The 113568-nt window shown below is 62.7% G+C and carries 95 protein-coding genes, 1 tRNA gene and 2 pseudogenes (2 of these 98 only partly in view); 38 read left to right on the top strand and 60 right to left on the bottom strand.

From position 1 onward, the window contains the following. Both LPJGGPFB_RS30790 and LPJGGPFB_RS30785 read right to left on the bottom strand, forming a co-directional pair. Positions 1-456 carry the beginning of a WD40 repeat domain-containing protein gene (locus LPJGGPFB_RS30790; protein ID WP_173423701.1) on the bottom strand. It extends 534 nt beyond the left edge of the window, so 456 of the gene's 990 nt are visible here — the first part of the coding sequence; its start codon is at positions 454-456; its stop codon lies off the left edge, out of view. Positions 457-622: 166 nt separating this feature from the next. Further along, positions 623-1726 carry a CobW family GTP-binding protein gene (locus tag LPJGGPFB_RS30785; RefSeq protein WP_173423700.1) on the bottom strand — a complete coding sequence of 368 codons (1104 nt, stop codon included), beginning with the start codon at positions 1724-1726 and terminating at the stop codon, positions 623-625. A 198-nt stretch (positions 1727-1924) separates the two neighbouring features. On the opposite strand from LPJGGPFB_RS30785, the gene LPJGGPFB_RS30780 reads away from it, so the two are divergent. After that, positions 1925-3016 carry a glycosyltransferase gene (locus tag LPJGGPFB_RS30780; protein WP_173423699.1) on the top strand — a complete coding sequence of 364 codons (1092 nt, stop codon included), beginning with the start codon at positions 1925-1927 and terminating at the stop codon, positions 3014-3016. A 32-nt stretch (positions 3017-3048) separates the two neighbouring features. On the opposite strand, the gene LPJGGPFB_RS30775 is transcribed toward LPJGGPFB_RS30780, so the two are convergent. The 3 genes from LPJGGPFB_RS30775 to LPJGGPFB_RS30765 form a co-directional block, all read right to left on the bottom strand. After that, entirely contained in the window at positions 3049-3927 is an 879-nt protein-coding gene (locus LPJGGPFB_RS30775) for a glycosyltransferase family 2 protein (protein ID WP_173423698.1), read from the bottom strand. Positions 3928-4014: 87 nt separating this feature from the next. Next, positions 4015-5412 carry a polysaccharide biosynthesis protein gene (locus LPJGGPFB_RS30770; protein WP_173423697.1) on the bottom strand — a complete coding sequence of 466 codons (1398 nt, stop codon included), beginning with the start codon at positions 5410-5412 and terminating at the stop codon, positions 4015-4017. A gap of 100 nt (positions 5413-5512) precedes the next feature. Further along, complete coding sequence (locus LPJGGPFB_RS30765; RefSeq protein WP_173423696.1) at positions 5513-6304, bottom strand: creatininase family protein; 792 nt, start codon at positions 6302-6304, stop codon at positions 5513-5515. A 113-nt stretch (positions 6305-6417) separates the two neighbouring features. On the opposite strand from LPJGGPFB_RS30765, the gene LPJGGPFB_RS30760 reads away from it, so the two are divergent. The 3 genes from LPJGGPFB_RS30760 (at position 6418) to LPJGGPFB_RS30750 (ending at position 9026) form a co-directional block, all read left to right on the top strand. Further along, entirely contained in the window at positions 6418-6915 is a 498-nt protein-coding gene (locus tag LPJGGPFB_RS30760) for a MarR family winged helix-turn-helix transcriptional regulator (RefSeq protein ID WP_173423695.1), read from the top strand. 93 nt (positions 6916-7008) lie between these two features. After that, complete coding sequence (locus LPJGGPFB_RS30755) at positions 7009-8031, top strand: LacI family DNA-binding transcriptional regulator (protein ID WP_115419198.1); 1023 nt, start codon at positions 7009-7011, stop codon at positions 8029-8031. 26 nt (positions 8032-8057) lie between these two features. Next, positions 8058-9026: a 2-hydroxyacid dehydrogenase gene (locus LPJGGPFB_RS30750; RefSeq protein WP_173423694.1), complete on the top strand. Its 969-nt coding sequence runs from the start codon at positions 8058-8060 to the stop codon at positions 9024-9026. A gap of 26 nt (positions 9027-9052) precedes the next feature. Here the strand turns inward: LPJGGPFB_RS30750 and LPJGGPFB_RS30745 are convergent, their stop codons facing one another. Next, on the bottom strand, positions 9053-9811 hold the full coding sequence (locus LPJGGPFB_RS30745) for a gamma-glutamyl-gamma-aminobutyrate hydrolase family protein (RefSeq protein ID WP_173423693.1): 759 nt from the start codon (positions 9809-9811) through the stop codon (positions 9053-9055). Positions 9812-10230: 419 nt separating this feature from the next. Between LPJGGPFB_RS30745 and LPJGGPFB_RS30740 the strand changes: the two genes are divergently transcribed. From LPJGGPFB_RS30740 to LPJGGPFB_RS30715, 6 genes are all read left to right on the top strand, one after another. Further along, on the top strand, positions 10231-12540 hold the full coding sequence (locus LPJGGPFB_RS30740) for a putative bifunctional diguanylate cyclase/phosphodiesterase (protein ID WP_173423692.1): 2310 nt from the start codon (positions 10231-10233) through the stop codon (positions 12538-12540). Between the two features lie 279 nt (positions 12541-12819). Next, positions 12820-13542 carry an N-acyl amino acid synthase FeeM domain-containing protein gene (locus LPJGGPFB_RS30735; RefSeq protein ID WP_234903153.1) on the top strand — a complete coding sequence of 241 codons (723 nt, stop codon included), beginning with the start codon at positions 12820-12822 and terminating at the stop codon, positions 13540-13542. Positions 13543-13790: 248 nt separating this feature from the next. Further along, entirely contained in the window at positions 13791-14015 is a 225-nt protein-coding gene (locus LPJGGPFB_RS30730) for an aa3-type cytochrome c oxidase subunit IV (RefSeq protein ID WP_173423690.1), read from the top strand. A gap of 340 nt (positions 14016-14355) precedes the next feature. Then, positions 14356-15504: a Re/Si-specific NAD(P)(+) transhydrogenase subunit alpha gene (locus LPJGGPFB_RS30725; RefSeq protein ID WP_173423689.1), complete on the top strand. Its 1149-nt coding sequence runs from the start codon at positions 14356-14358 to the stop codon at positions 15502-15504. Continuing rightward, entirely contained in the window at positions 15504-15923 is a 420-nt protein-coding gene (locus LPJGGPFB_RS30720) for a proton-translocating transhydrogenase family protein (protein WP_173423688.1), read from the top strand. Before LPJGGPFB_RS30725 ends, LPJGGPFB_RS30720 begins: the two co-directional genes overlap by 1 nt. 9 nt (positions 15924-15932) lie before the next feature. Next, positions 15933-17333: an NAD(P)(+) transhydrogenase (Re/Si-specific) subunit beta gene (locus tag LPJGGPFB_RS30715; protein WP_173423687.1), complete on the top strand. Its 1401-nt coding sequence runs from the start codon at positions 15933-15935 to the stop codon at positions 17331-17333. A 230-nt stretch (positions 17334-17563) separates the two neighbouring features. On the opposite strand, the gene LPJGGPFB_RS30710 is transcribed toward LPJGGPFB_RS30715, so the two are convergent. The 3 genes from LPJGGPFB_RS30710 to rpsU form a co-directional block, all read right to left on the bottom strand. Continuing rightward, on the bottom strand, positions 17564-18040 hold the full coding sequence (locus LPJGGPFB_RS30710) for a DUF992 domain-containing protein (protein ID WP_173423686.1): 477 nt from the start codon (positions 18038-18040) through the stop codon (positions 17564-17566). 149 nt (positions 18041-18189) lie between these two features. Beyond that, a complete protein-coding gene (locus LPJGGPFB_RS30705) occupies positions 18190-19074 on the bottom strand; it encodes a tetratricopeptide repeat protein (RefSeq protein ID WP_234903152.1) in 885 nt (294 codons plus the stop codon). A 264-nt stretch (positions 19075-19338) separates the two neighbouring features. After that, a complete protein-coding gene (gene rpsU, locus LPJGGPFB_RS33400; RefSeq protein WP_077500520.1) occupies positions 19339-19551 on the bottom strand; it encodes a 30S ribosomal protein S21 in 213 nt (70 codons plus the stop codon). Between the two features lie 337 nt (positions 19552-19888). Between rpsU and LPJGGPFB_RS30695 the strand changes: the two genes are divergently transcribed. The 5 genes from LPJGGPFB_RS30695 (at position 19889) to LPJGGPFB_RS30675 (ending at position 26259) form a co-directional block, all read left to right on the top strand. Continuing rightward, on the top strand, positions 19889-21142 hold the full coding sequence (locus LPJGGPFB_RS30695; RefSeq protein WP_173423684.1) for a sarcosine oxidase subunit beta family protein: 1254 nt from the start codon (positions 19889-19891) through the stop codon (positions 21140-21142). A gap of 17 nt (positions 21143-21159) precedes the next feature. Continuing rightward, a complete protein-coding gene (locus LPJGGPFB_RS30690) occupies positions 21160-21480 on the top strand; it encodes a sarcosine oxidase subunit delta family protein (RefSeq protein ID WP_077500523.1) in 321 nt (106 codons plus the stop codon). Further along, entirely contained in the window at positions 21477-24470 is a 2994-nt protein-coding gene (locus tag LPJGGPFB_RS30685) for a sarcosine oxidase subunit alpha (RefSeq protein WP_173423683.1), read from the top strand. Before LPJGGPFB_RS30690 ends, LPJGGPFB_RS30685 begins: the two co-directional genes overlap by 4 nt. Beyond that, entirely contained in the window at positions 24463-25014 is a 552-nt protein-coding gene (soxG, locus tag LPJGGPFB_RS30680; protein WP_173423682.1) for a sarcosine oxidase subunit gamma family protein, read from the top strand. The genes LPJGGPFB_RS30685 and soxG overlap by 8 nt, the downstream gene beginning before the upstream one ends. A gap of 120 nt (positions 25015-25134) precedes the next feature. Further along, positions 25135-26259 carry a zinc-dependent alcohol dehydrogenase family protein gene (locus LPJGGPFB_RS30675; RefSeq protein WP_173423681.1) on the top strand — a complete coding sequence of 375 codons (1125 nt, stop codon included), beginning with the start codon at positions 25135-25137 and terminating at the stop codon, positions 26257-26259. A gap of 60 nt (positions 26260-26319) precedes the next feature. Here LPJGGPFB_RS30675 and LPJGGPFB_RS30670 read toward each other — a convergent pair whose 3' ends face one another. The 14 genes from LPJGGPFB_RS30670 to LPJGGPFB_RS30605 form a co-directional block, all read right to left on the bottom strand. Beyond that, entirely contained in the window at positions 26320-26853 is a 534-nt protein-coding gene (locus LPJGGPFB_RS30670; protein WP_209791542.1) for a GNAT family N-acetyltransferase, read from the bottom strand. Next, on the bottom strand, positions 26850-27920 hold the full coding sequence (locus LPJGGPFB_RS30665; RefSeq protein WP_173423679.1) for a DUF2332 domain-containing protein: 1071 nt from the start codon (positions 27918-27920) through the stop codon (positions 26850-26852). The genes LPJGGPFB_RS30670 and LPJGGPFB_RS30665 overlap by 4 nt, the downstream gene beginning before the upstream one ends. Then, complete coding sequence (locus LPJGGPFB_RS30660; RefSeq protein WP_173423678.1) at positions 27913-28401, bottom strand: MaoC family dehydratase; 489 nt, start codon at positions 28399-28401, stop codon at positions 27913-27915. Before LPJGGPFB_RS30660 ends, LPJGGPFB_RS30665 begins: the two co-directional genes overlap by 8 nt. 76 nt (positions 28402-28477) lie before the next feature. Further along, complete coding sequence (gene glgX, locus LPJGGPFB_RS30655) at positions 28478-30442, bottom strand: glycogen debranching protein GlgX (protein WP_173423677.1); 1965 nt, start codon at positions 30440-30442, stop codon at positions 28478-28480. A gap of 172 nt (positions 30443-30614) precedes the next feature. Then, on the bottom strand, positions 30615-32243 hold the full coding sequence (locus LPJGGPFB_RS30650) for an alpha-D-glucose phosphate-specific phosphoglucomutase (RefSeq protein WP_173423676.1): 1629 nt from the start codon (positions 32241-32243) through the stop codon (positions 30615-30617). A gap of 6 nt (positions 32244-32249) precedes the next feature. Then, a complete protein-coding gene (gene glgA / locus LPJGGPFB_RS30645; protein ID WP_173423675.1) occupies positions 32250-33692 on the bottom strand; it encodes a glycogen synthase GlgA in 1443 nt (480 codons plus the stop codon). 11 nt (positions 33693-33703) lie between these two features. Further along, a complete protein-coding gene (gene glgC, locus LPJGGPFB_RS30640; RefSeq protein WP_025424848.1) occupies positions 33704-34966 on the bottom strand; it encodes a glucose-1-phosphate adenylyltransferase in 1263 nt (420 codons plus the stop codon). 183 nt (positions 34967-35149) lie between these two features. Further along, entirely contained in the window at positions 35150-37360 is a 2211-nt protein-coding gene (gene glgB / locus LPJGGPFB_RS30635; protein WP_173423674.1) for a 1,4-alpha-glucan branching protein GlgB, read from the bottom strand. Continuing rightward, entirely contained in the window at positions 37357-39822 is a 2466-nt protein-coding gene (locus tag LPJGGPFB_RS30630; RefSeq protein ID WP_412728400.1) for a glycogen/starch/alpha-glucan phosphorylase, read from the bottom strand. The genes glgB and LPJGGPFB_RS30630 overlap by 4 nt, the downstream gene beginning before the upstream one ends. Positions 39823-40047: 225 nt before the next feature. Continuing rightward, positions 40048-41298 (bottom strand): TadE/TadG family type IV pilus assembly protein, encoded by a 1251-nt coding sequence (locus tag LPJGGPFB_RS30625; RefSeq protein ID WP_234903151.1) that lies wholly within the window; start codon positions 41296-41298, stop codon positions 40048-40050. A 176-nt stretch (positions 41299-41474) separates the two neighbouring features. Continuing rightward, on the bottom strand, positions 41475-42353 hold the full coding sequence (locus tag LPJGGPFB_RS30620) for a transglutaminase family protein (protein WP_173423673.1): 879 nt from the start codon (positions 42351-42353) through the stop codon (positions 41475-41477). 16 nt (positions 42354-42369) lie between these two features. After that, on the bottom strand, positions 42370-44778 hold the full coding sequence (locus tag LPJGGPFB_RS30615) for a circularly permuted type 2 ATP-grasp protein (protein WP_173423672.1): 2409 nt from the start codon (positions 44776-44778) through the stop codon (positions 42370-42372). Further along, positions 44779-48105: a transglutaminase family protein gene (locus LPJGGPFB_RS30610; RefSeq protein ID WP_173423671.1), complete on the bottom strand. Its 3327-nt coding sequence runs from the start codon at positions 48103-48105 to the stop codon at positions 44779-44781. A 402-nt stretch (positions 48106-48507) separates the two neighbouring features. After that, positions 48508-49542 (bottom strand): aldo/keto reductase, encoded by a 1035-nt coding sequence (locus LPJGGPFB_RS30605; protein WP_173423812.1) that lies wholly within the window; start codon positions 49540-49542, stop codon positions 48508-48510. A 110-nt stretch (positions 49543-49652) separates the two neighbouring features. Between LPJGGPFB_RS30605 and LPJGGPFB_RS30600 the strand changes: the two genes are divergently transcribed. Then, positions 49653-50561 (top strand): LysR family transcriptional regulator, encoded by a 909-nt coding sequence (locus tag LPJGGPFB_RS30600; protein WP_173423670.1) that lies wholly within the window; start codon positions 49653-49655, stop codon positions 50559-50561. Positions 50562-50582: 21 nt separating this feature from the next. Here LPJGGPFB_RS30600 and LPJGGPFB_RS30595 read toward each other — a convergent pair whose 3' ends face one another. From LPJGGPFB_RS30595 to LPJGGPFB_RS30580, 4 genes are all read right to left on the bottom strand, one after another. Next, positions 50583-52340, bottom strand: a complete 1758-nt coding sequence (locus LPJGGPFB_RS30595; protein ID WP_173423669.1) for a GGDEF domain-containing protein — start codon at positions 52338-52340, stop codon at positions 50583-50585. Positions 52341-52627: 287 nt separating this feature from the next. Next, positions 52628-53398, bottom strand: a complete 771-nt coding sequence (locus tag LPJGGPFB_RS30590; RefSeq protein ID WP_173423668.1) for a VOC family protein — start codon at positions 53396-53398, stop codon at positions 52628-52630. Between the two features lie 80 nt (positions 53399-53478). Next, a complete protein-coding gene (locus tag LPJGGPFB_RS30585; RefSeq protein WP_173423667.1) occupies positions 53479-53943 on the bottom strand; it encodes a DUF1579 domain-containing protein in 465 nt (154 codons plus the stop codon). Positions 53944-54064: 121 nt separating this feature from the next. Beyond that, a complete protein-coding gene (locus tag LPJGGPFB_RS30580; RefSeq protein WP_173423666.1) occupies positions 54065-54793 on the bottom strand; it encodes a DUF899 domain-containing protein in 729 nt (242 codons plus the stop codon). Between the two features lie 61 nt (positions 54794-54854). Between LPJGGPFB_RS30580 and LPJGGPFB_RS30575 the strand changes: the two genes are divergently transcribed. After that, positions 54855-55301: a MarR family winged helix-turn-helix transcriptional regulator gene (locus LPJGGPFB_RS30575; protein ID WP_173423665.1), complete on the top strand. Its 447-nt coding sequence runs from the start codon at positions 54855-54857 to the stop codon at positions 55299-55301. On the opposite strand, the gene LPJGGPFB_RS30570 is transcribed toward LPJGGPFB_RS30575, so the two are convergent. Then, positions 55287-55778, bottom strand: coding sequence for a MarR family winged helix-turn-helix transcriptional regulator (locus tag LPJGGPFB_RS30570; protein ID WP_173423664.1), 492 nt, complete (start codon positions 55776-55778; stop codon positions 55287-55289). The genes LPJGGPFB_RS30575 and LPJGGPFB_RS30570 overlap by 15 nt on opposite strands. Before the next feature lie 101 nt (positions 55779-55879). Here LPJGGPFB_RS30570 and LPJGGPFB_RS30565 point away from each other — a divergent pair. Further along, positions 55880-56285, top strand: a pseudogene (locus tag LPJGGPFB_RS30565) (GFA family protein). Positions 56286-56439: 154 nt separating this feature from the next. Next, positions 56440-56844 carry a GFA family protein gene (locus tag LPJGGPFB_RS30560; protein WP_173423663.1) on the top strand — a complete coding sequence of 135 codons (405 nt, stop codon included), beginning with the start codon at positions 56440-56442 and terminating at the stop codon, positions 56842-56844. Positions 56845-56880: 36 nt separating this feature from the next. On the opposite strand, the gene LPJGGPFB_RS30555 is transcribed toward LPJGGPFB_RS30560, so the two are convergent. Further along, on the bottom strand, positions 56881-57309 hold the full coding sequence (locus LPJGGPFB_RS30555; protein WP_173423662.1) for a lipocalin-like domain-containing protein: 429 nt from the start codon (positions 57307-57309) through the stop codon (positions 56881-56883). A 161-nt stretch (positions 57310-57470) separates the two neighbouring features. After that, complete coding sequence (gene ilvD / locus LPJGGPFB_RS30550; RefSeq protein ID WP_173423661.1) at positions 57471-59309, bottom strand: dihydroxy-acid dehydratase; 1839 nt, start codon at positions 59307-59309, stop codon at positions 57471-57473. Between the two features lie 302 nt (positions 59310-59611). Between ilvD and LPJGGPFB_RS30545 the strand changes: the two genes are divergently transcribed. The 6 genes from LPJGGPFB_RS30545 to LPJGGPFB_RS30520 all read left to right on the top strand — a co-directional run bounded on the left by LPJGGPFB_RS30545 (position 59612) and on the right by LPJGGPFB_RS30520 (position 66016). After that, complete coding sequence (locus tag LPJGGPFB_RS30545) at positions 59612-60115, top strand: hypothetical protein (protein ID WP_173423660.1); 504 nt, start codon at positions 59612-59614, stop codon at positions 60113-60115. 11 nt (positions 60116-60126) lie between these two features. Next, complete coding sequence (gene dapA / locus LPJGGPFB_RS30540) at positions 60127-61053, top strand: 4-hydroxy-tetrahydrodipicolinate synthase (RefSeq protein WP_173423659.1); 927 nt, start codon at positions 60127-60129, stop codon at positions 61051-61053. A gap of 111 nt (positions 61054-61164) precedes the next feature. Continuing rightward, the gene (locus LPJGGPFB_RS30535) at positions 61165-61347 is read left to right on the top strand and encodes a hypothetical protein (protein ID WP_173423658.1); all 183 of its coding nucleotides are present in this window, start codon (positions 61165-61167) and stop codon (positions 61345-61347) included. A gap of 36 nt (positions 61348-61383) precedes the next feature. Beyond that, positions 61384-61644, top strand: coding sequence for a hypothetical protein (locus LPJGGPFB_RS30530; RefSeq protein WP_173423657.1), 261 nt, complete (start codon positions 61384-61386; stop codon positions 61642-61644). Between the two features lie 222 nt (positions 61645-61866). Beyond that, on the top strand, positions 61867-65145 hold the full coding sequence (locus LPJGGPFB_RS30525) for an adenylate/guanylate cyclase domain-containing protein (RefSeq protein ID WP_173423656.1): 3279 nt from the start codon (positions 61867-61869) through the stop codon (positions 65143-65145). A 193-nt stretch (positions 65146-65338) separates the two neighbouring features. Next, positions 65339-66016 carry a peroxiredoxin-like family protein gene (locus tag LPJGGPFB_RS30520; protein WP_173423655.1) on the top strand — a complete coding sequence of 226 codons (678 nt, stop codon included), beginning with the start codon at positions 65339-65341 and terminating at the stop codon, positions 66014-66016. A gap of 97 nt (positions 66017-66113) precedes the next feature. Here LPJGGPFB_RS30520 and LPJGGPFB_RS30515 read toward each other — a convergent pair whose 3' ends face one another. The 3 genes from LPJGGPFB_RS30515 to cpdR1 form a co-directional block, all read right to left on the bottom strand. Then, on the bottom strand, positions 66114-66806 hold the full coding sequence (locus LPJGGPFB_RS30515) for an alpha/beta fold hydrolase (protein ID WP_173423654.1): 693 nt from the start codon (positions 66804-66806) through the stop codon (positions 66114-66116). 406 nt (positions 66807-67212) lie between these two features. Continuing rightward, a tRNA-Val gene (locus LPJGGPFB_RS30510) sits at positions 67213-67287 on the bottom strand. A 273-nt stretch (positions 67288-67560) separates the two neighbouring features. Next, entirely contained in the window at positions 67561-67923 is a 363-nt protein-coding gene (cpdR1, locus tag LPJGGPFB_RS30505; protein WP_025424823.1) for a response regulator CpdR1, read from the bottom strand. Between the two features lie 195 nt (positions 67924-68118). Between cpdR1 and LPJGGPFB_RS30500 the strand changes: the two genes are divergently transcribed. Continuing rightward, the gene (locus tag LPJGGPFB_RS30500) at positions 68119-69000 is read left to right on the top strand and encodes an N-formylglutamate amidohydrolase (protein WP_173423811.1); all 882 of its coding nucleotides are present in this window, start codon (positions 68119-68121) and stop codon (positions 68998-69000) included. A gap of 317 nt (positions 69001-69317) precedes the next feature. Continuing rightward, entirely contained in the window at positions 69318-70091 is a 774-nt protein-coding gene (hisN, locus tag LPJGGPFB_RS30495; protein ID WP_173423653.1) for a histidinol-phosphatase, read from the top strand. Positions 70092-70118: 27 nt separating this feature from the next. Here hisN and LPJGGPFB_RS30490 read toward each other — a convergent pair whose 3' ends face one another. Beyond that, positions 70119-71084 carry an alpha/beta fold hydrolase gene (locus LPJGGPFB_RS30490; protein WP_173423652.1) on the bottom strand — a complete coding sequence of 322 codons (966 nt, stop codon included), beginning with the start codon at positions 71082-71084 and terminating at the stop codon, positions 70119-70121. 394 nt (positions 71085-71478) lie between these two features. On the opposite strand from LPJGGPFB_RS30490, the gene LPJGGPFB_RS30485 reads away from it, so the two are divergent. Next, the gene (locus LPJGGPFB_RS30485; RefSeq protein ID WP_077500592.1) at positions 71479-71940 is read left to right on the top strand and encodes an Hsp20 family protein; all 462 of its coding nucleotides are present in this window, start codon (positions 71479-71481) and stop codon (positions 71938-71940) included. A gap of 55 nt (positions 71941-71995) precedes the next feature. On the opposite strand, the gene LPJGGPFB_RS30480 is transcribed toward LPJGGPFB_RS30485, so the two are convergent. Next, on the bottom strand, positions 71996-72985 hold the full coding sequence (locus LPJGGPFB_RS30480) for a bile acid:sodium symporter family protein (RefSeq protein WP_173423651.1): 990 nt from the start codon (positions 72983-72985) through the stop codon (positions 71996-71998). Positions 72986-73081: 96 nt separating this feature from the next. Between LPJGGPFB_RS30480 and LPJGGPFB_RS30475 the strand changes: the two genes are divergently transcribed. Continuing rightward, complete coding sequence (locus LPJGGPFB_RS30475) at positions 73082-73939, top strand: LysR substrate-binding domain-containing protein (RefSeq protein WP_173423650.1); 858 nt, start codon at positions 73082-73084, stop codon at positions 73937-73939. Between the two features lie 25 nt (positions 73940-73964). Here the strand turns inward: LPJGGPFB_RS30475 and LPJGGPFB_RS30470 are convergent, their stop codons facing one another. Continuing rightward, positions 73965-75011, bottom strand: coding sequence for a threonine aldolase family protein (locus LPJGGPFB_RS30470; RefSeq protein ID WP_173423649.1), 1047 nt, complete (start codon positions 75009-75011; stop codon positions 73965-73967). A 557-nt stretch (positions 75012-75568) separates the two neighbouring features. On the opposite strand from LPJGGPFB_RS30470, the gene gltB reads away from it, so the two are divergent. Then, positions 75569-80293: a glutamate synthase large subunit gene (gene gltB / locus LPJGGPFB_RS30465; RefSeq protein ID WP_173423648.1), complete on the top strand. Its 4725-nt coding sequence runs from the start codon at positions 75569-75571 to the stop codon at positions 80291-80293. Between the two features lie 104 nt (positions 80294-80397). Further along, positions 80398-81855: a glutamate synthase subunit beta gene (locus LPJGGPFB_RS30460; protein ID WP_173423647.1), complete on the top strand. Its 1458-nt coding sequence runs from the start codon at positions 80398-80400 to the stop codon at positions 81853-81855. A 156-nt stretch (positions 81856-82011) separates the two neighbouring features. Here the strand turns inward: LPJGGPFB_RS30460 and LPJGGPFB_RS30455 are convergent, their stop codons facing one another. Next, on the bottom strand, positions 82012-83238 hold the full coding sequence (locus LPJGGPFB_RS30455; protein ID WP_427858765.1) for an SGNH/GDSL hydrolase family protein: 1227 nt from the start codon (positions 83236-83238) through the stop codon (positions 82012-82014). A gap of 101 nt (positions 83239-83339) precedes the next feature. After that, complete coding sequence (locus LPJGGPFB_RS30450) at positions 83340-84560, bottom strand: lytic murein transglycosylase (RefSeq protein WP_173423646.1); 1221 nt, start codon at positions 84558-84560, stop codon at positions 83340-83342. 393 nt (positions 84561-84953) lie between these two features. Between LPJGGPFB_RS30450 and galU the strand changes: the two genes are divergently transcribed. Then, a complete protein-coding gene (gene galU / locus LPJGGPFB_RS30445; RefSeq protein ID WP_173423645.1) occupies positions 84954-85841 on the top strand; it encodes a UTP--glucose-1-phosphate uridylyltransferase GalU in 888 nt (295 codons plus the stop codon). 101 nt (positions 85842-85942) lie between these two features. Here the strand turns inward: galU and LPJGGPFB_RS30440 are convergent, their stop codons facing one another. The 8 genes from LPJGGPFB_RS30440 to LPJGGPFB_RS30405 all read right to left on the bottom strand — a co-directional run bounded on the left by LPJGGPFB_RS30440 (position 85943) and on the right by LPJGGPFB_RS30405 (position 95629). Then, positions 85943-87331: an outer membrane beta-barrel protein gene (locus LPJGGPFB_RS30440; RefSeq protein ID WP_234903149.1), complete on the bottom strand. Its 1389-nt coding sequence runs from the start codon at positions 87329-87331 to the stop codon at positions 85943-85945. 202 nt (positions 87332-87533) lie between these two features. Further along, complete coding sequence (locus tag LPJGGPFB_RS30435; protein WP_173423643.1) at positions 87534-87992, bottom strand: NfeD family protein; 459 nt, start codon at positions 87990-87992, stop codon at positions 87534-87536. A 3-nt stretch (positions 87993-87995) separates the two neighbouring features. Beyond that, positions 87996-88982, bottom strand: coding sequence for an SPFH domain-containing protein (locus LPJGGPFB_RS30430; RefSeq protein ID WP_173423809.1), 987 nt, complete (start codon positions 88980-88982; stop codon positions 87996-87998). Positions 88983-89084: 102 nt separating this feature from the next. Beyond that, complete coding sequence (gene hemH, locus LPJGGPFB_RS30425) at positions 89085-90116, bottom strand: ferrochelatase (protein WP_173423808.1); 1032 nt, start codon at positions 90114-90116, stop codon at positions 89085-89087. A gap of 393 nt (positions 90117-90509) precedes the next feature. Next, entirely contained in the window at positions 90510-92384 is a 1875-nt protein-coding gene (locus LPJGGPFB_RS30420; RefSeq protein WP_173423642.1) for a bifunctional metallophosphatase/5'-nucleotidase, read from the bottom strand. A 231-nt stretch (positions 92385-92615) separates the two neighbouring features. Further along, positions 92616-92984 carry an outer membrane lipoprotein Omp10 gene (omp10, locus tag LPJGGPFB_RS30415; RefSeq protein ID WP_173423641.1) on the bottom strand — a complete coding sequence of 123 codons (369 nt, stop codon included), beginning with the start codon at positions 92982-92984 and terminating at the stop codon, positions 92616-92618. A 171-nt stretch (positions 92985-93155) separates the two neighbouring features. Continuing rightward, positions 93156-94607, bottom strand: a complete 1452-nt coding sequence (locus tag LPJGGPFB_RS30410; RefSeq protein ID WP_115419241.1) for a homospermidine synthase — start codon at positions 94605-94607, stop codon at positions 93156-93158. A 143-nt stretch (positions 94608-94750) separates the two neighbouring features. Next, complete coding sequence (locus LPJGGPFB_RS30405; protein ID WP_427858710.1) at positions 94751-95629, bottom strand: heme-dependent oxidative N-demethylase family protein; 879 nt, start codon at positions 95627-95629, stop codon at positions 94751-94753. A 162-nt stretch (positions 95630-95791) separates the two neighbouring features. Between LPJGGPFB_RS30405 and LPJGGPFB_RS30400 the strand changes: the two genes are divergently transcribed. After that, the gene (locus tag LPJGGPFB_RS30400) at positions 95792-96742 is read left to right on the top strand and encodes a GGDEF domain-containing protein (RefSeq protein WP_173423639.1); all 951 of its coding nucleotides are present in this window, start codon (positions 95792-95794) and stop codon (positions 96740-96742) included. Here the strand turns inward: LPJGGPFB_RS30400 and LPJGGPFB_RS30395 are convergent. Genes LPJGGPFB_RS30395 through LPJGGPFB_RS30385 form a run of 3 tightly spaced genes read right to left on the bottom strand, consistent with a single transcriptional unit; the run spans position 96707 to position 100401 of the window. Continuing rightward, on the bottom strand, positions 96707-97333 hold the full coding sequence (locus tag LPJGGPFB_RS30395; RefSeq protein WP_173423638.1) for an aminotransferase class IV family protein: 627 nt from the start codon (positions 97331-97333) through the stop codon (positions 96707-96709). The genes LPJGGPFB_RS30400 and LPJGGPFB_RS30395 overlap by 36 nt on opposite strands. Further along, entirely contained in the window at positions 97330-98487 is a 1158-nt protein-coding gene (locus LPJGGPFB_RS30390; RefSeq protein ID WP_173423637.1) for an aminodeoxychorismate synthase component I, read from the bottom strand. The genes LPJGGPFB_RS30395 and LPJGGPFB_RS30390 overlap by 4 nt, the downstream gene beginning before the upstream one ends. Before the next feature lie 54 nt (positions 98488-98541). Beyond that, positions 98542-100401: a M3 family oligoendopeptidase gene (locus tag LPJGGPFB_RS30385; RefSeq protein WP_173423636.1), complete on the bottom strand. Its 1860-nt coding sequence runs from the start codon at positions 100399-100401 to the stop codon at positions 98542-98544. Between the two features lie 187 nt (positions 100402-100588). Here LPJGGPFB_RS30385 and LPJGGPFB_RS30380 point away from each other — a divergent pair, with 187 nt between their 5' ends. Beyond that, positions 100589-102130, top strand: a complete 1542-nt coding sequence (locus LPJGGPFB_RS30380) for a sigma-54-dependent transcriptional regulator (protein ID WP_173423635.1) — start codon at positions 100589-100591, stop codon at positions 102128-102130. 180 nt (positions 102131-102310) lie between these two features. After that, positions 102311-104179, top strand: coding sequence for a peptidoglycan L,D-endopeptidase MepK (locus tag LPJGGPFB_RS30375; protein ID WP_173423634.1), 1869 nt, complete (start codon positions 102311-102313; stop codon positions 104177-104179). A gap of 77 nt (positions 104180-104256) precedes the next feature. Here the strand turns inward: LPJGGPFB_RS30375 and LPJGGPFB_RS30370 are convergent, their stop codons facing one another. The 3 genes from LPJGGPFB_RS30370 to LPJGGPFB_RS30360 form a co-directional block, all read right to left on the bottom strand. Then, the gene (locus tag LPJGGPFB_RS30370) at positions 104257-104523 is read right to left on the bottom strand and encodes a DUF2312 domain-containing protein (RefSeq protein WP_025424796.1); all 267 of its coding nucleotides are present in this window, start codon (positions 104521-104523) and stop codon (positions 104257-104259) included. A gap of 124 nt (positions 104524-104647) precedes the next feature. Continuing rightward, positions 104648-104953, bottom strand: coding sequence for a DUF1244 domain-containing protein (locus tag LPJGGPFB_RS30365; RefSeq protein ID WP_173423633.1), 306 nt, complete (start codon positions 104951-104953; stop codon positions 104648-104650). Between the two features lie 19 nt (positions 104954-104972). Continuing rightward, positions 104973-105767: an N-formylglutamate amidohydrolase gene (locus tag LPJGGPFB_RS30360; RefSeq protein ID WP_173423632.1), complete on the bottom strand. Its 795-nt coding sequence runs from the start codon at positions 105765-105767 to the stop codon at positions 104973-104975. 288 nt (positions 105768-106055) lie between these two features. Between LPJGGPFB_RS30360 and LPJGGPFB_RS30355 the strand changes: the two are divergent. Further along, positions 106056-106436: pseudogene (locus LPJGGPFB_RS30355) on the top strand (DUF1036 domain-containing protein); the annotation flags it as partial. Then, positions 106436-107875: a pyruvate kinase gene (pyk, locus tag LPJGGPFB_RS30350; RefSeq protein WP_173423631.1), complete on the top strand. Its 1440-nt coding sequence runs from the start codon at positions 106436-106438 to the stop codon at positions 107873-107875. The pseudogene LPJGGPFB_RS30355 and the gene pyk, both read left to right, overlap by 1 nt. Here the strand turns inward: pyk and LPJGGPFB_RS30345 are convergent. The 6 genes from LPJGGPFB_RS30345 to LPJGGPFB_RS30320 all read right to left on the bottom strand — a co-directional run bounded on the left by LPJGGPFB_RS30345 (position 107872) and on the right by LPJGGPFB_RS30320 (position 112106). Beyond that, positions 107872-108888: an alpha/beta fold hydrolase gene (locus tag LPJGGPFB_RS30345; RefSeq protein ID WP_173423630.1), complete on the bottom strand. Its 1017-nt coding sequence runs from the start codon at positions 108886-108888 to the stop codon at positions 107872-107874. The two genes, pyk and LPJGGPFB_RS30345, sit on opposite strands and share 4 nt — an antisense overlap. A gap of 453 nt (positions 108889-109341) precedes the next feature. Then, on the bottom strand, positions 109342-109956 hold the full coding sequence (locus tag LPJGGPFB_RS30340; RefSeq protein WP_173423629.1) for a tetratricopeptide repeat protein: 615 nt from the start codon (positions 109954-109956) through the stop codon (positions 109342-109344). Between the two features lie 80 nt (positions 109957-110036). Continuing rightward, the gene (ykgO, locus tag LPJGGPFB_RS30335) at positions 110037-110162 is read right to left on the bottom strand and encodes a type B 50S ribosomal protein L36 (RefSeq protein WP_053249625.1); all 126 of its coding nucleotides are present in this window, start codon (positions 110160-110162) and stop codon (positions 110037-110039) included. A 176-nt stretch (positions 110163-110338) separates the two neighbouring features. Next, positions 110339-111388, bottom strand: a complete 1050-nt coding sequence (locus tag LPJGGPFB_RS30330) for a 5-(carboxyamino)imidazole ribonucleotide synthase (RefSeq protein WP_173423628.1) — start codon at positions 111386-111388, stop codon at positions 110339-110341. Beyond that, on the bottom strand, positions 111385-111849 hold the full coding sequence (purE, locus tag LPJGGPFB_RS30325) for a 5-(carboxyamino)imidazole ribonucleotide mutase (RefSeq protein WP_038576471.1): 465 nt from the start codon (positions 111847-111849) through the stop codon (positions 111385-111387). The genes LPJGGPFB_RS30330 and purE overlap by 4 nt, the downstream gene beginning before the upstream one ends. A 53-nt stretch (positions 111850-111902) precedes the next feature. Beyond that, positions 111903-112106: a YdcH family protein gene (locus tag LPJGGPFB_RS30320; protein WP_077500646.1), complete on the bottom strand. Its 204-nt coding sequence runs from the start codon at positions 112104-112106 to the stop codon at positions 111903-111905. Positions 112107-112318: 212 nt separating this feature from the next. Between LPJGGPFB_RS30320 and LPJGGPFB_RS30315 the strand changes: the two genes are divergently transcribed. Continuing rightward, complete coding sequence (locus LPJGGPFB_RS30315) at positions 112319-112492, top strand: YdcH family protein (protein ID WP_065780944.1); 174 nt, start codon at positions 112319-112321, stop codon at positions 112490-112492. A gap of 161 nt (positions 112493-112653) precedes the next feature. Here LPJGGPFB_RS30315 and LPJGGPFB_RS30310 read toward each other — a convergent pair whose 3' ends face one another. Continuing rightward, positions 112654-112914: an ArsR/SmtB family transcription factor gene (locus LPJGGPFB_RS30310; protein WP_077500648.1), complete on the bottom strand. Its 261-nt coding sequence runs from the start codon at positions 112912-112914 to the stop codon at positions 112654-112656. 97 nt (positions 112915-113011) lie between these two features. Then, on the bottom strand, positions 113012-113568 hold the 3' portion of the coding sequence (locus tag LPJGGPFB_RS30305) for a sulfite exporter TauE/SafE family protein (protein ID WP_173423627.1). The gene runs 223 nt beyond the window's last position; only the last 557 of its 780 coding nucleotides appear in the window; its start codon lies beyond the right edge, outside the window — the gene reads right to left on this strand; it ends in the stop codon at positions 113012-113014.

Genomic DNA, 113568 nt, shown 5'->3' with positions numbered 1-113568 from the left:
GCCGACCCAGTGCATCGACACGCCGTTGTAGCGGGCGGCGGCAACGCGCAGGCCCTTCGGGGCGAAGGCGAGACCCTCCACCGTGCGGTCCTCGGCAAATTCCTTGGTGGTACCGTCGGCGAGCCGCACATGGGTGGTCTTGCCATAGGCATAGCCGACCGCGCCTTGAGGCCCGGCGGCGACTTGAGCGATCCACTTGCGCGGTGCTTCGGCAACCAGCGTCGTCGTGCCGTCGGCGGCCGTGCGCATCACCTTGCCGTCCTCGCCGCCGGTCAGAAGCGTCTCGTTCGCCTCGTCGACAACCAGCGACAGCAGGCCCTCATGGACTTCCGTCGTCTTGTGGCCAAGGTCGAGACGGTGGATTGCGCCGGTGGCTTCGGCAAAGAAAGGTATTCCCTTGAGAAAGGCCACGCCAACGACGTGACCTTCAAGATCGAGCGGAGCGACTGTCGGCATCAGATTGTCATGGTCCCCTGGTTCGGCATGCTCTGCCTATTTGATGTTAGACCGGATGATCTCGGCTCGATTTGACCTGAAATCATCCGGCTCTAGGGCGCCGCGCGCGCAGAAGAACGCGCCACGTCTGCCCTATTTGGAGGCGCGGATCGCGGCTTCTCCGATATCAGGCTGACGCTTCGCAGGCCTTGAATGTGCGCTCCAGCTTTTCGCGGTCAAGGTCGCGGCCGATGAAGACCAGCCGGCTTTCGCGCTTCTCGCCGTCCTTCCACGCACGCTGATGATCGCCCTCGATGATCATGTGCACGCCCTGAACGACATAGCGCTCGGCGTCGCCGGCAAAGGCGATGATGCCCTTCAGCCGCAGGATGTTCGGGCCATCCGTCTGGGTGATCTTCTGGATCCAGGGGAAGAACCGGTCCGGGTTCATCTCGCCGCCGCGCAGCGAGATCGACTGCACGGTCACATCATGGATCGGCGACGGAGCGTGATCATGGTGGTGATGATCGTGATCATGATGATCATGGTCGTGATGATGATGGTCATGATCATGGTGGTGGTGATCATGGCCGCAATCCGGACCGCAGGTGTGATCGTGTTCGTGATCGTCCTGGTCGAGGAAGTGCGGGTCGTTTTCCAGCGCCCTCTCGAGGTTGAACGCGCCCTGGTCGAGAACCTTGGTGAGGTCGATGTCGGAGCGCTGCGTCCTGTAGATGCGGGCAGACGGATTGATGACGCGAACCGTCGCCTCGATCCGCTCGAGTTCCTCGGGGCTGACGAGATCGGTCTTGTTCAAAAGCACGACGTCGGCAAAGGCGATCTGGTCTTCTGCCTCGCGGCTATCCTTCAACCGGAGCGGCAGGTGCTTGGCATCGACCAGGGCGACGACGGCATCAAGCTCGGTCTTGGCGCGCACGTCGTCGTCCATGAAAAAGGTCTGGGCGACCGGGACCGGGTCGGCAAGGCCGGTGGTCTCGACGATGATCGCATCGAAGCGGCCGGGGCGGCGCATCAGGCCTTCCACCACGCGGATCAGGTCGCCGCGCACGGTGCAGCAGACGCAGCCGTTGTTCATCTCGTAGATTTCCTCGTCGGATTCCACGATCAGGTCGTTGTCGATGCCGATTTCGCCGAATTCGTTGACGATGACGGCGTATTTGCGTCCGTGGTTCTCGCTGAGGATGCGGTTCAACAGCGTCGTCTTGCCGGCGCCGAGATATCCGGTGAGCACGGTGACGGGAATCGGCTTCTGCGGGGATGTTTCGGTCATGGGAACCTCTGGGATCTCGGGATGCGGGGAGCGGGCATCCATGTCGCGTTTCATATAGGAGATGCGGCGGCGATGCGCAAATGGCCAAGCCCATTTTGGCCGCCCATTTGATGCCACCAAGGCGGGCGAACCGGGCAGCGATAACGCTCCTTTCATCAAAATCAGGGAGAGTCCGCGTCCTATCGAAAGGGCGCGTGCGTGAAGACGATTTCCATCAACGGCCGGTTCCTGATGCAGCCGCTCACCGGCGTGCAGCGCTTTGCCCGTGAGATCACCCGCGCGCTCGATACCCGTATCGCGGCTGGCGACGTGCCGGCGACATTGAAGGATGCGCGCTGGCGGTTGCTGGCGCCGGCGTCGGCGCCGGATGATCTGCCGCTGTCGGCGATTTCGATCGAGCGCTTCGGCTCAGGCCCCGGCCACCTCTGGGAGCAGGGGCCGCTCTATTGGCGGGCGCGGCGCGACACGCTGGTTGGGCTTGGCGGCAGCGGGCCGGTGCTGCATTCCGACCAGGTGGTGGTGATCCACGACGTCACGCTCTTTCGCCACCCGGCTTCGTTCGGGCGCGGCTATCGGCTCTTCCATGGGGCACTCGGCTACGTCCTGACACGCCGCGCGAAGATCGGCACGGTTTCCTATTTTTCACGCGGCGAGCTGGCGGATGTCTTTCGGGTTCCCGCTGACGGCATCGACGTGATCTACAACGCCACCGATCACTTTTCCGACCTTGAGCCGGACCGGGAAATCGTTGCGAAGCTGGGACTTGCCGATACCCCATTCTTCCTTCTCGTAGGCACCCTGAAGCCCAACAAGAACGTCGAGTTTGCGGTGCGTGCCTTCGAGGCTCTTGGCGCGACCGGCGGCAAACTGGTGGTGGTCGGCGGCACCGATCCAAGCGTTTTTCGCGATATCGCCCCGACTTCGCGCGGCAACCTGATCTTCGCGGGGCGACTGACGGACGCCGAGATCGTCGGGTTGCAGCGCCAGGCAACCGCCTTCCTGTTTCCCAGCCTCTATGAAGGCTTCGGCATTCCGCCGCTCGAGGCGATGACGCAAGGGTGCCCGGTGCTGGCCTCCGACATCCCGCCGGTCCGGGAAGCCTGCGGCGAGGCGGCGCTCTACTTCGATCCGACGAAGCCGGAAACGCTGGTCGAGGCGATGCGGACGATATCCGCCGACGGCGGCCTTCGGGAGCGGCTTGCGCGCGCCGGGCACGACAATGCCGAGCGGTTTTCATGGAACGGAAGTGCGGTCGCTCTGCTCAATCTGCTGGCCGCAGGAAGATGCTGACCCGCTTGCCTGGCGGGAGATAGAACGCGCAATCAGAGTTCAAGCATGCGCAAGGGGTCGAGCTTGCCGCGCAGGAGATCGGCGAAGGCAATGAGATTTCCCTTGAGCCGACCCCGCCGGTCGACAAGGGATTGAGGCTTCAGGCTGCCGATCGTGTTGGCTGCGACATTGCTGCCCATGAGATGGAGGGTCCATCTCAGGCCGACACTCCCCTTTCGGAAGAGGTAGAGCGGGTTGGCCACCTGGGAGTAGCCGAAGCGCAGGCCCGAGGTCCGACCGCGCTTGTTGCCGAGGTGCACGCCACGCAACTTGCCGCTTCGAACGATGCGGCCGTGGCGCGCGAGACGGCGGCAGAAGTCGACATCCTCCTGCCAGCCATAGAGCGGCAGCCGCTCGTCGAAACGGGTGCCGTCCGCCTCTATCGCCGACAAACGGAACACCATGTTGCAACCATAGGCGTTGTAGACGGGCTCGATCGTGGCCGGGCCGCTTTCGGCCTGGTCGCGAGCGAGGATCTCCAGCCCCTCCTTGACCGGGATGCCCGGACCATGGATGCCATCCGCCAGCACCAGTCCCGTCGCAACGACGATATCCGGTTCCTTGAGGAAAAGCGTCTCGGCATTGGCGAGGAAATCTGCATGCGGCAGAAAGTCGTCGTCAAAAAAGACGAGCATATCGCCGGCGCCGATCGCCGACAGAATGGCGTTTCGCTGTTTGGTCAGCCCACGCTCACCTGCGACGATCGTCACCGGGACAGGGAGCGCGGCGGCGAGCGTTTCATCTACGTCCTCGCGCGAAGACGGGCAGACGAAGATGGCGTCCGGTCTGCGACCCTGCCGGGTCAGATGCAGAAGCGTTTCGGATAGCACCTCGCGGCGACCCGCCGTGGCTATTCCGACAATGATCTTCATGGTGTTCGTCGCCTCTTGCTTTGCTCTGATCTAAACCGAAAGAGGTTCAGTTTTCCTTATCGCGCCCGGGTCGTTTCACGCCTGAGTTCAAGCGGCGTTTGCAGCGCGCATGCCAATCCGTAGCCGATCGAGCGCCAGCAGGCAGCAGGCTCCGCCGACGATGATCCCGGCTGTGGTGGCGAGGTAGGCCGACTGGTGCGACAGGACGAAGGCGACAATGGTGACGCCGAGGCCCGCGGAGCCGAGCAAGACCGGCGGCCAGATGAAATCGAAGGGCAAGGCCGCCATCAGCCGCAGGCCGATCAACGCTGCGATGAGTGCGCCGAGTGCGCTGCCGGCCATCATGGTGGCGTCGGTCGGCGCCAGCAGAAAGCCGCTGGCAAGGGCGCCCAGATTGAGAAGCGCGCAGTCGAGGGCGGCCAGTGCGAAGATCGCGGTCAGGCGCTGCTTCAGGTGCAGCGGTGTCGGCAGCATGATCTGGGTCAGGACGCGAACGAGCGAAAGCAGGATGACGAACGGGGCCGTCGCGAGGAAGCCGGCTTGCAGGTCGGGGGTGATCACCAACCACGTCGCCGGCGTGAGCACAGCAAAGATGCCGGCCGCCATCATCAGCGCGAAACTCGTCAGAAGCGCATAGTATTGCCCGAGCTGGTGGCGAAGCGCCGGGGTTTCCCCGGCCTTGTCGTGCGCGGCGACGATCTCGGGATACTGGATCGCCTGCAGGGCGGAGACGATCAGCACGAAGGGGCGCTGCAAAAGGTCAAGTGCGAGCAGCGCACCGGCTGCACCGCTTGGGCCCAGGACCGAGGTGAAGATCGCCTTCAGCGCAAGCGGCGCAAACATCGAGGCGGTGGCGGCGCCCGCCGAAACGCTGCCATAGACGAGGTGCTTTTTCACGCGGCCCATGTCGAGCGGGGTGGTCGGCCGTCGGCCGGACCTGCGCGACAGCAGTGCCGCGAGCAGCGCGTAGAGCGCGTAGCCGGCAAGCAGGCCCGTGACCGTGGACAGGAAGGTTGGCGATATGACGGCGCCGAGCAATGTTCCGGCAGCCAGGATTGTGGCGCGAGAGCCCTGCAGCACTGAGAAGGCGCGAAAATCCTGGCGGAAGCGCAGCATGGTCAGGTGCAGGTCGCTGCCGCCTTGGGCAATGGCGACAAGACCGCCGACCAGCGCGACCAGCGGGGTGACGCCGAAGGCGAGCGACACGGCCGCAGCGACAAGGCAGAAAAGCGCGCAGGCTGCGGCCTCGGCGACGATCGTTCGCCGCTCAGCCGCTTCGCTTTCCGCCGTCTGGCCGGGGTAAAACCGCATGCAGGAATAGCGCACCCATTCGAAGGCAGCGATGGCGCCAAACTGGCTGAGCGAGATGAAGAGCGAATAGGCGGCATAGTCGACCGGCGCCAACCAATGGGCGACGATGATCAACAGGCCGAAGGCGATCAGGGCCTGATAGAAATAGGCGCCGAGCGCGATGATCTTCGCCATGGGGTTTCGGCTTTGCGCCGCCTGTCGTCGTTTGCTGCTGTCCATGCTGATAACGCAAAAGCACAAACAAAGTGTTTGCCGATGCCGGCGACCGCTCTGCTCAAGCGAGGTCGGTCATGTCGAAGTCGGCGACATCGGTCAAAAGCTCGACTACGCCGTTGACCGCGTGGGCCAGCAATTGCTCGCCGCGCGCGGCAGAGGCGGCGGATGCGTTGCCGGCGACGCCCTCGCGGTTGAGGTCCGACATCTTCCAGCCGAAGGCATGCGGGCCGTAGGCGCGCAAATGCCTGAAGCGTTCGGTGTAGTCGCTCTGGCGCGAGGGGAAGGCACGGGCCTTTTCCATCGTCACTTTTTCCGGGTGCAGCGCCAGCATCACCGAGGTCTCGATATCGCCGCCGTGAATGTCGATGGCCTTGTCCTCGGGGGCGATCCAGCCGTCGGGTTGGCCGAAGCGGGTCCAGCTGGTCGCGACCGCCAGCATGTCGAAACGCACCCGTGCCTCGGTCGCAACGATGGTCATCAGGGGCGAATTGCCGCCATGGGCGTTCAGCATCACGAACTTGCGGATGCCGAGAGTGTGCAGGTTTTCGGCAATGCCGAGCCAGCGCCGCACGGCCTCGTCGTAACCGAGCGACCGGCTGCCGGCGACATCCATATGCTCGATCGAATAGCCGACCGGTTCTGTCGGCAGGAAGGTCGCGGGCAGGGTATCGGGCAGGGCGGCGATTGAGCGTTCGACGATCCCGTCGGCAATCAGCGTGTCCGTGTCGAAGGGCAGGTGCGGGCCATGCTGCTCATGGGCGCCGAGCGGCAGAACGGCGATCCAGTCGCGGCGAGCCCGTTGCGGAAGAGCGGTCGAGTTGTCCTGCCATCGGGCCTTGGGCATCGACATTTCTCTTCGATCCTTCACGTCAATTGTCGTAGAAATGTTATTTGAGTCATACAGTTCGTAATCGCAAGCTGTATTGCTATAAATGTCAGAGACGGGATTCGGCAGGAGGTCCAATGGGCAAGAAGAACAAGGCCGAAAAGAAGAGCAAGAACGGCAAGAAGAAGGACGAGCTTCTCGCCGAACCGCATGATCTCGCCTCGATCCTTGTCCAGGCGGCACGTTCCATGCGTACCGTCCTGTCGCGCAACCTGCTCGAAAGCGGCCTTTATGCCGGCCAGGACGGTGTCATGCTGGCGCTTGCCGAAACGGACGGGCTGACGGCAGGCGGGCTTGCGGCCAAGCTCGGCGTCAAGGCGCCGACGATGACGCGCACCATCGGCCGCATGGAGGCACAGGGCTTTCTCGAGCGCCGGGCTGACGACGACGACGCACGGCTGACCAAGGTCTACCTCACCGAGCCCGGGCGCAACCGGCTGCAGACGATTGCCGAGGCCGGCCAGCATTCCGAAAACCTCGCGACACGGGGGCTGACAGACAAGCAGGTGCGCACGTTGATGAAGCTTTTGCGGGCCGTCGACAGCAATCTGCAGGCCGCGCGGGCCGCCGACTGAGCCTCGTTTCACGGCGTATTGCGGCGGCGATTTAAACAGTTTAAATAGGATTTAAATTTGAGGGTAGGCAACTAGGCTTAAGCAGGGGGCATCGTGGCGCAAAAGGTCAAGCTTTCGACGATCGCGGAAACACTCGGTCTTTCGACGGCAACGGTATCTCTGGCATTGCGTGACAGTCCCCTGGTGGCGACCCTCACACGCGACAAGATCAAGGAGCAGGCCCGCGCGCTCGGCTATATCTACAACCGCCGCGCCGCCAGCCTCAGGACCTCGCGCTCCGGCATTATCGGCGTGGTGGTGCACGACATCATGAACCCGTTCTACGGGGAGATCCTGAAGGCGATCGAAGCGGAGCTCGACCGCGACAAGCAGACCTTCATCCTTTCCAACCATTACGACTCCGTCGACAAGCAGCGCGATTTCATCGAGACGCTGCTGCAGCTCGGCGGCGACGGCGTCATCATGTCGCCGGCCATCGGCACCCCGCCGGAGGATATCCAGCTTGCCGAGGACAATGGCATGCCGGCGATCCTGATCGCCCGCTCGATCGAGGGGCTGGATGTTCCGATCTTCCGCGGTGACGACGCCTATGGCATTTCGCTGGCGACCAACCATCTGATCGGCCTTGGGCACCGCTGCATCGCCATGGTCGGCGGCACCGACCAGACCTCGACCGGTCGCGACCGCTATCAGGGCTACGTCAATGCGCTGCGCAAAGCCAATATCGAGGTTGATCCGGAGCTGCGCATTCCCGGGCCCCGCTCCAAGCAGGGCGGCTTCGAAGCGGCCGTGCATCTCCTGTCGCTACCGCAGAAGCCGACCGCGGTCGTTTGCTGGAACGATCTGGTGGCGATCGGCATGATGAACGGCATCGCGCGTGCGGGGCTTGTTCCCGGCGTCGATATCTCCGTCACCGGCTATGACGATCTTGAGGAGGCGTCGATCGCAACGCCGGCGCTGACAACCGTGTGGAACGGCCAGGCCGATGTCGGCCGCAGCGCGGCCCGCGCCCTTCTCGACAAGTTGTCCGGCAGCCACGAGCCGGACGGCATCCACCTGATCAAGCCGGAAATGCGTATCCGCCAGTCGACCGGCCCGTTGCGCGTCCCCGCCTGAAGAAATCCCAAAGACCAGGAGTGCCCATGTCCGCGAGCCTTCCCCGCATCCTCGTGCCCGGAAAAATCAACGAGCGGGTGCTGCAGCGGCTGCCCGAGATGTTTGACGTCGTGCGGCTGGAGCGTCCGGATGCCGGTCTCGTCACGGCCGAGCTGGCCGATATCAAGGGCATCGCCGTTTCCGGGCGCGTTCCTGCCGGCCTGATGGATGCGCTGCCCGGGCTCGAAATCGTCGCCAATTTCGGCGTCGGTTATGACGGGGTCGACGTAAAACACGCTGCCGCCAAGGGCATTGCCGTTACCAACACGCCAGATGTGCTCAGCGAAGAGGTCGCCGACACCGCTGTCGGCCTGCTAATCAACACGCTGCGCCTTCTGCCGCAGGCGGAAGAATGGCTGCGTCAGGGGCGCTGGGTGCGGGAAGGTGCATTCCCGCTGTCGCCCTTGTCGCTGCGCGGCCGCACGGTCGGGCTCTACGGCCTCGGGCGCATCGGACTTGCGATTGCCAAGCGGCTCGAAGCCTTCGGTGTGACGGTCGCCTACCATACGCGCACACAGCGCGAGGGCCTTGGCTACGCCTATCACCCGACACTCGTAGGCCTTTCTCAGGTCGTCGATACGCTTGTCGTCATCGTTCCCGGCACCGAGGCGACGCGAAAGACGGTGAATGCCGAAGTGCTTTCGGCCCTCGGAAAGAATGGTGTTCTGATCAATGTCGGGCGCGGCTCGACCGTGGACGAGGCAGCGCTGATCGAAGCTCTAGAGAAAGGTGTGATCGCCGGGGCGGGGCTAGACGTTTTCGACAACGAACCGCATGTGCCGGATGCGCTGCTGGCGCTGCCGAATGTTTCGCTGTTGCCGCATGTGGCATCGGCTTCGGTCGTCACCCGCAACGCCATGGCGGATCTGGTGGTCGACAACCTCAAGGCCTGGTTTTCGACCGGAAAGCCATTGACGCCGGTGCCGGAAACGCCTTTCGAGCGACGTGCCCGTTAGGCCGTTGAGCGTGCTTTCGCGTGCCGTCAGGCCGCCATGCGTCTTGCGGCATAGGCGCGTACCGCATCGCCGAAAGCTCTGAACAGGCTCGCCGACGGCGCGTCCGTGCGCACCCAGTATTCCGGGTGCCATTGTACCCCGACGGCGAAGGCCTTGGCGCCAATCACCGAGACCGCCTCGATCGTGCCGTCATCGGCAACGGCCTCGACGGCCAGACGCGGCGCCGTGGCGCCGATGGCCTGGCGATGCAGGGAATTGACGCGCACGCGGCCGGCACCCAGCACGGGCGCAAGACAGCTGCCTTCCTTGACGACCACGTCCTGGCGGATGCCGTAGGCGACATCCAGCTCGGAGACGTCGGGCTTGCGGTGGTCCCAAACACCGGGCTGCTCCTGGATTTCCGTTGCAAGCGTGCCGCCAAGCGCGACGTTGAGCTCCTGGATGCCGCGGCAGATGGCAAACAGCGGTACGCCGCGCTCGAGCGCGCGACGGATCAAGGGCAGGCTCGTGGCATCGCGGCCGGGATCGAAGGGGCCGTCGGTGTCCTTTGCCTCGCGGCCATAGAGCGAGGGATGAACGTTGGAGCGGGCGCCGCTTGCCAGGACGCCGTCGACACGATCGAGGATCCCGTCGATATCGTTGCCGGTCTCGAGCGCCGGAATGAGGAAGGGCATGACGCCGGCGCCTTCAACGGCGGCGCGCACATATTGATTGGCAACGACATGCCAGACATTGCCGTCGAATTCGCGGAAATCGCAGGGGATGGCAACGACAGGTTTCGACATCATCAGGCTCCGTATCTCGCTAATCAAAGCCTTGCCGCCAGATATGGCCGAAAGTCAACTGGGAAGGTGCATGATCTGGTGGTGACGTGAGCCGGTGCCTGGCCCGCGGTCAGCCAGCAGGAATCGATATCTTTTCTTCAGCTTTGGGTAACCACATCCGGAGTGAATCGGTGGATATGATGTTTGCCAAGCAGAATTGCCTTAAATACAATGTCAGAAAGTATAACGCGGTTTTGTCTATGCATGGTTGTGGACTCATCTATCATTTGTTGGTTTTCGCAATACTAGGTTGAGTTCTGGAAAAACTCTCGCTGGGCGCTGTTAAAATGTTGCAATACAAGGCGCCGAGCCGGTGTCTTCACGAAATCTTTCGTTAAACCATCGTCTCTAAAAATCCGGAAAACCGGAGCTATGGGTTCATGACGCGCAATGAACGGGGCGCTCTACCGACGGATGTCTATCTATCGTCTGTGAGCTCGCTCTACGAACATCGCAGGACTCTGTTGATCGGCATGCTGTCGCATGTCGTGACTTTCGCGCTCGTCTATCTCAAGACCTCCGATCCGCTCTATCTCGTCTGCACTGCAGCCATCGTCGTGCTCTGGGTCTTGCGCAACCTCGACATGGCGCGCTTCGATCGGCAGGATTTCTCCAACGCCGACCGGGCGACGGTTCGGAAATGGGAGAACCGCTACATTCTCGGCGGTGTCGGCGTGACGCTCACCTGCGGCATTGCCTGCGGCTACGCGATTGCCGTCAGCCAGGATTCCTTCTCGGAGCTCGCCTGCATCTCGGTCACGCTCGCCTCGATGATCTCGCTCGTCGGGCGAAACTACGGTTCCGAACGCGCGGTGCTGCTTCTGTCCTCGTCCGCCTGCCTGCCGATCGTGATCGGGCTGATCACGCTGCAGGATCCCTTCATGATGATCCTCGCGGTTCTGATCCTGCCCTTCATCTTCTCGACCTGGATGATGGCCAACAACGTGCGTGCGTTTCTCTACGAAAACGTGCTGGCCGCCCGCGAGATCGCCACGATTGCCGGCCAGTTCGATGCCGCGCTCAACAACATGACGCACGGGCTGCTGATGCTCGACCGCGACAACCGGATCGTCGTTGCCAACGAACGTGCCTGTGCGTTGCTGATGCTCGGCGACAAGGCAGACCTCAGGGATCGGTTGCTGGACGACGTGGTGCGTCGCGGTGTGCGCCGCATGTCGCTCAGCGTCGAAGAGACGCGCGCGATCTCGCGGCAGCTCGACCTGCTGATCAAGGGCAAGAAGACCCAGGTCTTGGTGCCGGTCACCAATGACCTGTTTCTCGAGTTTTCGGCAGGCCGGCACGAAAACGGCGAGGTCGTGCTGATTTTCGAGGATGTGACCGCGCGCGTGCAGGCCGACAGGCAGATCCTTCAGATGGTTCGCTTCGACACGCTGACCGGTCTGCCGAGCCGCGACTACTTTGCCGAACTTGCCCACAGCGCCGTGGCGCTCGAAGGAAAGGGCGACGTCGACGTCGGCCTGATGGTGCTTGACGTCGCCGAGTTCAAGCATGTCAACGATATGCGCGGCCACATCGTCGGCGACCGGTTGCTGCAGGCGATTGCCGCGCGGTTGAAGACATTGGTTGGCAATACGGCGATCGCCGCCCGACTGATGGGCGACGAGTTCGTTGTCTTCTTCCCCAACAGGATGCATTCGCCGGATCTCGAAGATGAAATGCGGGCGGTCCATGCCGGATTGCGCGGCGCCTATCTGGCTGGTGGCTTCACCTTCAACATGACGATGAGCGCCGGCGTCGTTCTGGTGCCGAGTAGTGCCTTTCGGCTGGAAGAGCTGCAGATCAAGGCCGACCTGGCGCTGTCGGAAGCCAAGGCGCGCAACAAGGGTGGTTGCACCGTATTCGAAGACGAGATGGATGCGCGTTATCTCGACCGGCAGAAGCTGAAGAGCGATCTGCGCGACGCCATCAATGCCGGTGCGTTGACACTTTCCTACCAGCCGATGTTCACGCCGAACGGCGCACGCCTCGAATGCTGCGAGGCTTTGGCGCGCTGGACACATCCCGAGCGCGGGCCCGTGCCGCCGAACGTCTTCATCCAGCTTGCCGAGGAGCTGGGCCTCGTCACGGAGATCACGCGCTTTGCGCTGGAGCAGGCTTGCCGAGACTGCATGAGCTGGCCGAGCCACGTTTCCGTTTCGGTCAACCTTTCCGTGCTCGATCTGCGCAGCAATGACATCGTCACCGTGGTGGCAGACGCGCTTCAGGCGACCGGCCTCGATGCCTCGCGTCTGCATCTTGAGGTCACGGAAAGCTGCCTGATGGATGAGCCGGCGAAAGTGCAGGCCATTCTCGGCGAGCTGCGCGACAGCGGCATAACCATCGCCATCGACGATTTCGGCACCGGCTACTCCAGCCTCAGCTATCTCGACGTGCTGCCGGTCAACATCATCAAGATCGATCGGTCGTTCGTGCGCAACATTCGTGAGGATTCGCGCCGCTTCAAGCTTCTGCGCGGCACGGCCAACCTTGGTCGTGCTCTGGGCCTGAAGATCGTCGTCGAAGGCGTCGAGACGGCGGATCAGCTGCAGCTGATAAACGACTACCAATGCGCCGATCTGATACAGGGTTTTCTGTTCGCAGCACCCATGCCCGCCTCCGCCATCGAGGCATTCTGCACGAATGGTGTCCAGAAACCGGTCGCCGCGCCGACGAGCAAGCGTATCGCCTGACAGGCGCGCTGAGCGCTTTCGTCCTGTCCTTTTCCCCCTCTCTCGTTCCAGGCCTTGAGCCGCCGCCTGCGCAGCGTCACGCAGCCACCATTGCGACGTTCAATTAACCACAAAAGTTAACGAAATATTAAGGTTAACAATAAGTTAAAGGCAAGTTGTGCCATTTTGTTGTTGCTGCCTGGCTGCCCGTCAATAGGTTAACGATTTGTTAACTATGAGGGGCGGGAAATGGGTGAAGGTCTTCACCGGGCGGAGCCTGGGAGTTTTTCTGAGAAGCTGATGCTTCTTCTCGATCGCGTCGAATATCGGCGGGTCGAGACAGGCGAGGACATGGAGGATATCGCCCGGCTTCGCTACAAGGCCTACAAGGCCGTCAACCTGATGGAGCTGACGGGTTCGACCCTGATCGACGATCTCGATTTCGACAGCCATGCCTATGTCTTCGGTATCTATCTCGACGAGAATCTTGTCAGTACGGTGCGTGTCCATCACGTCACGCCGCAGCACAGGGCCAGCACCTCGGGACTGATCTTCGCGCCCGAAATCGATGTGTTTCTCGATGCCGGCATGGTGCTGGTCGATCCCGGCCGGCTGGCGGTCGATCCTGACGTCACCGGCGACGAGATGCGGGCGCTTCCCTACCTGACGCTGCGCCCAGTGGCGATGGCGTGCGAATACTTCAGCGCCGATCGATGCCTGACCGCTTGCCGGCCAAGGCATGCGGCATTCTACAAGCGCATCTTCGCTTCCGAGACGGTTGTGGCCAAGCGCGAGAACCTCGGCGTCTATAACGCCGATGGCGCGCTATTGGTCGCGCAAGTGCGGGGACAGCGGCCCTCGATCCTCGACCGCTACCCGATCTTCGATTCCGAGCCGTTCGAGCGTCGCCTGATGTTCGCGGACCGCCAGGAGGTGCCGTTCGCGCCGCTGACGATCCTGCCGACGGCGCGCATCGCGCAGAACGGGTCCGGCCGGTCCTACCGCACATCCGTGTTCCGGTAGCGCCCGTCGTCTAAAAGCGCGGGGCAATTTGCCATTTCTCGGGCGCGTGACGCGCTTTCGAGACGCACGCGGCATATCGCCCCAGGTGACTGGGCACAGCGACGGGTTTTCGTTGCGCGTGGCCCCGGCATTGTGTATGGGCAGCTAATGGACGTCTGCGCGTTTTTCCGTAGAAGTCGTTTGCGGATCAAGGTTGAAGGGCGGCGAGGGCCAAGGGTCGCGCCGCGGCATTCTGGGAGAATTGTACGATGGCTAAGCATCATTCTGGACCCGTCGAAATGGGCGCTCCAATGGATTATGCGGAACACGAGAAGACCTACAACTTCTTCCTCAGTGCAACGAAATACGGCACGATGTTCTGCGTCGCTCTGCTGATCGCCATGGCGGCAGGTTTCTTCACCGCCATGGGCTTCTTCAGCGCGCTGGTGCTGTTCATCCTTCTCAACGTCGCCGGTTTCTTCTTCCTTCGTTAATCGGCTTTTCTGACAAGACTTGCCACGGACGGGCCGGGGAGGCCCGCCCTTGGCTGCCGGTCCGGATGTCCGGATTGAAGCCGCACGGCATCGACTGGGAGCGTCGATTGCCTTGCTCAAGGCTCATGAATGTTTGCAGCGCCTTGACGTGTTCGTTTACGAGAACGCGTGGCGCTTTATCCTCACCGCGTGAGGGGAGTGGAGGGCAGGCCTGGCCTGTCTCCAGGGGAATGTGTGCTTTGCACATGGGAGGGCGCCTGCTCGCACGAGCGGCCGCCTTGCAGTCGGACAGGATGCCCGCATTCCAGCCTTGGCTCGTTTGCGGCCAGGGAGGGGACTTGTGAGCGAAATTGTCTTTGTTGCCAAGGAAACGGATCCGAACGAGGGTCGCGTTGCGGCATCTCCGGATAGCGTGAAGAAACTGAAGGGGCTCGGATTCGACGTGGTTGTCGAGGCCGGCGCCGGGTTTTTGTCGCGCGTCCCGGATGCGGAATATGAGAAGGTTGGTGCCCGGATCGGCAAAATCGCCGATGCGAAGACGGCTGATGTCGTCCTCAGGGTGCGCCGGCCGAACAGCGCCGAAATCGCCGGCTACAAATCCGGCGCCATCGTCATCGCCATCATGGATCCCTATGGCAACGAGGATGCGGTCGCCGAAATGGCCAAGGCCGGCCTTTCCGCCTTTGCGATGGAACTGATGCCGCGCATCACCCGCGCACAGTCGATGGACGTGCTGTCGAGCCAGGCAAACCTTGCCGGATACCAGGCGGTGATCGACGCGGCCTACGAATATGACCGGGCGCTACCGATGATGATGACGGCAGCCGGCACGGTTCCGGCGGCCAAGGTCTTCGTCATGGGCGCCGGCGTTGCCGGCCTGCAGGCGATCGCGACCGCCCGCCGTCTAGGCGCCGTGGTTTCGGCGACCGACGTGCGTCCCGCCGCCAAGGAACAGGTGGCCTCGCTTGGCGCCAAGTTCATCGCCGTCGAGGACGAGGAATTCAAGGCGGCCGAAACCGCCGGTGGCTACGCCAAGGAAATGTCGAAAGAGTATCAGGCGAAACAGGCAGCCCTTGTTGCCGAGCACATCGCCAAGCAGGACATCGTCATCACCACGGCGCTGATCCCGGGTCGGCCGGCACCTCGCCTCGTCACACGCGAGATGCTTAAAAGCATGAAGCCCGGTTCGGTTGCGGTCGACCTCGCCGTCGAGCGCGGCGGCAACGTCGAGGGTGCCGAGGCCGGCAAGGTTGCCGATGTCGAAGGCGTCAAGGTCGTCGGCCATCTCAACGTGCCCGGTCGGATCGCCGCATCGGCGTCCGGTCTCTACGCCAAGAACCTCGTGACCTTCCTCGAGACCATGGTCTCCAAGGAAACCAAGGCGCTGGCGCTCAACATGGAGGACGAGCTCGTCAAGGCGACGGCGCTTACCCATGGCGGCGCCATCGTCAATGCGAATTTCGAGCCGAAGAAGAAGGGGGATCTTTGATGGCCAACGAAGCATTGGAAAAAGCGCTCGATGCGCTCGACAAGGCGGTGGCTGCCGTCCAGCAGGCGGCGCTGAACCTGCCCGATACCGCGGAAGCGGCCGGCGCGCTCGCGCACGGTGCCACCGGCGGCGCGATCGATCCGTTCGTCTTCCGTCTGGCGATCTTCGTCCTGTCGATCTTCGTCGGCTATTACGTCGTCTGGTCGGTGACACCGGCTCTGCACACGCCGTTGATGGCGGTCACCAACGCGATCTCCTCGGTCATCGTCGTCGGCGCACTGCTCGCCGTCGGCATCTCGGCCTCGGGGCTTGCGACCGGTTTCGGTTTCATCGCGCTCGTGCTCGCCTCGGTGAACATCTTTGGCGGCTTCCTGGTCACCCAGCGCATGCTCGCCATGTACAAGAAAAAAGACAAGTGAGGCCGGCCGATGAACGCTAATTTCGCAGCCTTCCTCTATCTCGTCTCCGGCGTGCTTTTCATCATGGCACTGCGCGGTCTGTCGCACCCGGCTACCAGCCGCAAGGGCAACACCTACGGCATGGTCGGCATGGGCATTGCCATCGTCACCACGCTGCTTCTGGCAAAGCCCACCTTCGGCGGTTTCCTGCTGATCGTGCTCGGCCTTGCGATTGGTGGCGGCGCTGGTGCTGTGATCGCGCGGCGCATTGCCATGACGTCGATGCCGCAGCTTGTTGCCGCCTTCCACTCGCTCGTGGGTCTCGCAGCAGTCATGGTCGCGGCCGCGGCGATGTACGCGCCCGAAAGCTTCGGCATCGGCACCGTCGGCGACATTCACGCCCAGGCGCTGGTCGAAATGTCGCTCGGCGTTGCCATCGGCGCGATCACCTTTACCGGTTCGATCATCGCCTTCCTCAAGCTCGACGGACGCATGTCCGGCAAGCCGATCCTGCTCACCGGCCGTCACTTCGTCAACGCCGGCCTGGCGATCGCGCTTGTCGTGCTGGTGATCATGCTGGTCTTCACCCAGAGCACGACGGTGTTCTGGCTGATCGTTCTCCTGTCGCTGGCGCTTGGTGTCCTGATCATCGTCCCGATCGGCGGCGCCGACATGCCGGTGGTCGTCTCGATGCTCAACTCCTATTCCGGTTGGGCAGCGGCCGGCATCGGCTTCACGCTCGGCAACCTGGCGCTGATCATCACCGGCGCGCTCGTCGGCTCATCCGGTGCGATCCTGTCCTACATCATGTGCAAGGGCATGAACCGCTCGTTCATCTCGGTCATTCTCGGTGGCTTTGGCGGCGAGACGGCGACAGCTGCCGTCGACGACGGCGTCCAGCGCACCGTCAAGCAGGGGGCCGCTGACGATGCGGCCTTCCTGATGGCCAATGCCTCCAAGGTGATCATTGTCCCGGGCTATGGCATGGCCGTTGCCCAGGCGCAGCATGCGCTGCGCGAACTCGGCGACCAGCTGAAGGCCGCAGGCGTCGATGTGAAATACGCGATCCATCCGGTCGCCGGCCGTATGCCAGGTCACATGAACGTGCTGCTCGCAGAAGCCAACGTTCCCTATGACGAAGTGTTCGAGCTTGAAGACATCAACTCGGAATTCGCCCAGGCGGATGTCGCCTATGTCATCGGCGCCAACGACGTCACCAACCCGGCGGCGCGTGACGACCCATCGTCGCCGATCTACGGCATGCCGATCCTCGACGTCGACAAGGCCAAGACCTGCCTGTTCGTCAAGCGCTCGCTCGGATCCGGCTATGCCGGCATCGACAACACGCTGTTCTACAAGGATGGCACCATGATGCTGCTCGGCGACGCCAAGAAGGTGACGGAAGACATCGTCAAGGCGCTGCACGCCTGATCGGCCGTCACTGAACGTTGGAATAGAAAACGCCCGCCATATGGCGGGCGTTTTCGTCTGTTGCGTCGAACCGCCGGCAAAGCAGGCATGCAGGTCCCAAATTCCACAGAGCCTTTCGCGTCATATTGACGTGCGGCGCTATAGGGGAGGGATCGGCCTTACCGGCAGCTCGACGCCTGCCGGCGAGGATCATCTCGTCGACATTTCCTGTGCGCCTCCTGTGCGCCTTGTCAGCTCGCAGGCGCAAGCGTCAACTCGTCGACACCGATTGCAATGTTCAGTCCTTCCTGGACCTGCACATTGACAGGTTGCAGCATGAAGGCCTTGTTGGTGCCGCCGCCGATGACCTTGGCGCCGCCGCCAACGGCAACGCTCGCATCGGCGCCGATACCGTAGTATTCGCCGGCAAGTGCGTATTCGCTCACCGGCGTGCCGGTCTTGGCCAGGACATCCCAGACCATGGTGCTCTTGCCCGTCTTGCCGATGTCGATGCCGATCTTGCGAATGGTGCCGGCATAGCTCGCCGCCGGCGCGCCATTGGCCGGTTTGAAGGTGCAAAGCAGGTTCTTTGTCGAGGTAAGGATCATGCCTGTACCTCCGTCCGAACCGCAGACGAGGCGGCCAAGTGCGACATAATTCTGCGCTGCGGACGGCCCGGCGCAAAGGGCTGCCAGGGCCAGTGTCGCGATGAAGGTCTTCTTGATCATGGCTCAGTCTCCGTTTTTCATTCCCTGAGCAAACGGATGGTGGCCGGGAAGGTTCCGCCCGCCACCGCAGGCTCGATTGCCGCTGCGGACAAACGAAAACGCCCGCGAACGGGTCGCGGGCGTTGAAACGGAAGAGGGGTGCTTGCGTCTTACGTGGCTTTTACGCGGGCAAGGCCTGCACGCGCCGGCTCGTATTTCGGATCGAGCTGCAGGGCATGCGAGTAGGACTTTGCGGCCTTGGTCTTGTCGCCCTTGCGCTCGTAGACCAGCGCCTGGTTCGCCCAGGATTCGGCAATCTTGCCGTCGAGCGTGATGGCGGTGTTGAAGTCGGAGAACGCATTGTCGTCGTCGCCCTGGGCGACGTAGGAGATGCCGCGGCCGTTATAGGGCTCCGGCGAGCTCGGCGACAGCGAGATCGCCGTCGAGAAGTCTTCGATGGCCTGGCCGTGCTGGTTGCGCGCCTGATAGATCAGGCCGCGATTGTGGTAGGCGCGCGGGTCGGTGGTGTCGAGCTGGATCGCCTTGTTGAAATCGTTGAAGGCGGAATCGAGCTGGCCTGCCTGGCGATAGAGATTGCCGCGGCCGATATAGGCGACATCGTAGTTGGCGTTGAGTTGCAGCGCCATGTTGTAGTCGGCAAGGGCTGCCTGGGTGTTGCCCATGTTGCGGTGAACGAGCGCGCGGTTGGCATAGGCCTGGTAAAAGCGCGCGTTGAGCTGGATCGCCTGGTCGAAATCGGCAAGGGCGCGGCGGTATTCGCCGGCGCGGCCGTAGGCGGAGCCACGGACGTTATAACCCTCGGGGTCGCTCGGGTTGGAGGCGATCACGCTCGACAGCGATGCGATGTTTCCTTGCGAGCCCTGTTCACGCTCGACCTTGGCCATCGATTCCGGTCCGTCGGTCGTGCATCCCGAAAGAAGCAGAGCTGATCCGAGCAGGAACATGGCGGCAAGCTTCGGCTTGCGCTGGTGGCGGCGGCGCGCCTCTTGGGTGGTAAAACCGGCGACGTCCGCAGTCATGGCAGCAAGTGTCAAAGGTCGATCCCTCAATGCGACTAGGTCCGAAAGCCATCGGCTTCCCGTTCAAGGAGGCCGGCGAATTTCGCGGGGCCCCACAGCCGAGGCTACGAGGGCCTGCGGCAAACCGTCCGGCGCTAAACACCGCGACCGGCCACCGTTGCCGGTTGCGATTGTCACGCTAGCCCGACGACGGAAAAGATGTCCATACCAAAAGAAAGGCGGCGGCGATATTTCGCCCCCGCCACGACTTAGATCGATAAGTGTCGAAAAATCGACAAATTAACGGGCCACGACGCCTTCGCGCTGTGCACGCTTGCGCGCCAGCTTGCGGACGCGGCGAACGGCTTCAGCCTTTTCGCGGGCGCGCTTCTGGGACGGCTTTTCGTAGAAATCACGCATCTTCATTTCGCGGAAAATGCCTTCGCGCTGCATCTTCTTCTTGAGAGCGCGGAGCGCCTGGTCAACATTGTTATCGCGGACAAGTACCTGCACGTGAAATCCCGTTCCTTTGGTTGTTTCGAGTTGTTGCCTCACGTCAGGTGTCGGAGGCAAAAAAAGCTACGTTCGCTGAGCCGAAAGCTCGACGATTGAAGGTGCGGATACCAGATCATCAGCGGAAAGTCCAGCGAGGACATGAGGCTGTGCTGAAAAATCCGCAATGGTGGGCCGCTATGTGTATCATCGTGCGGCAATCGACGGATTGCGGCGATGTCGCAACTCCGCGCAAGTCCGCCCGTTTGCGTCGCAAAAGAAACGTTGCGCGGGCGTCGGATTTGCGATTTCTAACGCCAACGAGAATGATCACCGGGGTTCATGGAGTAACAGGCGGATGCGCAAATATTCTGTTTTTGCCGTGGCGCGCGAGGCTTTGCGCGGCCACAAGGGATGGGGTCCGCAATGGGCTTCGCCCGAGCCCCGCAAGGACTATGATGTGATCATCATTGGCGGCGGCGGCCACGGGCTGGGCGCTGCATACTATCTTGCCAAGGAGCACGGCATCACCAATGTCGCGGTGCTCGAAAAGGGTTGGATCGGTGGCGGCAACACCGGCCGCAACACCACGATCATCCGGTCCAACTATCTCTATGAAGAGAGCATGGACATCTACGAGCATTCGCTGAAGCTCTGGGAAAACCTGTCGCAGGACCTCAACTACAACGTCATGTATTCGCCGCGCGGCGTCATGATGCTTTCGCACAACATCCACGATCAGCAGTCGTTCAAGCGCCATATCAATGCCAACCGTCTCTACGGCATCGACAATGAGTGGCTGACGCCGGAACAGGCCAAGGCCTACTGCCCGCCGCTCGATATCGCCAAGAACGCCCGCTATCCGATCAACGGTGCGGCGCTGCAGCGGCGCGGCGGCACGGCGCGACACGATGCGGTTGCCTGGGGTTATGCCCGCGGCGCGTCCGACCGCGGCGTGCACATCATCCAGAATTGCGAAGTGACCGGCATCCGCCGCGACGAGACCGGCAAAGTGACCGGCGTCGATACCAATCGCGGCTTCATCGGCGCCAAGAAGATCGGCGTTTCTGCCGCAGGGCACTCGTCGGTGCTGATGGAAATGGCCGACGTGCGCGTGCCGCTGCAGAGCCAGCCGCTGCAGGCGCTGGTTTCCGAACCTCTGAAACCGATGTTTCCCTGTGTCGTCATGTCGAACTCGGTGCATGCCTATATCTCGCAGTCCGACAAGGGCGAACTCGTCATCGGCGCCGGCACCGACCAGTACAATTCCTACTCCCAGACGGGCGGCCTGCAGATCATCACCCACACGCTGGATGCGATCTGCGAGCTCTTCCCGATGTTCCGGCGTGTCAAGATGATGCGGCAGTGGGGCGGTATCGTCGACGTGACGCAGGACCGCTCGCCGATCCAGGGCATCACGCCGGTTCCAGGGCTGTTCCTCAATGCCGGCTGGGGTACGGGCGGCTTCAAGGCGACGCCGGGCTCGGCCAACCTGTTTGCGCACCTCATTGCGAGGGGCGAACCGCATCGGCTGGCCGCCGGGCTGACGCTCGACCGTTTCCGCACCGGCCGACTGATCGACGAGGCGGCCGCTGCCGCCGTTGCGCACTGATTGCCAAGGATTTCGAGATGCTTCTGATCTATTGCCCCTATTGCGAGGAAGAGCGTTCCGAGCTCGAATTCCGCAATGCCGGTGACGCCCATATCGTCCGTCCGACCAACATCGCCGAGATCAGCGATGAGGAGTTCGAGGAATTCTTCTTCCTCCGTCAGAACCCCAAGGGCCTGATCTTCGAACGCTGGCGCCATATCCATGGCTGCGGCCGGTTTTTCAATGCCGCGCGCGACACGGTGAGTGACCGGTTCTACACCACCTACAAGGCGGGCGAACCCAAGCCCGATGTGGCCGCCATTCTCAAGGGCGAACAGGACAAGGGAGCGGCACGATGAGCGGCGCCAATCGTATTGCAGGTTCCGGCCGTCTGACGCCGGCGCGCACCGCCCGCTTCACCTTCGACGGACGCACGCTGACAGCACTTGAAGGCGACACCGTCGCTTCCGCTTTGCTTGCCAACGGCATTCATCTCGTCGGCCGCTCGTTCAAGTATCATCGTCCGCGTGGCATTCTTTCCGCCGGCGCCGAAGAGCCGAATGCGTTGCTCGACGTCTCGCGCGATGCGGCTCGCCGCCAGCCGAACGTGCGCGCGACCGTGCAGGAAGTCTTCGACGGCATGAAGGTCGAATCGCAGAACCGTTGGCCGTCGCTCGCCTTCGACGTCGGCGGCTTCAACGACCTCCTGTCGCCGTTCTTTGCCGCCGGTTTCTACTACAAGACCTTCATGTGGCCGAAGGCTGCGTGGCACGCGATCTACGAACCCTTCATCCGCCGCGCAGCCGGTCTCGGCGTCGCGCCGACGGAAGCGGATCCCGATCACTATGCCAGCCGCTATGCGCATTGCGACGTGCTGGTGATCGGTGCCGGCGTCGCCGGCCTTTCGGCAGCGCTTGCCGCCGCCAAGGCTGGCGCCAAGGTGATCCTTTGCGACGAGCAGCCGGAAGTCGGCGGCGCGCTGCGCTATGAAAGCGGCACGACGATCGACGGCAAGGACGGCTGGGACTGGGCGCAGTCGACGGTAAAGACGCTTGCCGCAATGGACAACGTCACGGTGCTCACCCGCACCACCGGCTTCGGCTATTACAACCACAACTTCGTCGGCCTCGTCGAAAGGGTGACGGACCACCTGCCGGCGCTCGACAAGGCCTTGCCGCGCGAGCGGCTATGGCAGGTGCGCGCCAAGAAGGTGATCCTCGCCAACGGCTCGATCGAGCGCCACATGGTGTTTGCCAACAACGACCGTCCGGGCATCATGCTCGCTTCGGCCGGCCGCACCTATCTCAACCATTACGGCGTTGCTGTCGGTTCCAAGGTTGGCGTCTACACGGCACATGATTCCGCCTATGAGGCGGCGTTCGACCTCAAGCGCGCCGGCGTTGCCGTTCCCGCCATCGTCGACTGCCGTGAAAACCCGGGCGAAGCGGTGCTGGCGGAAGCCCGCCGCCTCGGCATCGAGGTGCTGACCGGACACTCCGTCGTCAATTCCGGTGGCAAGCTGCGCGTATCGTCGATCAGCGTTGCCCGCAACGGCGGCGGATCGGCGCGCAAGATTGCCGTCGACGCGCTGCTGGTCTCGTCCGGCTGGACACCGTCGGTGCACCTGTTCTCGCAGTCACGCGGCAAGGTGAAATTCGACGCGGCCACGCAGCGCTTCCTGCCGGGGACCTATCTGCAGGATTGCCTGTCGATCGGGGCCTGCAACGGCACCGATGATCTGCAGGCAACGATCGACGAGGCGCTGGCCGCCGGCGAACTGACCGCGCGCGCGGCCGGTGCCGAAGGTGGCGCTCAGGTAACGCTGCACGGCGACAATGCCTTCAGCTGGACCGGCGGCATGATCGGCGCTGCCGAAGGCGCCGGGCCTGACACCAGCGTCAAGGCCTTCATCGACTTCCAGCACGATGTCTGCGCCAAGGACATCCGGCTTGCGGTGCGCGAAGGCATGCATTCGATCGAGCATATCAAGCGCTTCACCACCAACGGCATGGCGTCGGACCAGGGCAAGCTGTCCAACATGCATGGCCTTGCCATTGCCGCAGAAGCGCTCGGCAAGGATATTCCGCAGGTGGGCCTGACGACCTTCCGCCAGCCGTACACGCCGGTCACCTTCGGCGCGATCGTCAACCATTCGCGCGGCAGCCTGTTCGATCCTGCCCGCAAGACACCGGTTCATGCCTGGGAAGAGGCGCATGGCGCCGCGTTCGAGGATGTCGGCAACTGGAAACGTGCCTGGTTCTACCCGAGGGCAGGCGAGGGCATGCATGAGGCGGTCGCGCGCGAGTGCAAGACCGTGCGCGAGGTTGCCGGCCTGTTCGACGCCTCGACGCTCGGCAAGATCGAGGTTGTCGGCCCGGATGCGGCTCAGTTCCTCAACCTGATGTACACCAATGCCTGGGACACGCTGAAGCCTGGCCGCTGCCGTTACGGCATCATGCTGCGCGACGACGGCTTCGTCTATGACGACGGCGTGGTCGGCAGGCTTGCCGAGGATCGCTTCCACGTGACGACGACCACCGGCGGCGCGCCGCGGGTGATGAACCACATGGAAGACTACCTGCAGACCGAGTTCCCGCACCTGAAGGTCTGGCTGACCTCGACGACGGAACAATGGGCCGTCATCGCCGTGCAGGGGCCGAAGGCACGCGAGATCATCGCTCCGCTGGTCGAGGGTATCGATCTTTCCAACGAGGCCTTCCCGCATATGAGCGTGGCCGAAGGCAAGATCTGCGGCGTGCCGACCCGGCTGTTCCGCATGTCGTTTACCGGCGAGCTCGGCTTCGAAGTCAACGTGCCGGCCGATTATGGTCAGGCGGTCTGGGAAGCGATCTGGGAGCGGGCCGAGCCGATGGGCGCCTGCGCCTACGGCACCGAGACCATGCACGTGTTGCGCGCGGAGAAGGGCTACATCATCGTCGGCCAGGACACCGACGGAACGCTGACGCCGGATGATGCCGCCCTGTCCTGGGCGGTCTCGAAGAAGAAGGCCGATTTCGTCGGCATTCGCGGCCTCAAGCGGCCGGATCTGGTCAAGGACGGTCGCAAGCAGCTCGTCGGGCTCCTGACAAAGGATCCGAACGTGGTGCTGGAGGAGGGCGCGCAGATCGTCGCCGATCCGAACCAGCCGAAGCCGATGACGATGCTGGGCCACGTGACGTCGTCCTACTGGTCGGAAAATTGCGGTCGCTCGATCGCGCTTGCCGTCGTTGCCGGCGGTCGCGCGCGCCTCGGCCAGACGCTCTACGTGCCGATGGCCGACAGGACGATTGCCGTCGAGGTGAGCGACATGGTGTTCTTTGACAAGGAAGGGGGTCGCCTCCATGGCTGATCTGGCAACTGCAACCCGCAAGAGCGCTCTTACTGCCCGCGGCGGTTTTTCCGAGGTGGTCCTGACGCCGGCACCCGCCGCTTCGCGCCTGTCGCTAAGGGCTGGCGCCGATGCGCTGCCCGGCCTCTCGGCCGCCCTCGGCGTCACCCTGCCGACGCGAGCGAAGACCTCGGCTTCGAAAGGCAAGCGCCATGCGCTCTGGCTCGGACCGGACGAATGGCTTGTCATCGACGAGGGCGAAGCCGACCTGATGGCTGCGGCCGCCAAGAGCGGCGCGCTGCATTCGGCCGTCGACGTCTCCCATCGCAACGTCGCAGTCGTCGTCAGCGGTCCGGGTGCGGAAGTGGCCATCAACAGCGGCTGCCCGCAGGACCTGTCGCTGGCGATCTTCCCGGTCGGTGCCTGCTCGCGCACCATTTTCGGCAAGGTCGAAATCGTGCTGCTGCGCATCGCCGAGGATACCTTCCGCGTCGAATGCTGGCGGTCTTTTTCGCCTTACGTCTTCGGCATGCTGTCCGAAGGGGCTGCGGACGCCGGCCATTAGCTTCGACGACTTCCTGCCTGCCTGTCGATCCGCAACGATGATCGCCAGGCCTGCAATGTGACCTTGCCGCCGGAAACCTCCGGCGGCTAAGCTGCCCCCGTTTGCAAGCGGGAGGATGGTTTGAAAACACGTGCAGCGGTGCTCCGGCACACGCCGGTCGAACGGCCCTATTCCACGACACGGCCACTTTCCATCGAGACCGTCGATCTTGATCCGCCAGGCCCGGATGAACTGCTGGTGCGCATTGGCGCTGCCGGTCTCTGCCATTCCGATCTTTCCGTCATCAACGGCGACAGGCCGCGGCCCTTGCCGATGACGCTCGGCCATGAGGCGGCAGGCACAGTTGAAGCCGTCGGCAGCGCGGTCAGCGACCTCAAGCCCGGTGATCGGGTGGTGATGAGCTTCATGCCGAGTTGCGGCCATTGCCTGCCCTGCGCGGAAGGTCGCCCGGCGCTGTGCATTCCCGGGGCCGAGGCCAACGGCAAGGGGACGCTGCTTTCGGGAGAACGCCGGATCCGTTGCGACACCGTTCCGGTTCACCACCATCTCGGTGTTTCCGGCTTTGCCGATTATGCGGTGGTGTCACGCCGTTCGGCCGTCAAGATCGAGGCGGATCTGCCGCTCGTGGAAGCAGCACTTTTCGGCTGCGCCGTGCTGACGGGCGTCGGCGCAATCGTCAACACCTGCCGCGTCCAGGCTGGCCAGTCGGTTGCCGTCGTCGGCCTCGGTGGCGTCGGGCTTGCCGCAGTGCTCGGAGCGGTGGCGTCAGGCGCGGAGCGGGTGGTGGCGATCGATCTTAGCGAGGACAAGCTGGCGCTGGCACGGTCGCTTGGCGCGACCGACACCTTCGTCGCCACCGATCCTGACGTGGCCGATGCGATCCGCGAGGTGACATCAGGCGGCGTCGATCATGCGCTGGAGGCGGCCGGTTCCGTCAAGGCATTCGAGCTTGCCTATCGCATCACCCGCCGTGGCGGAGCGACGGCGTCGGCGGGCCTTGCGCATCCCTCGAGCCAGATCGCCATTCCGGCCGTCAGCCTGGTTGCCGAAGAACGCACGCTTCGTGGCAGCTACATGGGAAGCTGCGTGCCGAGCCGCGATATTCCCCGTTTCATCGGGCTTTATCGGCGGGGCAAGCTACCGGTCGACAGGTTGCTGTCGAGCACCGGTCCGCTCGAGGAGATCAACGAAGCCTTCGACCTGCTGGATCAAGGCAAGGTCATCCGCCACGTGATCACGTTCTGATCGGGTTCTCGCAGCTTCGTCTCTTCAATCGGAACAGGGGTGGCAGAGCCAGGTTGCTTTCTAATCGGCGTCGAACCGAAGATACCAGTAGAGCGCAACTTCGCGCGTGCCGGGGTTGAGTGCCGTATAGAGATAGCGATCGTAACCGGCCAATTCGAAACCGTACCGCGCGTAGAAACGGCAGGCCGTAACATTATTGGACTGGGTTTCGAGGCGAAGTCCCGCCAGGCTGTGCTCTCTTGCCCAATTGACGGCCTTATCCATCATCGCCACGGCGACGCCCGAACGGCGCGCCGAGGCATCGACTGCGATATCGTCGATCTCGGCGTAGCCGTTCCAGCCTATGGACAATGCGATGTAGCCGAGCATTCGGCCTTCGGCGCGAGCGACGAAGAGTGCGGCATCACTTTCTGCCGCCGCCTCCAGGAGTTCGACCGGGTCGGCATCATAGGTCTTGCGATAGGCGTCCACCGGCATCGTGCCGCTGAGACCCGGTCCATCGAAGGGGGGGACGGCTTCCGCTGTCACCTCGAAGGAGAAGTCGCACGCTTCAAAGTCGGAGACAAAGCGCCCGTCGGCTGGTTCGATGATCATGCGTGCGGCCATCCTGTCCACTCGACCCAGCGCCCGTGGAAGTCGGCGCGGCCGATGAGATACTTTTCGCCGCTTGGCCAGACCTGCAGACTGAGGGCAGCGCCGGGCGTCTGCCCGTCGGCTTCCATCTGCAGCCGTGCAAGCGGCGCGTCCTTTGTTGCGTTCCTGCCAGCTTCGGCAATCAGAGCTTCGCCTTCGTCCTGCGACGCCCTTGGAAAATACTGCCACGCAATCGTGTGATAGACGACATGGACGGCGCCGGGAAAATTCCGTGCCAGCCGCTGTCTCAGCCAGTCGATCGCATCGGCGCGCACGACGCGCTCAGGACGAGCTGCCGCCGTCTCGAAGGCAAAGCTGGTGCGGTCGAGACGATCCTGCTGGTCTGCCCAGATGTAGGAGAGCAGGCGCAGGCGATCCTGTTTCGAGGTGGGGTCGAGCGGATTGAGATCGCAGCCGGCGCGATCTGTCACAGCGATCGCTGTTGTCGGTGGATTCGGGCCGGTCCAGCGTGGTTCGATGACGACGCGTGCTGCAGGATCGCCCCAGGCGGTATCGCCCAGCCGATAGCGATAGCGGTCCCAGTGCAGGTTGAGGCCGGCGCTGGCGCCGAGTTCCGACAGCACCAGCGGCTTGCCGAACATATGGGCAAGCGTCAGGAAGCCGGCAAGCAGTGCGCCCGAGCGGCGAACTTCGTTGGTCTGTGGCGCCGACTGCAGCCGATCCAGAATGAAGGCCTCATCCCGCTGAATGGCATGCTCCACTGCTGACCACAGTGTCTCGTCGTCTGCCGGGATCGGCGGATAACTCGCCTGCAACCGATCGTCCCTGCCGGCGCGCACGAGTGCGTGCAGGGCGCCGCAAAGCCGCAACGCAACGGAATCGCCCGCGGATGTCGGGTCGCCTTCCCAGCCGAGCACACGGGCACCGACCAGAGTGTCAGATTTGAGCCGATCGGCGATCAGGCGGCAGAGCCGCGCCGTGAACGGGGAGCCGAGCCCGTCGCAGGACTTCGCCTGGTCGCGAAATGCGTTGCGCACGGCCTGCTCGGTTGCCTTCGCCTCAGGCATCGGCGGGGCGGTCCTTGGGGTCGAACTGGATGATCGTTTGCCAGGTGGCGGTCAATGCCGGCTTGCGCTCGCCCTCGACCTCGACGCTGACATCATAGGTGATCATCAGCATGCTGCCGCCACGGAAGCGGGCGTCGGCCATGGTGAAGTGTCCGCGCACGCGGGCACCGCTTTTGACCGGAGCGATGAAGCGCACCTTCTCGAAGCCGTAGTTGATACCCATCGTCTGTTCGCGGATCTTGGGCAGGCAGCTGTAGTTCATCGCCGACAGCAGCGACAGCGACAGGAAGCCATGCGCGATGGTGCCGCCGAACGGTGTTTCGGCGGCGGCGCGCACCGGATCGACATGGATGTACTGATAGTCGCCGGTAGCTTCAGCGAACTTGTCGATCGTTTCCTGCGTGACCGTGATCCAGTCGGAGACACCGACCTCGGTGCCGACCAGCGGTCTGATTTCGGCAAGTGAAATATCCTTCAGCATGTGGCTGTCCTGAAAGTGGCCCCCCGGACGATTCTATAGGACGGTCGGGCGAGTTCTAGCAAGTGGTCGGAATAGTTCAGAAATTTTCGACGAAGAAGGAAACGGAGCGAGGGGGGACGAAAGTGAGCGGGGGCTCGTGGGAAAGCGCATCCTGCCACTGTCCGTCGAGGCTTTCGGGCAGATGGATCGGGTGCGGCGCGTGGCTGCGATTGACGACGACGGCGAGCCGCGTCGACTGCTTCTTCCTGCCGTCCCGGGTGGCCAGCACCATCATCAGGTTGTCCGTTGCCGGGTGCTCCCAATCCGTCACCGCCATCGGCTGGCCGTCGAGGCGCAGCCATTCGACATCGCCTTTGCCGGTGAAGAACGCCGTCTCGCCGAGGACGGCGAAGCGCCTCCTCAGCGCTGAAAGCGCTGCCGTATGGGCGACCAGCGTCTCGTCCATGGCGTCCCAGTTGATCCAGGTTATGTCATTGTCCTGGCAATAGGCATTGTTGTTGCCACGCTGGCTGCGCCCGCCTTCGTCGCCGGCGGTCAGCATGATTGTACCGCGGGAGGCAAACAGCGTGCCGAGCAGGGCCATGACATCGTGCCGGCGCGCCGTCAGAATCTCGGGATCGGTCGTCGCACCCTCGGCGCCATTGTTCCAGGAATGGTTCTCGTTGTGGCCGTCGCGGTTCTCTTCGCCGTTTGCTTCATTGTGCTTGCCGGCGAAGGCAACGATGTCGGCAAGGGTGAAGCCGTCATGGGCGGCGATGAAGTTGACCGTCCGGGTGCCGGCGTCGCCCCAGCGGGAGAACGTGTCGGACGAGCCCGCAAGGGCTGTCGCAAGCGCGCCGATCACATGCCGGTCGCCGCGCCAGTAGAGCCTGATATCGTCACGCGCCCGGTCGTTCCATTCGAGGAACGGAGCGGGGAAATTGCCGAGCTGGTAGCCGCCGGGGCCGACATCCCAGGGCTCGGCGATCAGCACGCGATCGGCAAGCACTGGGTCGGCATGAATGGCTTCGAACAGTGGGGCATCGCGGTGAAAACCTGCCATGTCGCGGCCGAGAATCGAGGCGAGATCGAAGCGGAAGCCGTCGACGCCGGCGGCGAGCACGAAGTGGCGCAGGCTGTCGAGGGTCAGCGTCTGGACGACAGGGTGGTCGCAGGCGATCGTGTTGCCGCAGCCGGTGTCGTTGATCAGGTCGCCGGGCCTGTCGGTGACGTGGCGATAGTAAGCGAGGTTGTCGAGCCCGCGCATCGACAGGGTGGTGCCGAGCCGATCGCTTTCGCCGGAATGGTTGAAGACCAGATCGAGGATGACGCCGATGCCGGCCTTGCGCAGCGCTTCGACGGTCTGGCGCAGTTCCTTCACGCCACCTGGCACCAGTCGCGGATCGAGCGCCATCGGTACGATCGGATTGTAGCCCCAGCCATTGCTGAGCCCGAGCGGTGGCAGGTGGCGCTCGTCGATCCAGGCGACGATCGGCATCAGTTCGACGGCGGAAACACCGAGCCGCTTCAGATGCTCGATGATCACGGGCTCGGCGAGTGCCGCGACCGTGCCGCGCTTGGCCTCGGGGATATCCTGACGCAACGCGGTGAAAGGCTTGACAGCGATCTCGTAGATCAGTCCGCCCGCTTTAAAGATTGGCGGCTTCGGCTTGGCGGTCTTGATGTCGGTGACGATTGCCTTTGGCACGAGATCGGCTGTGTCCTCGCCGAAGATGGTGAGCCTCGGATCGTGCCGGAACGGCCGGTCGAGTTCGATGGCGTAGGGGTCGACCAAAAACTTTGACGGATCGAACCAGAGGCCGTGGTCGGGCGAGTAGACGCCATCGGCGCGATAGCCGTAGCGCGTCCCCTTCGGCGCATCGGCGACCACAAGGCTGTGCACGTCGCCGTCGCGCACCATCGGCAGTTGGCACAAGGCCTCTTCGCCCGCCTTGTCGAACAGGCAGAGGTCGATGCGCGCGGCGTTGCGGGACCACACGGCAAAGCGCGTGCCATCAGGGGTAAGCGTGGCGCCGAGGGGTGGCAGTGCGGCTTTCGGCATCGATCAGGGCCCCCTCGGCTTTTTCCTGCAGCGCCGCGCGCCAGAAATGACGCGCGAAGGACGCTGCAACACGTGAAGTCTGCCGCATCACCTTCGCCCAAATCCGTTTCCGATTTCAGCAAACATGCCGCGGCAATGTCAGATCTTCGAACGCCCCTGTTGGGGCGCCCCCTCAGGTGATGACGCTCGGCTCGGTGCGGCCGGTGCGGGTCTTGATGCCGGCGATCTCGTCGGCAACGAGGATGAGGTCGGCGAGTGCTTCCTGGGTGTCGATGTCGTGACGAGCCGGATCCGGTTCGAAACGTTCGATATAGACGCGCAGCGTCGCGCCCGAGGTTCCGGTTCCCGACAGGCGGAAGACGACGCGGGAGCCGCCTTCGAACAGGATGCGGATGCCCTGGTTCTTGCTGACAGAGTGGTCGACCGGGTCGTTGTAGGCAAAGTCGTCTGCTGTTGCGACCTTGAGCGCGCCGAAGGATTTTCCGGGCAGGGTCGAAAGCTGGTCGCGAAGCGCTGCCACCAGGCCGTTGGCGGCATCGCTGTCCACTTCCTCGTAGTCGTGGCGCGAATAGTAGTTGCGGCCGTAGGTCGCCCAATGCTTGCGGGCGATCTCCAGCGCGCTTTCCTTGCGCACGGCAAGGATGTTCAGCCAGAGCAGAACCGCCCACAGGCCGTCCTTCTCGCGCACGTGGTTGGAGCCGGTGCCCGCACTTTCCTCGCCACAGATCGTCGCCATGCCTTCGTCAAGAAGGTTGCCGAAGAACTTCCAGCCGGTCGGCGTCTCGTAAAGACCGATGCCGAGTTTTTCGGCGACACGGTCGGCAGCCCCACTTGTCGGCATCGAGCGGGCGATGCCCGCGAGACCCTTGGCGTAGCCCGGCGCCAGATGCGCATTCGCTGCCAGCATCGCCAGGCTGTCGGAAGGCGTGATGAAGATACCGCGGCCGATGACGAGGTTGCGGTCGCCGTCGCCGTCGGAGGCTGCACCGAAATCGGGCGCATCGGGCGCCATCATCGTCTCGTAGAGCGCGCGGGCGTGCACGAGGTTCGGGTCCGGGTGATGGCCACCGAAGTCCGGCAGCGGAATGAAGTTCATCACCGAGCCCTTCGGTGCGCCCAGACGTTTTTCGATGATCTCCTTGGCGTAGGGGCCGGTGACGGCGCTCATAGCGTCGAAGACGACGCGGAAGCCGCCCGAGATCAGCTTGCGGATGGCGTCGAAGTCGAACAGGCTTTCCATCAGCGTGGCGTAGTCGGACACCGGATCGATGACGGTGACCGTCATGCCGTCGATCTCCTGCGTGCCTTCCGCATCGAGGTTGACGTCGGCGACATCGGAAATCTTGTAGGTGTCGATCACCTGGCTGCGGGCATAGATCGCGTCGGTGACCTTCTCCGGCGCCGGGCCGCCATTGCCGATATTGTACTTGATGCCGAAGTCTTCGGTCGGGCCGCCGGGATTGTGGCTGGCAGACAGCACGATGCCGCCGAAGGCTTCGTATTTGCGGATGACGTTGGAGGCCGCGGGCGTCGACAGGATGCCGCCGCGGCCGACGAGCACACGGCCGAAGCCGTTGGCAGCGGCCATCTTGATGGCGATCTGGATGACTTCGCGGTTGTAGAAGCGGCCGTCGCCGCCGATCACCAGGGTCTGGCCGGCAAAGCCTTCGAGCGCGTCGAAGATCGACTGGATGAAGTTCTCGGCATAGTTCTTCTGTTGGAACACCGGAACCTTCTTGCGCAGGCCCGACGTGCCGGGCTTCTGGTCGCCATAGGGTGTGGTGGTGACTGTTCTTATCATTCTGGCTTAGCCTTTCCCGAGAAGACCGGAATATAGAGAGACGTAACGCTCGGCACTTCTGGCCCAGGATACGTCCGATTTCATGCCCTGGGTCTGCAGACGCGCCCAGACTTTCGGTTCGTTGTATGCACGGAAGACGCGCCGGATCGCAAGACGCAACCCGTCGGCGTTGACCGGCGTGAACTGGAAACCGGTCGCGACCTTGGCCGACAATCCCGCTTCGTTCGCGTCGATGATGGTGTCGGCAAGACCGCCGGTGCGCGCGACGACAGGCACGCAACCGTAGCGCAGGCCGTAAAGCTGGGTGAGCCCGCAGGGCTCGAAGCGCGACGGGATGAGGATTGCGTCCGATCCCGCCTGCATCAGGTGGGAGAGCGGTTCGTTATAGCCGGTGACCATGCCGACATGGCCGCGGTGACGCGAGGCGGCAGCAAGAAGCGCGCCTTCGAGCGCAGTGTCGCCGGAGCCGAGAACGATGAGCTTGCCGCCCATCGCCACGATCTCGTCGGTAACCTCGGCAAGCAGATCCATGCCCTTCTGCCAGGTGAGCCGGCTGATGACGCAGAAGATCGGGCCGTTGCCCTGTTCCAGCCCGAAGCGTTCCTCGATTGCCCGCCGGTTGGCGCCACGCTGCTTCAAGGTCGTCGCGCTGAAATGCTGGGCGATCAGCGGGTCGCTTGCCGGGTTCCAGACATCGGCGTCGATACCGTTGACGATGCCGGAAAGGTCGGAAAGCCTGCTCTTCAGCAAACCCTCGAGACCCATGCCGAATTCCGGTGTCAGGATTTCCTGCGCATAGGACGGGCTGACGGTGGTGATCGCATTTGCGGTCTGCAGACCACCCTTGAGGAAGCCGACATCGCCGTAATATTCGACGAACTGCATCGAGAAGGCTTCGGGCGGAAGCGCCAGCTCGGCAAAGACTTCCGGCCCGAACTGCCCCTGGAAGGCGATGTTGTGGATGGTCATGACCGTCGGTGTGGAGGCTGCGCGGCCAAAGCGCATATAGACCGGCGTCAGCGCCGTCTGCCAGTCGTGCACATGGACGATATCGGGCTTCCAACCGGCCACGACATCGCCGGCGGCGATTTCGGCCGCGGCCAATGAAAGGGCGGCGAAGCGGCGGAAGTTGTCGACATAGTCGCGGCCGGTGGCGTCGACATAGGGCCCGCCGTCGCGTTCGTAGAGTGTGGGCAGATCGAGGACCAGCAAATCGAGCCCGTCGAGATCGGCGGCGAGAACCGAGGCAGGGCTGCCGAACAGGTTGGCAAAGCTGCCCACCTTCTTTTTCTTCTTCAGCTTTTGCAGCACGGCGGGATAGCCGGGCACCAATGTGCGGGTGCGGATACCGTGCGGCGACAGCGCTGCCGGCAGGGCGCCGACGACGTCGGCGAGCCCCCCGGTCTTGACCAGCGGATACACTTCGGACGCAACGGAAAGGATGTTCATCAGAGGCGGACCTACATTCCCAGTTTGTCGATCATCGTTTGGGTGATCAGGCAAACGCCGTTTTCCGAACGGCGGAAGCGCTTCGCATCCAACTCCGGATCTTCACCGACAACGAGGCCCTCCGGAATGACCACGCGGCTATCGATCACCACGTTGCTGAGCAACGCGCGGCGACCGATCTTCACATCGGGCAGGATGACGGCATTTTCCAGTCGCGAATATGAATTTACGCGGACGCCGGTGAAAAGCAGGCTACGGTTAAGGGCAGCGCCCGAGATGATGCAGTCGCCCGACACCAACGAGGAGGTTGCCGAACCGCGACGGTTTTCATCGTCGTGCACGAATTTTGCAGGCGGCTTGATCTCGGCAAAGGTCCAGATCGGCCAGGTGCTGTCGTAGATGTCGAGCTCCGGCGTCACATGGGTCAGGTCGATGTTGGCCTGCCAATAGGCATCGATCGTGCCGACGTCGCGCCAATAGGCCTCGCGCTCGAAATCGGAACGGACGCAGGACTGGTTGAAGCGGTGGGCGACAGCCTTACCGTTGTCGACGATATAGGGGATGATGTCCTTGCCGAAGTCGCGGCTCGATTTCGGGTCGGCGGCGTCGCGCCGCAAAAGGTCCATCAGGAACTTGGTGTGGAAGACATAGATGCCCATCGAGGCAAGGGCCATCTCGGGATTTCCGGGGATGCCTGGCGGATCGGCCGGTTTCTCGACGAAGGCGATGATACGGTCCTTGTCGTCGACGTGCATGACGCCGAAGCCGGTTGCTTCCATGCGCGGCACTTCAAGGCAGCCGATGGTGACGTCGGCGCCGGAATCGACGTGCTGCTGCAGCATCAATTCGTAGTCCATCTTGTAGATGTGGTCGCCCGCGAGGATGACCATGTATTCGACGCCGTGGTCCTCGATGATGTCGATGTTCTGGTAGACCGCGTCGGCGGTGCCTTCGTACCATTGCGTCTCAGAGACGCGCTGGCTTGCCGGCAGGATGTCGAAGCTTTCGTTTCGCTCGGGGCGGAAGAAGTTCCAGCCGCGCTGCAGATGGCGGATCAGCGAGTGCGCCTTGTACTGGGTGGCGACGCCAATGCGGCGGATGCCGGAATTCAGCGCGTTCGAGAGAGCGAAGTCGATGATGCGGGCCTTGCCGCCGAAGTAGACGGCCGGCTTTGCCCGCCGGTCGGTCAATTCCTTCAGGCGGCTGCCGCGGCCGCCAGCGAGAACATAGGCCATGGCATCACGGGCCAAGGGTTGCGTACGCTTTTCCACCATTTGTCCTCCCCAAAATCATTGTTCCTCGGGATCGTCACGGCGACTTTTGCGACGCCTTGCGGCCCTCGAAATTTCTTCTTGCGCTCCCGCCGTTCGGTTCACTCCTTCGGCTGAAACACGCTATCGCTTTGTTTTTACGCATTTTCTGAAGGAAGGCCGCCAGGCACTTTTCCTGAAAATGCTCTAATCCTGTTCCAGCATCAGCGTTGCCAAGGGTGGCAAGGTGATGGTGGCTGTTATCGCTCCTGTCTTGTCCTTCTGTGCCTGAACTGCGCCGCCGTTGCCCTTGCCACTCCCCCCATAGATTTCCGCGTCGGTGTTCAGGATTTCCTTCCAGCGACCCGCGACCGGAAGCGGGATCGTGTAGTTTTCCCGATAGACGGGCGTGAAATTGGTAATGACGGCGACGAGCTTTTCGCCGGGCGCCTTGCGTAGCCAGGCAAAGACCGAATTGTCGCGATCGTCGGCGATCAGCCATTCGAAGCCGTCGCCTTCGCAATCGCGGGCATGCAGCGCCGGCTTCGAGCGATAGGTGCCGTTGAGGTCGCGCACCAGCCGTCGCATGCCTTCGTGCAGGTGATATTCGAGCAGGTTCCAGTCGAGCGCGCGCTCCTCCGACCATTCGCGCCACTGCGCAAATTCCTGGCCCATGAACAGCAGCTTCTTGCCGGGATAGCCCCACATGAAGGCGTAGTAGGCGCGCAGGTTGGCGAATTTCTGCCAGTCGTCGCCGGTCATCTTGGCGATCAGCGAGCCCTTGCCGTGCACGACCTCGTCGTGGGACAGCGGCAGCACGAAGTTTTCGCTGAAGGCATAAAGCAGGCCGAACGTCAGGTCGTTGTGGTGGTGGCGACGGTGGATCGGCTCGCGCGACATGTATTGCAACGTGTCATGCATGAAGCCCATGTTCCACTTGAAGCCGAAGCCCAAGCCCCCGGCATGGACCGGGTGCGATACCTTGGGCCAGGAGGTCGATTCCTCGGCAATCGTCAGAATGCCCTTGTGAGAGGCGTAGATCTCGGTGTTCATCGTCTGAACGAAGCGGACCGCCTCGAGGTTCTCGTTGCCGCCATACTCGTTCGGCACCCATTCGCCGTGTTTGCGCGAGTAATCGAGATAGAGCATCGAGGCGACAGCATCGACGCGCAGACCGTCTACGTGGAATTTTTCCGCCCAATAGAGCGCATTGTTGACGAGGAACGACAGCACTTCCTGCCGACCGAAATTGTAGATCGCCGTGTTCCAGTCAGGATGAAAACCCTGGCGCGGATCTTCGTGTTCGTAGAGCGCGGTGCCGTCAAACCAGCGCAAGCCGTGCTCATCAGTCGGGAAATGCGCCGGCACCCAATCGAGGAGTACGCCGAGGCCGACCTTGTGGCAGCCATTGACGAACCGCGCGAACCCTTCCGGCTCGCCAAAGCGCGCCGTCGGCGCATAGAGGCCTGTTGTCTGGTAGCCCCAGGAGGGGTCGTACGGGAATTCGGAGATCGGCAGGAACTCGATATGGGTGAAACCCATGTCGACGCAGTAGGGGATCAGTCGGTCGGCAAGCTCGTCCCAAGACAGCATGTCGCCGTTATCGCGGCGCTGCCACGAGCCGGCATGTACCTCATAGATCGAGATCGGCTGGCGGCGGGCGTCCGCCGATGCCCAATGGGCGCGATGCGCCTCGTCTTCCCAGACCTGCGCGATTTCGGGCGTCGTCACCGAGGCGGTGTTGGGCCGAAGCTCGGAGCGGCGCGCGAAGGGGTCCGCCTTCAAGGGCAGCAGCGTGCCCTCACGGTCGAGAATTTCGTACTTGTAGGCAAGACCCGCCTCGACGCCGGGGATGAAGATCTCCCAGATGCCGGTGTCGGTGCGAAGCCGCATCACATGGCGCCGTCCGTCCCAGTCGTTGAACTGGCCGACGACCGAGACGCGCTTGGCATTGGGGGCCCAGACGGCGAAATGGTAGCCTTGAGCGCCTTCATGCTCGATCGGATGGGCGCCCATCTTGTCGAACAGCCGGAGATGCGAGCCCTCGCGGATGTAGTAATCGTCCATCGGCCCGAGCACGGGACCGAAAGAATAGGGATCGACGACGATCCACTCGCCGCCATCGTTGCGCGCGCGATAGCGCACCGGCTGGACCTTGCGCAGAGAGACCGGCCCTTCGAAGAAGCCCGCGTCGTCGCGCCGCTCGAGGGCTCCGAGTTCCTTGCCGGCCAGCGTTTCAGCAACGACACTGACGGCATCCGGGATGAAGCAGCGGGCGACGTAGTTTTTCCCCGCCGGATGAATGCCAAGAACGGCAAAGGGATCGTCGTACGTGCCCGTGAGAATGGCCGCAATGGCCGGCGTTGACAGCAGGGCTGAAGCTGCAGGTTCCGGGTCCTTGCCGGCCGAAGGGGTCATCCGGCTCTCCAAATTTCTCCGGCATATTGCCGGATGGTACGATCGGACGAGAACCAGCCCATGCGCGCGGTGTTGCGCACGGCTTGCGAATACCACGCCGAGGGCGTCGTCCACAGCTGGTCGATTTCACGCTGCGCCTTGGCATAGGCTTCGAAGTCGGCCGCCACCATGAACCAGTCGTGATTGTAGAGGCCGTCGACGAGGCTGGTGAAACGGTTGCGGTCGTCGGGCGAGAACACGCCCGAAGCGATTGCCTGCAAGGCCTGCGACAGCTCGCGCGAGCCCTCGATGATGGCGCGGGGATTGTGGCCCTCGGCACGGGCGTTGGTGACTTCCTCGGCGGTCAGACCGAAGATCTTGATGTTCTCTTCGCCGACCCAGTCGCGCATCTCGACATTGGCGCCGTCGAGCGTGCCGATCGTCAGTGCGCCGTTCAGCGCGAACTTCATGTTGCCGGTGCCAGATGCCTCCATGCCGGCGGTCGAGATCTGCTCGGACAGGTCGGCGGCCGGCACGATGATTTCGGCCAGCGAGACGTTGTAGTTGGGCACGAAGACGATCTTCAGGAGACCGCGGACGGCTGGATCGTTGTTGACGACACGGGCAACGTCGTTGGCCAGTTTGATGATCAGCTTGGCGTTGTGATAGCTCGGCGCCGCCTTGCCGGCAAACAGCTTGACGCGCGGCACCCAGTCGAGCTCGGGATGCGAGCGGATCTGGTCGTAGAGCGCCACCGCCTCGATGATGTTGAGGAGCTGGCGCTTGTACTCGTGGATGCGCTTGATCTGGATGTCGAACATTGCCGATGGGTCGAGCTTGATGCCGAGGCGCCCCTGGACGAGCTGAGCGAGCTTGACCTTGTTGGCGCGCTTGACGGCGGCGAAATGCTCCTGGAAATCCGGCTTGTCGGCGAAGGCATCGAGGGCCTGCAGCGCCTCGGTATTGTCCATGAATTCATCGCCGATCGCCTCGCGGATCAGGGTGAACAGGCCGGGATTGCACTGCATCAGCCAGCGGCGCGGGGTGATGCCGTTGGTCTTGTTGTTGATGCGGTCCGGGTAGAGCCGGTGCAGGTCGGCAAACACCGTTTCCTTCATCAGTTCGGTGTGCAGCGCCGAGACGCCGTTGATCGAGTGCGAGCCGACAAAGGCAAGGTTGCCCATGCGCACGCGGCGATCGCCGCTTTCGTCGATCAAGGAAATGTTGCGGATTTCCTGGTCGGTGGCGCCCTTCTGCTTGCGCGCCTCGATCAGGATCTTGGCGTTGATCGCATAAACGATCTGCATGTGGCGCGGCAGCAGCCGCTCGAACAGCGGCACGGGCCAGCTCTCGAGCGCTTCGGGCAAAAGCGTGTGGTTGGTGTAGGAAATGGTCCGGCGGGTGATGTCCCAGGCCTGTTCGAAGTCCAGGCCGTGCAGGTCGGTCAGCAGCCGGACGAGTTCGGCGACCGAGACCGCCGGGTGCGTATCGTTGAGCTGGATCGCGACCGCATCGGGCAGGGACGTGAAATCGGGATATTGCTGCAGGTGGCGGCGCAGGATGTCCTGCAGAGACGCGGACGAGAAGAAATACTCCTGGCGCAGCCGAAGCTCCTGGCCGGCCGGCGTCGCGTCGGCGGGGTAGAGCACTCGGGTCAGGCTTTCGGCCTTGTTGCTTTCGCGCAGCGCGCCGATATGGTCGCCGGCGTTGAAGGCATCGAGCAGGATCGGATCGATCGGCTGTGCCGTCCAGAGCCGGAGCGTGTTGACGCGCTTGGCCCGCCAGCCGACCGCCGGGGTATCGAAGGCGGTGGCGATCACGCGCTCGGCCGGCTTCCAGACGAAGCGCTGGATTTCCTCGTCGACATTGGCGGTCTCGACGATGCCGCCGAAACCGATTTCATAGGAGCTTTCGCGCCGCTCGAACTCCCATGGGTTGCCGTGGGCAAGCCAGGTTTCGGGCAGTTCCACCTGCCAGCCATCGGCCATCTGCTGGCGGAACAGGCCGTGCATGTAGCGGATGCCGTAGCCGTAGGCCGGAACGTCGACGGTCGCCATCGATTCCATGAAGCAGGCAGCAAGACGGCCGAGACCACCATTGCCGAGCGCTGCGTCGGGTTCCAGCAATGCGATGACGTCGATATCGACCCCGAGCGAAGCGAGCGCATCACGCATCTCCTCCATCAGGCCGATATTGGTCATGGCGTCGCGCATCAGCCGGCCGATGAGGAACTCGAGCGAGAGGTAATAAACGCGCTTGGCACCGGTCGCGTAGGTCTGGCGGGTCGAATCCATCCATTTGTCGGTGATGCGGTCGCGCACCACGAGGATGGCCGCCGTCAGCCAGTCATGCGGCTTGGCGACCTTCGGATCCTTGCCGATGCGGTACTTCAAGCGTTCGAGAATTTCGACTGCAAGCTGATCGGGTTCGGAGGAACGAAGTGCGGGCTGCGGCAGTTCGTTGGCGGAAATCTTGTTCATCATCAGAACTGTCTTACCCTGTTGCGTTGGGAGGTCGCAGGCCGGAACCGACCGGGGATGGGCAATTTATGCATCGATCCGAAGCGCTTGCAACAGCTGTTTTTAAAAGGATTAGAATTGCCTGAATAGAAGGGATGCGCGGTGATGCACTGACGCTTTGACGGTCGCGCGAACGAAAAATGCCGCCCGGCTGGACCGGGCGGCATAGGGATGCGCGCTTTTGTTTGTTTACTTGGTCAGGCGGGTCGCCATGGCCGACGCCTTCTCGCCGATCGCCTTGAAGGCTGCGATCAGATCGGCAGCTTCTTCCGCCTGGAAATAGTTGGCGGTTGTGGTCGCGCAGGACTTGAGCAGGTTCTTGCCGCGATCGGGTGCCATGAAGGCGACGGTATAGACCTGAACGTTGTTCTTGCGTGCCGTATCGCACCATTGCAGCGTCAGGGTATCGTCGCTGGTGTTGTTGTTGTCGCCGTCGGTCATGAAGACGATGTATTTCGTCGCAACCTGGCCGTTCTTGGCCTTGTGCGCGGTATTTTCAGTCGTCGCCATCACCTTGTTGTAGGCCGTCTTGAAGGCATTGCCCGATGCCGTGCCGCCGGTTGCAACCAGCGCGTTGACATAGGTCGCGGTCCCTGTTGTGCCCCAATCGAGATTGCCGGCCGTATCCTGCGCCGAGTTGTAGGAAACGGCCGCCGTGCGGACGTAAAGGTCCTTCGGGTCGGCGGTCTTCAGCTGCGCCAGCAAATCCTTCACGGCCGTCTTGAGGGCATCGACCTTGGTAATGTAGCAGGGGCTCGTGGCTGCCAGATTGGGATACTTGCCCCAGTTCGATTCCGTATAGTTCGGGCATGACGTCTTGGCCGGGTTTTTCGTGTTGGTCTTCCAGGCCATGGAGCCGGAACGGTCGAGGACGAGATACATCGACAGCGCGTTCTTGGTTTCGGTGGCGCTTTCCGCCGTGGCCCGGGTCTCGAGCAGTATCGAATCCTGCCCAAGGAGGCGTGTCATCGCGTTGAACTGAATCGTCTTCTTGTTGGCGACCGTCACCTTGAAGGCCTTGCCGGTCGCGCCGTTGGCGGTCTCAAGAATGTCGACCGTCGAAGAGTTGACCTCCAGCACTTCAGGCGGTGCCGATTTGGCCGATGCGAGAGAGCCGCTGCCGGACGCGCCATTGCCGCTGTCCGGAACGTCGACGACATTGCCGGCGGTTTGCGCCTTCAGGAAGTTTGTCGCAATTTCCTTGGCCTTGGCGATATCGGGCTTTTCCTTCGATACCAGGGCGGAGGCCGCCGCGAGTGCCGCCGCGTCGGCCGCATCCTGCATCTGGTTTTTGGTGGTTACCATCTTGGCCATGTCAATGGCGACGCCACCGGCGGCAAGGATCAATGGCATTACCAAGGCTGCCATTATGCCGAAATTGCCGCCACGGTCCTTCAGCATAGCCATGAAGGACCGGTTGATCGTGGATCGTTTTCCCATCTCTGCACACCCCAAGGAACACGTTGCAAGCTTGAGGGCAACATTAGCGGCGATGACTTACGATATCGTTCAGACGATAGATTCAATTTTAGCGGAATGCTGGAAATCCAGTGCTTACAGCAGGTTCCGGCGGCACCTCGGTGTTTGAAAACGGGAATGCGATGTCTCGAAACGGGTCAGTTGACCGGAATGACGTCAACGGCCTGTTCGGTCTTCTGTCCGCCATAGCTCTTCAAGACGCCGATGACGGGTGCGACGTCGCCATAGTCGCGGCCATGGCCGACAACGATATGGTCGGTTCCGGCGGGAATATTGTTGGTAGGATCGAGTTCGAGCCAACCAGAGGTGGTGCCGCACCATATGCGAACCCAGGCATGCATGGCGTCGGCCCCTTCCAGGCGCTCCTTGCCGGCTGGCGGGATCGTTCTTAAGAATCCACTAACATAACCGGCGGGAACGCCGAGGCTTCGCAGCGCCACAATCATCACATGGGTGAAATCCTGGCAGACGCCGCGCTTGAGTGCGAAGGCTTCGGCCGCCGTCGTATTCACCGTCGTTGCTTCGGCATCGTAGACGAAGTCCCGGTGGATGCGGGCGCAGATCGCTGTCGCGATCTGGCGTATGGTCATGCCGGGGGTGACAACGGCCCGGGCATAGTCGGCGATTTCCGGCACCTCTGCCAGCAGCGGGCTCGGGCCGACGAAATGATGCGGCGCGTCCGGGTCGACCGACCAGCAGGCGGCCAGCTCCGTCGGCAGACGGGACAGGTCGGCTGAAAAGTCCGCCGTCAGCGGCAGCGGCTCCACCTGCACGCGCGCCTGCATGCGGATCACGAGGTCGTCATGGGAGGCGCGAAACAGGATGGCGGTGAAGGGGTTGGCGAAAAAGTCGACGCTTTCGGAGCGTTCCGCCGGCATCGGGTGGCAGCTGAGCGAGCCGACGACGAGCCGCTGCCGGCCGGGCAGCGTCGCGGGCAGCACGCGTACCAGATGGCGCCCGCCGGATACGGGCACTTCGTAGCCGTAGGTGATCTTCAGGCTGATGTCGTAGAGCATGGGCGCGTCCTGCCGGTCAGCCGAGATAGGTGTGGGCGAGAATGTTGGAGAGCTCTTCCAGATCCCGCTCCAGCCTGTTGTAGACGCCAAGGTTCATTGCCTCCGGCGTCATGACCGCAAGGCCGGAATGCAGGCGCATCGCCTCGCGATAGAAAGGCGACATCTGGCCGTTGACATAGGCGTTCGGCAGAAGCTCGACCTCGGTCTTGATCTCGTTCAGCTGGTAGAGCACCGAGCGCGGGTTGAGCGGATCGAGCGCCAGAAGGTCGGTCACGGTGAGGGCTGCCGTGTTGACATTGTAGCGCCGGCGGTGGGTCATGACGCTATCGCCGATTTCGAGCAGCATGTCGTAGGCCCCATCGGGCGCGTCGGGACCCGACATATGGCCAAGCAGCCGCGTCATGTGCAGGCCGCGCTCGATATAGCGGCCGATCGACAGGAAGCGCCAGCCGGTGAAGCGGTACATGTTTTCGTGCACGAGGCCGGCAAAGCCCGCAAGCTTGCGCAACAGCACGGTCATGGCGCGGGTGGCATCGTCACCCGACTGTACGGTCGCATGGAACTTGCGCGCCGTCTGCGACAGGTCGTTGAGCGCCAGCCATCCATCCGGCGAGAAACGATCGCGGATATTGCCGGCGCTGAAGAGCGCGCTGGAGATATTGGCAAGCAGGCTGTCGGGCACGGCCTGGCGGGTATCGATGTCGAGGGCCGCCAGGTAGTCGGTGACGTCCTGCAGCAGCGGCAGGCTCGGGTCGGCGGTCTCGGCAAAGCGGCCGTGCCAGGCGCGCAAGATGCGCAACGCCCCTTCGGCCCGCTCGATGTAGCGGCCGAGCCAGAACAGATTGTCGGCGGCCCGGCTCGGCAGGCTTCCCGGCATGTTGCGGGTGAAGCTTTCTTCGGCCGGCAGAAGCGTGGTGCGCTCGACCGGCCGGTCGCTGACGATCCAGACGTCGGCTGCCGTGCCGCCGGCCTGCATGGCGATGGCGGCAACGTCGTCGCCGGAACCGATGCGGGCAAAGCCGCCGGGCATGATCTGCCAGCCGTCGCGGGTGCGGGCGGCAAAGACGCGCAGGCTCATCGGGCGCGGCGTCAGGCGGCCACGCACCCAGGCGGGCGTGGTCGAAAGCGTCACGGCCTCCTGGCCAACAAGTTTTCCGCCCTCCGCATCGAGCCAGCCTGCGATCGAAGCCGCGTCCTTTTCCGCCAGCGATGCGCCGAGCACCGACTGGCCATTGTCATCGAAGAAGGGGCGCGTGGCATAGGCCGGGCCGATGACCATGCGCTCGATATTGGCGGCGACCTCTGCCCTTTCGGATGTCTGGCCGCACCACCAGGTGGCGATCGACGGCAGCTTCTGGTCCTCGCCAAGCAGATGCCGGCAGATCGCCGGCAGGAAGGCGAGGAAGGCGCGGGTCTCGACGATGCCGGAGCCGAGCGCGTTGACGATCGCAACGGATCCGGCCCTCAGGGCCTCGACGATACCGGGCGTTCCGATATGCGAGGACTGGTTCAACTCCAGCGGATCGGCAAAGGCGGCGTCGAGGCGCCGCCAGAGCACGCCCACGGGTTTGAGGCCCGCGACCGTGCGCACCATCACCCGTCCGCCGATAACCGTCAGGTCTTCGCCTTCCAAGAGCATGAAGCCGAGATAGCGGGCGATATAGGCATGTTCGAAATAGGTCTCGTTGGCGATCCCCGGCGAAAGCACGGCGATGCGATCGTCCGGATGCAGCTTGCGCGCCTGCAGCGTGTCGCGGAAGGCGCCGAAGAAGCCGGCAAGACGATGCACATGGGTTTCGGCGTAGAGATTGGAGAAGGCCCGGGTGGTGGCGACGCGGTTTTCGAGCGCGAAGCCGGCGCCGGACGGCGCCTCCGTGCGGTCCGAAAGCACCCACCAGTTGCCATCGGGTCCGCGGCCGATCTCGAAGGAGATGAACTGCAGGAAGTGCCCATCGGCCGGCTTGACGCCGACCAGCGGCCGGAGAAAATCGGGGTTGGAGGCGACCAGCGCCGGCGGCAACAGGCCCTCGCGCACCAGCCGGTTTTCGCCGTAGATGTCTGCAACCACCTTCTCCAGAAGCTCGGCGCGCTGGATCAGGCCCTGCGACACCGTCGCCCACTCATTCTCGTCGATCAGGACCGGGATATGCGACAGCGGCCAGCTTCTCTCCGAGCTGTCCTTGCCGCCATAGACCCGGTAGAAGACGCCGGCGTCGCGCAGGTATCGGTCAGCGCGCGCGAAGCGGTTGGCAAGGTCGGTTTCATCGAGGCGGCCAAGCGTCGAAAGCAGCCGTTGCCAGACGGGCCGCACATTGCCTTGCGCGTCGAGCATCTCGTCGGCAATGCCGGGAAGGGCACGGTAGCCGAAGACCGGATCGTCATCGATGCCCAGCCGGTCTGCCGCTGCTGTCTGCTTCTTCGCCATTTACGCTCCTGGCGGACGCCTGAGATCAAGCGTCATCGGAAATTCCATCGACGGGCTTTCCGGATGAAGCAGGTAGCCTCCCGGGGTGTGGCCCCATGGCTCGAACCGCGCCAGTCGCCGCGCCTCTGCCTCGTTGCCGTTGACCGGAAATGTCTCGTAACTGCGCCCGCCCGGATGGGCGACGTGGTAGACGCATCCCCCAATCGCCCGATTCGACCATGTATCATAGATATCGAATGTAAGGGGAGTGTTGACGGGCAAAACCGGGTGAAGACCGGCGGCCGGTTGCCAGGCCTTGTAGCGGACGCCGGCAACCGCGCTGCCGTAGGCGCCGGCCTTGGCAAGAGGCACGGGACGACCATTGCAGGTCACCGTGTAGCGCTCGGGATTGGGCGTATCGAGCCTGACCTGCAGCCGCTCGACGGAGCTGTCGACATAACGCACGGTGCCGCCGATCGCTCCCTGTTCGCCCATGACATGCCAGGGCTCCAGCGCCTGGCGGATTTCGAGCTTGCCGCCCTCGTATTCGACCTCGCCGCAGAAGGGAAAGCGGAATTCGAGCTGGGCTTCGAACCATTCCGGCCGAAGATCGAAGCCGTGGGCACGCAGGTCGGCAAGCACTTCGAGGAAATCCTGCCAGACATGATGCGGCAACATGAAACGGTCATGTAGGGCAGTGCCCCAGCGCACGAAGCGGCCGTCGAGCGGGTGCTTCCAGAAGCGGGCGATGAGCGCGCGCACCAGCAATTGCTGGGCCAGCGACATGCGGGCATTGGGCGGCATTTCGAAGCCGCGGAATTCGACGAGGCCGAGCCGGCCGGTCGGGCCATCCGGCGAAAACAGCTTGTCGATGCAGATTTCGGCGCGATGGGTGTTGCCGGTGACGTCGACGAGCAGGTTGCGGAACAGCCGGTCGACCAGCCAGGGCAAAGGCGGCGGCGCTGCGGACCCCGGCAGCGGCACCTGCGCCAGCGCAATCTCCAGCTCGTAGAGCTGATCGTGGCGGGCCTCGTCGATGCGCGGCGCCTGGCTCGTCGGGCCTATGAACATGCCGGAAAACAGGTAGGAGAGTGAAGGGTGGCGCTGCCAATAGAGCACGATGCTTTTCAACAGGTCCGGTCGGCGCAGGAACGGGCTATCATTGGGGTTGGCGCCGCCGACCACGACGTGATTGCCGCCACCGGTGCCGGTGTGTCGACCGTCGATCATGAACTTGTCGGCGCCGAGCCGGCTTTGGCGGGCCTCCTCATAAACGGCCGTGGTGATGTCGACGCACTCCTGCCAGCTCGCGGCCGGATGGATGTTGACCTCGATGACGCCGGGGTCGGGCGCGACGCGGATGACGTTGATGCGTTCGTCGTGCGGCGGCGCGTAGCCTTCGATGTGAAGCGGCAGGCCGAGGGCTGCGGCCGCGCGTTCGGTCGAGGCGATCAGGTCGAGATATTCCTCGATACTGGTCGTCGGCGGCATGAAGACGCAGAGCCTGCCGTCGCGCGGCTCGACGCTGATGGCCGTACGCACCAGCCCGGCGATCTCGTCGCGTGGCGCGGCCTGTGGTGTTTCCGGCGTTTCCGACGCCTGGAAGCGCGAATGCTGCGGGCGCGCGCTGGTTTCGGCGAAATCCGGCAGGTCGTCGCGCGGAACGGTCGGATCAACAGGATGGATATAGGGATAGGCCGACGGCGCGACATAGGGCAGGGCGCCGAGCGGCAGGCGGTAACCGACGGGGCTGTCTCCGGGCACGAGGAAGATGCGGCCGCGGCGCGTCTGCCACTTCTCGCTCATCCAGCGCACGCCGGTTGCGCGCGCATTCCAGGCCTGCACCGGCAGAACGTAGCCGGTCGGTGCAGTCAGGCCGCGCTCGAACACGCGGGCCATGCGGCTGCGCTCCTCGGGGTCCTTCAGCTTGGAATTGGCCGGATCGACATTGTCGGGAAGGTTCGCCTCCTTGAGCAGCCAGTCGGCCGGATCCTCGAAGGCCGGCACGACCATCTCGGCGGGCACGTTCAATTCAGTTGCCACCACATGGAGCAGACGTTCTGCATCCTCTGCCGTCACATCGTGTCGCCCGTTCTCCTCGGCGATGAGATCGGGTTGACGCCAGATCGGCACGCCGTCCTTGCGCCAGTAGAGCGAGAAGGTCCATCGCGGCAGGCTTTCGCCCGGATACCACTTGCCCTGGCCGTAATGCAGGAAACCGCCGGGGGCGAAACGTTCGCGCAGCCGGCGGATGAGGATATCCGCCTTCTCGCGCTTGGTCGGCCCGACGGCCTCGGTGTTCCACTCCTCGGCCTCAAAGTCATCGATCGACACGAAAGTTGGCTCGCCGCCCATGGTCAGGCGCACATCATTGTCGGACAGCACTTGGTCGACATGCTCGCCCAGCGCGTTCAGCGCCTGCCAGCTTTCGTCGGAGAACGGCTTGGTGATGCGCGGATGTTCGGCGACGCGCGAGACCTTCATGTCGAAGGCGAAGTCGGTGCGGGTCTCGGGATCGCCGAAGAAGCCGCCGGAAATCGGGGCGGCATTGCGGTAATGCGGCGTTGCGGCAAGCGGAATGTGGCTTTCGCCGGTCAGAAGGCCGGAGGTCGGGTCAAGGCCGACCCAGCCGGCGCCCGGCAGGTAGACCTCGGCCCAGGCGTGCAGATCGGTGAAATCGTGTTCGGTGCCGGAGGGACCGTCGAGCGCCTTGAGGTCGGGCGCCAGCTGAATGAGGTAGCCCGAGACGAAGCGGGCGGCATAACCCAGATTGCGCAGGATCTGGACCAACAACCAGCTCGAATCGCGGCACGATCCCCTGGCCGAGGTGAGCGTCTCCTCGGGCAGCTGGACGCCGGGCTCCATGCGGATGACATAGCCGACTTCCTGCTGGAGCCGGGCATTGAGGCCGACGACCATATCGATGGTGCGCTGCCTCGAGCGATCGACCAACGCCATGAACGAGGACAGCGCCGGGCCCATCGGTTCCGGTGTCATGTAGATCTTCAGGTCGTCGATCAGGTCATCAGGATAGGCAAAGGGCCAGTGTTCGGATTCTTCCTCGATGAAGAAGTCGAAGGGGTTGTAGACGGTCATGTCGGCGACCAGATCGACTTCGATCTTCAGCTCCGTGACCGGCTCTGGGAAAACATAACGGGCGAGGTAGTTGCCGTAGGGATCCTGCTGGAGATTGACGAAGTGATTGGCCGGAGAAACCTTCAGCGAGTGACTGATGACCTTGGTCTTGGAATGGGCCGCCGGTTTCAATCTTATGATCTGCGGTGAGAGCCGGATCGGGCGGTCATAGGTATAGTGGGTCAGGTGGTAGATACTGGCCTTGATCGACATACCGGATTTTATCCCCTTGATGGCAGGTCTGATACCAACCTGCGCCGATATTGACCTCTTGCGTGGGACCGTCTGCGGTCAGCCGGCAAGGAGCATACCGCAGAGCGATGCATTGGCATCGGTCGAGGATTGCGACGCTGCCGGTGGCCGACAGACGGCCCACCCGAAGGGCCGGGCGCTTTTGGCCCCCGGACAGCGTCGACAATCCTCACCGGACCGCTTGGGTCCGCTTCCGGTTCTCTCCTTGCCGAAAACCAAAATCGCTCCGGCGCAAGAGGTCAATATCGGCGCAGGTTGGTATTGCGCGCCATTTCCGGGAAGTTTGTGCAATGCGAAGAGAGAAAGCAAGCGCGAAAGACGGCGCCGGATTTCTCCGGCGCGTCTGTCGTCAGGGCCGGTAGATCAAACCGCCGGCGGGTTCAGGCGGGCAAAGCCTTCCTGCAGGTGGTAGGGGAAATGGGGGTATGCGGGTGTCTTGCCGCTGGCCTTGTCCAGCCGGCCGATCTGCTCTGCCGTCAGCGACCAGCCGACAGCGCCCAGGTTCTGGCGCAGTTGCTCTTCGTTGCGGGCGCCGATGATGACGCTCGATACCGTCGGGCGCTGCAGCAGCCAGTTGATGGCGATCTGCGGAATGGTCCTGCCGGTCTCGCCGGCCAGTTCGTCGAGCACATCGACGATTTCGTAGAGCGTGTCGTCATCGACTGGCGGACCAAACGAGGCCGTATCGTGCAGGCGGCTTCCTTCCGGCCAGGGCTGGCCGCGCCGGATCTTGCCGGTGAGGCGGCCCCAGCCGAGCGGGCTCCAGACGAGCGCGCCGACACCCTGATCGAGCCCAAGCGGCATCAGTTCCCATTCATAATCGCGCCCGACCAGCGAATAGTAGACCTGATGGGCGACGTAGCGCGGGTAGCCGTGTTTTTCCGCCGCGGCGAGCGACTTCATCAGCTGCCAGCCGGCGAAATTGGAAACCCCGACATAGCGCAGTTTGCCGGCGCGCACCAAGGTATCGAGTGTCGAAAGCACCTCCTCGACCGGCGTGCCGGCATCGAAGGCGTGCAGCTGCATGAGGTCGATATGGTCGGTGCCGAGGCGGCGCAGGGCATCGTCGACGCCCTTGATCAACCGGGAACGCGAAGAGCCGGCGTCGTTCGGGCCATCACCCATTGGCAAGGACATCTTGGTTGATATCAGCACGTCGTTGCGCCGTCCCTTGATGGCCGCGCCGAGCACCTCTTCGGAGGCGCCGTCGGAGTAGACATCGGCCGTGTCGAACAGATTGACGCCGGCCTCGATGCAGATGTCGACGAGACGGCGTGCCTCGGCATTGTCGCTGTTGCCCCAGGCGCTGAAGAGCGGGCCCTTGCCGCCGAACGTACCGGCGCCGAAACTGAGCGCCGGAACCTTCAATCCTGATGATCCAAGCCTTCTGTATTCCATCATTCGAACTCCTCGTTGCGGTCATGCCTGTGTCGGCTAGAGGAAGGTGGTGTCTGCGTCATTTGAGAGGTAGACCATTTGCAGGAACATCATTTGTGAGTTGAAGTCACATGTCTCGAAACGCGATCAACCGCTCCGGCGAAATGGCTGTCTTCGTCAGGGCTGTCGAACTCGGCGGTTTCTCGGCGGCGGCGCGCGAATGCTGCATGACGCCGTCGGCGGTGAGCAAGCTGGTGCAGCGGCTGGAAGAGCGGCTCGGCGTCCGATTGATCAACCGCTCGACGCGGCAATTGCAGCTGACGGCCGAGGGGTGTGCCTTTCACGAGCGGGCGGCCCGCATTCTCGCCGATATCGATGACGCGGAGAGACAGGCGGCCGCAGGCGATGTGCCGGCCGGGCGTGTGCGCATCAATGCCAGCGCTTCCTTTTCCACCCATGTGCTGATGCCGCTGCTGCCGGAATTGCTGAGCGCATACCCGGATCTTTCCATCGATATCATCCAGACCGACGCCGTCGTCGACCTGATGGCGGAGCGCGTCGACATCGCGATCCGTGCGGGGCCGCTGAAGGCTTCCAGGCTGATTGCGCGCAAGCTCGGCAGCACGTCGATGACCATCGTCGGCGCGCCATCCTACCTGGCGCGTTGCGGCGAACCCGGTAGCCTTGACGAGCTGACGGCGCACAATCGCCTGAGCCTCAGCTACGCCAGGGCCGTCGACGGGTGGCCGCTCTTGTCCAATGGTGAAACGATTTTGCTGCCGCCGAGTGAAAAGGTGCGCGTCAGTGACGGGGAAGGATTGCGCCGCCTGGTGCTTGCTGGCGTCGGACTGGCAAGGATGGCGACCTTTACGGTTCGCGACGACATCGATGCCGGCCGGCTGGTGCCGCTTGTCGAACATCTCAATCCGGGGGATCGAGAAACCTTCCATGCGGTGTTTCAAGGCCAGGGTGGCGCGCTGCCATCGCGCGTCAGGGTGATGCTCGACTTTCTGGCGGGGCGGGCACGGCTTTCCGACTGATGACGAGGCGGGAGTCCAGGGCTAGCCGCAAACGCGATTGCGACCTGCGGATTTGGCGCGGTAGAGTTCGGTGTCGGCGCTTTCGATCAGGCCTTTCCAGCCCGGATTGGCGTCGGCGCCTGCAACGCCGAAGCTTGCGGTGACGTTCAGTTCCCGGCCATCGGCAAGGGTGATCGGCGCGCGCGCCAGGTTCGACCGGATGCGCTCGGCAAGGGCACGGGCTGCCTCGAGATCGTCGCCAGGGGTGATGACGGCAAACTCCTCGCCGCCAAAACGCGCCACCAGATCAGACGAGCGCACGGAATAGCGAATGATGCGGGCGGTCTCCTTCAAGACGATATCGCCGACGAGATGGCCGTGCGTGTCGTTGATCTGCTTGAAGTGGTCGATATCCATGAGGATGAGACAGGCGTTCTTGTCGCTGCCTGCCGCGTCCTCGGCGCCGCCGATGAGTTCCAGCGCGCGACGGTTGAGCAGGCCCGTCAATTCATCGGTTTCGGCCTGTCGTTCGAGATGCTTCATCAGGAGCGTGCGCTCGTCGAGCCTCACGCGCAGCACGTCGATCGCGTCGAAGAGCCGCCCCATTTCGCCTTCGCCACCCCTGCCGCTCAATCGGGCGATCGGGCGGTCGTTGGCAAGTTCGATGATGCTGTGGCGCGCGAGCAGCAGCGGCTCGAACACCAGCGATCGTGCGCGACGCATGAGGATGAGAAGGACGATGAACAAGGCGAAGGTTGCCGTGCTGGCGATCGTCAGCTTTATCGAGGCCTGCGTCTTGCTGCTGGCGAGCCGCTCTACCGTTGCATCCATGAAGTCGCGGCGAAGGATTTCGAGCGGCTTCATTTTAGGAACGTATCGGTCGGTGAACTGCTCTGCCGTCATCGGGTAGTGCCCGGTATGCCGGCCGACCGACACGACACTGTCGATGATCGCAAACCCTTCGCCGAAGAACTGGTGTTCGATCGCGGCGATATCGGCGATGTTCTTCGGCTTCAGCCCAGGCAGCGCACCCGGCTTGCCGACGACAGACCAGATTTCCTGCAGGCGGCCGCGGGTTCGCTCGCTGTCGGCGATGTTCTTGGCTTCCAGCGGCTTTCCGACCGCCACCGGAGCCATGAGCTGGGAGGCAAGGCGGCCCCCGTCCTCGCGTAGATTGGCCAGCATATGGGCGGCGATGGCGATGCCCGCCAGATCGGGATCGGTGTTGGTCAGACGCTGGATGTTCCAGTCGAAGGCGGGGCGCATCGCGTCGATCACCGCGAACATGCCCTCGATCGCCAGTTGGATTTCCTTGAGGTCGCGGCGTTCCGGCGGCAGGGCGGCGATACGGTCGATTTCGGCGCGGGCGATGACAAGGCGGCGCTGGACTTCCGCCAGGATGGGGGAGAGTGCCGCTGCCGGCTCCGACCGGCTGCCATCGGTCGCGCCGGCCATGATCTCGGAGAGGGCCGCGTCGCTGCGCGACCTGAACTCGGCAAGGCGTGCCTGAACCGGGCCAGTGGCGACGCCGATGCCCATGACCCCGTTCGACGGTCCGCGCTCGGCCGACAGATAGGTCGCCGTGTCGAGAACACGGCAGAACGCCATGACTTCCACAAGGTTGCGTCGGGCGATGACGAAGTCGGAATAGGATGCGGCAATGATCTCGGTTGCCAGCACACCCGTGCAGGCCACCACGATACCAATCAGCCACTGCAGTTTGCGGCGAAGCAGCTTGGCCGAGCGAATGTCGCCAACGCTCTTGCGGCCCTCTAGCTCATTGTCGGTGTGATTGGTCATTTGCGCGAAGTTGGTCCACCAATGCACCGGCTATCGTACCGGAGGTCGCGACAATTCCTTGCCGCGGAGAACGAATGCTTTCCGCGATCAGTGATACGTGCCGCAGTACTATCGCATAAGGTGTTAAATATCCTTGAAATGCCCTAAAATACCAGGGGTAAAACTGCAACTGAGGGATGCGCGCGGCGCAGGGCATGCGCAATTGGAAAAACTGTACCGACGAATGGTGCGGCTTGACCTGCCCGGGCCGTATCGGCGGGTGCCGGGCAGATCCATTCCAACGGCGTTCAGCCTCGCTGGCCGACCAGGGCGAAGAGGGCGCCTTGCGGGTCGAGCGCCTGGACGATCCAGGCGCCGCCCGGTACTTCCATCGGCTCAAGCACGATCTTGCCACCGCCGGACTTGATGCGCTCGATCGCCGTGTCGAGCGCTGGAACGCTGATGTAGTAGAGCCAGTAGGGTGAAGGGATATCCTTCGGCTTGGTCATCATGCCACCGGCCTGGGCGCCGTCGATGGCAAAGATCTGATAGATGCCCATCTCGCCCATATCCATGGCCTGGTCCTTCGTCCAGCCGAAAGCCCCGGCATAGAAGGGGAAGGCTGTGTCGAGGTCGCCGGACATCAGTTCGTGCCAGCCGATCTGGCCGGGAGCCATCGGGTCGACAGCCGGTGGGGGATCACCGATCCCGCTGAACAGGGCGAAGACCGCTCCATGCGGGTCGGTGGCGATGGCGAAGCGGCCGATGCCGGGGATGTCGTCGGGCGCACGGTGGATCTTGCCGCCCTTGGCAGCAACGTCCGCCGCCGCGGCATCGACATCGTCGACGCCGATGTAGCCGAGCCAGGCGGGCGGCACGTTCATCTCGAGTGCGCCTTCGGGCATGGTCATCAGCCCTGCGACCTGCTGCTCGCCTTTCGTAAACAGGGTATAGTTCACGCCCGGCATGCCGGCGTCGCGGGCGTCCCATCCGACGACATCCTTGTAGAAGGTTTCCGCCGCATTGGTGTCGGTCGTCATCAGTTCGTACCAGACGAATTTGCCGTGATGGCCTGCCATCTTCTGTCCTCCGGTTGCAAAGTGGGATTCTGCGCTGACCGAGGCCAATGCGCCCCGAGTGATGTGTTCGAAATTCGCTGTCAGATGCGCGTGTATTGCGCCGTCATCAGTTCCTTCCAGGTCCCGTCGTCCCTCCTGACATGGGCTGTCAGCAGCCGTCGGGATTGGTCGACAAGGGTTATTGCGTCGCGATATCTGGCCTGCTTTCCCGGGACATCGAAGTCCGGGCCATCGCAGTAAAGAGACAGCGTCCGCCCGTCGGGTTCAAGCTCGCCGTCATAGATCCACATGTGGTTCATCATCGAACCGACCCAGGTCCCGACGAAGCGACCGGATTGGGGCGTGTATCCGAGGGTCATTAAGCTCTGGCCGAAATTGCCGTCCGGCATCGTGCCGCGCCCTTCGCAGACCGTCCAGAGACCTTCGAGGCTGCGAACATGTTCGGTCCAGGGGGTGCCTTTCGCCGGCGCATCCGGCGTGTGTACCTGCCAATCGCCGAGCAATTGCTCAAGCCAGCGATGGGCCTCCTCCGGCTCCGCTTTCATCGATGTTTCCCTTCCGACGGCGACTTGCCATTCGATCTGAGATGCACGTCAAGGGTACAGGCGATTAGAAACGCACCCGACGACGAAAGGTTCCATCGTCGGGTGCGCTGCCTTGGGAGGCTTAACCGGCCTTGCGTCGAGGGGCATCTTCATATTCGTCGTGGCGACGCACGAACCCTTGCGTGCCATCCTCGTTTCGTCCCTTTGGCGCGCGGTCGAGAAGCATCAGCGTGCCGACCATTTCCTCGAGCCCGCGGGCATAGGTGGAGTAGGTATGGTAGACGCTGCCGTCGTCGGTCTTCTGGAAAGCACTGAGGCCGGGCAGTTCCTCGTGCGCATTGGCGCTTTCCAATTCGGTGAAGTTGTAGACGACCTTGCCTTCAGCGAGTTCGGCCTGAGTGAACGCGACGTGAAAGTCGCTGTTGAAGCCGTTGCCCTCGGCCGAAACCCAGGGGAAATGCCAGCCCATGCGTTTCCTGTAGGCTTCGAGCTTGGAAAGCGGCGCATTGGAGGCGGCGATCAACGTGACGTCGTGGTGATTGAGGTGCGGCAGCATGCCGTCGAAATGATCGACGAGGAACGAGCAGCCGGGGCAACCGGCTTCCCAGGTCGGGCCGAACATGAAGTGATAGACGACGAGCTGGCTGCGTCCGTCGAACAGGTCCGCCAGTGATTTTGGGCCGTTCGGTGTGTCGAAGATGTAGGACTTTTCCATCTTCACCCAGGGCAAAGCGAGGCGCGCCGCGTTGACCTTGTCTCTCAGGTGGGTGTGTTCTTTTTCCAGATCCAGAAGCGCCCTGCGCGCTTTCAGCCATTCACGCGGCGATACGACTGCATGATCCTGTCTCATGCCCGTTCCTCCTTCCAACGTTGCACTTGACTATTTACGTTGATATCAACATTAATCGATCATGTCAAAATCGCCCGTCATTCCGTTCGAGACCACAGGGTTCGTGAAGGACACATGCCTGTGCCTGCATGTCCAACGCGCGGCCCGCGCGATCGCCCGCCAGTTCGACGAGGCCCTGCGACCGCTCGATATCACCAACGGGCAGTTTTCCCTGCTGATGTCGCTCAATCGCCCTGTCCCGCCGAACATGCGTGCCGTGGCTTCGCTGCTTGCCATGGATCGTACGACGCTGACGGCGGCGCTGAAACCGCTGGAGCGGCGCGGGCTCGTCGAGATTTTCGCCGACGAAGACGACCGGCGGTCGCGCAGGTTGCGGTTGACGCCAGAGGGCGAGCAGCTTCTGGCACGGGCCGTTCCGATCTGGAAGGCGACCCACGCGGTCGTCGACGAGAGGCTGGGACAGGATGGGCCGGCGCGTTTGCGTGCCGACCTACTACAGATCGCCTGAAGCCGAGCCAGCGCTCCAGACCGTCGCCGGGCGATCCCGCAGCATGGCGATGGCTTCGCCGATCAATGCGGTTGCCTGCTGCATTCGCTCCTCTCCGAGTTCTGCGCCGAAGGCATCTGCCCAGACGGCCTGCCTGGCCTTGATTTCATCCAGCACCTCTTCGCCGCGCGGCGTCGGCACCATCAGCTTGGCACGCTGGTGCGCCGGATTGTCGCCGTAGGCGATCAACCCCTCGCTTTCCAACAGATCGGCGATCCGCTGAACGCCTTGACGGGCAAGGCCAAGCGCGCGTGCGGCGTCGGCGACTGACATCGGCGCGTGGTTTGCTGCCGCCAGCACCTGCCAGCGCGCACTGGTCTGGCCGGAGGGTCTGGCGAGTACGTCGCCGGCCGCGGTCAATGGGCCGGCCAGACGTAGCACCGAGATGGCGAACTCAGCGAAGGCGTCGCCGGCGGGAGTGCGAAGGGGATCGTTCATGTTGACGGCGACAACCATTGTGCGATGATGAATAATGACAGCATGTTGTCATGGCGAGTTGTTTGTCGCAAGGATTTTGATCGAACGAGGAGGAAATCGAAATGGCCAAGCGGACATACAAAGGCAGTTGCCACTGCGGCAAGGTGCGTTACGAGGCCGATTTCGATCTCGATGCCGGCACGACCAAGTGCAACTGCTCGCTCTGTGCCAAGGTGCGCTATTGGGGTGCGCAGGTCCGGCCGGGTGATTTTCGTGCTGTCGCAGGAGGCTGATGTCGCCGACTACCAGTTCGGTGCCAAGGTCGGGCATCACCGCTTCTGCCGTGCCTGCGGCATCGTCCCGTTCAGCCACGGCTATGTCGAGGAATTTGGCGGCGCCTACTATTCCGTCAATCTTGCCTGCCTCGACGATCTCGACCCTTCGGCGCTTGCCGCAGCTCCCGTCTCTTACATGGATGGGCGCAACGACGACTGGGCGAATGCGCCTTTGGAGGTTCGGCACCTTTAGATCGGCAGTCTCTTGCGGTCGCCGTCATTTCCTTTTCCGGATTTTCCAATGGATGCAATTGACAATATGTTGTCATTATGCGAGCGTAAGACGACAGCAAGTTGTCATGTTGGCGCATTGAGATGGGCGCTGTTCTGGTCTGGGAGTGAAGGCAATGAAAATGACCTATCGGGGGAGCTGCCATTGCGGGAAGATCCGCTATGAGGCCGACATCGATCTCGACGCCGGTACCGGCAAGTGCAATTGCTCGATCTGCTGGAAGAAGCGCTATTGGGGCGCGATCGTCAAACCGGATGCGTTCCGGCTGCAGGCCGAGGAAGTCGATATTGCCGACTACCAGTTCGGCAGCTTCAGCGGGCATCATCGCTTCTGCAAGACCTGCGGGATCGCTGCCTATGGCCACGGCTACATCGAAGAGATCGGCGGCGCATACTACTCCGTCAATCTGGCCGCCCTCGACGACCTCGATCCGGCGGTGCTGGCCGAAGCACCGGTGAAATATATGGACGGCCGCAACAACAACTGGTTTCACCCGCCGGCCGAAACACGCCATCTCTAGGGCCGCCAGGCTTCATCACGGCGCAGGGCGCGCGTTTCAAACCTTTCGGAACTCGAGGTGGTAGGTGACCTCTTCGCCGGTTGTCGGATCGATGCCCGGCGCGCTGTGGATCACCAGCCGCTCGCCGTCCAGAATGTAGGGTCGAACCAGGTCGGAGGTGCCCCAGATGGGGTTCCAGCTCGCATCGACATGATGGATGACCTTACCGTCCTCGAGCGTGTAGGAGCCGGCATAGGCGAGCATCGAATCGAACAGCGCCACCTTCTCCTCGTCGGTGGGCGTCGTGCCCTTCGGTGCCGGCCGGTGACGCTCGACCACCACCGCGGTCATGCGGCCGTCCGGCTGGTAGGAGAGGTAGCCGATGGGATCCGGGCCCATCGCATCGGTGATCTCGCCGGATACCACCGCCTTTCGGGTCCAGGAGAGCATTTTCCAAGTGCCGAGCAGGTCCGCTGCGTTTGTCATCGTCCACCTCAATAAAATTAGGTAAACCTAAAATAGCAGGTGAATTGTGGACGGAACAGGCCGGCTGGCCTTGGCAAGGGCGTGTGTGGCAGCGAGCGGTGCTACCCGCATAAAAAAGGCCCCCGCGAGCGGGAGCCTCCATCTCGTCAACCGTTACTCGTTCAGAGATCGCCGAGGTCGCGAACCGCGCCGCGGTCTGCCGAGGTGGCAAACGCCGCATAGGCCTTGAGCGCCGTCGTCACCTTGCGCTTGCGGATCTCGGTTGGCTTCCAGCCTTGGGCGTCCTGCTCCGTGCGGCGGCGGCTGAGTTCCGCTTCGTCGACCCGCAGGCTGATCGTGCGGTTGGGGATGTCAATGTCGATCATGTCGCCTTCGCGCACGAGGCCGATCGTGCCGCCCTTTGCCGCTTCCGGGGAAACGTGGCCGATCGAGAGGCCCGATGTGCCGCCGGAGAAGCGGCCGTCGGTGATCAGCGCGCAGGCCTTGCCGAGGCCCTTCGACTTCAGATAGCTCGTGGGGTAGAGCATTTCCTGCATGCCCGGGCCGCCCTTCGGACCCTCGTAGCGGATGACGACGACGTCGCCGGCCTTGATCTCGTTGGCAAGGATCGCCTTGACCGACGAATCCTGGCTTTCAAACACGCGGGCCGGACCGGAGAACTTCAGGATGCTCTCGTCGACGCCGGCAGTCTTCACGATGCAGCCGTCGAGCGCGACGTTGCCCTTCAGAACCGCAAGACCACCGTCCTTGGAGAAGGGATGCTCGACCGAGCGGATGACGCCCTTTTCGCGGTCGGTGTCGAGTTCGTCCCAACGGGCTGCCTGGCTGAAAGCGACCTGGGTCGGGACGCCGCCGGGTGCAGCGCGGAAGAAGTTGCGCACGGTTTCGCTCGTCGTGCGGGTGATGTCCCAGCGGTCGATGGCGTGGCCGAGGGTTTCGCTGTGCACCGTCGGGCAATCACGGTTGATCAGCCCGCCCTTTTCGAGTTCGCCGAGGATCGACATGATGCCGCCGGCGCGGTGTACGTCTTCCATATGCACGTCGCTTTTGGCCGGTGCCACCTTCGACAGGCAGGGAACCTTGCGCGACAGCCGGTCGATGTCGGCCATGGTGAAATCCACCTCGCCCTCATGGGCGGCGGCGAGAATGTGCAGAACGGTGTTGGTCGAGCCACCCATGGCGATGTCGAGCGCCATGGCATTTTCGAACGCCTTCTTCGAGGCGACGTTGCGCGGCAGGACACTTTCGTCGTCCTGCTCGTAGTGGCGGCGGGTGATATCGACGATCAGGTGGCCGGCTTCGACGAACAGGCGCTTGCGGTCGGCATGCGTCGCCAGCGTCGAGCCGTTGCCCGGCAGCGACAGGCCGAGCGCTTCCGTCAGACAGTTCATCGAATTGGCCGTGAACATGCCGGAACAGGAACCGCAGGTTGGGCAGGCGGAGCGCTCGATGACCTTGACGTCCTCGTCGGAAATGTTGTCGTCGGCGGCGGCGACCATGGCGTCGACCAGGTCGAGCGCATGGGTCTTGCCGTGCAGCACGACCTTGCCGGCTTCCATCGGGCCACCGGAGACGAAGACGGCGGGGATGTTGAGCCGCAGCGCCGCCATCAGCATGCCGGGGGTGATCTTGTCGCAGTTGGAGATGCAGACCATGGCGTCGGCGCAGTGTGCGTTGACCATGTACTCGACCGAGTCGGCGATGATCTCGCGCGAGGGCAGCGAATAGAGCATGCCGTCATGGCCCATGGCGATGCCGTCATCGACGGCGATGGTGTTGAATTCCTTGGCAACGCCGCCGGCCGCCTCGATCTCGCGGGCAACGAGCTGGCCGAGGTCCTTGAGGTGCACGTGGCCGGGCACGAACTGCGTGAACGAGTTGACCACCGCAATAATCGGCTTGCCGAAGTCGCCGTCCTTCATGCCCGTCGCGCGCCAAAGGCCGCGGGCGCCGGCCATGTTGCGGCCGTGGGTGGTGGTGCGGGAGCGATAGGCAGGCATGGACGTTTTCCTTCAAGGACGAAATGTCATTGGCTGATAGGACGGTCACCGACCGCCAGTGCAGGGGGCTAACTAGCGCAAAATTGCGTGCGCGTCATCTTTTGCGTCAGATTATTTCGACGCGACACGGGCCGCATTTCCGCCGGCTATCGCCGCCTTGCAGCACTCTAGCGTCGCGTCCTTGCCTTGCACACCCGACACGCGATCTCCTTATGAAAATCTTATGCCGGTCGACGCAAGTCGCAATCGAAACCGGACGTGGGGCGGGGGTAGCGTTTGCTCATCGACAACGGGTGAGCACCATGACCCTTCACGATTTCAGCTTTCGCCATCGTTCCGATACACCGGATCGCCGCCACGGCATCGACCCCTTCCAGGGAGGCCAGACCGAAGGCGGGCCAGATGCCCTGAGGCATCTGCTCGTGCGCATCGCCACGGTTCGTCGGTTGCGCGAACATCACGTCTGGGAGGCCGTGCGGTTGCTCCTCGACAGGTCCGACCTGGTGCCGGACGACTGGCCCTCGCGCCGTTTTCGCGATCTGATGGCCGCAGACGCGCTGGTCGATGCCGTGATCCACCTGACGATGGCCACCAAAGCCAAGCTCTGCCTGCGTACACTCAGCCATGAGTGCGGAGTGTGGACCTGCGCCCTTCGCTACGCGCCTGGAGGCACCGGCCGGGTCACATTCAAGGCGCGCCACGCCGATCTGGCATCGGCGATCCTATCGGCCTTCCTGCAATGCTGCCGCGTCCATCGGCTTGTCATCGAAAGCCACGGTACCCGCAGCAGTCATCTCCCAACCTGAAGGATATTTCCATGAGCGATCATTCGCTTCGCCTCGAAGGGGCGATCACGGCGCTGGTCACGCCATTCAAGGACGGCAAGGTCGATGGCATCGGCCTGATGTCGCTCGTCGAATGGCAGATCCGCCACGGCATTTCCGGCATCGTCGCCTGCGGAACGACGGGTGAGGCGGCAACGCTTTCGCGCACAGAGCGGTCGATGGTCATCGAACGCTGCGTCGAAGTCGCCGAGAGAAAAATGCCGGTAATCGCGGGCACAGGCACCAACTGCACGCAAACGACGATCGAACTGACGGCAGAGGCCAAGGCGCTCGGCGCCGATGCGGCGCTCATCGTTGCGCCCTACTACAACAAGCCCTCGCAGGAGGGGATCTATCGCCATTACGAGGCGGTGGTCCGGGCTGTCGATCTGCCTGTCATCGTCTACAACGTTCCCTCGCGCACCGGCGTCGACGTGGCACCGCGCACGCTCGAGCGATTGGCGCAACTGCCCGGTGTCATCGGCATCAAGGATGCAACGGGCGACATCGGCCGCTTCCTTGCATCGCCGCCATCCCTCAAGGCGCGGCTAAGCCAATTCTCCGGCAACGACCAGACGGCGCTGCCTTTCAACCTCTGCGGCGGCCACGGCACGATCTCGGTGGCCGCAAATGTCGTGCCGCGGCTGATGGTTTCGCTGCACCACGCAATCGCAACCGGCAACGCCCAGGCGGCCGTCGCCATCCATCAACGGCTCCAGCCCCTGTTCACCGCGCTTGAGCGCGAAACCAATCCGGGCCCGATCAAATACGCGCTGCATCTGGCGCGGGGCTTCAGCCCCGAAGTGCGGTTGCCGCTGACGACGGTGTCGCTGGAGACGGCGGCGGAAATTCGCTCGGCGCTCGAACCGTTGATCGAGGCGCACCGCAGTCCCCGCTTGCCGCTTGCCCTTGCGAGCTGAGCCCGGCCACCGATCGAATTTTCCATGTCATCGCAGATCGGACGGATCTTGCCATTGTGCGCGCCCGGTGCCGCCCTTGCCTTTCGTCAAACCCCTCAAAGGAGACAGACCATGTCACGCTTTCCCCACCTTGCCGCGCAGGCGGAACTAAGGCGCCGGTCGCACGAGATCGAGCCCCACCCAGCCGACAACAGTGTCGTTCGCGATGCTTTCCTCGGGATCGGCATCCGCCTCGGCGCCGTGCTTGGCCTCGCCTACGCCATCCAGACCGTCATTCCCTGGCTTGCCGGCTGAGCCGCCGCAATCTTCATCAACGAGGACCATTCGATCATGGGCAGTATGCAGCAGCCAGGGCGCGGCTTTTCGGCGCGCGCGCGTTTCGTTGTCGGGCGCGACAGTCACGGATGGTGGGTTGTTTCCGACCGTAAAGGATTGGTCGGAGGGCTTTTCACCAACGAGGCGGCGGCGATCCATTTCGCGGTGGAAGCGAGCGATCGGCACCCCGAAGACGTGTGCCGCGCACCGGACGGTGCCGCCATTGATCTCGGGATGTTTGCGAGCAGGCCGACTTCGCGCCGCACCCACTCCTGATTTCGACGTCATTGCTTCCGTCGGTCAAGGCGCCCGCCTGGCCGACGGATGAGTGCCGAACAGCGCCATGGCGCGTCCTGTTCGGAGCCTGTCAGACCTTGACATCTTCATGTTAGCGATTGCTTGCAAACCCGCGCCCGCGGGTTCATTGTTTTGCGTTGACTGTGTGCAAATGGCTCTGGATAGCATGTGGCGCGGGGCCTCTTCGAAGGTTCGCTATTGATGAAGTGTCACGAGTGCGGTTGTAACATCGAGGGGCGTTTTTCGTTTTGCCCGAGCTGCGGGGCCAGACAGCAGAGCCCGTGTCCGGGCTGCGGTGCAGACTGCCTGCCCGGTTTCGCCTTCTGCCCGAATTGTGGGACACCGTTGGACAAGCCGGTGGCCGTCAAGGTCCTGGTTTCGGGACAGGTTGCCGTCATGCCCCTGCCGAGGGCGGCACGGGGTCAATCCCCAACGGTATCGAGCGACAACGAAAATGCCGACCGTCGCACGGCGACCATCCTTTTTGCCGATTTGTGCGGTTTCACCGGCCTCGGCGAGCATATGGATCCGGAGATCCTGCAAACCTTTCAAAATGAACTTTTTGTGGAGTTGACCGAAGCGGTCGAAACCTATGGCGGCTTCGTCGACAAATTCATCGGCGATGCCTTGCTGGCGCTTTTTGGCGCTCCGGTGGCGCATGAGGACGATGCCGAGCGCGCCCTTCGCGCTGCGATCGACATGATTGCGCGAGCAAACCTGATCGGTGAACGCTGGGAGGATCGTATCGGCGCGCCGGTGAACCTGCACATCGGATTGAATACCGGCACCGTTGTCGCCGGTGCCCTGGGAGCGGGAGACAGCAAATCCTATTCGGTCACGGGGGATGCCGTGAACACCGCCCAGCGCCTGCAGTCCATGGCGGGACCCGGCGAGGTTCTCGTCGGCCCCGTCACCTATCGCGTGACCCGGCATGCCTTCGCCTATGAGGCGCTGGGGGCAACCGCGCTGCGCGGCAAGGCCGGCATTGTCGAGGTCTACCGGCTGATAAAGGTACTTGACGCCCCTGGTGCCGCCCGCGGCCTGGAGGCGTTGGGCCTGACTGCACCGCTAGTCGGGCGCGACGCGGAAATGAAGCGGCTGCTCGATTGCCTGGAGCTTGCCTGTGACGGGGCGGCGCAACTGGTGCGGCTGTCCGGCGAGGCAGGGATGGGAAAATCGCGGCTCGTCCATACATTTCTTGGGCTGGTCGCCGTCGACCCGCGCTTCGGGCATGTCGTCGTTCGCAGGGCAAGCTCATCTCCGCTTGGAGAGCCTTCCTACGGCGTCCTGGCATCTGTGTTGCGCGGCGCCTATGGCATCTCGCCCCTTGATACCCTGGAACGCACCACCGAGTTGCTGACAGCGGGGCTGGCCGAGATCGGCTTTGCGCCCGAAAAACTGGAACAGCTTCTGCCGCTCTTCCTGCGCATCCTGGGAATGGGGACGCAGGACGAAAGCTTGCGCCATGTCGAGCCGGAACAGATGCGTCGCCAGCTCTTTGCAGCGGTGCGCGCCATCTTCGAGCGACGCCTGTCGCGAACGCCGCTGCTGCTGGTGATCGAGGATCTGCATTGGGCCGATGCGGCGTCCCTCGATGCCATCGCCTTTATCCTCGATCGGATGGAGGGCGGTCCATTGATGATGCTGACGACGGAGCGTCCCGAAACGGCGGTCGACCGGCTGAGACCTGGCCGAACGAGCCTGACGGCGTTGCGGCTCGCGCCGCTCACCGATGCCGAAGGGCACAGGCTGCTGTCCGCCTTTTTCGGTGCCGATGGCCTGCACCGGGGGTTGGCAGGCCGCATTCTGGCGCGCGCCGGCGGGAACCCGCTGTTCATCGAAGAAATCGTGCGGGGCCTGATCGAAGTCGATGCTCTCAAGCATTTCGGCGCCGCCTGGCGCGTGGTGGAGCGCGAGGCGACCGTCGACATTCCTGTCACCATCGAAGCCATGTTGCTCGGCAGGGTCGACCGGCTGCAGCCGCAGTCGCGCAGGCTGCTTCATCATGCGGCGGTCATCGGCCCACGGTTCGATGTCGAATTGCTGCGGGTCGTCGCCGGCGACGAACCCACGATTGATGCCGCGCTGGATATCCTGTGCGATGCCGAGATTATCGAGGAGACGCGAGAGGGCCGCCTGCAGGGCGCGCAGACCTATCGCTTCACCCAGACGCTGTTGCAGGAGGTGGTCTACAACAATCTGCTTCTACGACGGCGTGCGGAGATACACGCCGTCGTCGCCGACCGGCTCGAGCGCCGCTATGGAGCGCAGACCACGAGACTGGAGGAAATGGCGCTGCTTGGCCACCACTTCAGCCAGTCGGAGGATAAATCGAAAGGCGCACGCTATCTCATGTCGGCGGGAGAACGTGCGCAGGCGATCTATGCGAACGACGATGCCATACGGTTCTACAAGCAGGCGATGGCCGCCTGGGCGGAGGCTGGCGAGGAGGGGGGCGAATGGCTTGCCGCCCGCGAGCGGGTTGCCGACCTGCTCGGGCCTTCGGGGCAGCGCGATACGGCTGCGGGGCACTACGCGTCCCTCCTCGACGTCTATCGTGCCACCGACGATCGGATCTCCGCGGCCCGCATCCAGCGCAAGTTCGGACATCTGTTGTGGGAGGCAGCCCGACGCGACGAGGCGCTCGCGGCATTCGCCAACGCGGCCCAACTTCTGCAAGACGCGGATGCGCCGATCGAAAGCGCCCATCTCTCCCAGGAGCGGGGCCACCTTGCCTTTCGCATGGGCAGCTATGCCGACGCGATCGTCTGGGCCGACGACGCCTTGAAGCGCGTCGGCGGGCTGATGCCGCAAGCTCTGCAGGCGCGGCGCGAAGTGGACCGGGTGACCGCAGAAGCCCTCAATACCAAGGGCGTGGCGCTGGCGCGCCTTAACCGCGGCTCCGAGGCGATCGCAACGATCGAACGCAGCGTCGCCGTCGCGGAGGCTGCCGATCTGCTCAATGCAGCCTGCCGGGGCTATACCAATCTCGCCGTTCTCTACACGATCATCGAGCCGCGCAGGGCCATCGAGGTCTGCAAGTTCGGCTTCGACATGGCGCATCGTATCGGCGACCTTGGCTTCCAGGCGCGGCTGCTTTCCAATTTGGCCGTGGCCTATTGCACCTTCACTGATCGCTGTGCGGCCGACGGCATTCCGGCTGCCGAACGGGCGATCGCGATCGACCGCGAACTCGATCAGCGCGATCATCTGCCGGTGTCGTTGCTGGTGCTGGGACAGATCGACCAGTGCCATGGGCGCCCTGATGTCGCGCGGCGTCTCTACGAGGAGGCTCTTGAGCTCGCGTTCGAAACGCGAGAGGCGCAGCTGTTGTTTCCGTGCTATGATGGCTTGGCGACACTCTGCCTTGATGCGGGTGACCTCGAGGGTGCGGAAAGGCACTTTGCTTCGGCTCGCGACATATGCACACGGCACGGTCTCGATCCCGAAGCGCTGACGATACTGCCGTTTCTCGACTAGGGCGCTGCAGGGCAGGTCCATCGAAGGCAAGTAAGACGATCCGGATTGCAGGATCGGGCGCCAATGGCTGTCCGAAATGCAGATTTGTGTCGCCAAATCGGTTCTGCGTCAGACGCGACGGCGCGTTCGTCCCAGCGTTCGACACGTCCGCCCGCGTCTCCGCAACCCACGATCGGTACGAGGAGAAGAGATCATGATTGAACACCACAACGGACCGCTACAGCCGGGCGATCGGGCGCCGAACGTGGTCCTTGACGCCATCACCCAGGATGGCCAGATTTCCATCGACGATTTTCGCGGACGCAAGCCTGTCCTGGTCGGCCTGTTCCGTGGTCTGCATTGCCCCTTCTGCCGGCGGCAGATCGCTGCGATGGCGCAGCTCGACGGGGCGTTGCGCGAAAAAGGCATCGAGAGCCTGACAGTCGTCAACACGCCGATCGACCGGGCACGGCTCTATTTCCGCTACCATCCCTTGCCGAATCTGCTGGCGGCTTCCGATCCGGAGCGGGTTTCGCATCGCGCGTTCGGCTTGCCCAATCTTCAGTTCACCGAGGATGAGGACGAATGGCCCCACAAGCTCGCCAAGAAAACCGCCATGGCGATGCTGATCGATATGCCCGGCGAGTTGCCGACCGCGATGGATCCCTGGGCAGCCTCGTCCTATCTCGACAAGGCGGACGGCTATCAAATCATGCAGGACGACGAGCGTATGATCGCCGCCGGCGAGGGTCAGCTCGTCGGCGAGTTCCTGCTCGACCGGGATGGCATCGTGCGCTGGAGCTTTACCGAGGCGACGAACGACGGGCGCAACATGTTCGGCATGCCGCGCCGCGAGGAGCTGATGTCGGCCGCCTCCAACGTCGCCCATTGACGACGGCCGATTTGCGCCTCGGCCGTTCATCCATTTAAAACAATCTGGCCCCGGAGGAGGAATGTCTTCCGGGGCCGTCGTTGTGTCAGGACTGACGTCAGGCGAGGGAGGCAACCGCCTCCTCGATTAGTGCGACGATCTCCGGGGCGTGCGAGGCCAGCGATGCGTGGCTTGCGTCGAGCGTGATCGTCTTTTTTGCCTTGATGCGCTCGGCCATCCACGCTTCCGTTTCCGGCGGTATCATGTTGTCTCGGCTCGAGACCTGGTACCAGCTGGGCTTCACCTTCCAGGCCGGCGGGCCGGACTTGTCTTCGAAACAGCGCCCGGCAATCGGCTTCTGCGCCACGGCCATGACCAACGCTTCGGTCTCGCCGAGATCCTGACCAAAACTCTGGCGGAACGTCGCCTGGTCGAGCCAGAGCAAACCATCCTTGTCCGGCCGGATGCTGCCGGCGCCGGAAGGGGGATCGCGGCGGGCGAAGATGCTGCCAAGACTGTCGCCTTCATCGGGCGCGAAGGCGGCAATATAGACAAGGCCGGCGACATTCGGCGCGTGGCCGGCGCCGGTGATCACCGCACCCCCGTAGGAATGGCCAACCAGCAATGTCGGCCCGTCTTGCGCTGCCACCAGCCTTGATGTCCGGTCGACATCGTCGGCAAGCGACGTCAGCGGGTTCTGGACCGCGGCGATCTTGTAGCCCTTGGCATGCAGCGGCGGTATCACGTGGCGCCAATGCGAGGCGTCACCCCAGGCGCCATGGACGAGCACGATGTTCTTGATGGCTGGCATTGTCCGTTCCCTTCTTTCCCGTGGGGAGGCTCTCTAATCCTGGCTCCTTTGCCGTCGAGATGACGCATGGCCGATGTCTGGCGGCTGCGTTCAGGCCGAAAGAGCAAGGTAGGGCGGCGCGGTTGGTCGGTCCATGCGCACGCCGACGATTCGCCATGCTGGTCGCGGTGAGGTCGATGGCGGCATTAACGTCGCGTGGCGCCTTTGCGCGAAGATGCGATCACGGCAGGCAGCCTTGCTGTGGCGCGCATATGTGCGGATTGCGGCGTCTACCGGGAGTAGTTCCGTGTTGGGGGATGGACTGACATAAAGCCAATATGCGCGGCGCAGCCGTTTGCCGAGCCTGCATCTGGTTTTCTGTCTCTGAGAAGGGCCAGGTGATGGGGATGTTCGCCTGAGTAAAGGATGGTGGGCGTGACAGGGATTGAACCTGTGACCCCTACGATGTCAACGTAGTGCTCTCCCGCTGAGCTACACGCCCATCCGATGAGGCGCATAGACCATAGAACCCGCTGTCGCGTCAATAGGGTTTTTGCAGGTTTTTTGACAGAAATTTTGCAGGGCGTTTTTCGCCGCTATCCGCAGCCTTTGGCCGCCGGCAGGAAGCCCCGGATTTCCGGGCTTTGCGCGTAAGTCACTGAAATGAAAAGACCGCCGAAGATCCCTGTGGATCGCGGCGGTCAATCTGAAATCCGCGCTGAACCGTCTTGAACTGGTGCGGACGGAGGCGGCGGCTGTGGAAAAATGTCTGGCCTCAGGCGGCCAGCATCTTGTTGACCTCGTCGACGAGGTCGCGGAGGTGGAACGGCTTCGACAGGACCTTGGCGTCCTTCGGAGCCTTCGAATCCGGATTGAGCGCGACGGCGGCAAAGCCGGTGATGAACATCACCTTGAGATCCGGATCGAGCTCGGTCGCCCGGCGGGCAAGCTCGATGCCGTCCATCTCCGGCATGACGATGTCGGTCAGGAGAAGCGAGAAGGGCTCTTCGCGAAGGCGATCGTAGGCGCTGGCGCCGTTGTCATAGGACATGACCTTGTAGCCAGCCTTTTCGAGCGCCTTCACAAGGAAGCGGCGCATATCGTTGTCGTCTTCGGCAAGAAGGATTTTCACAGTCATGAACTCGGCCGTTGCTTCTGTTTATTCATTGCGGATGGATTGCAGCGTTCTATCCAAGCCGCAACGGGGTAAATATCTCGTGAACGCGGCGCGTCAACTCCCGAGAAACCGGAGTGGGCGCACTATGGACACAGAGCCGGCCAACTGGCAACATGATGACAACAGCAAGAACCGCACATGGTAAAAAGGGTTCCGATGGGGGAGATGACGGAGAGGGAGCTGTTTGAGGTTCTGGAACCTGCAAGCCAGCGGATTCCCTTCGTATTCAACTCGCCGCACAGCGGTCGATCTTATCCACAGGCCTTTCTCGATCAGTCGCGCCTCGATGCGCTGGCAATCCGTAGGTCCGAAGATCACTACGTCGACGAGCTGTTCCAGAATGCGACGTTCCTCGGCGCGCCGATGCTCTTGGCGCATTTCCCGCGCGCCTTCCTCGACGTCAATCGCGAGCCTTACGAACTCGACCCGCGCATGTTCGACGGCCCGGTGCCGCCGCACGCCAATATCAGCTCGATGCGGGTGGCGGGCGGCCTTGGAACCGTGCCGCGGCTGGTAGCCGAGAACATGGAAATCTACCGCGGCCGTTTTCCCGTCGAAGAGGCGCTGACGCGGATCGAGACGATCTACAAACCGTACCATGCCACCTTGCGCAAGCTGATTGCGCGCACGCACGTGCAATTCGGAATGTCGGTTCTGATCGATTGCCATTCGATGCCGGGCAACGTGCATCTGCCCGGCAGCGCCCAGCGGCCGGATTTCATCATCGGTGACCGCTACGGCACCAGTGCGGCCGCGGAGCTGTCGCGGATAGCCGTCGATCTCTTGCAGGAGTTCGGCTATACCGTTGCACGCAACAAGCCCTATGCCGGCGGCTTCATCACCGAACACTACGGCCGGCCGAGCCGGGGCCTGCATGCGCTGCAGATCGAGATCAATCGCGGGCTCTATGTCGATGAGACGACGCTGGTCAGGAAGCCTGGTTTCGGGGCGCTGGTCGACGACCTCACCAGCTTCATCGCCTCGCTCGCGCGCCATGTCGAGGACTATGGCGCCTATCTGCCGCTTGCAGCGGAGTAATCGCCGGTTTCCTGCCAGACCTCAAAAAGAACCGCGCCAATGGCGCGGTTAAGTCTAGGGAGGAAACACCCAAGGAGGGTATTTACAGTCACGAGTGACTGCATGAAAACCCTAATATTGCACTGCACAATTGTCAAGTTGAGCGACTGAAAACTTTTGCAGTGCATCAAAGGAATTTCACCGCTTCGAATGCACTGAAGCCGCTGGCGCGGCACACCGTCATCGATCACCAGCAGCGGGCTGCCTGCCTTTGCCTTTCTGCAAATTTCGGCTATGCAGATCGGACCTTCCTGCTTCCTTCCCCAAAAGAGAGTGCCATGCTGCCCGACCGCTCCTTTTTCGACCGTCTCGCCGATGCCGCCAAGGCGGAAACCTTGCCGCGCTTTCGCATCGGTACGAGCGTCGTCAACAAGATCGAGGGCGGTTTCGATCCGGTGACGGAAGCGGACCAATCGGCTGAAGCGGCGATCCGGGCGCTGATCGAGCAGAATTTCCCCGATCACGGCATTCTCGGCGAGGAGCATGGCAATGTCGGCCTTGATCGCGAATATGTCTGGGTGATCGACCCGATCGACGGTACGCGCGCTTTCATCTCCGGCCTTCCGGTCTGGGGCACGCTGGTCGGACTTTATCGCAACGGCGATGCGGTGATGGGCCTGATGGACCAGCCGTTCACCGGCGAGCGCTTCTTTGCCGATGGCACGAAGGCGCTCTATCGCGGCCCCGATGGCGACAAGGTGCTGTCGACCCGCGCCTGCGACGCGCTGTCCGATGCGGTGCTGTTCACGACCTCGCCGCATCTCTACACCGGCGACAACAAGACCCGCTTCGAGGCGCTGCAGGACAAGGTGCGGCTGTTCCGCTACGGCTGTGATTGTTACGCCTTTGCGTTGCTGGCGGCCGGCCATGTCGACCTGGTGATCGAGTGCGGGCTCAAGCCCTATGACGTCGGTGGCCTGATCCCACTGATCGAGCAGGCTGGCGGCATCGTCACCAACTGGCAGGGCGGACCGGCGGAGATGGGCGGCGAAGTCGTCGCTGCCGGCAGCGCTGCGCTGCATGCGCAGGCACTGGAAATCCTCAAGGGCTGATATCAGCGCAGGTAGGCGTGACCCTTCTCAGGCCGCTTCGCCTTCGTCCTCGTCGTCTTCATCGGGAATGATGAACGCAAGAATGGCCGCCATCGCCTGGGCGCGATAGCGATCCGCTTCGTGTAGCAGTTCGTGGCGCGCACCGTCGATCGGGATCATGTGGGCGGCGCGGAAGTTGCGTGCCAGCCACTCGACGGCGATATGCGGCACCAGCCGATCGGCCGTCGGCGCCAGGATAATCGTCGGCAGGGTAATGCGGGTCAGATGTTCGCGGCGCGTGACACGCCGCACCGCGCGAAAGGCTTCGGTCAGCCAGCGCGCCGATGGCGGCCCAAGCCGCAATTCCGGATAGGCATCGGTCAGAGCAAGATTGCGCGCAAAGCGGCGGCGATCGGCCGTCAGTACATTGTTTTCAAAGGGGCGGTTGCCCTTGTCGGCGTGCAGCGGCAGACGTCCGAGGCCGAGCCAGCGCATTACCGTTGCCATGCTCGCGATGCTGCGTTCGCCGATCACCTGGCCACCGAGGCCGACAAAGGGGGCGAGCACCACCAGGCGATCGATGCGGCTCGAAAGCATCGGGGCGAGGGACAAGGCGACCAGTGCGCCCATGGAATGGGCGACGATCGAAAAGGGAAGTCGGGTGTCCGGCAGCACGATCTGCTCGAGGAAGGTGGTCAGATCGCGCTCGTAATCGGAAAAGTGTTCGACGTGGCCGCGCCCGGGCTCGGGCAGAAGCCGCTCGGAGCCCGCCTGGCCGCGCCAGTCGAAGGTGGCGACCCACAGGCCGGCAGCGTTGAGCTCGGCGATAGTCTCGAAGTATTTCTCGATCGATTCGTTGCGCCCCTGCAGCAGCACCACGGTGCCACGCGCAATCGGCGTTTTGGTCTTGAAGATCGCATAACGGATCTTGCGGCCGCCGGCTCCATCGAAGAAGCCTGCCACGGGATTGTCCGGTATCGGATTGTCAGGTGTGGAGTGGAGGATTGTGGTCATGACGGACGAAACCAGGGTGAAGGCGCGTTGATCCTAGGCATCAGGGATAGGCGGCGGGCTTGGCGCCGTCAAAGAAAAAAGCCGGAAACGGTGGGTGAAATCCGGACGATCACCGTTTCCGGCCGCTGAAGGAGAAGGGACATGTCACTTCAGCCCCAGGAGATTTCCTCCCAGTGTGGCTGTTCTAGTCCCCACGATCTGAACCGCGGCCGAACCGTGCATTCATGCGCCGTTCACCGGACAAGAATCTTGAGGTGGCATGCCTTGAACTGGCGAAATCGCATTCCCATGTTCTGCTCACGGACGCCGATAACGGGTCCGTTCACCGGTCGCGCCGCTGCCTGGATGGGGTGGCAGACCAGATATCGCAAACAGTTGCTCCCAGGAGGACACCATGCGTCACGTTGATTTTTCCCCCCTCTATCGCTCCACCGTCGGCTTCGACCGCCTTTTTACGATGCTCGACAGCCTCGGCCAGCCTGACCAGGCCCAGACCTATCCGCCCTACAACATCGAGCGTACCGGCGAAAACGCCTACCGCATCACCATGGCGGTTGCCGGCTTCGACGAAACGGAACTGTCGATCGAAGCGCGTGAACACACGCTGACGATCAAGGGCGAAAAGAGCGAGGAAAAGGCGGAAGAAAACCAGTTCCTGCATCGCGGTATTGCCAAGCGCGCCTTCGAGCGCCGCTTCCAGCTTGCCGACCATGTGGAGATCAAGTCCGCTTCGCTGAAGAACGGCCTGCTGCACATCGACCTCACCCGCGAGATCCCGGAAGCAGCCAAGCCGCGCCGGATCGACATTACGTCGGTCGCCTCGCAGCCGAAGCAGATCGAGGCTCAAAGCCTCTAATCCCTACCTCCCAAGCTTCAAAGAGGCGGCGCCCGAAAGGATGCCGCCTTTTTCGTTATGTCCTGGCGGGTTCAGCGATTGCATCCGGCTCTTTGCGGGCGGCATAGCGCTGGGCGATCACGGCGCAGGCCATCAGCTGGATCTGGTGGAAGAGCATGACCGGCAGCACGATCGCGCCGATGTTCTGGCCGGCAAAGATGGCGCTCGCCATCGGGATGCCGCTCGCAAGGCTCTTCTTCGAGCCGCAGAAGGTAATGGCGATCTCGTCGGCCCGGTTGAAGCCGAGGAGACGGCTGCCGAACATGGTGACCGCAAGCACCGCTGCCAGCATGACGACCTCGATCGCGACAAGCACGCCGAGATCGGTGAGCGAAAAGGTCTGCCACAGGCCGGATGTGACCGCTTGGCTGAAGGCGAGATAGACGACCATGAGGATCGAACCGCGGTCCACGGGTGCAAGCAGACCCTTGCGCGCCCGGATCCAGCCGCCGATCCAGGGCTGCAGCAATTGGCCGGCAATGAACGGCGCCAGCAGTTGCAGGAGGATCTGCTCCAGCGCATCCAGCGACACGCCGCCATGGCCGCCGGCGGAAAACAGCAGGCCAACCAGCAGCGGCGTCAGGAACATGCCGAAGATGTTGGAGGCGGACGCTGAGCAAATCGCCGCCGGGACATTGCCGCCGGCAACCGATGTGAAGGCGATCGACGACTGCACCGTCGAGGGCAGGACGCAGAGGAAGAGAATGCCGGTATAGAGCGCCGGCGGCAGGACCGACGACGGCACGAAACCGACGGCAAGACCAATCACCGGGAACAGCACGAAGGTCGAGGCCAGGATCGCCAGATGCAGCCGCCAATGAAGAAAACCGGCGATGACAACGTCACGCGAAAGCCGCGCGCCATGCAGGAAGAACACCAGGCCCACCGCCACCTTTGTCGCCATGGCGAACCAGACGGTTGCGCCGCCCTGGATCGGCAGCAACGAGGCCAAGAGCACGGTCAGAAGCAGAAGCACGGTGAACGTATCGGGAAGGTAGCGGCGCATGGCTGTCACTGGCTCGATTGAGAAAACACCTTGCTGAGAAATGTCATTATGAAGCAGGATGCAAGGAATAACAGTTATCGCGAAAATGGATAATAAATGCTGGACCTCGTGCAACTGCGCAGCTTCGTCGCGCTCGAACAGATGGGCAGCTTTACGCTTGCCGCGGAGAAGCTGACACTCGGGCAATCGACGGTCAGCCAGCATATTCAACGGCTTGAGGCGGTTGTCGGGCGCAAGCTCGTTGCCCGCGATACGCATCGGGTGTCCTTGACCACCGACGGCCAGGCCCTCCTTGCCCATGCGCGTTCGATGCTGGCGATCGACGACGAGGTCAAGGCGCTGTTTGCCGAAAGCAGCCTTCGCGGTCGCTTGAGGCTGGGTGTCTCGGAGGATTTCGTCACCAGCCGGCTGCCGGGGGTGCTTGAAGATTTCGTGCGGGCGCATCCGTCGGTGGAGCTGGAACTGACGGTGGCGCTGAGTGGCGTGCTCTACCAGATGCAAGATGGCGGCGAGATCGACCTGGTGCTGGCGAAGCGCCGGCTCGGCGATCCGCGCGGCGAGCTGGTCTATCGCGAACCGCTCGTGTGGCTGGCGCGCGATCCAGAGCGCATCAAGCGCGACCGCGTATTGCCGCTGATTGCTTTCCCGCCGCCGAGCATCACGCGCAGCGTGGCGCTCGAAGTGCTCGACCGGCATCGGCTGCCGTGGCGGATCGTCTGTACCTGCGGCAGCCTCAGCGGGCTGACGGCCGCAGCGCAAGCCGGCATGGGCGTGCTCGTCCAGCCGCGCAGCATGGCGCCACAGGGTCTCAGGGAATTGCCTGCCGGCACCTTGCCGCCGCTCGAAGATGTCGAATTCGTGCTGGTCCCGAGCAAGGGCGCCGACCAGAAACTGCTGGCGGCGCTCTCGACCGAGATCCTTTCGAAGGTACGGACGCTGCAGGGCCAGGCTTGAGCCGGGCCCTTCGGGCTGATCCGTCTCAGCAGGCGGCGACGAAGCGATCGACGTCCTCTGCCTTCGTGGCAAAGCTCGTCACCAGGCGGTAAAGGCCTTCGTCGGCTTCAAGGCTTCCGGCAAGATCATGCGGAACGGGCCAATCGTAGAAGACCGCGCCCTGTTCGCGCAGCTTTGCCGCCACGTCGCTTTTCAGAATGACGAAGACCTCGTTGGCGTCGACCGGCCAGCCGAGCCGGCTCGTGCGCGAGGCGGCGATGCCGTCGGCAAGACGGCGGGCCATCGCGTTGGAATGCCGGGCGAGGTCGAGCCAGAGGTCGCCCTCGAGATAGGCGTCGAACTGGGCCGAGACGAAGCGGGATTTCGAGAACAGCTGGGCCGATCGCTTGCGCAGGAAGTGCATCTCGTGCGCCTTGGAGAGATCGAAGAGGACAAGCGCCTCGGCACACCAGCAGCCGTTTTTCGTGCCACCGAAGGAAACGAGATCGACGCCACGCTTCCAGGTCATTTCAGCCGGTGTCGCCTCGAGGCTGACCAGCGCATTGGCAAAGCGCGCACCGTCCATGTGCAATGGCAACTTGTGCGCCTTGGCGACGGCTGCGATCGCCTCGATCTCTTCGAGCGCGTAAACGGTGCCGCTTTCAGTCGCCTGCGTTAACGTCACCGCCATCGGCTGACCACCATGGACGTTGTCGAGTGGGTAGCGGCGAATTTCCGCTTCCAGGCGCGATGCATCCATCTTGCCGTGCTTGCCGTCGACCGGTTTCAATCTTGAGCCGTGCGTGAAAAATTCCGGAGCGCCGCATTCGTCGGCGGTCACATGGGCTTCCCGGTGGCAGAACGCGACGCCGCCGGCGCGGCTCGCGCTGGCAAGTGCCAGCGAATTGGCGGCTGTTCCCGTGCCGACAAAGAAAACGGCGACATCGCGCTCGAAAACGTCGGACAGTCTTTTCTCCACCTTCCGGTCGAGCTCACTGGTGCCATAGGCGGAGGCATAGCCGCCGGCATGGGTCACGAGGCTCTGGGCGATGGCCGGGTGGGCTCCAGCCCAGTTGTCAGAGGAAAAAATCATCACATGTCGTCCTGTTTTACGGGCGTGTCGGCGTCGTTCGGGCGACCATAACCCACTTCCCGACCGGATCAATCACGGTCTCTGCGGAAGAGGCCAACAGAATACCAGTTTGAAACCAAAATGAAGAAAACGCCGGTTTGTCGTAATTAAATTATAAAACCGGGAAACTTTCGGCAATGTTCGGCAAAATCTCTTCTAATAATTGCTCATATGCCCCTTGCGGAGGGGGGCGGTTTCTGGCATAGAGCGCATGAAATAGGACAGCAAGACTGTCCTATTTCGGTCTAGGGACCGGAACAATCGCCGCAAGTGCCCAAAAAATCGGCATTCGGCGTATGGCGTAGGCAAATCCGCCGGATTTCATCCGGTTGTTATCGCCTGCCATCAGGATGGTCACTGACATCAATGCCTGATGATGCCGTGCATTATTTGCGACCTGATCAGGATCATGAGACGATGAATGCCCCGGCTTTGCGGCATGCGAATGCATGCGACGGAGAGCCATGCGCGGGCGCAGGGATGCCCGGGACGTGCCGGGTTCAACAGGAGGGAAGACGATGACGGATCACACGCCATCACAGCAATCTGGGCTCAACCTCGCACACACTGTTGCGACGGCTGAAAAAACGCCCGTTTTCCCGTCTGGCCTGCCGCGAAAACAGGGTCTCTATGATCCGCGCAACGAACACGATGCCTGCGGCGTCGGCTTCGTCGCGCATCTGAAGGGCGAGAAGTCGCACCAGATCGTGCGTGATGGCCTCTTCATGCTCGAAAACCTGACGCACCGCGGTGCCGTCGGTGCCGACCCGCTGATGGGTGATGGCGCCGGTATCCTCGTGCAGATCCCCGACCGCTTCTTCCGCGAGGAAATGGCCAAGCAGGGCGTGACCCTGCCGAAGGCCGGCGAATATGGCGTCGGCTACCTCTTCATGCCGCGCGACGAGAAGCTGATCGCCCACTTCAAGGACGTGATCAACGAAGTCGTCGCCGAGGAAGGCCAGCACGTGCTCGGCTTCCGCGACGTGCCGGTCGACAATTCGTCGCTGTCAAAGGCACCGGACATCGCCGCGACCGAACCGCACCATGTCCAGGTGTTCATTGGTGCCGGCCGTGACGCCGCCACCAATGCCGAGTTCGAGCGCCGCCTGTTCACGCTGCGCAAAGTGATCTCCAACCGCATCTATGCGGAGGCCGAGGGCGGCGATCTCGGCTTCTACGTCGTGTCGCTGTCGACCCAGACCGTCGTCTACAAGGGCATGTTCCTGGCCTATCAGGTCGGCGCCTACTACAAGGATCTGGAGGACGAGCGCTTCCAGTCGGCCGTAGCCTTGGTCCACCAGCGCTTCTCGACCAACACCTTCCCGTCGTGGAAGCTGGCGCACCCTTACCGCATGGTCGCCCACAACGGCGAAATCAACACGCTGCGCGGCAACGTCAACTGGATGGCGGCCCGTCAGGCTTCCGTGTCCTCGCCGCTCTTCGGCGACGACATCTCCAAGCTCTGGCCGATTTCCTACGAGGGCCAGTCGGACACTGCCTGTTTCGATAACGCGCTCGAATTCCTGGTGCAGGGTGGCTACTCGCTCTCGCATGCGGTGATGATGCTGATCCCCGAAGCCTGGGCCGGCAACCAGCTGATGTCGCCAGAGCGCAAGGCATTCTACGAATACCATGCAGCGCTGATGGAACCGTGGGATGGACCGGCAGCGGTTGCCTTCACCGACGGTCGCCAGATCGGCGCGACGCTTGACCGCAACGGCCTGCGTCCCGCCCGCTACATCGTCACTTCGGACGATCGCGTCATCCTCGCGTCTGAAGCCGGCGTGCTTCCCGTTGACGAGAGCAAGATCGTCAAGAAGTGGCGCCTGCAGCCGGGCAAGATGCTGCTCATCGACATGGAGCAGGGCCGCATCATCTCGGATGAAGAGGTGAAGTCTTCGCTTGCAACCAAGCACCCCTACAGCAAGTGGCTTGAAGACACCCAGCTGATCCTGGAAGAACTGAAGCCGGTGGAGCCGCGCGCGCTGCGTCGCGACGTCTCCCTCATCGACCGCCAGCAGGCCTTCGGCTACACGCTCGAAGACACCAAGATCCTGATGTCGCCGATGGCGACAACCGGTCAGGAAGCCGTCGGCTCGATGGGAACGGACACGCCGATCTCGGCGATGTCGGACAAGCGCAAGCTGCTCTATACCTACTTCAAGCAGAACTTCGCGCAGGTCACCAACCCGCCGATCGATCCGATCCGCGAAGAGCTGGTGATGAGCCTCGTCTCGTTCATCGGTCCGCGCCCGAACCTGCTCGACCATGCCGGCATGGCGCATGCCAAGCGGCTGGAAGTGCGCCAGCCGATCCTGACCAACGGCGATCTCGAAAAGATCCGCTCGATCGGCCACACCGAAGACCGGTTCGACACCAAGACGCTCGACTTCACCTATGACATCTCGCGCGGTGCCGAAGGCATGCCGGAGATGCTCGATCGCCTGTGCGAGCGGGCGGAAGCAGCGGTCAAGGGCGGCTACAACATCATCGTTCTCTCCGACCGCCAGGTCGGTCCGGACCGCGTCGCCATCCCGGCTCTGCTGGCCACCGCCGCCGTACACCACCACCTGATCCGCAAGGGCCTGCGCACTTCGGTCGGTATCGTGCTGGAATCCGGCGAGCCGCGCGAGGTACACCACTTCTGCCTGCTCGCCGGCTACGGCGCCGAAGCGATCAACCCATATCTCGCCTTCGACACGCTGACCGAAATGCACAAGCGCGGCGACTTCCCCAAGGAAGTCGACGGCAGCGAAGTGGTTTACCGCTACATCAAGGCGGTCGGTAAGGGCATCCTTAAGGTCATGTCCAAGATGGGCATCTCGACCTACCAGTCCTATTGCGGCGCGCAGATCTTCGACGCGGTCGGCCTGTCGTCAAAGCTCGTCGACCAGTTCTTCTTCGGAACGGCAACGACGATCGAAGGCATCGGCCTTGAAGAGATTGCAGCCGAGACTGTCGCCCGTCACAAGGCGGCCTTCGGTGCCGATCCGGTGCTGGCCAACACGCTGGATATCGGTGGCGAATACGCCTACCGCATGCGCGGCGAAAGCCATGCCTGGACACCGGATGCGATCGCGTCGCTGCAGCATGCCGTGCGCGGCAATGCGCAGGACCGCTACCGCGAATTCGCCGAGATGGTGAACACCTCGGCGCTCAGGATGAACACCATCCGTGGCCTGTTCACGGTCAAGAGTGCCGAGGCTGCCGGCCGCAAGCCGATCTCCGTCGACGAGGTGGAATCGGCCGCCGACATCGTCAAGCGCTTCTCGACCGGTGCCATGTCCTTCGGCTCGATCAGCCGCGAGGCGCACACGACGCTCGCCATCGCGATGAACCGGATCGGCGGCAAGTCGAACACAGGTGAAGGCGGCGAGGAAAGCGACCGCTACCTGCCGCTGCCCGATGGTTCGATGAACCCGGAGCGTTCGGCGATCAAGCAGATCGCGTCCGGTCGCTTCGGCGTGACCACCGAGTACCTGGTCAACGCCGACATGTTGCAGATCAAGGTGGCCCAGGGTGCCAAGCCCGGCGAGGGCGGCCAACTGCCCGGCCACAAGGTGGATGCGACCGTCGCCAAGACCCGGCATTCGACGCCGGGCGTCGGCCTGATTTCGCCACCGCCGCACCATGACATCTACTCGATCGAAGATCTGGCGCAGCTGATCTACGACCTGAAGAACGTCAACCCGGAAGCCGACGTGTCGGTCAAGCTGGTCTCGGAAGTGGGCGTCGGCACGGTTGCGGCCGGTGTCGCCAAGGCGCGCGCCGACCACATCACCGTCTCCGGCTTCGACGGCGGCACCGGCGCATCGCCGCTGACCTCCTTGAAGCATGCCGGCAGCCCGTGGGAAATCGGTCTTGCCGAAACCCAGCAGACGCTGGTGCTGAACGGCCTTCGCTCGCGCGTCGCCCTACAGGTCGATGGTGGCCTCAAGACCGGTCGCGACGTCATCATCGGCGCGCTTCTCGGTGCCGACGAGTTCGGCTTTGCGACCGCGCCGCTGATTGCGGCCGGCTGCATCATGATGCGCAAGTGCCACCTAAACACCTGTCCTGTCGGTGTCGCCACCCAGGATCCGGTGCTGCGCAAGCGCTTCAAGGGCACGGCCGAGCACGTCATCAACTACTTCTTCTTTGTTGCAGAAGAAGTGCGCGAGATCCTCGCCTTGCTCGGCGTGCGCAAGCTCGATGAAATCATCGGTGCGTCCGAATTGTTGGAAAAGGACGGCGCGCTCGCCCACTGGAAGGCCAACGGTCTCGATTTCTCGAAGATCTTCCACAAGGTCGAAGCCGCGAAGGAAGAGACCTACTGGACCAGCCGCCAGAAGCATCCGATCGACGACGTGCTCGACCGCACGTTGATCGAAAAGGCCAAGCTCGCGCTGGAAACCAAGGCGCCCGTCGCCTTCGAAGCCAAGATCAAGAACGTCGACCGGTCGGCCGGCGCCATGCTTTCGGGCGCTCTTGCCAAGCGCTGGGGCCACAAGGGTCTGAAGGACGATACGATCCACGTCACCCTCAAGGGCACGGCGGGCCAGTCGTTCGCGGCATTCCTGGCGCGCGGCATCACCTTCGACCTGGTGGGCGACGGCAACGACTATGTCGGCAAGGGTCTATCAGGCGGGCGCATCATCGTTCGACCGCCTGAAAACACGAAAATCGTGCCTGAAGATTCCATCATCGTCGGCAACACCGTGCTTTACGGCGCGATCTCGGGCGAGTGCTATTTCAATGGCGTCGCCGGCGAACGCTTCGCCGTGCGCAACTCCGGCGCTGTTGCCGTCGTCGAAGGCGTGGGTGACCACGGCTGCGAATACATGACCGGCGGTGTCGTCGTCGTTCTCGGCACGACGGGCCGCAACTTCGCGGCCGGCATGTCCGGCGGCGTCGCCTATGTGCTCGACGAGGAGGGCGATTTCGCCCGCCGCTGCAACATGGCCATGGTCGAGCTGCAGCCGGTGCCGGAAGAGGACGACATGCTCGAGAAGCTGCATCATCACGGCGGCGACATCATGCACAAGGGCATGGTCGACGTCTCCGGCGATATGACGCGCCACGACGAGGAGCGGCTCTACCAGCTGATCTCCAATCACCTGCACCACACGGGTTCGCCCCGGGCAAAGGCGATCCTCGATCATTGGGCAGACTACCGGCCGAAATTCCGCAAGGTCATGCCGGTCGAATATCGCCGTGCGCTCGAAGACATGGAACGCATGAAAATGGCAGAGGCGGCCGAATAGAGGCCCCGGTGAAAAGGGCTCCCGGTTCCGAAAAGGGTTCGGGGGTTCATCACGCGCGCTTGTCTAAAGCGCCTGTTCAGACGCATAGCTATCAGGATGATACGATGGGTAAGGTAACTGGTTTTCTCGAGATCGACCGGCAAGTGGCAAAGTACCAGCCGGCGTCCGACCGCATTCGCCATTTCCGCGAATTCACCATTCCGATGTCGGAACCGGAAGTGCAGAAGCAGGCTGCACGCTGCATGGACTGCGGCATTCCCTACTGCCATGGGCCAACCGGGTGTCCGGTGCACAACCAGATCCCCGACTGGAACGATCTGGTCTACAACGGCAACTGGGACGAGGCGATCCGCAACCTGCACTCGACCAACAACTTCCCCGAATTTACCGGTCGCGTCTGCCCTGCGCCGTGCGAGGAGGCATGCACGCTGAACCTCGAGGATGCGCCGGTCGCGATCAAGACCGTCGAGCAGGCGATCGCCGACAAGGCCTATGAGATGGGCTATATCGTGCCGCAGCCGGCCGTGACCAAGACCGGCAAAAAGGTTGCGGTCATCGGTTCGGGTCCGGCCGGCATGGCAGCTGCCCAGCAGATGGCGCGCGCCGGTCACGAGGTTCATGTCTACGAGCGCGAGAGCAAGCCCGGCGGCCTATTGCGCTACGGCATCCCCGACTTCAAGATGGAGAAGAACTTCATCGATCGCCGCGTCGAGCAGATGAAGGGCGAGGGCGTCACCTTCCATTGCGGCGTCAACATCGGCGTCGACCTGCCCGTCGAGCAACTGATCCACGGCCATGATGCGGTGCTCTATTGCGGTGGCTCAGAGACGCCGCGCAATGCCGGCATTCCCGGTGTCGAATTTGCCGGCGTGCATGATGCCATGCCCTATCTCGTGCAGCAGAACCGTCGCGTCGGCCGCGAGAACATCGACAGCACCGGCTGGCCGTCTGCACCAATCCTAGCCGGCGGCAAGCACATCGTCGTCGTCGGCGGCGGCGATACCGCTTCCGACTGCGTCGGCACGGCATTCCGCCAGGGGGCCGTCAAGGTCACCCAGCTCGACATCCGCCCGCAGCCGCCGGAAAAGGAAGACAAGCTTGCCGTCTGGCCGTTCTGGGCGACCAAGATGCGCACCTCGTCCAGCCAGGCCGAAGGTGCTATCCGCGAATTCCAGGTCGCGACACTGGAGTTCGTCGGCGACGAGGACGGCAACCTCATTGGCGTCAAGTGCTGCCAGGTCGATGACCGCCGCAAGCCGATTGCCGGCACGGAGTTCATCATCAAGGCCGATCTCGCCTTCATCGCTATCGGCTTCAGCGGCCCGTTTACCGACAGCGTGCTGAAGGATCTCGGCGACAAGCTGACGCTCAACACCGATCGCCGCGGCTCGACCAACGTCGTTGCCAACGACCGCGACTACAAGACCTCGGTCGACAAGTTCTGGACGGCCGGCGACGTGCGCCGCGGCCAGTCGCTCGTCGTCTGGGCGATCCGCGAGGGCCGTCAGGCCGCTCGGGCGATCGATGAGGCGCTGATGGGATCGACGATCCTGCCGCGTTGAAGACAAGCCTTCGCAAACAGGAAGGGCTCCGCCGGATCATGGCGGAGCCCTTTTTCTTTCAGGGTGGTGTTTTACGATGTGGGGATCGTCGCGAAGAGGCGGTCCCTCTTCCATTTGATGCGCGGCTGGCATCGCTTGCAGCCTTGCGCGAAAGAACTAGTTCCGGATTACCGGATTGCTGATGACTGTTCCTGGCTTGGCGAGGCGGAAATCATCGACGCGGCCGGCAGGCGCTGCAGCCACATCGCCCTTGTCGACGAGGCGGTCGCGTGGGCTCCGGCCGGTGCCCTTGTTGGGGGCGGCGTCGCCGAGCAGGCTTGCTGCGCCATCGAGATCCGGATCGGTCAGGCCGATTGGTTGCGTCTTGACGATGTCCTCGTTGGCAAGCGGTGCGGTAACGACGAGATCCTTCAGTCCGTCGGCGCCCGGTACGTCCCTGTCGGTCGCGGCCGCATCTCCGAGCAGACGGCGAATGTCCTTTTCCAGGTAGAACGCGAGCTTGCGTTTGCCTGCTTTCGTCAGGTTGATGCCGTCGGCGCCGCGCAGGCGCACCTGCTGGCCGTTGATGTCGGAGCCGGTCAGCACGAATTTTCCGGCCTCATCGACAAAGCCGTCCCAGATGTCGACGAACTGGCCGCCGACCTTTTCGACTTCCTCGCGGTAGATGCCGTTGAACGTCACCATGTCGGCCGTCATCGCGGCTGACTGGAACGGCGGCATGCCGACCCACAGGACCGGCAGCTTTTCCTTGCGCGCAAGCTCGGCGAGCGCGTGGACGCGCTTGCGGTATTCCTCCGTCCAAAGATCCGTGCGGTATTTTTCCTTGGTGCTGCCGATCTGCATCTGCTGGCGATCGTTGGCGCCGAGGCTGACAATGATGACGGCGGGCTTGATCTCACCCACATAGGCCGGCAGCGTCACCGGCCAGTTGAAATAGTCCTCGCGCACCAGGCCGGACGAACCGTTCGCACGCGTCTCGATGGTGATGCCGGGCGTCATTTCGAATGCGGTCTTCAGGCCGTCGCCGAGGCTGCCGGCCATGAAGTCGCCGACAACGAGAACCTTCTTGGCGTCCGGCGCCTTTTCAACCGGCTGCGGCACGGGAGCCGCATCGGCAATGGCGGGCTTTGCCTTCTGCTGCCCCGGGACCTTCTGCCGTGGTTGACCTTGGCTCTGGTTCTGGCGGGCGCGCCTGGGCCGCGGCTGCTGCGGAAACTCGTACCGCTCGTCGATAACACGTCGTTCGCGCGTGAAGCCGCCGAACAGCATCTGGAAGAGGTTGCGCCGCTGCACCCGTTCCTGGGCTTCGGCAAAACTTGCGGCAAAACCGACGAACAGCATTGCGGCCGCGGCGATGAACATCGTCGCGCCCTTCAAGGGCATTCCGCCGCCTACTGTCCGGGTCTTGGTTTTCGCTTGCATGTCTGATCATCCATCGAACGGACGGCGACAACAAGGCCGCCGTCGCGTTTCGGGCACGCTGGTCAGTTGCGCAGGGCGCGCAGCAGATGCTGCGTCGGCTGACCATCCGGCGCCAAGCCGTTCTTCGACTGGAATTCCTGGATGGCGGCCTTGGAGCCGGATCCGAAATTGCCATCGACCTCGCCGCTGTAATAGCCGAGTTCCTTCAAACGGTTCTGCAACTCGAACTTTTCACTGATGTCGAGCGAACCGTCCGGGCGCGGCCAACGCTGCTGCATGCCGGCATAACCGGCGATCTGGTCGGCAAGAAGGCCGACGCCGAGCGCGTAGCTGTCCGACGCGTTGTAGCGCTTGATGACGAAGAAGTTCTTGGTCATCAGGAAGCCCGGACCGTCACCGCCGCTCGGCAGCTTCAGTTCGGCGCGTGAATTGCCATTGCGGAAGCCCTTGCCGTTCGGCCTGAGGAAGCCGAGCGCTGCCCATTGGGCAAGCGTCTTCGTCTGCCCCGAGTATTTCGCGGCGTTGGCCGGCGGCGCGACTTCGTAGCCCCAGGTTTCGCCCGGCTGCCAGCCGTTCTTCTTCAGGAGGTTGGCGGCCGTCGCCAGCGCGTCGGGCACCGAGTTCCAGATATCGCGGTGACCATTGCCATCAGCGTCGATCGCGTAGAGCAGATAGCTCGTCGGGATGAACTGCGTGTGCCCCATGGCGCCGGCCCAGGAGCCTGTCAGCTCGCGCGGGGTGATGTCGCCGCTCTGCAGGATTTTCAGCGCGGCGATCAGCTGTGTCTTGGCGAATTTGGCGCGCTTGGGATCGGCATAGGCAAGGGTCGCTAGCGCCCGCGGCACGTAGTGCAGACGGTCGTCCTTTTCGAGCACGGCGCCGTAGTTCGATTCCATCGACCAGATCGCCAGCAGGATCGTCTTGTCGACGCCGAAGTGCTTTTCGATTGAATTCAGCGTGCGGGCATGCTTGGCGGCCATCTCCTGGCCGATGCGCTTGGTGTAGGGGTTGACGCGGGAATCGATGTATTCCCAGATCTTGTGCTTGAATTCAGGCTGGTAATTGGCCTTTTCGATCACGGCCGCATCCGGCGTCTTCACGCCGGCAAAAGCCTTGCGATAGGTCGCCTGGGTGATGCCGCTCTTTGCAGCCGTGGCATAGAAGTTGTTGATCCAGTTCTGAAATCCGGCATCGGCGCGCGCAGGGGAGGTGCCAAGCGCGACGGCGGATAGGACGAAGGCGGCTGCGATATGACGGAAAAACGTCCTGCGGTTTCTGATCATCAGCTGTCGGTTCCGTTTCTCTGCGGAGCCTCAGCCGTCATAGCCGGGACATCTCCGCATGGTGGCAGTCTGGAGCCAGCTCAGCGGTTCGTCGACCGCCGGCGGTTCCTGTTCTCGGATCCGGCCGCAGTCGATGCAGCGCCGGATTAGGACGAATCTACAGAAACGTGGTCAACAAACCCTTTACCATGAAAAGGCCATTACGTCTTCTCGTGGAAGAAAATGCGGTTGGGGTCGCAAATCGCATTTTTTCCGTCCCGGTTCAGCGTGCGTTCACATCGTTACGTAGAGATTGCCGCCGCACTGCAAAGCGCTGACGATTCCTTAAATTGATTTGCTTTAAGGGTTTCTACAGCAACACTCAGGATTGAAATCCTATTGAAGGAGGTACCGATGACCGACAAGCGTAAAGTCCGCAAAGCCGTGTTCCCGGTCGCTGGTCTGGGCACGCGATTCCTGCCGGCCACCAAGGCCGTGCCGAAGGAAATGCTGACGGTGGTGGACAAGCCGGTCATTCAATATGTGGTCGACGAGGCGATGGAAGCCGGTATCGAGCATCTGATCTTCGTCACCGGCCGCAGCAAGGCCGTCATCGAGGACTATTTCGACATCCAGGTCGAACTCGACCAGACGCTGCGCGAGCGCAACAAGAAGATCGAGATCGAGCTGCTCGACAACATTCTGCCGAAGGCCGGCACCACCAGCTTCACCCGCCAGCAGGCGCCGCTCGGCCTTGGCCATGCCGTCTGGTGCGCCCGTGAACTCGTCGGCAACGAACCATTCGCGCTGTTGCTGCCCGACATGATCATGAAGGGCGAGAAGGGCTGCCTGAAGGGCATGGTCGAGCTCTATGAGCAAAGCGGCGGCAATGTCATCGCGGTCGAGGAATGTGCGCCGGATCAGGCCCATAAATACGGCATCGTCGGCGTTGGCGAAAAGGTCGGCGACGGCTTCAAGATCACCAAGATGGTCGAAAAGCCCGCACCGGGAACGGCGCCGTCGAACTTCTTCATCAATGGCCGCTACATCCTGCAGCCGGAGATCTTCCCGATCCTGGAAAAGCAGGAGCGCGGCGCCGGCAATGAGATCCAGTTGACCGACGGCATGCTGAAGCTTTCCGAGAGCCAGCAGTTCGCCGCCTATCACTTCCGTGGCGAAACCTATGACTGCGGCGCCAAGGATGGCTTCATCCTTGCCAACGTCGCCTTCGCGCTGGAACGCGGCGATATCCGCCCGACCGTCGAGGGTCCGCTCAAGGCGCTGCTCAGCAGCTTGAAGTAATTTCGGTTCCGCCGAAACACGAAGGCCGCGTCCCGTTGGGGCGCGGCCTTTTCTTTGTAAACTGTCGCCGGCGCGCGGCCATGAAAGGTCCGGCCCCTGGCTCAACGCCTGAGGACGAGACCGACGCCGACGCGGGTAATGTCCGTGGGATCGCCGACGTCGCGCACGGTGCGCTCATAGCTGACGTCGCCGGTCAATGCGAGATAACGGTTCATGTCCCAGGTGAGGCCCGCCCCGGTGCGCCAGGTCGTCTCGTCGGAGGAGCGGTTATCCGAGGGGTATTTGCGGATGATCAGGGTGTTGGACAGTCGCGCGACGAGATCCGAGCGCATCTCGTGGGTGATGAGGTTGAGCAGGGTGTAGTCGATCGAGCCGGAATCGCCCGCAGTGGTCGACGGGTTGAGACCGGTCGATAGTCCGAAGAGGACGTCCGTGCCGCGCTGCGGCGACCAGTTGAGGCGACCGTCGATCGACAGGCCGCTGACGTCGCTCAACCGATCATCCTCGAAGCGATAGGTTTCGTAGCCGAGAGCGATCTCGCCGTTGAGCTTCTCGCCGAAGTCGACCTCCAGGCCGCCTCGTGTCGCGTAGCTTTGATAGGATCGCTCGAAGCCGAGCGTGTCCTGGCGAAGATCGTAGATCGACCTGCCGACCGCGGCCTCGATGAACGGGATCAAGGCCGGCGACATTTCGTAACCGACCCGTGCCGTCACGGTACCGCTGTTGCGGTTTCGGTCTTCAACGGAAAGCGTCGTGCCGTTTTCCAGTTCCACGTTACCATAGGTCTGCCGTTCGAGATCGAGCCCGACAGAGCCGCGGATGAGGCCGAAATCGCGCTCGATCGCGGCGCCCAGCCGATAGGTGTTGACGCCTGATTGGGTCTTTGCATTGGAGATCGCATTCGGATCGTCCGCGTCTTCGCGGTAGAAGCTGTAGCCCGCCCGCAGGCGCGCAATGGTTTCATCCCAGAGATCCAGGCGCAGTTCCGCGTCGATATCGGCGCGGGGTTCTTCCTCGCCTTCGCCGGAAATGTTGTTTTGTATGACGCCGGCGCCGGTGACCGTCAGTGCGTGGCGGGACCAGTCAGACGTTAACGTGCCGCGGATGCCGGTTTCCAGGTAGCCGCGGTTCTGCTTGGTATCGCCGTCCTTGCGCCATTCATGGTTCAGCGTTTCGCCGATCTCAGGCCGAAGGGTGAAGGTGCCGATGCGAACGCCGACAGCGCGGTCGTCGTCGGGATCTATCCGGGTCCGCAACCCGTCGAGCGTCGGTTCGCGGCGGTTGAGGCGGACGAGATCTTCGTCGGACGCCGGTGACAGGTCATCAGTGCTGACGGCACCCGTCGTCTGCGGATCGGCGATCGCAGGGGCAGCGGCCACGGTGCCCGGGACAACGACGCCAGGGGTCGTCGGCACTGCGGAATTGGCGACGGTTTGGGCGTGCGACGACAGCGGAGCGGCAAGCGCCGTGCCAGCCAGCAACAACGCCATCAGCGTAAAACGCCGGGCGTGTCTTCCGGTCGAGCATAAGTCGTCTGGCACCATCTGCCGTTTGTCCGCGAGCCTGATTGCAATCCTTTCGCAATCGTAAAGCCGCGTGGTTAACCAATCGTTTCCAAACGGGAAAAACCCTTTAGTGACGGGAAGATGGCAATGCTTCGATGAAGAGCCGCTTCGAATGCGCCCGCGGGCCTTAGGCGCTTTCGACCGTCAGGCTGCGTCCATGGCTGGCCACGATGCGCACGCGCGTGCCGGCGGGCAGATCCGGGCCTTCGACGATCCAGATCGTATCGTCCAGCCGCACCCGTCCGTGACCTTCGGCGATCGGCTTTTCAAGCACGGCCGTTCGGCCGACGAGGCTCTGTGCCCGCTGATTGAGCAGGGGCTCGTCCGTCTCCCTGGCGGACGACGAGACGAAATGACGTCCGAGGAGGACGGAGATGATCGACAGAAGCGCAAAGACGACGAACTGGACCTGCCAGCCCCACACGATCGTGTCCCACAGCAACAGCGACAGCGCGCCGGTGATCAGCGCGGCAATCGCGATCCAGATGAGGAAGACACCTGGTGCAACGACTTCGGCGGCCAGCAGGACAAGTCCGAGAACCCACCAGCTCCAGGGGCCGAGTTCAAGGATGATGCGCTGGACCATCGCTTATTTCCCCTGGGGTTCGAACGGGCCGGTGCGCGGGGTCGTCGTTGGGCGCTGACGGGCGGCGGGCGCTTGATTGTCGCCGAACACTTCCTTGGCGATCGCGCCGATGCCGCCGAGCGACCCGATCAGGGCTGACGCTTCCATCGGCATCAGGACGATCTTCTGATTGTTGGCAGTGCCGATCGCGGCGAGCGCTTCGGTGTATTTCTGGGCGACGAAGTAGTTGATCGCCTGGACATCGCCGGCAGCAATCGCGGCCGACACCATCTGCGTTGCCTTGGCCTCGGCTTCCGCCAGACGTTCGCGCGCCTCAGCGTCGCGGAAGGCGGCCTCGCGCTGGCCTTCGGCCTGCAGGATCGCCGACTGCTTGGCACCTTCGGCACGCAGGATCTGGGCGTTTCTCGAACCTTCGGCTTCCAGCACCTGGGCGCGCTTCTCGCGCTCGGCCTTCATCTGTCGCGCCATGGCATCGACGAGGTCCTTCGGCGGCGCGATGTCCTTAATTTCGACGCGGGTGATCTTGATGCCCCACGGGTTGGCGGCGTCATCGACGACGCGCAGCAGCTTCTCGTTGATGGTGTCACGGTTCGACAGCAGCTCGTCAAGGTCCATCGACCCCATGACCGAGCGGATGTTGGTCATCGTCAGATTGAGGATGGCGTTCTGGAGATCCGACACCTGGTAGGCAGCCTGGGCTGCGTTCAGCACCTGATAGAAGGCGACCGCATCGGCCGAAACGCTGGCATTGTCCTTGGTGATGACTTCTTGAGTCGGAACATCGAGGACCTGCTCCATCACGTTCATCTTGGCGCCGATGCGGTCGATGAACGGGACGATGATGTTGAGGCCCGGTTCCATCGTCTTGGTATAACGGCCGAAGCGCTCAACCGTGTAGCGATAGCCCTGCGGCACCGTCTTGATTCCGGCAAAGAGAACCAGAACGACGAGGACCACAAATGCGATGACCGCAATATCCATACCGCCCAACGACAAGTCCGCCATGATCACAACCCCAGTTTGAGAGTGGCACTCTAACCCAGACGTGGGGATCGGTCAGTCGAATTCAACCGGCTGCCACAGATTTCGGCTTCAAAGCCAGCCGCTTAGCTCCCGGCGCACGACGTGTTCGAGAACCGTCATGCCCTCTTCGCTGTCGTTGAGGCAGGGAATGTGCGCGAATTTCTCGCCGCCATTGTGATGGAAGCTTTCGGCCGCCTGCTCGGCGATCTCCTCGAGCGTTTCCAGACAGTCGGATACAAAGCCGGGGTTGATCACCGCGATGCGCTTGATGCCGTCCTGAGCCAGCTTCTCGACTGTCTTGTCGGTATAGGGCTGCAGCCATTCTTCGGGACCGAAGCGGGACTGGAAGGTGACTTGCAGCTTGTCCTTCGACCAGCCGAGCTTTTCGCGCAGCAGGCGCGCGGTCTTCTGGCACTGGCAATAATAGGGATCGCCCTTGTCGAAGTAGCTCTTCGGGATGCCATGGAAGGAGGTGAGCACCACTTCCGGCTCCCAGTCGAGCGTCGCCAGGTGCCGGGTGATCGAACTGGCGAGAGCGTCGATATAGACAGGATCGTCATGATAGGGCGGCACGGTGCGCAAGGCCGGTTGCCAGCGCATCTTGAGCAGCGCCTCGAATGCCTTGTCGTTGACGGTGGCGGTGGTTGCCGCGGCGTATTGCGGATAGAGCGGGAACACCAGGATGCGCTCGCATCCGGCCTTCTGCAGCGCCTCCATCCGCGAGGCAATCGAAGGCTGGCCGTAGCGCATGCCCCAATCCACCACGATATGCGGCTGATCGGCGAAGGTCTTGGCCATCAAGGTCGCCTGGTTGCGGGTGTAGGTGCGCAGATAGCTCTCGTTCAGATCCTTGTTCCAGATCATCTCATAGGCTTTGCCGACCTTGCCGGGGCGGGTGTTGAGAACGATGCCGTAGAGGATCGGATACCAGAACAGCCGCGACCATTCGATGACGCGGCGGTCGCTCAGGAACTCTCTGAGATAGCGGCGCATCGACGTGTAGTCGGTACCATCGGGCGTGCCGAGATTGACGAGCAGCACGCCGACCTTTCCGGACTTGACGGGCGGGTGGTTGGCGGGAGCGGTCTCGGCGAGTGGCATCATCATATCGGTCCTCATGGGCCCTTATACGTCGGGACATGGTCTTCGGTTCACGTCCTTCTAAAAAGAAATGCCGGCGCGGGGAAGCCCGCGCCGGCATCCGAAGCAGAGGCAAATTGTCCTTATACCAACCTGCGCCGATATTGGCCTATTGCGCCGGCGCGATTTTGGTTTCCAGCAAGGAGAAAACCGCAACCGGACCCCTGCGGTCCGGTGAGGATTGTCGACGCTGCCTGGTGGCCAAAAGCGCCCGGCCCTTCGGGTGGGCCGTCTGTCGGCCACCGGCAGCGTCGCAATCCTCGACCGATGCCAAGGCATCGCTCTGCGGTATGCTCCTTGCCGGATGACCGCAGACGGTCCCACGCAAGAGGTCAATATCGGCGCAGGTTGGTATTACTTTGCCGGAATCTCCAGTTCGGTGCCGACATGCAGGTGGCGCGGGGCCGGCTTGCCGTTGGCAGCCGAGATCTTCGCCCAGAGGGCACCATCGCCGTAGAACGCCTTGGCGAGATCCCAAAGCGTGTCGCCCTTGGCGATCACGTGCTTCTGCGGACCGGAGGCCGGCGTGGTCGCGGCGGCACCGGCTGCAGGCTGCGTTGCCGTTGCATCGGTCGCCGGCTTGGCTTCCGTTGCCGGTGCCTCGGTCGTTGCGCCGGCGGCGGCAGCGACCTCGGTGATGCGGCCATCGGTATAGGGCTTGAACGGCTGGTGTGCGGCAAGGTAGTCGGCCAGAACGGTTTCGAGACCCGGTCCGTAATCATAGGCATTCTCGCCCTTGGCCTTGAACACGTCGTAGCCGTCGCCGCCATTGCGCATGTAGTTGTTGGTGACGAGCGAATAGGTCTTTGCCGGATCGAGCGGACCGTAAGCCTCTCCGTCCTTCACCTCTACCGAGACGACACGGCTGCCGACCGGCTTCGAGCGGTCGAAGGAATACTTCAGGCCGGCGACCTGCGGGAAGCGGCCACCCGCCTCCTCGAGCTTGCTCAGGCCATTCTCGAGCGCTGTCTGGATGTCGGCGCCCTTCAGCTGGAACGTCGCAACCGTGTTCTGGAACGGCAGCACGGTGATCGCTTCGCCCATCGAGACGTCGCCGGCATCGATCGAGGCGCGCAGGCCGCCGCCATTGGTGATGGCGATCGTCACGCCCTGGCCCTTGACGCGGTCAAGCATGGCGTCGGCAACCAGGCTGCCCATTTCGCATTCCTTGGCGCGGCAATTGTCACGCGAACCATCGATCGGCGCTTCGGTCTTGCCGATGATCTTGGAGCGGAGCTCCTCGATCGGCTTGGCGAGTTCGGCGACGCGGGTCAGTACCGACTGATCCGGCTTGATCGAGCTGTCGACCAGGATTGGGTCGCCCTTGGCGGCCTTCACCACGCCCTTGTCGTCGAAGGTGACGACGAGGTCGCCGAGATACTTCGAATAGGAGGCGGCCTGGACGACGGGGACCTTGTAGCCGCCGGGGTTGTCGACCATCGTCGGGTAGGGGCCTTCGGCCTTTTCGTCGGTGTTCGAGAGCAGGCTGTGCGAGTGGCCGCCGACAACGACGTCCACATCGGGGATCTTGGCGATCGCCGCGAGGTCGCGCGGGTAGCCGACGTGGGTGAGCGCGATGATCTTGTCGACGCCCTGCTTCTTCAGCTCCTCGACCGCGGCGGTTGTGGTGGCGACGTCGTCGCCGATCAGGATGTCCGGGCCGGGTGAGGAAAGCTCAGGCGTGTCGTTGGCCACGGCGCCGACGATGCCGACCTTCTGACCACCCACTTCCAGAACGATCGACGGCTTGATCCGGTCGCCGATCTTCGACTTGTAGCTCGGCAGCACGTTGGCGGTGACGACGGGGAATTCGACCTTTTCGAGGAAGCCGACAAGGCCATCCTCGCTCTCGTCAAACTCATGGTTGCCGACGGTCATGGCGTCGAACTTCATCAGGTTGAGGAATTCGGCTTCTGCCAGCCCCTTGTAGGTGGTGAAGAACAGCGAACCCTGGAAGTTGTCGCCGGCGTTCAGGAGCAAGACGTTCTTGCCCGACAGGTCCTGGCGCTTCTGATCGATCAGGGACTTCAGGCGCGCAACACCGCCGAAGCACTCGCTCTTGCCTTCCTCCTCAGCCGAGCAGGTCGAATCGAACTTGTTGATCGATTCGATGCGGGAGTGGAGATCGTTGATGTGCAGGATGTTCAGTTCATAATCGGCGAAGGCTGCGCCCGAGGAGAGGGCAAAAATGGACGCGGTCATCAGGCCGGTCCGCATGTGTCTGATCATGATGTTCTCCTGTTTTGCCTGTTGTCTTCCGGCCGATCGCGGATCCGGGTTACGGATCTGGTCCCCACAGCCGGGGTGGCTTTGCCGGGGCGGATGTTTTCATCACTTCGGGGCGAGTTCAAGCGTTAAAGCCATCCTCCGGTTGCCGGATCTGCAACTAGGGTTAAGTCATACAATAGCAACAAAAAAAGCCCCCTTGCGGAGGCTTTGATTTGTGTACCGAAGACAGTCTCAGCCGCGTCGCGCCAGCGAGAACTGGGCGCCGGCATCGGTGGTGCAGTTGAGCTGGCTCTGGGTGACCAGCGCGCAATTGACCTTGGATTGGGTGTTGCGCACCAGCGAGGTCATGTTGATCTCGACGAGTGTCGGGCTCAGCTTGACGTAGTTGCCGGAAGCCAGCAACTGGTTGCTGTCGGTCGTGCGGGTCGAGAAGGTGCCGCCTGCAAAGGTCGACACGATGCCATTCGGATCCGTCCATGAGCCTTCGACACCCGATGCCTGGCGAGCGGGCGGTGCCCCTCCAACTTCCCGGGGCGACGACTGGCAGGATGCCAGGGCCGCGGCGGTCGCGAGAAGGGTCAGAATTGCGAATGGCTTCATTGGCGATTTCCCTCGCTTGGTGCCGAGCGTCCGTTTCATTTCGCCGAACCATGCCGCGATCAAGAGTTGAAAGCAAGAGCGGTCGGGCCGGCGTGCCGGGCTTTTCCCATATGGACAAAAAAAGCCCGGGGCGAAAATGCCCCGGGCCGTATGCTTCGTAATGTCAGCGGTTTAGCGAACGAGGATGTTCTTGAACTGCCAGGGATCCTTGGTGTCGATGTCTTCCGGGAACAGGCCCGGGCGACCGTCGAGCGGGGTCCAGTCGGTGTAGTGGCCTTCGACCGGGCCGAGATAGGGCAGCTGCACTTCGAGGCAGCGCTTGTAGTCCACCTCGTCGGCTTCAACGATGCCGGCCTTCGGGTTCTCGATCGCCCAGACCATGCCGGCCAGAACCGCAGAGGTGACCTGCAGACCGGTGGCGTTCTGGTAGGGGGCGATGCGGCGGGTCTCTTCCAGAGACAGGCGCGAGCCGAACCAGTAGGCATTCTTGTCGTGGCCGTAGAGCAGCACGCCCAGTTCGTCGACGCCTTCAACGAGTTCCTTCTCGTCGAGAACGTGATGGACCGGCTGCGCATTGCCGCCATTGCCGAACATTTCGTGCAGCGACAGCACGGCATCGTTGGCCGGGTGGTAGGCATAGTGGCAGGTCGGGCGGTAGGTGACTTCGCCGTCCTTGTCGCGCACGGTGAAGAAGTCGGCGATCGAGATCGACTCGTTGTGAGTGACGAGGAAGCCATACTGCGGGCCCGGCGTCGGGCACCAGCTGCGCACGCGGGTGTTGGCGCCCGGCTGCTCCAGATAGATGGCGGCCTTGCAGCCCTTCTTGTGCTTCTTGGCGTTCTTCGGCATCCAGTTCTCGTGGGTGCCCCAGCCGAGTTCGGCCGGCTGCAGACCTTCGGAGATGAAGCCTTCGACCGACCAGGTGTTCCAGAAGACGTTGAGCGGCTTCGGCTTCTTGGTCAGCTGGGTGTCGCGCTCGGCGATGTGAATGCCCTTGACGCCGACCTTCTTCATCAGCTTGGCCCAGCCTTCGCGGTCATCCTGATGCGGCTCGTCGAACTTCACGCCGAGATCGTTGGCGAGGTTCAAGAGGCCCTGTTTGACGAACCACGAGACCATGCCCGGGTTGGCGCCGCAGGTCGAAACGGCCGTGGTGCCGCCCGGGTTCTTTTCTTTTTCCTTGCGCAGCGTTTCGCGCAGGGCGTAGTTGGTGCGCGAGGCATTGTCCATTTCGGCATCGAAGTAGAAGCCGAGCCACGGCTCGACGACCGTGTCGATGTAGAGAACGTCGAGCTTGCGGCACATCTTGATCAGGTCGACCGAACCGGTGTCCACCGACAGATTGACGCAGAAGCCCTGGCCTTCGCCTTCGGTCAGAAGCGGCTTCAGGAGTTCCTTGTAGTTGTCCTTCGTCACATGCGCGCGAACGTGGCGCACGCCGTGGCGCTCGAAGATCTCGTTGTCGGCAGCATCCTCACGGGGCTCGATCACGATCAACCGGTTCTTGTCGTATTTGAAGTGGCGCTCGATCAACGGCAAGGTGCCGCGGCCGATCGAACCGAAGCCGATCATGACGATCGGGCCGGTGATCTCGCCGTAAACCGGATAGGTGGTGTCTGCCATTTTGGTCTTACTCCTGAGGAAACTTTCCCTGAGACGGTGTTGAAAGTGTCTGAAAATGAGGCTCGCGCCGTGTGATAGGCCCTAGAGCACAGTTTGCTGTCACAATAAAGGGCCGGCGGGTCAACGCTGATCTGCGATATTGTTTAACCAGCGATGGACAGTAGGGCCGAAATCAGGGCATCGCGCTTGCTGACGAGGCCCTTGTAGGCCGCCTGCGGCAGGTCGAGCGCGCGCAATTGTTCGACGAAGGAAAGGGCCAGCGTGGCGGCATCATCCCTCTGTCGCAAAAGAGCCAGAGGGTCGGAATAGATGCGGATGGTGAAGACGATTGCGCCGGTCTGGGGCAGTTTTCTGAGCGTCTGGCGCTCGATGCGGATGAACGCGCTTTCTTCGGTCAGGTCGATGGCGGTTGCCGAGTGGCTTTCGGATTTCGACTTGGGCAGATGCAGGGAACCATCGACATTGACAGCCCAGTTGAAGCGCTCGACGAAACGGCCGGGCGGCAGGTTGTCGAACATACGGGCAATGAGTTCGGCATTGCGCGTGCCGTGCTCGAAACCGGGAACCGGGGCGTGGATCTCATCCATCGTGCGCCCGAACTTTTCCGCGAGCGACCAGGATGAGGGGAAAGCGATATAGGCAGCGCCCAGGCGCCAGCCGCGATCGCCGCGCTGCATGATCGCCAGATCGTCCTGAATGAGCGAGCCCGCAATCACAAGCGGGTCGTCGCCCGACAGCGCCACCCGTCGCCCGCCGACCATCATGGCATCGCCATCTTGACGGTAGAGGCCGGGATATCGCGGCGGCAGATAGTCGGAAAGGGTTTGCAGCAACTCCTCCTGCGCTTCCTGCGTCCCGTTATCGGCAACGAAAACGGCATCGCGCGACTGCGCGAGCAGCTGGGCTTTCTGGTCGAGATAGTGCTGTAGCTGGTCGTCCGGCTCGATCCAGCGATCGGGATCAAGTTGGGTGAGGCCGATGGTAAAGGGCTTTGAGGAACCGTCGTAGGGCGTGTGCTTCATGCGCGATGACCGGATCATTCTCGCGATTTAACCATATTCCCTTTCGTTTCGCATGGGCCGAAGCTTGTCACAAGCACTTCGTGCTATAGCTTTCATACAATCATCCGCTACGCGCCATGATTGTTGTTTCCTTGCCCGACCTGGAGGCGTTGCAGACTGAACGTGACCGGCGACCACATCAAGACTCTCATGGGCCTGCAGGCCCAAACGCCCGTGCTGATGGCTCTCTACGATCAGCACGACAGGCTGCAATTTGCCAACGAGGCTTTTCGCGCCGCCTATTTCGTCGACGCGGAGGAGACGCCGACCTGGGCCGACATCATGCGGCGCAACCACGCGGCCAGTCGCGGCACGGTTCTTTCGACCAACGACATCGAAGGCTGGATAGCATCGACAATGCATCGGCGCGGCAAGGTTCCGTTTAGGGCGATGGAGACCGACCTGCATGACGGCCGCTGGCTGTGGATGACGGAAACCGTCGATGCCAAGGGACACATGCTGTGCGTTGCCGTCGACATCACGACCGTCCGCGTCGAGGAGCGTGCCTTGCGCCAGGACCGCGATTTCGCGCTCAGGGCCTCGCAGGTCGACGAACTGACCAATGTTCCCAACCGGCGCCACACCATGGGGCGGCTCGGCGAGTTCATCGCCAATTGCGCCCAGAACCCGCATATGTGGGGCTGCGTCGCCATCATCGACATCGACTATTTCAAGGCGATCAACGACCGCTACGGCCACCATCAGGGTGACGAGGTGCTGCTCGATTTTGCCCGCCAGATGCAGGAATTCGTGCGCCGCTCCGATTGCTTCGGCCGCATCGGCGGCGAAGAGTTCATGCTGATCCTGCCCGACACCACGATCAGCGAAGGCAACATGATCCTCGACCGCCTGCTCGACAAGGTGCGCAGCGCCAGGCCGCTCGCGAGCATTCCGGAGTTCTACTACACCTGTTCGGTGGGGCTGGCCGAGTATCGGGAAGGCGACGGCGTCAAGGATATCTATGCGCGCGCCGACGAGGCGCTTTACCTCGCCAAGCGCGACGGTCGCGACCGGGTGAAGCGCTATACCCTGCCGGGCTCAGACCCCGAGCTTCGCCCGGATCAGGCCCCGTAGCGAATTGCCGACATAGAGTTGGCCCCGTGCCAGATCGTCTGGTGACAGGCGGGCGACGCGCGCCTGCCGCTGGCAGATGAGTTCGGTCCTGAGCACGCCGGCCAGGAGCCCGCAGGCGATCGGCGGCGTTTTCAGCGTGCCGCTGCCGTCGTCGAGGAAGATCGAGGTGATCGTCCCCTCGCACACCTCGCCCTTCTCGTTGAGAAGGAGAACTTCGTCGACCTCCGATGCCGGATACTCGGCGCGTGCCGCCTCATAGACATCGCGCCGCGTGGTCTTGACCCGCAGGAGCTTGTCTTCGGACGAGAGCCGCGTCTCAGCAAGACGCACGCGCCAGACTGTGTCTGCAGCAAGAGGCGTGAAAGCTGCCGTGGTCACGGCGATTGCGCCGTGGCGGTCGAGCGTCAACCTTATGCGCAGGGGAACAGTCGCCCCCTCGACGGCCTTCTGCAGCTCTGCCTGCGCCCGGTCGGCGCCGGAAAAACCCAGTCTGCGCGCCGACCGCTTCAGTCGGGCGAGATGCAATCTCAACCGGACGAAGCCGTCATCGGGCTCGTAGCGCAACGTCTCGATCAGCGAGAACTCCGTCATCGGGCGATCTCGGCATCGCCGATGGCGAAGCGCGCCTTGAGCAGGCATTCGTCATATTCGGACTGGGCGCTGGAATCAAAGACGATGCCGCCGCCGACATTGAACACCGCCTCGCCATCGGCAAACAACGAGATGGTGCGGATGGCGACGCCGAAGCGCATGACGCCGTTCGGCGCGATGAAACCTATCGCACCGCAATAGGCGTCGCGCGGGCCGTCTTCGAGATCGTGCAGGATTTCCATTGCCCGCATCTTCGGCGCGCCGGTGATCGAGCCGCAGGGAAAGAGCGCCGTGAAGATATCGGTGATGCCGACATCAGGTCGCAGTTTCGCCCTGACATGGCTGACCATCTGATGAACGGTCGGATAGGTCTCGATGTCGAAGAGTTTCGGCACGTCGAGCGTTCCGACCTCGGTGATGCGCGAGATGTCATTGCGCAGTAGGTCGACGATCATGCGGTTCTCGGCCTGCGTCTTCTCGTCGGCGCGCATCGCGGCGATGATTTCGGCATCTTCCTCTGCCGAAGCACCACGTTTCGCCGTGCCCTTCATCGGATGCGTTTCGATCCATCGCTCAGCATCAACGCGGAAGAAAAGCTCGGGTGAGCGCGAGACGAGGATCGGGCCATCCAGCGCCACGAGGGCTCCGTACTTGACCGGCTGACGCTCGATGAGCGACCAGAAGGCGGCCCGCGGGTCGCCGGACCAGCGGGCGCGGATCGGCATGGTCAGGTTCGCCTGATAGCAATCGCCCTGGCGCAGGTGCTGATGCAGGCGCCCGAACCGCTCGCGATAGGTGGGAAAATCCCAGGCGGCACGCGGTTCGGCAAGAAAAGGCTCGTTCTCGATCCGGCGTTGCGGTTCGGCGAGCGGATGGTCGTCGCTCGGTGCGTCGAAGATGCCGAAGGACATCAACGGCGTTTCGCGACCCTCCTCGGCGAAGGGGGTGAGCTTCTCCTCGAACAGATGGCCGGCCTCGTATGCCATGAAGCCGGCAATCCATTTGCCGGCCGCGTGGGCACGTTCGAGCTCGGCAAGGCCACGGTGGAATTCGGCCTTGGTCCGCGCCGTGACGATGCGCTCCGGATCAGTGAAAACCGTGGTCCGGTTTTCACTGTCGTCCCGGAAAAGCACATAGGGTGCATTTTCGTTCATCGATGCCGCTTTGCTGACAGCCTATTCAGTGGTCGACCACGGGTTCGCCGCGGATCACGCCTTATCAAGCGCCTCGAGTTCGTCGATCAGCCCTTCGATCATCGACAGACCCTGTGCCCAGAACGACGGATCGGTGGCGTCGAGGCCAAAGGGAGCCAGCAACTCCGAATGGTGCTTGGTGCCGCCGGCCTTCAGAAGCTCGAAGTACTTCGCCTGGAAGCCCTTTTCGGCGTTCTGGTAGACGGCATAGAGCGAGTTCACCAGGCAATCGCCGAAGGCATAGGCATAAACATAGAAGGGCGAGTGGATGAAATGCGGGATATAGGCCCAATAGGTCTCGTAGCCCTCGGAAATCCGGATCGCCGGCCCGAGGCTTTCCGCCTGCACCGAAATCCACAGATTGCCGATATCCTCGGCGGTCAGTTCGCCTTCCTTGCGCGCCGTATGCAGCTTGCGCTCGAATTCGTAGAAGGCGATCTGGCGCACGACCGTATTGATCATGTCCTCGACCTTCTGGGCGAGCATGGCCTTGCGCTCGCGCTTGTCCTTGGTCTGGTCGAGAAGCGCGCGGAAGGTCAGCATTTCGCCAAAGACTGACGCGGTCTCGGCAAGGGTCAGGGGCGTCGAAGCCATCAATGCGCCCTGTTCGCCGGCGAGCACCTGGTGCACGCCGTGGCCAAGCTCGTGGGCGAGCGTCATCACGTCGCGCGGCTTGCCCATGTAGTTGACGAGCACGTAGGGGTGCGCCGACGGAACGGTCGGGTGGGCGAAGGCGCCGGGCGCCTTGCCGGGGCGAACCGGCGCATCGATCCAGCTGTCGTCGAAGAAGCGGCGGGCGATCGCGGCCATTTCGGGATCGAAGGCGTGATAGGCAGAAAGCACCGTGTCCTTTGCCTCGTTCCAGGAAATCAGCGCGTTCGGCGTTTCCGGCAGCGGTGCGTTGCGGTCCCAGAAATCCATCTGTTCCATGCCGAGCCACTTGGCCTTCATGGCGTAGTAGCGATGCGAAAGGCGCGGATAGGCTGTCTTCACCGCTTCTGCGAGCGCATCGACGACTTCGCGTTCGACCCGATTGGCCAGATGCCGGCTGTCGGCGATATCTTCGAAGCCGCGCCAGCGATCCGAGATTTCCTTGTCCTTGGCGAGCGTGTTGGTGATCAGCGTGAAGGTGCGGATGTTGGCCCTGAAGGTTTCGGCAAGCGCCATCGCAGCCTTCTTGCGCACTTCGGTCGACGGATCCTGCAGCAGGTTCAACGCCACTTCGAGCGGCATCGTCTCGCCGTCGATGGTGAAGGTCAGAGACGCCATGGTCTCGTCGAACAGGCGATTGAAGGCGGCCGGTCCGGTCATCGACTTCTCGAGGAAAAGCTGCTCGAGCTTGTCGTCGAGCTGGTAGGGCTTGTCCTTGCGCAGGTCGAGAAGCCAGGGCTTGTAGTGCGCAGCCAGGCTGTCGTTGGTAAGTGCTGCGTCGATCACGGCATCGTCGATGCGGTTGAGTTCCAGCGAGAAGAACAGGAGATGCGCCGACATGTCGGTCAGCTTCGACTGCACGTCGCCATAGAGCTTGCCGTTTTCCGGCTTGGAGGTGTCGGAGAAATAGGTGAGGCCGGCAAAGGACGCGATGCGTCCCATAATGTCTTCCAGTGCCTCGAATTCCTTGACGGCGGCGCCGATGCCGTCGTTGCCTGCCTTCTCCGCGGCGGCAGCGAGCTTGCCTTTCCACTTGGCCTCGAACGCGATGGAATCCGCTTCGGCCTTCTTCATGTCCGAGCGGAAGGCGTCCGAGGTTGCGGACGGATAGAGATCCTCCAGCCGCCAGGAGGGCAGATCGCCGAGCCCGGCCGCAGCGCCCTGGGCAGGGCCGGCGGCGGCATGCACGACGGTTTTCTCGAGGGCGAAGGTGCGGAAGGTCATCGTCGGATTTCTCTCGTTCGTGGCAGGAAGAGGCAAGCGATACGGGTCCCATTGCTATCGCCGGCAATGGATAAAATGCAAGCATTTCTCAAAAGATGATGTTCAGCCCTTTATGGCACAGATGCCTGACGTGATTTGGCACATGACGTTGGCCAAAAGTACCGCGTGTCCAAAGCAGGAGGCTTCCGTGACATCACACATTCTTGTCATCGATGACGATCCGGTGCAGCGCCGGTTGCTGACGAACATGATCGAGCGTCTCGGTCATGTCGCGCATCTCGCCGACAATGGCCGCAGCGGCCTGGAGCTGCTGGAGCGCAAGGGCGGCATCATCAACGTCATCCTTCTCGACTTGCTGATGCCCGAAATGAACGGCCACGGCTTTCTCGATGCGCTGGCGGAACGGGGCGTCGATACGCCCGTGATCGTGCAGACCGGGCAGGGCGGCATCGAAACCGTCGTCCATGCGATGCAGGCCGGTGCCTTCGACTTCCTGGTCAAGCCGGTTTCGCCCGAGCGGCTGTCTGTGGCGCTCGGCAATGCATTGAAGATGGCGAGCCGCGACGGCAAGGTCAAAACCTCGCGCCGCCCGCGCGGCGGCGCTGTCGGCTTCGATGACGTCGTGTCGGCGAGCCCAGCGATGATCCGGGTGATCGATCTTGCCCGACGGGCTGCGCAATCCAACATTCCGATCGTGCTCGAAGGCGAATCCGGCGTCGGCAAGGAAATGGTGGCGCGGGCGATCCAGGCAGCCAGTGACCGCTCGGGCAAGCCGTTCATCACCGTCAACTGCGGCGCCATCCCGCACAATCTGGTCGAGAGCATTCTCTTCGGCCACGAGAAGGGCGCCTTTACCGGTGCCTCCGAAAAGCACAGCGGCAAATTCGTCGATGCCGATGGCGGCACGCTGTTCCTCGACGAGATCGGCGACCTGCCGCTCGAAGTGCAGGTGAAGCTGTTGCGTGCGGTGCAGCAGGGCGAAATCGAGACGATCGGCGCGCGCCATCCGCATCGGGTCAACGTGCGGCTGATCTCGGCGACCAACAAGGACCTCATCAACGAGGTGCGCGAGGGCCGGTTTCGCGAGGATCTCTATTATCGTCTCAACGTCTTTCCGATCACCATTCCGGCGTTGCGCCGGCGCAAGGAGGACATTCCGGTTCTTGTGCGCTCGTTCGTCGACCGGTTCGCATCCGAGCAGAGGCTCAGCACGCCGCTCACCGTTTCGAGCGGTGCGATGGCACTGCTCACCGCCTATGATTGGCCGGGCAATATCCGCCAGCTGGAGAACGCAATCTTCCGCGCGGTCGTTCTGGCCGAAGGCGGCGAGCTGACCGTCAAGGACTTCCCGCAGATCGCGACGCAGATCCCCGGCTACGTCGTTTCCGACCGCTCCGGCTTTTCCTGGGGCGATGCCGGGCCCGAGCGCCCTGCAGCTGTCGACCCGGCTGCAAACGTCTACCCCGATTATGCCAGCGCGGCGAAATCGATGGAGGCCGATGCATCTCACGACGGCCGTATGGAGAATGCAATTGCCAGCGTCGACGAGGGTGGAGACGTGCGCAAGCTTGCCGAAGTGGAGGAGGAACTGATTCGTTTTGCGCTGAAATTCTATCGGGGCCAGATGAGCCAGGTGGCCCGTAAACTCGGTATCGGCCGGTCGACGCTCTACCGAAAACTCAAGGATTACGGCATCGACCCCGACAATCCCCTGCGCGAGGCGGCATAAAATCGACGCATTCACGATTCATTAGCCGTGCAATTCGATCACTGCCGTTTAGACCTTGTTAGTGAAGTATTCACTATATTATAAGGGGCGGTGACGACTGTGGCATATATGCCATGCTGTCACCTTATTTGACAGTCATCTGAGACAGCGAAGCACGGTTGTCCGTCGGACGGGGATTGAATGCCAAATTTGTTCGGTTTTAAGAAGCCTCTCGGCTCCTTAGCTAGCAGACTCTGCTCGGCGATGACCCGTAAGGTGCCGCAGGTTCTGACATCCATCGCCCTCGCGGTATCGCTGGTTACCCCTGGCATGGCGCCTCCCGTCGAGGCTGCCGGCCAGACGCGCACGCTCAAGCTCTATTTCATCCATACGCAGGAAAAGGCGCAGATCACCTTCAAGCGCAACGGTCGCTACGACCCGAAGGGCCTGCAGCAGATCAACAGGTTCCTGCGCGACTGGCGTCGCAACGAGCCGACAAAGATGGATCCGCGCCTGCTCGACCTCGTGTGGGAAGTCTATACCAAGAGCGGCTCGCGCGATTACATCCACGTTGTGTCAGCCTATCGTTCGCCGGCCACCAACGGCATGCTGCGCTCGCGCTCCAAGGGCGTTGCCAAGAAAAGCCAGCACATGCTCGGCAAGGCGATGGACTTTTACATCCCCGACGTGAAGCTGAAGACGGTGCGTGAAATCGGCATGAAGTTCCAGGTTGGTGGCGTTGGCTACTATCCGACGTCGGGTTCTCCGTTCGTGCACATGGATGTCGGCGGCGTTCGCGCCTGGCCGCGCATGACCCGCAACGAACTCGCCCGTCTCTTCCCCGACGGCAAGACCATGCATGTTCCTTCCGACGGCAAACCGCTGCCGGGCTATAACCAGGCCGTTGCCGACTACAAGCGTCGTGTCGGCGCTTCGGCGATCGAAGTTGCCGGTGGCGGCGCCAAGGCGGGCGATGCCGAGAGCGGCAAGCGCCGCGGCAACCTGTTTGCCATGCTCTTTGGCGGTGGCGGCGACGAGGATGAAGAACCCACGGCAATCGCAGCCGGTCCGGGCTCCGACGACGAAGGCGGTGAAGCGCCGGCCAAGGTGCAGACGGCTTTGGCCCCCGCCGCTCAGGAAGCGCTGCCCGGCGTCGCCGGTTCTGTTGCCGCCGAGCAGCAGCCGACGGTTGCTGCCGATCAGAACATCAATGCGCCGGTTCCAGCCGTTCGTCCGGCCTTCAAGGATCCTTCGGATGGTGGCGTAGCGGTGGCACTGGTGGCGCCGCAGAAGAACGCCGCGCAGGACGCGCTGGCTGCTGCCCTGCCGCAGACGCCTGAAATGCCGAGCGAATTTGCCGACCTGGCTTCGGTCAAGGTGCCGGTTCCGCAGATGCTCGATCGTGGTGGTGTGAACGCTGCTGCCGGCGAAACGCTTGTCGCCTCGGTCGATCCGCTGGCAACCGACATGCAGGCGCTCGGCTTCGTGCCTGTGCCGGCCATGCGCCCGGCTGGCGATGCGGCCCTTGCCGCTGTCGCGGACGCCAAGGTTGCGGTCCCTGCCTTTGCAGAGCGTCCGGTTCTGGCCTCTGCCGAGCCGCCGCGTGATACCGCGGCCCAGGCATCGACACGTGTCGCACTTGCAGCCCCGACACCGGCCGAGCGCGAGCCGGTGCGGCAACCGGTGGAAATGGCCGCCTATGCGCCGCAGGCCTCGACGAATGGTCGTGCCAATGCCTTTGACGGCGCCTTCGATACCCAGGCGGAAGCCCCGGTAAAGAGTGGCCGTCCGAAGAAGCACGATGCTGAGGCGGCGACCCGTTCGTCGGTTCGCACCGAGCCGAAGCTGACGAAGAAGATCATCTCCGAATGGGCGCTTTCGGCCGGCCGTGTCGCCACGCTTTCCAAGCCCGTGAAGGCACCGCGCTTCGTCTCAAAGACGCTGCGGACCGCCCCGACGACAGTTTATGCAGCTGGTTTCAACAGCACAGCCGGAACAACGGTCGATACGGCCCGCTTCAGCGGCAACGCGGTCAACTTCATGGAAGTGAAGAAGTTCAGCACCAACTGAGCTTCACGCAACCGAGACCCAACAAAAAACCCGCCGGCGAGAACCGGCGGGTTTTTTGTTGAAGATTGCAGAAGAAATTATTCTTCTTCGGCAGCGGCCGGGATCATGCCGAGCGCCTGCAGGTAGGTGTCGAGGATCGCTTCCTGCTCCATGCGCTCGTCGGCGTCCTGCTTGCGGATGGAGATGACCTTGCGCAAGATCTTGGCATCGAAGCCGGTGGACTTGGCTTCGCCGTAGACGTCCTTGATGTCGTCGGCGATGGTCTTCTTTTCTTCTTCCAGGCGCTCAATCCGTTCGATGAAAGCGCGGAGCTGGTCGCGTGCGACGCCGTGTGCATCTGACATGGTCTTCTCCTTTTGCGGGGAATGAAATTCTTGGGTGCCGTGACGTGCCGCGAACGGCGGCCAAGGTCAAGGGCCATTGCGCAACAACGCCGGCATTTCCGTGGCGACCGCCTGCCGCAGGAGCTTATTCCTTGGGGCGGCTGGCTTCGAAGGCGGCTTTCTGTTCGCTCGATGCTTCCCTTTGGTTCAGCGCCCGCCACTCCTCATAGGGCATGCCGTAGACGATTTCGCGGGATTGCTCCTTGTCGAGTGCGACGCCTGCCTCGTTGGCGGCGTCCCGATACCAATTGGACAGACAGTTGCGGCAGAACCCGGCCAGGTTCATCAGGTCGATATTCTGCACGTCGCTGCGTTCGCGCAGGTGGGCAACGAGCCGCCGGAAGGCGGCGGCCTCGAAGGCGGTCTGCTGGTTAGGGGTGAGCTCGGTCATGATCCAATCTTTCCTCGTCTTAGGTATCGTAGGCGCCGGTGCGTGACGGGTGCCGCTCGTAGCGATGCAGGTCCGGGCGGGCGTTGAGGTCGGCAAGAACAGGAGCAAGCCGATCGGCCCATGCGGCAATGCCGGCCTCGTCGGAGATCAGGTCCTGCCGGACCTCGATCAGCGCGTGGGGAATGCCCGGCGCCATGCAGTGGCGGAACATCGTATCCCCGCGCAGCGCGCCGTCATAGGGTTCGTTATTGCCGACGACGATGTCACCCGGCGCCTCGAGCTTCTCGATCAGCGGTCGCACGGCACGCGGGTCGTTGTCCCAGAGCACGGCGGCATGCCAGGGGCGGGCAACGCCTTTCCAGGCGGGCGTGAAGGAATGGATGGAGATGACCAGCGGCGCACCACCCGACGCTGCCGCACTTCGCTCCAGCGTCTCGGCCACCGCGCGATGATAGGGGCGATGAAAACGATTGAGCCGTCTGTTCCATTCCTCGTCTGTCATCGGATGGTTTCCCGGCACGATCGCGCCGTCGGAAATCTTCATGATCAGCGTCGGGTCGTCTTCGCCGCGATTGGGGTCGATCAGAAGCCGCGAAAAACACCCGAGAACCGCCGGAGCGTCAAGCATGGCCGAAAGCCGGCGGACCAGGTGCTCGACGCCGATATCGTAGGCGATATGTCGCTGATATGCCGCTTCCGGCAGGCCGAGGCTGCCATATTCGTCCGGCAGGCGGTTCATGGCGTGATCGGCGAGAAGCACGAGGCCGGTTGTGGGCTTGGCTTCGATAATCTCATAGGGCGAATAGGACTGCATGCCGTTCCAGTCTGCTTTCGGGGGTTGTGCTTTTTGATTGCATGCGTCGGCGACATTCACAAGAAAAACGCAACTGTTTTGCGCAATCGACACCCAATTAGCCCGATGTAATCGATTAGAGTTACGTTGACTTTCCGGGCTGGTCGTCGCAAGAAAGGCCACGCAAATCAAAACGGAGTTCCATTGGAAACCGTGTCCAGATATCCATTTTCCAAAGCGAAGTCGGGGCTGTCGACATTGGGGGCGATGCTCCTGTTTTCCCTGGCGATTTCAGGCTCATTCCTATTTGCCGGCGAGGCCCGCGCCGATTTTCGCGTCTGCAATGGCACGCAAAATCTTGTTGGCGTGGCGATCGGTTACCGCGCCAAGGAAGGCTGGGTGACCGAGGGGTGGTGGCAGGTTCCTGCGACCACCTGTGCGACCCTGATCGAGGGCGAACTTCAATCGCGATACTATTATCTCTACGCGGAAGACGCGGCCCGTGGTGGTCGCTGGACCGGCGACGTCAACATGTGCGTCGCTGAAAACGAATTCAAGATCTCGGGCGTGCAGGACTGCTTTGCCCGCGGCTTCCAGCGGATGGGATTCAAGGAATACGACACGGGGCGGCAAGGGAGCTGGATGGTTCAGCTCTCCGATACGCCCGGCACGCAGGAAAGCCAGAATTGATGAAGCGGAACAGAAAAGTCAAAATCCTCGCCACGCTCGGACCGGCGTCTTCCGACGAGCAGATGATCCAGAAGCTGCACGAGGCAGGGGCTGATCTGTTCCGCATCAACATGAGCCATGCAAGCCACGACGTGATGCGCACGCTGGTGCAGCGCATCCGCGCCGTCGAAGCGCGCTGTGGTCGCCCGATCGGCATTCTCGGCGACCTGCAGGGCCCGAAGCTGCGGGTCGGCAAGTTTGCCGAAGGCAAGGTCGAGCTCAAGGTAGGCCAGACCTTTACCCTCGACAACAAGGACGAGCCCGGCGACAGCACCCGCGTTTTCCTGCCGCATCCGGAGATCCTCGAAGCGGTCAAGCCGGGCCATCGCCTGCTGATCGACGACGGCAAGCTGCATCTGCGCGCTGAAAAGACCGACGGCAAGAGCATCGTCACGACGGTTGTTGCCGGCACCAAGATTTCCGACCGCAAGGGCGTCAGCCTGCCCGACACGCTGCTGGCCGTCGGCGTTCTGACCGACAAGGATCGCTCCGACCTTGATGCGGTGCTGGCAACCGGCGAGTTCGACTGGGTGGCGCTGTCCTTCGTCCAGCGTCCCGAGGACCTGGCCGAAGTGCGCAAGATCGCCCGCGGCCGCGTCGGCCTGATGTCCAAGATTGAAAAGCCGCAGGCGCTCGAGCGCATCGACGAAATCATCGAGCTCTCCGACGCGCTGATGGTGGCGCGTGGCGATCTCGGTGTCGAAATGCCGCTCGAATCCGTTCCGGGCCTGCAAAAGCAGCTGACGCGCGCATGTCGCCGCGCCGGCAAGCCGGTGGTCGTCGCCACGCAGATGCTGGAATCGATGATCTCCGCGCCGGTTCCGACGCGCGCCGAAGTCTCCGACGTTGCGACCGCTGTTTTCGAAGGCGCAGACGCCATCATGCTGTCGGCAGAGTCCGCTTCTGGCGAATATCCGGTGGAAGCTGTCTCGACCATGGCCTCGATCGCCAGCAACGTCGAGCGCGACCCGCACTATTCCAGCATCATCTACGCGCAGCGCACGCCCCCTGAGGCAACTGGTGCCGACGCGATTTCGCTGGCGGCCCACCAGATCGCCGAGACGCTCCGGCTGTCGGCGATCGTCTGCTACACCTCGTCCGGCACGACGGGCCTTCGCGCCGCGCGCGAGCGCCCGCAGGTGCCGATCATCGCGCTCTCGCCGATCGTGCAGACCGCCCGCCGTCTTTCGGTCGTCTGGGGCCTGCATTGCGTCGTCACCGAGGATGCGACCGATCTGGACGACATGGTCAACCGCGCCTGCCGCATCGTGGCTCACGAGGGTTTCGGCAAGCCCGGCGAACGCGTCATCATCTCGGCCGGTGTGCCGCTCGGCACGCCCGGCGCCACCAATATGCTGCGCATCGCCTATATCGGCTCGGACGGCATGAGCGGCATCTAACGGCCGCTCTCTTCCTTGGGTTGCATGATAAGGCGGGCTTCGGCCCGCCTTGTTATTTTGTCGAGGTCGATCGATCTTCCGGAGAGTTTTTCCACGGCGGCAATGACGACGTCGGTGACGACGTAGTCGGGCTTGTGGCCGAGATTGCCGATCCACAGCAGTTCCGATCCGACAATGTCGCGCGCCAGGCCGCGCGAATGGATGTCGGCGAGAACGATATCGTCACTATCGCCGCTGACGATGATCGTCGGTGCGGCTATCTCCTGATATCGCGGCGCGATCTCGCTGACATAGGCATGAAGATTGGTGACATCGACGGCGTTGTTGCGAAAGGCCAGCGGCCGTAGCACGAGCTGGGGCGCCGTCTTGTCGATGTAGTCGGCGGGCCGGGGATTGGGATAGAAGACGGAACGCGTGCCGCTGTCGATCCTTCTCAGGCCGATCGGCGCGGCGAGTGTGTGCGCGAACAGCCAGCCGACATAGGGCAGGGCCGTCAGCCGATAGTACCAGTCGACGCCGCCTGGCCAGGGATGGGTCGCCGGCGCCAGCAAGACGAGGCCAGCCGTCTTTTCCGGATGGTGAAGGGCGAAGCTTGCGGCAATCGCCCCGCCGAAGGAGTGGCCGACGATGATCGCCCGGGCCATGCCTCTTCTTTCCATCAGCTTTGCAATCGCGTCCGCCTGGCCGTCGGGGCGGTCATTCTCCCGTCCGCCGCGTTCGGAGTAACCGTGGCCAGGCCGATCGACGAACAGCATTTCCGCGCGGCCCTCGAAGGCGGGAGCAAAGGCATGCATCTGATCGAGCAGATTACCGCTGGCACCGTGGATGAAGACGAGCGGCAGCAAGTCGGCTGTTGCCGTCGCCGGCCGATGGACGCTGTTCATGCGGAAGCCGCCGACGTTGATCAGCTCGCCTGAGTTCGGGAAGCGCGCGCTGATGGACTGCGCGCTGCGCAGGCTGTAGGCAATACCGACAAGCGTGAGGGCAACGATGAACAGGGCGGCTAGAACCATTGTCTCGGTGGATCCTCTCGTTCGGCAGTGTCAAACCTTCAGGGGACGGATGGCGATGCCACTCGGCTCATGCACAGCCATCGTGGCCAGATTTCGTCGGCGGCACGCTGACGGGTGAGAATAATTCAGGCAACGCCGTATCAGCGGCGCCTTTGCTGTACCGACGATCCTACCGATCGGTGGTCAATACGGGAGATGCGGCGAATTGATCGGCTGAGATGTCGATGACGATGTCGCCGTGACCCAGGCTTAGCTTTGCCAGCCGGTGTTGGTGCAAAAGAAGAACGGGCTGAGTTCAGGGCCGTCAGGAGACAGGCGCGGCGTACCGCTCACTCATGATGCCTCGAAGTCTTTCGCCTTCGGGTCACGCGACAGGAACAGGCGCTTTTGTCCGCATGCCCATTGCGAAGGGCTGCGGTGTATCGCTGCTCCGACGGAGGACATCCGGCGGGCTTACGTCTTGCTGCCCGCTAGCTTTTCGGTCAGCTCACCCAATTGCTCCTGTGCCTTTCGGTCGGCGGGATAGATCGCCAGGAGCTGCTCCCACGCCCTCAGCGCCAGCTCGTCCTTGCCGGCCGAGCCGAGGATTTCGGCCATGCCGGTGAGCGCGCCGAAGTGGCGTGGCTCCAGCGACAGGACGTGATTGATATCGGACATCGACTTGCGATAGTTGCCCATCATGTAATGAAGCGTGGCCCGGCGGTTCCAGCCTTCGACGTAGCTGGGGGCCAGCGTAATGACTTGGTCGAGAATATCGAGCGCTGCCGGCTGCTTGTTGTCGGCGATCGCCTTGTCGGCCCATTGCATCAGCAGGTTGACCGTGGCGCTGCCGGAATCCTGCCATTCCATGCGGATCTGGTTGGCGAGCTCGCGCGCCTTGTCGGCGTCTCGTTCCTTCTTGAGGTCGGAGAACAGGGCGTCCACGCGTTGCTTGGGAGTGGTGAGGCTGGCGGCCTCGGTTTCCGGCGCCGTCTCTGCGGCGAAAGCCAGGGTGCCGACTCCAACTGAGGCGGAGAGGAGGGCGGTACACGCCAGAATCAAGGGTACAAAAACTCGCATGGCGAGCATGTTAGCTCGCCACGGAATAGTTTCAAAATCAATTCTGGGACATCGCCGAAGCGAGGTGCCAACAGAAACCAGTCTGGGCTTCAGCCCTGACGTGCCTTGAAGCGCGGGTTCTGCTTGTTGATGATATACATACGGCCCTTGCGACGAACCAGACGGTTTTCGCGGTGGCGGGTCTTCAGCGACTTGAGCGAATTCTTGATCTTCATTTTCCTGATCCGCAGGTTTCGGGGAAACAAAATTCGCCCGGTATTTCTAACAATCAAAAGCGCGCCATGCAGCGCGCTCCGTAAGGTGGGATGGCAAATACCGTGTCACCCCAGTTGTGTCAACCGCAAGAGGCCGGATTTCGGCGCCTTGCCCCGCATTTCTGTGGCTTTGAGGCTCACGTCAGGCGGGTGATGTGACCCATCTTGCGGCCCGGCCGCGCTTCTGTCTTGCCGTAGAGATGGACGAAGACGTTGTCCTTGGCAAGCCAGGCCGGCACGTCGTCGATGTCGTCGCCGATCAGGTTCTGCATCACGCAGTCGGAGTGGCGGACAGGATTGCCGAGAGGCAGGCCGGTCACGGCGCGAATGTGCTGCTCGAATTGCGAGACGATGCAGGCCGCTTCCGTCCAATGGCCGGAATTGTGCACGCGCGGCGCCATTTCATTGGCAACGAGGCTGCCGTCGGCAAGCACGAAGAACTCAACGCCGATGACACCGACGTAACCGAGCGCATCGAGGATCGCCTTGGCCGCAGCGCGCGCAGCTTCCGCGGTCGCCGCGCTGATGGCGGCGGGCACGGTAGAAGTATGAAGAATGCCGTTGCGGTGAACGTTTTCTGCCGGATCGTAACAGGCGACAGCGCCATCGACCGAGCGGGCGGCGATGATGGAGATTTCCCGTTCGAACGGCACGAAACTCTCGAGGATCAAGGGCACGGAGCCGAGTGCTGCGAAAGCGCCCTGCGGGCTGTCCTGTTCTGAGCGGAACACGCGCTGACCCTTGCCGTCGTAGCCGAGGCGGCAGGTCTTCAGGACGCCGGAACCGCCAAAGTCGGCAAGTGCGGCCTCGAGATCGCCCTGGCTGTCGACGGCGTGAAACCGGGCGGTGACGATGCCGCTGTCGTTGAGGAAGCGCTTTTCCACCAGACGATCCTGGGCGGCTTCCAGTGCCTTCGGCGGCGGAAACACCGGCCGGGCGCGCGCAAGTCTCGCGGCAGCCGCGACCGGCACGTTTTCGAATTCGTAGGTGATGATGTCGCAGGCGGCCGCCAGGGCATCGAGCGCTTCGTCATCGTCATAGGCGGCGACGATCTGCTTGTTTGCCACCTGCGCTGCCGGACAGTCGGGCTGCGGCTCGAGGATGATGGTGCGAAAGTTCAGCCGTGCAGCAGACATGGCCAGCATGCGGCCGAGTTGGCCGCCGCCAATGATGCCGATGGTGGTCATGCGTCGTCTACCGGATATTCCGCGACGGCAACGGTCTGCTGCTCGCGCCAGTCGTCGAGACGGTCGGCCAGGTCGTTGTCGCTGAGCGCCAGCACGGCTGCGGCCAGCAGTGCGGCGTTGACGGCGCCAGCACGGCCGATCGCCAGCGTTCCGACAGGGATGCCGGCCGGCATCTGCACGATGGAGAGAAGGCTGTCCTGCCCGGAGAGCGCTTTCGACTGCACGGGCACGCCGAAGACCGGCAGCGGCGTCATCGATGCGCACATGCCCGGAAGATGGGCGGCGCCGCCGGCGCCGGCGATGATGACCTTGAAGCCTTCGTCGCGCGCGCCTTTGGCGAAGCTGACGAGCCGGTCAGGCGTACGGTGTGCCGAGACGATGCGGGCTTCATAGGCAATGTCGAGCGCGTCGAGCGTATCGGCGGCGTTCTTCATCGTCTCCCAGTCGGACTGGCTTCCCATGATGATGGCGACGGGTGGGGTCGTGGTGTCGAGCACGTCTTTAAGGTTCCGCTTCAGGCGATGATGTCGGGAATGATCTGGTCTTCGATCTTGGTGATCTTGTCCTTGATGACCAGCTTCTTCTTCTTCATGCGCTGAACTCTCAGCGCATCGCAGCCGGTCTGGATCATGGCGTTGATGGCAGCATCATAGTCTTCATGTTCCTGCCTCAGCCGCGCGGCGGTCAATCTGAGTTCGGCCTGGTCCTGGTCCGGCATGCAAAGCGATCCCCATCAGCCCGGTTGCGAAGTCCTCCTCGAACCGGAATTTCATGCGCCGCTCTATCACATCTTGGGCGGTAACGGGAAGTTATCCGTCGTCATCATTTCGCCTTCGACAAATGAAAAATGGCGTGGCACAGTAGTAAGGTTACAACCATGGAACATCCGGCATTTACCTGCCGGATGCAAGCAAAAGGAAGGGACTGCCAATGACCATTGAGGCTCATCTTGCAACGCTTGAGAAAAAACATGGCGCATTGGAGCAGGAGCTTCATGCAGCAATGAACCAGCCCTCCACCGAGGACGAAATGATCAGCGACATCAAGCGAAGGAAGCTGCGCATCAAGGACGAAATCGAAAGGCTTCGCTCCTCGACTCACTGATTATGAACGGTAATTCCCAGTAACAACGGGAGGTGTCCTCTCCAAGGAGACGACGCGACAAGGTTCACAACCAATCCCCTCAACGGAAGATACAGATCGCTCGACCGGGTTTGATGCCCGGTCGTTTTGTGTCAGGCGGCGGTTACGCTTCCACCGGAGCATCACGCCCAGAACTGATCCAACCAAAGGTTGAGCCTGTCGAAGCCGGGGCGGTTGATCGCGTAAATTCGCCGGGTGCCATTGGCTTCGACCGAAACCAGATTGCAGTCCAGGAGAGCCTTCAGGTGCTGCGATACCGCAGGGCGGCTGATCGGCAATCCCACGGCCAGTTCGTTGACCGTTTTCGGCGCACGCCGCAATTCCTCCAGCAGGTAACGCCGGTTGGGATCCGCGATAGCATCGAAAGGGTCCGCAATGGTCATGAGCCGACGTTAAGCGAATTCTGGTGGGGCGGCAAGAAAATTGTGCATTGCGGCATCCTCATTTTGCTATGCAATATGATGGCTTGCTTTGATACGCTCAGGCCCCGACCAGCAGGCTGTTGAGGCCATCCCACAAGAGCTTGAGCCCGGCAATGAAGGCCATGCTATACATGAACGGATAGAAGATCTGCGGCTTCATGCGGCGAACGATAAAGGCGCCGCAGACGGTGGCGACGATCGCCAGCGGAAACAACGTCGCGGAGATTTTCAGATTGCTCATGTCGAGCTGGCCCAGTGCAAAATAAGGAATGAGCTTGACGGCATTGAGGATGGCGAAGAAGCGAACGATCGTGCCGGTATATTCGCGCGGATCGAGCTGCAGCGGCAGCGCGTAGATCTGAAACGGCGGACCACCGGCATGGGCGACGAAGCTGCCGTAGCCGGCGAACGAGCCCCAGAGCGTCGCCGGCCCGGCCCGTTGCTGCTTGGGCTTGATTGTAATTCCATTGCGCATGCGCCAGACATTGTAGACATAGCGCAGCACGAACAGCACGGTGATAAGGCCGATGATCAGCCGCAGATAGTCGCGCGAGACATAGGCCGATGTCGCCCAACCGATGAGAATGCCGGCGATGGCGCCGGGCAAAAGCATGA

The organism is Ensifer adhaerens (assembly GCF_013283195.1).
GTDB classification, from domain to species: domain Bacteria; phylum Pseudomonadota; class Alphaproteobacteria; order Rhizobiales; family Rhizobiaceae; genus Ensifer; species Ensifer adhaerens_G.
Note: the sequence above shows the minus strand (reverse complement) of the source record. Positions and strands in the feature narration are given on the sequence as shown.

What these genes read in the sequence shown, in the direction of transcription:
- LPJGGPFB_RS30785 (WP_173423700.1), bottom strand. Translation starts at nt 1,726, where the DNA reads ATGACCGAAACATCCCCGCAGAAGCCGATTCCCGTCACCGTGCTCACC.
- LPJGGPFB_RS30775 (WP_173423698.1), bottom strand. Translation starts at nt 3,927, where the DNA reads ATGAAGATCATTGTCGGAATAGCCACGGCGGGTCGCCGCGAGGTGCTA.
- LPJGGPFB_RS30770 (WP_173423697.1), bottom strand. Translation starts at nt 5,412, where the DNA reads ATGGCGAAGATCATCGCGCTCGGCGCCTATTTCTATCAGGCCCTGATC.
- LPJGGPFB_RS30765 (WP_173423696.1), bottom strand. Translation starts at nt 6,304, where the DNA reads ATGTCGATGCCCAAGGCCCGATGGCAGGACAACTCGACCGCTCTTCCG.
- LPJGGPFB_RS30760 (WP_173423695.1), top strand. Translation starts at nt 6,418, where the DNA reads ATGGGCAAGAAGAACAAGGCCGAAAAGAAGAGCAAGAACGGCAAGAAG.
- LPJGGPFB_RS30750 (WP_173423694.1), top strand. Translation starts at nt 8,058, where the DNA reads ATGTCCGCGAGCCTTCCCCGCATCCTCGTGCCCGGAAAAATCAACGAG.
- LPJGGPFB_RS30745 (WP_173423693.1), bottom strand. Translation starts at nt 9,811, where the DNA reads ATGTCGAAACCTGTCGTTGCCATCCCCTGCGATTTCCGCGAATTCGAC.
- LPJGGPFB_RS30740 (WP_173423692.1), top strand. Translation starts at nt 10,231, where the DNA reads ATGACGCGCAATGAACGGGGCGCTCTACCGACGGATGTCTATCTATCG.
- LPJGGPFB_RS30735 (WP_234903153.1), top strand. Translation starts at nt 12,820, where the DNA reads ATGCTTCTTCTCGATCGCGTCGAATATCGGCGGGTCGAGACAGGCGAG.
- LPJGGPFB_RS30730 (WP_173423690.1), top strand. Translation starts at nt 13,791, where the DNA reads ATGGCTAAGCATCATTCTGGACCCGTCGAAATGGGCGCTCCAATGGAT.
- LPJGGPFB_RS30720 (WP_173423688.1), top strand. Translation starts at nt 15,504, where the DNA reads ATGGCCAACGAAGCATTGGAAAAAGCGCTCGATGCGCTCGACAAGGCG.
- LPJGGPFB_RS30715 (WP_173423687.1), top strand. Translation starts at nt 15,933, where the DNA reads ATGAACGCTAATTTCGCAGCCTTCCTCTATCTCGTCTCCGGCGTGCTT.
- LPJGGPFB_RS30710 (WP_173423686.1), bottom strand. Translation starts at nt 18,040, where the DNA reads ATGATCAAGAAGACCTTCATCGCGACACTGGCCCTGGCAGCCCTTTGC.
- LPJGGPFB_RS30695 (WP_173423684.1), top strand. Translation starts at nt 19,889, where the DNA reads ATGCGCAAATATTCTGTTTTTGCCGTGGCGCGCGAGGCTTTGCGCGGC.
- LPJGGPFB_RS30690 (WP_077500523.1), top strand. Translation starts at nt 21,160, where the DNA reads ATGCTTCTGATCTATTGCCCCTATTGCGAGGAAGAGCGTTCCGAGCTC.
- LPJGGPFB_RS30685 (WP_173423683.1), top strand. Translation starts at nt 21,477, where the DNA reads ATGAGCGGCGCCAATCGTATTGCAGGTTCCGGCCGTCTGACGCCGGCG.
- soxG (WP_173423682.1), top strand. Translation starts at nt 24,463, where the DNA reads ATGGCTGATCTGGCAACTGCAACCCGCAAGAGCGCTCTTACTGCCCGC.
- LPJGGPFB_RS30670 (WP_209791542.1), bottom strand. Translation starts at nt 26,853, where the DNA reads ATGATCATCGAACCAGCCGACGGGCGCTTTGTCTCCGACTTTGAAGCG.
- LPJGGPFB_RS30665 (WP_173423679.1), bottom strand. Translation starts at nt 27,920, where the DNA reads ATGCCTGAGGCGAAGGCAACCGAGCAGGCCGTGCGCAACGCATTTCGC.
- LPJGGPFB_RS30660 (WP_173423678.1), bottom strand. Translation starts at nt 28,401, where the DNA reads ATGCTGAAGGATATTTCACTTGCCGAAATCAGACCGCTGGTCGGCACC.
- glgX (WP_173423677.1), bottom strand. Translation starts at nt 30,442, where the DNA reads ATGCCGAAAGCCGCACTGCCACCCCTCGGCGCCACGCTTACCCCTGAT.
- LPJGGPFB_RS30650 (WP_173423676.1), bottom strand. Translation starts at nt 32,243, where the DNA reads ATGATAAGAACAGTCACCACCACACCCTATGGCGACCAGAAGCCCGGC.
- glgA (WP_173423675.1), bottom strand. Translation starts at nt 33,692, where the DNA reads ATGAACATCCTTTCCGTTGCGTCCGAAGTGTATCCGCTGGTCAAGACC.
- glgC (WP_025424848.1), bottom strand. Translation starts at nt 34,966, where the DNA reads ATGGTGGAAAAGCGTACGCAACCCTTGGCCCGTGATGCCATGGCCTAT.
- glgB (WP_173423674.1), bottom strand. Translation starts at nt 37,360, where the DNA reads ATGACCCCTTCGGCCGGCAAGGACCCGGAACCTGCAGCTTCAGCCCTG.
- LPJGGPFB_RS30630 (WP_412728400.1), bottom strand. Translation starts at nt 39,822, where the DNA reads ATGATGAACAAGATTTCCGCCAACGAACTGCCGCAGCCCGCACTTCGT.
- LPJGGPFB_RS30625 (WP_234903151.1), bottom strand. Translation starts at nt 41,298, where the DNA reads ATGGGAAAACGATCCACGATCAACCGGTCCTTCATGGCTATGCTGAAG.
- LPJGGPFB_RS30620 (WP_173423673.1), bottom strand. Translation starts at nt 42,353, where the DNA reads ATGCTCTACGACATCAGCCTGAAGATCACCTACGGCTACGAAGTGCCC.
- LPJGGPFB_RS30615 (WP_173423672.1), bottom strand. Translation starts at nt 44,778, where the DNA reads ATGGCGAAGAAGCAGACAGCAGCGGCAGACCGGCTGGGCATCGATGAC.
- LPJGGPFB_RS30610 (WP_173423671.1), bottom strand. Translation starts at nt 48,105, where the DNA reads ATGTCGATCAAGGCCAGTATCTACCACCTGACCCACTATACCTATGAC.
- LPJGGPFB_RS30605 (WP_173423812.1), bottom strand. Translation starts at nt 49,542, where the DNA reads ATGGAATACAGAAGGCTTGGATCATCAGGATTGAAGGTTCCGGCGCTC.
- LPJGGPFB_RS30600 (WP_173423670.1), top strand. Translation starts at nt 49,653, where the DNA reads ATGTCTCGAAACGCGATCAACCGCTCCGGCGAAATGGCTGTCTTCGTC.
- LPJGGPFB_RS30595 (WP_173423669.1), bottom strand. Translation starts at nt 52,340, where the DNA reads ATGACCAATCACACCGACAATGAGCTAGAGGGCCGCAAGAGCGTTGGC.
- LPJGGPFB_RS30590 (WP_173423668.1), bottom strand. Translation starts at nt 53,398, where the DNA reads ATGGCAGGCCATCACGGCAAATTCGTCTGGTACGAACTGATGACGACC.
- LPJGGPFB_RS30585 (WP_173423667.1), bottom strand. Translation starts at nt 53,943, where the DNA reads ATGAAAGCGGAGCCGGAGGAGGCCCATCGCTGGCTTGAGCAATTGCTC.
- LPJGGPFB_RS30580 (WP_173423666.1), bottom strand. Translation starts at nt 54,793, where the DNA reads ATGAGACAGGATCATGCAGTCGTATCGCCGCGTGAATGGCTGAAAGCG.
- LPJGGPFB_RS30575 (WP_173423665.1), top strand. Translation starts at nt 54,855, where the DNA reads ATGTCAAAATCGCCCGTCATTCCGTTCGAGACCACAGGGTTCGTGAAG.
- LPJGGPFB_RS30570 (WP_173423664.1), bottom strand. Translation starts at nt 55,778, where the DNA reads ATGAACGATCCCCTTCGCACTCCCGCCGGCGACGCCTTCGCTGAGTTC.
- LPJGGPFB_RS30560 (WP_173423663.1), top strand. Translation starts at nt 56,440, where the DNA reads ATGAAAATGACCTATCGGGGGAGCTGCCATTGCGGGAAGATCCGCTAT.
- LPJGGPFB_RS30555 (WP_173423662.1), bottom strand. Translation starts at nt 57,309, where the DNA reads ATGACAAACGCAGCGGACCTGCTCGGCACTTGGAAAATGCTCTCCTGG.
- ilvD (WP_173423661.1), bottom strand. Translation starts at nt 59,309, where the DNA reads ATGCCTGCCTATCGCTCCCGCACCACCACCCACGGCCGCAACATGGCC.
- LPJGGPFB_RS30545 (WP_173423660.1), top strand. Translation starts at nt 59,612, where the DNA reads ATGACCCTTCACGATTTCAGCTTTCGCCATCGTTCCGATACACCGGAT.
- dapA (WP_173423659.1), top strand. Translation starts at nt 60,127, where the DNA reads ATGAGCGATCATTCGCTTCGCCTCGAAGGGGCGATCACGGCGCTGGTC.
- LPJGGPFB_RS30535 (WP_173423658.1), top strand. Translation starts at nt 61,165, where the DNA reads ATGTCACGCTTTCCCCACCTTGCCGCGCAGGCGGAACTAAGGCGCCGG.
- LPJGGPFB_RS30530 (WP_173423657.1), top strand. Translation starts at nt 61,384, where the DNA reads ATGGGCAGTATGCAGCAGCCAGGGCGCGGCTTTTCGGCGCGCGCGCGT.
- LPJGGPFB_RS30525 (WP_173423656.1), top strand. Translation starts at nt 61,867, where the DNA reads ATGAAGTGTCACGAGTGCGGTTGTAACATCGAGGGGCGTTTTTCGTTT.
- LPJGGPFB_RS30520 (WP_173423655.1), top strand. Translation starts at nt 65,339, where the DNA reads ATGATTGAACACCACAACGGACCGCTACAGCCGGGCGATCGGGCGCCG.
- LPJGGPFB_RS30515 (WP_173423654.1), bottom strand. Translation starts at nt 66,806, where the DNA reads ATGCCAGCCATCAAGAACATCGTGCTCGTCCATGGCGCCTGGGGTGAC.
- cpdR1 (WP_025424823.1), bottom strand. Translation starts at nt 67,923, where the DNA reads ATGACTGTGAAAATCCTTCTTGCCGAAGACGACAACGATATGCGCCGC.
- LPJGGPFB_RS30500 (WP_173423811.1), top strand. Translation starts at nt 68,119, where the DNA reads ATGGGGGAGATGACGGAGAGGGAGCTGTTTGAGGTTCTGGAACCTGCA.
- hisN (WP_173423653.1), top strand. Translation starts at nt 69,318, where the DNA reads ATGCTGCCCGACCGCTCCTTTTTCGACCGTCTCGCCGATGCCGCCAAG.
- LPJGGPFB_RS30490 (WP_173423652.1), bottom strand. Translation starts at nt 71,084, where the DNA reads ATGACCACAATCCTCCACTCCACACCTGACAATCCGATACCGGACAAT.
- LPJGGPFB_RS30485 (WP_077500592.1), top strand. Translation starts at nt 71,479, where the DNA reads ATGCGTCACGTTGATTTTTCCCCCCTCTATCGCTCCACCGTCGGCTTC.
- LPJGGPFB_RS30480 (WP_173423651.1), bottom strand. Translation starts at nt 72,985, where the DNA reads ATGCGCCGCTACCTTCCCGATACGTTCACCGTGCTTCTGCTTCTGACC.
- LPJGGPFB_RS30475 (WP_173423650.1), top strand. Translation starts at nt 73,082, where the DNA reads ATGCTGGACCTCGTGCAACTGCGCAGCTTCGTCGCGCTCGAACAGATG.
- LPJGGPFB_RS30470 (WP_173423649.1), bottom strand. Translation starts at nt 75,011, where the DNA reads ATGATTTTTTCCTCTGACAACTGGGCTGGAGCCCACCCGGCCATCGCC.
- gltB (WP_173423648.1), top strand. Translation starts at nt 75,569, where the DNA reads ATGACGGATCACACGCCATCACAGCAATCTGGGCTCAACCTCGCACAC.
- LPJGGPFB_RS30460 (WP_173423647.1), top strand. Translation starts at nt 80,398, where the DNA reads ATGGGTAAGGTAACTGGTTTTCTCGAGATCGACCGGCAAGTGGCAAAG.
- LPJGGPFB_RS30455 (WP_427858765.1), bottom strand. Translation starts at nt 83,238, where the DNA reads ATGCCCTTGAAGGGCGCGACGATGTTCATCGCCGCGGCCGCAATGCTG.
- LPJGGPFB_RS30450 (WP_173423646.1), bottom strand. Translation starts at nt 84,560, where the DNA reads ATGATCAGAAACCGCAGGACGTTTTTCCGTCATATCGCAGCCGCCTTC.
- galU (WP_173423645.1), top strand. Translation starts at nt 84,954, where the DNA reads ATGACCGACAAGCGTAAAGTCCGCAAAGCCGTGTTCCCGGTCGCTGGT.
- LPJGGPFB_RS30440 (WP_234903149.1), bottom strand. Translation starts at nt 87,331, where the DNA reads ATGGCGTTGTTGCTGGCTGGCACGGCGCTTGCCGCTCCGCTGTCGTCG.
- LPJGGPFB_RS30435 (WP_173423643.1), bottom strand. Translation starts at nt 87,992, where the DNA reads ATGGTCCAGCGCATCATCCTTGAACTCGGCCCCTGGAGCTGGTGGGTT.
- hemH (WP_173423808.1), bottom strand. Translation starts at nt 90,116, where the DNA reads ATGCCACTCGCCGAGACCGCTCCCGCCAACCACCCGCCCGTCAAGTCC.
- LPJGGPFB_RS30420 (WP_173423642.1), bottom strand. Translation starts at nt 92,384, where the DNA reads ATGATCAGACACATGCGGACCGGCCTGATGACCGCGTCCATTTTTGCC.
- omp10 (WP_173423641.1), bottom strand. Translation starts at nt 92,984, where the DNA reads ATGAAGCCATTCGCAATTCTGACCCTTCTCGCGACCGCCGCGGCCCTG.
- LPJGGPFB_RS30410 (WP_115419241.1), bottom strand. Translation starts at nt 94,607, where the DNA reads ATGGCAGACACCACCTATCCGGTTTACGGCGAGATCACCGGCCCGATC.
- LPJGGPFB_RS30405 (WP_427858710.1), bottom strand. Translation starts at nt 95,629, where the DNA reads ATGAAGCACACGCCCTACGACGGTTCCTCAAAGCCCTTTACCATCGGC.
- LPJGGPFB_RS30395 (WP_173423638.1), bottom strand. Translation starts at nt 97,333, where the DNA reads ATGACGGAGTTCTCGCTGATCGAGACGTTGCGCTACGAGCCCGATGAC.
- LPJGGPFB_RS30390 (WP_173423637.1), bottom strand. Translation starts at nt 98,487, where the DNA reads ATGAACGAAAATGCACCCTATGTGCTTTTCCGGGACGACAGTGAAAAC.
- LPJGGPFB_RS30385 (WP_173423636.1), bottom strand. Translation starts at nt 100,401, where the DNA reads ATGACCTTCCGCACCTTCGCCCTCGAGAAAACCGTCGTGCATGCCGCC.
- LPJGGPFB_RS30375 (WP_173423634.1), top strand. Translation starts at nt 102,311, where the DNA reads ATGCCAAATTTGTTCGGTTTTAAGAAGCCTCTCGGCTCCTTAGCTAGC.
- LPJGGPFB_RS30370 (WP_025424796.1), bottom strand. Translation starts at nt 104,523, where the DNA reads ATGTCAGATGCACACGGCGTCGCACGCGACCAGCTCCGCGCTTTCATC.
- LPJGGPFB_RS30365 (WP_173423633.1), bottom strand. Translation starts at nt 104,953, where the DNA reads ATGACCGAGCTCACCCCTAACCAGCAGACCGCCTTCGAGGCCGCCGCC.
- LPJGGPFB_RS30360 (WP_173423632.1), bottom strand. Translation starts at nt 105,767, where the DNA reads ATGCAGTCCTATTCGCCCTATGAGATTATCGAAGCCAAGCCCACAACC.
- pyk (WP_173423631.1), top strand. Translation starts at nt 106,436, where the DNA reads ATGAAGCGGAACAGAAAAGTCAAAATCCTCGCCACGCTCGGACCGGCG.
- LPJGGPFB_RS30345 (WP_173423630.1), bottom strand. Translation starts at nt 108,888, where the DNA reads ATGGTTCTAGCCGCCCTGTTCATCGTTGCCCTCACGCTTGTCGGTATT.
- LPJGGPFB_RS30340 (WP_173423629.1), bottom strand. Translation starts at nt 109,956, where the DNA reads ATGCTCGCCATGCGAGTTTTTGTACCCTTGATTCTGGCGTGTACCGCC.
- ykgO (WP_053249625.1), bottom strand. Translation starts at nt 110,162, where the DNA reads ATGAAGATCAAGAATTCGCTCAAGTCGCTGAAGACCCGCCACCGCGAA.
- LPJGGPFB_RS30330 (WP_173423628.1), bottom strand. Translation starts at nt 111,388, where the DNA reads ATGACCACCATCGGCATCATTGGCGGCGGCCAACTCGGCCGCATGCTG.
- purE (WP_038576471.1), bottom strand. Translation starts at nt 111,849, where the DNA reads ATGGGAAGCCAGTCCGACTGGGAGACGATGAAGAACGCCGCCGATACG.
- LPJGGPFB_RS30320 (WP_077500646.1), bottom strand. Translation starts at nt 112,106, where the DNA reads ATGCCGGACCAGGACCAGGCCGAACTCAGATTGACCGCCGCGCGGCTG.
- LPJGGPFB_RS30315 (WP_065780944.1), top strand. Translation starts at nt 112,319, where the DNA reads ATGACCATTGAGGCTCATCTTGCAACGCTTGAGAAAAAACATGGCGCA.
- LPJGGPFB_RS30310 (WP_077500648.1), bottom strand. Translation starts at nt 112,914, where the DNA reads ATGACCATTGCGGACCCTTTCGATGCTATCGCGGATCCCAACCGGCGT.